The organism is Glutamicibacter sp., assembly GCF_035257265.1.
In the GTDB taxonomy this organism is placed as follows: Bacteria; Actinomycetota; Actinomycetes; order Actinomycetales; family Micrococcaceae; genus Glutamicibacter.
Window position 1 is genome coordinate 56179 of the sequence record NZ_DATEXC010000019.1, and the last position, 115343, is coordinate 171521.

A 115343-nucleotide genomic window follows, 5' to 3' on the forward strand; every position below is an offset into this window, starting at 1 on the left:
TCATGGGGTTTGAAGTCACAGAGCAAGCGGCACTGCTCATTGAGTACCATGCAGACCATGACGAAGAACTTGCCGGACTGCAAAGTGCCGGTCAGCGTCTGATAGATTCTGCCGCCCTGCGTGCGCCGGCAATCCTGTCGCAGGACGCAAAAAACCGCCAAGCAGCGTGGAAATTCCGCAAGGGGCTCTACGCTTCGGTGGCCGGGGCGCGTGTCTCAGGCACAACCGCACTACTCGAAGACGTAGCAGTACCCGTCGATACGCTGGCCGAAACCTGTGGCACCCTACAAGAGCTCTTTGACGAGTATGAGTATCAGGACTCGGTAATCTTTGGCCACGCCAAGGACGGAAATATCCACTTCATGTTGACTGACCGCTTTGAAGGTGACACCGCGCTGAACCGGTACAACGCATTCAACGACAAGATGGTTGAGCTGGTACTTTCCAAGGGCGGAAACCTCAAGGCTGAACACGGCACGGGCCGTGCGATGGCACCATTTGTGCGCCGCCAATACGGCGACGAACTCTACGAGGTAATGGTCCAACTAAAGACCGCCTGTGATCCACGAATGATGCTCAATCCGGGCGTTATTATCGATGAAGATCATGCCGCGCACATCCGCAACATCAAGCTCAACGAGACCATTGAAGTTGAGGCGGACCGCTGCGTTGAATGTGGTTACTGCGAGCCGGTATGCCCATCCAAAGATCTGACGCTTACCCCTCGCCAACGTATCGCCGTGCGTAGGGCTATTGCGAAGGCGGAGGCCGAGGGGAATAAAGAACTCGTCGCGGAGCTTGAGCGCGACTATGAATACTCGGCGGTGGAAACCTGCGCGGTGGACGGTATGTGTGTCACGGCTTGCCCAGTGCAAATCAACACGGGACTGTTGGTTAAACGGTTACGCCGCGAAGATGCCAAACCAGCCATGGCTGCCGGGTCCAAGGCGGCTGCCAAGGGCTGGGGTGCGGCAACCCGAGTTGGCTCGGTGGCACTGAGCGTGGCAGATAAATTCCCTGCCCCGCTGGTTCGCGGAGCTACCGAGCTTGCCCGCAAGGTGGTGGGGGATGACACCATGCCACGTTATGACGCGGACCTTCCTAAGGGTGGTAAGGCACGTAAGCCGCTGACGGGAAACCTAGGCGCACCCGGCGTAGAGCCCATCGCTATCTACCTGCCCGCTTGTGTGAATTCCATGTTTGGGCCTGGCGGCGAGGGGCAAGGCGTAGCTCCAGCTTTTGAACAACTACTGAAGCAGGCAGGCGTCTCCGTGCTGGTTCCGCGAGGGATCGAATCGATGTGCTGTGGCACCCCATGGACCTCTAAAGGATATGAGGATGGCCATGTACTTATGGCGGAACGAGTGCGCGCTCAAGTTCATGCAGTCCAGCCAGGTTTTCGCTTGCCGGTCATTTCTGACGCCACCAGCTGCACCGAAGGCTTCGCTCACACTTTAGAGGAGCATGGCTTTGAAGTTGTGGACCTGTTGGCCTTCACTTCCCGTCACCTGTTGGGCAAACTCCCACCGGTCACGCAGATTGACTCGCTAACTTTGCATCCCACCTGCTCCTCAACTCAAATGGGACTCAATGGGGATCTGCAAAAAATCGCCGAGGCAGTGGCGCAGAAAGTAAACATCCCGATGAATTGGGGATGCTGCGCCTTCGCCGGAGACCGCGGCATGTTGCACCCGGAGCTGACCGAGTCCGCTACTGCTCGCGAAGCCGCGGAGGTACGTGAGATAGACGCCAGCGCTCATGCCTCGTGTAACCGCACCTGCGAATTGGGCATGAGCCGCGCTACCGGCAAGGATTACCGTCATGTAATTGAACTGCTTGCTCGGGCAACGGTAGCGCACTAGCCAAGGCTTGCGCGTTAGCTGAGCCCGCGTATGCTGACAGGCAATTAAATAGTTAGGTACCTTCGAGGAATTTCGAAGGTGCCTAACTATTATCCTTTAGCGCTAAAAGGTACTGATGTTTCCGTGACCAGTCTGCATCTGCCCCCAAGTTTTTGCAGATGCTAACTTTAGCCACCGTGCGAGATCGGGTCTTAAGCGGTACACCACTTACGGCCGGAAACCTCAAGCTACAACAATCTTATCTATGAAATTGTTCTACAACTGAACAAGATCTCATCTCCGTACAACTCCGAACAACAATAATCGAGTATTCAACACCCTTCGGGGCAATAAGTTTGTATATACGAATTCAGGCATGAATTATTTTCCTGCCCTCAGGTAGGTAGCGTGCGATAAATAACTGAAATCGGTGAAATTTAATAAATCTTCCGTCGTAGAATTAATTTAAAGCGCGTAACTTCATCGGGCGCCATAAGAAAAGGAAGCAACGGTGTCGAATTCTGAGGAACAGTCGCGCTCGAAACTGTCGGCTTTTGATCTCATTGCCGAAGATCTGCAGCGTTTGCGACTTGACGCCGGAGACGTTCCCTACGCTGAAATCGTTCGACGGATCGCTAGTCATCGTATTTCCCAAGGCGCTGATCCTGGGGCGTCTCGACCAGCAAGATCAACGGTGTACGATGCCTTTCGAGCCGGGCGTACCCGACTCAACGTGGAACTTATTTCTGAAATTGTCCGTGCTTTAGGGGGCACAGATGAGGACGTTGAAAAATGGCGCGACCGATGTTTACGAGCCAGGGCTGACCGAGTAACTTATGTGGCGGAGTCTGCAACTCATCCGAATTCTCAAAGTCTAGACACGGTTGAAAGGCCGGGTATTACGCAGGTCGAGGACAGCACACAAAGCGAGGAGCCTCGTAGGGGGCGGCGTCCAAGCAGAAGAATGCTGCTGATTGCGAGCAGTATTGCGATCAACTTATTAGGATTCTGGCTTGTCGCAACACTGGGGATTCCGCTGTACCTGGACATGCTGGGCACTGCGATCGTCGCGATGGTTCTAGGGCCTTGGGCGGCGGTTGCCGTGGCTATCGCAACGAACCTCGTGGGGAGTTCGATTACAGATTCTTCTTCGCTGGCATTCATTTTGGTCAATGTCACCGGTGCCTTGATATGGGGATACGGATTCCGGTGGGTGCGCCGTGGAGGAAGTCTGAAACGGTACTATCTGCTGACGTTTTTTGTCGCGCTGTCTTGCAGCATGGTGGCAACAATTATATTGTTCTTTGTTTTTCATGGTGGAACCGGTCATGCCTCAGAATTAACCCGGGCAAATTTGGATTCTTATGGAATGCCGTTGATTGTGACCGTATTCGCGTCGAATCTCCTCTATTCTCTAGCCGATAAAATGCTCACCGCCTTTCTAGCAGTGATGGTCTTGGTACGACTCAGGCATTGGGTGAACGGTCCGGACACCGTTGAGCTGGAAGCCGATATTTCACGTCGGCTTAGAGACGGGGATCTCTCAAGATGATCTCGCGCTAGCGCGATCAAGGATTTGTGCCTTACTCTTATACCTGTCAGGGACCGCCTCAAAAAGGTTCCGGCGCTCTCAAAAGGGGCGATACCCGTTGCTCATAACAACCGGTAACGGCAGACATATATGGAAATTTCTTCAACTCCTTTTTAGGGAAAGAGTCCATTATGTCCAGCGTTTCAGCTGCCATCGCCCATGCCCTTAAGCCCATTGCGCCACAGATTTTTGGTCTCATGGGCAACGGCAACGCACACTTCCTCGACGCCGCAGTTCGTGCCGGCTTTGACTACACCGCGGTACGCCACGAATCCGCAACGGTTTCCGCGGCAGACGCCTACTTCCGGATCTCTAATCGTCTAGCGATTGCTTCAACCACCTACGGGGCGGGCTACAGCAACGCCGTCACTGCACTAGCGGAAGCCGCCGCAGCACGCACCCCGTTGTTGCTTGTTACCGGAGATGCGCCAACCACGGGGCTGCGCGCGTGGGATATTGATCAGGCGGCCATCGACGCCGGAGTGAGAGCAGTTCGCTACGTGGTGGATCGCCATACTCCGGGTGCCACCGCACTAAAAGCAGCTGCTCACGCACTGCGCGAGCAGATACCTGTGGTTCTCGCCATCCCGTATGACCTCGCAGCGGTATCAAGCCTTGAAGGGGAATTGCCAGACTTTGCATCTTTGCGCAGCACCCCGCCAGCACCAGAACTGAACGCCTCGCAGATGAGCGCCATCACAGAAATTTTGGCTGGAGCCCAACGCCCGCACATTCTTTATGGTCGCGGAGCCATCGAGGCTGCCGCCGAGATCGCTGAACTTGCCAAGCGCCTGGGCGCTACGACCTCCGGAACCCTGCTAGCCCGAGATCTGCTGGACTACCCCTATGATCTGGGTATTACCGGAGGTTTCTCCACGGAACGAAAAGCGCAAATCATTGAGCAATCCGATGTGGTGCTGGTGCTTGGTGCGGGACTGAATCAATTCACCATGCGCTTTGGCGAGCTAATGAATGCGCAGGCGACGGTGGTGCAAATTGATCTAGCGGCCACCGCAACAAATCCCCGCGTGGATTACTTCGCCACGGGCGACATCAAGGCAGCAATCCGTGGCTTGCTTGATTCCTACGACACCCCGAAATCTGCATGGGCTTCCTCGGTAGACCTGAGCTCGGTGCGCGAACGCCCGCTAGGTGATGAGCTTGCCGCCGACGGTCTACTTGATCCACGACGTGTAGCTAGTGAGCTGGAGAAAATTCTTCCGCAAAACCGGGTGCTGGTTCAAGATGGGGGACACTTCATTGGTTGGGGACCAATGTACTGGTCAACTACGGGCGCCAGGTCATTGACCTGTGTTGGCACCGCTTATCAGTCAATTGGTCTAGGCATTGCTTCGATGGTGGGAGCAGGAGTCGCGGCCGAGGGACGTACCGTAGTGCTGGCCGCCGGAGACGGCGGTTTCCTGATGGGGCTGGCAGACCTGGAATCGATAGTTCGCACTATTAGCAGTGGCGTCATCGTCATCTACAACGATTCCGCCTATGGCGCAGAAGTTCACCAGTATGGCTCGATTGGTCTGCACGAGGACCCAATGCTCATTCCAACCGTCGATTTTGCGGCACTTGCCAGCGCGGTAGGAGCCACCGGTATCCGGGTGCAATCCGTGGCTGATTTTGCAAAGGTTCAGCAGTGGGTACGGGACGGTTCGAAGGGTATTTGTCTGGTGGATGCGCGCATCTCACCGAACGTTCGGGCGCCTTATATGGAAGAAGTACTGGAGGCCAACGCTAAAGCCGCCGCGGCACAGTCATCACAATCCGATTAAGATGCTGGAAAAGTAGTACTGATCCGGCGTAGGGTGGCAGAGTGCGCAAAGTTTTAGCAGGAACGGCAAGCCTAGGTTTGGGAGCGCTTTTAATGCTTCCCGCCGCTGGCGCAATTGCCGCCCCCTGGGAAGCCCAAGATCCGCACCCTGCGCCGAGTCAAGAAACCTCAGAAACGTCGCTGCGCATCGCGACCATCGATACGCAGATTTCCCGCGAAGCTGACGGGCAACTAGCCACCGACCTTTTGCAAGGCAATGACAGGCAAGCGTCGCTAGCGGCAGATAACATCACCGCCTCCAACGCGGATGTTGTGGTCTTGACCGGTATGGACGCAAATGAGCAGGCCGTCGAAGTATTCCAAGATCGCTATCTCAATAATCCCGATGATGCGCGTGTGGATGTCGAGTACGACTACATGTACTTAGGTGTGGGGTCCAAGGGTAAACCCAGCGGAGCAGACCTGAATGGGGATCGAATTGTTGGTGGCCCCGAGGATGCTTGGGGGCAAGCTGACTTTGAGGGTCAAGGATCCGTCGTAGTGCTCTCCAAGTATCAGATCACCCCTGATCAGATCACCAGTGTCTCGGAATTCAAATGGGACCAAATGCCGCAGAGCCGTCTTGATGACTCTGGTCTCAGCGGCGCGCTGGCAACATCAATTCCTGTAATGAGCAGCGGGCTCTGGGATATTCCCATTGAGTATCGCGGCAAACAGGTACATCTGATCGCGGTGCAAACCGATGACAGCTTTGGTGGATACTCATTCTCCGAATCACGAGAGCTGGATCAACTGCGTGTGGTTGATGATTACCTCAATGGTGAAAAGTACCTGCGCGACGATCAGTCCAAGAAAATCGATGGTGTCGGGAATGCTCCGTATATTGTTGCAGGAGCACTAGGCCAGCAGCCGTCCACATTGACTGCACGTGATGGTTTACTGAAACAGATAAACCGTCCCGATGCCATCAGTGATTCGGGAAATTACCTCGTTCCAAGCTCGGCTTGGCAAGTACTTGGGCAGGGGCATATTGGCGACCAGGAGCCGGCGCAAGCTCAATCCGTGGACGGCCCACCACAGCTCAATAATCCAAACCCTGCACTGATTTGGACTGACGTTCAGTTCTAGGCTTCGTCCACTTACAGGCGTCTAGGATGATTGTTGAGGAACAACGCGCCCTCCGTGACTTGGAAGCCTCTCGAATAGGTAAGTTTTGATCCTGTTCGCGTAGGGCGATCAGGTTATTATCAAACGTTCCAAATCGAGCAAGACCAATGGACGTTCACGCATTCCAGCCTTATCTAGTGCCTGATTGTAGCGTTTGGCCTGTGCGTTCTTCATAAACCAACTCTTGCACCGTGGTCCGGACGATTCAAGGGGATAATCTGCAGGATTAGAGATTCAATAACTTTGCGGTGAAAATCCGGCATTTTCTCGGGAACTATCAGGTTCGAGCCATTAGTCTGGTTACATCATGAGCAAAGATCCCATTTCGATGACATTTATTGATTCGAGCGGCAAACCGCGCTCGGCCGTTCAAGACGCCATCATGAGGGGCGTTGGTGTGCAAAGACCATTAGTGCTGGCATATCTCAAACGTTTGCGCGCTAAACATCCGCAGGCCTCGGCCGCGGAGCTGGCAAAGATCGTTGAGCGCGATTATTTGGTCGTAGTTACAGGTTCAGGTGCTGCCGTCGGCGGTACTGCTGCCGTTCCAGCCGTTGGCACCGCGGTGGCGCTTGGGCTTTCCTTGGCTGCCACTATTGGCTTCTTAGAAGCTTCAGCGCTCTATGCGCAGTCTTTGGCGGAGCTGCACGGTATCGCAATTGATGACCCCGACAGGTCTCGCTTGCTGGTCATGGGCGTGCTGATGGGTGAAGAAGGCAGCTCGATGATCTCGGCATTGACAAGTCAAGCGGCGGGACGAGGCTCCGGACCGGTACAGGGTTGGGCGCGCTCTTTTGGATCTCATAAACCCACTAGCCTGATGGCGACGGCGCAGAAGAGTCTGCAGAAAAAATTCATCCGCAAGATGGTCGGTACCCAAGGTGCCAGTATGCTTGGACGCCTCGTTCCTTTTGGAATTGGCGCGGTAATCGGCGGAGCGGGCAACCGTTTTCTTGCTAAGAAGGTTATTGAAAACGCAGCGGTGGCCTTCGAAGGAATCGATACCGTCTCAACGGGGCAGCTGGAGTTGGATGACCCAGATATTCTCGATACCGAGATCGTGGAGAAGAAGCGAAAGCGCAAGTAGTTTTAATACTGAAAAACAAGCGTAAATGTTTCACATGAAACGTTTACGCTTGTTTTTCGTTATTAGCGCTTTGGAGTGAGACGCTTCTGTCTCGAAGTCCCTGCAATTAACGCCAAGGCAATCAGCGACAACAGCACGACAAAACCGGCATAACCGTAAGTGACATTCTTCAATCCGAAGCTCGGGATCAGCAGTCCGGCGATGAGCGTTGGTAGCCCGAATGCTAGGTAGCTAACCAGGTATACCGAGGAAAGCGTGCCGCCGCGTTGAAGCGCTGGAACTCGGTCCACGATGGTTCGTAAACCACCCTGGAAGGCGCCGCCCAAGCCAATGCCGCCAATGATGCTTGCGATGAAATATACAGCGATACTTTCCGTATAAACCGCGAGGACGAGGCCGGCCGAGCCTACGATCAATGCCGCACAGCCAAGGATCATGACCTTCAGTGCATTGAACCGGAAGGTGAGCACGCCGAGTATTGAACTGGTACCGGTGACCGCCAAAATGGCTAGAGCCCCAAGTGTGGGCGACTGAATATTCAGCAAGGTTTTGCTGATGTTCGCGCCGAGCCCCAAGTTCATCCCGACCAAGGCCCAGCTGGCAAGCAGCGCACCCACGGCAACGAAGAATTCGCGGCGTACTTCTTTAGGGATCAGCACGGAGGGGACTAATGAACGAAGTACGCCTGGACGGCGCGGGTGACGTTCCTTGAGTAGGCATGCAGGGATGAGGGCAAGGATCAGAAGAGAGGCCACCACTAGGTAAGGAATCTGAAATGGGTGTGGTGCGAATTGGACAAGAATTCCACTAAGCAACGCGCCGAATCCGATAGCCGCCGGTGGTACCGCGCCGTTGAGCATTGCGACGGTGCCGTGGCGTGATGCGGGGGAATAATCCAAGAGCGCGGCACCTAAGGTGCCAAACCCGAGGCCCGAGGCGATACCCTGCAGAACTCGGGCAACCAAGAGGGCGTTGAGCGAATCGGCGAACGCCATGACCAGCATGGATGCGGCGGCGATCAGCAATGCGCAAAAAGCTACGGGGCGCCGGCCAATATGATCCGACAGCGCCCCGCAGGTCAGCAAGGTGACCAGCAGGCCGAGGATATATACGGCGAAAACGCTACTGACTTCTAGTGGTGACAACCCCCATTGCTCGGAGTAGAGCGGAAAGAGCGGCGAGGGAGTGCCTGAGTGTGCCGCGATGAGGCAAAGGCCAATTAGTGCGGTGGTGAAGCCGAATTTATCGGCGACGAAGTTATTGGCGTGTGCCACGGGATCTCGTTCTGTGTTGATTTGATGGGGGACTATGAGGCGAATGCCGGGGGTGGTTCAGCCAGGAGGCCGCGGACGGACCAACGTACCGTTTCTTCGATGTCTGCGACAGCTACATTGTCGGCATCGCGCATCAGTCTAAAGACCGCGGCTCCATAAACCACGTCGATGGCCATCTCTATATTCAGCTCCGGCGCCAGCTGACCCGAGGCTAGGGCGCGAGCGAAGAGTGGTTTGAGGGCTTCTCGCCGGGGCGCCATATAGAACTGATCGATGTACGCTGCGCTTTGTGGTTCCAAGGAACAAGCGGCTAAAAGCTGGAAGAATACTCGGCCGCTGCGCACGCTGTGAAAAGTGAGTGATGCGACCGTGCAATTGACGAGATTTGTCAGTGGGTCACCAGCTGTGGGGAATTGCAGTGCCGCGCTGGTGACATGTCCGAAAGCTTCGGCAACTATCGCATTTTTGGTGGGCCAATGCTTATATAACGTCGCCGAGCTGACTCCCGAATATTCAGAAATGCGTTCAACTGAAATTCCCTGGAATCCGACCTCGCGTAGTAGCTCAGCCGTAGCCTTCAGGACTTTTTGATGGGTTGCCACACTGCGGGGGCGGGTGCTGACCGGCCAAATTTCCTGATTCACGGTAATCCTCAAAACTAAAGTGTCACTTTAGTTTAGCAATAACCATCCGAGAGCCGTGCCCGATAGTGGACGTCAGGGCCCTCTGGTCAAGGAAACCACTGTTCGCAGATGCCGTCCAAAATATGGAGCCAGGTAGGCGGCCCGGAGTGCTGGGCAGCCTGCTGAATTGTCGGCAGTGAACCGGCGCAGGATCCCGTTCCGGCGGTAATTCCAGCACAAATTTCTCAGCGGAAAGTATCTCGTCCGAGTCAGCGGGGAGCGCGATTTTTGACCATTTATGCGTAGGGCATTAGGGCGTGCCCATCCGTTAATCGGCACTTCGTCCGTCTAGGGTACGCAGGTGCCAAGCAAACAACAAATACTTAAAAAACAGTCTTTGATATGTGCAAACTCCTAGTAGAAATGCCTAGGCCAAGGCTAGGCAGATGCCTAGTGTGATGGCGCGCACAATCTGTCAGGGTTGAATCCATCAATGGCCGCCGAGCAGCGGTTGCGCCCTGTCGGGCCCCATATGAAGGATGGAGCAAACCACATCATGACTGAGACTCTAAACGCCGTATCCGAGGTGCTCGACAACGCGCTTGTTGACAGCCCCGAAACCGGCGAATACCGCACCAACCGAAACATTTTCACCGACGAAGAAGTTTTCGAGCTGGAAATGAAGCACATCTGGGAGGGCAACTGGGTTTACCTGGCCCACGAATCGCAGATCCCCAACATCGGTGACTATTTCACCACCAACATCGGCCGTCAGCCGATCATCATCTCGCGCAACAAGCAGGATGAGCTCAACGCCATCATCAACGCTTGCAGCCACCGCGGCGCGATGCTCTGCCGTCGCAAGACCGATAACCGCACCACCTTCACCTGCCCATTCCACGGATGGACCTTCAACAACTCCGGCAAGCTGCTCAAGGTTAAGGATTCCCGCGGAGCCGGCTACCCGGAGCAATTCAAGCAAGACGGTTCGCACGACCTGACCAAGGTTGCCCGCTTCGAGAACTACCGTGGCTTCCTCTTCGGCTCGCTGAACCCCGACGTTCCATCGCTGGAAGAGCACCTGGGCGAAGCGGCAAAGATCATCGACATGATCGTTGACCAGTCTGAAGAAGGTCTGGAAGTCCTGCGCGGCTCCTCGACCTACACCTATGACGGTAACTGGAAGCTGCAGGCCGAGAACGGTGCCGATGGCTACCACGTTTCGGCAACGCACTGGAACTACGCGGCCACTCAGGCCCGTCGCGCATCCGGCGAGTCGACCAATGACACCAAGACCATGGATGCCGGCGGCTGGGACAAGCAGGAAGGCGGCTTCTACTCCTTCGATAACGGCCACCTGCTGCTCTGGACCGAATGGCTGGACGCCGCAAACCGTCCCTTGGCCGAACAGCGCGACGCGCTGGTTGCCAAGTATGGCGAAGCCAAGGCTGACTGGATGATCGGTGTCTCGCGCAACCTGTGCCTGTACCCGAACGTTTACCTGATGGACCAGTTCTCCTCGCAGATCCGCGTATTCCGCCCGGTCGCTGTGGACAAGACCGAGGTCACCATCTACTGCATCGCACCTAAGGGCGAGTCAGACGCTGCCCGCGCCAACCGCATCCGCCAGTATGAGGACTTCTTCAACGCCTCAGGTATGGCTACCCCGGATGACCTCGAGGAATTCCGCTCCTGCCAGAAGACCTACATGGCTACGGCAGCGAAGTGGAATGACATGAGCCGCGGTGCGGCACACCAGATCACCGGCGCCGACGAACGCGCCAAGGCCATTGGCCTGGAACCAATCGCTTCCGGTGCACGCACCGAAGACGAGGGGCTGTACCCAATCCAGCACGGCTACTGGCTTTCGGCCATGCGCAATGCGCTGGCAGCCGAACGCGAAGCACAGAACTAAGGCCGAAGGGAAAATTCACATGAGCACCATTGCATTAACCGAGGCAGCGACGTCCAACGGCACCATCACTACCGCCGATGTCGCACAGTTCCTCTACCAGGAAGCCCGCTTCCTCGACGACCGTGACTTCGATCGCTGGATCGATTGCTACCACCCGGAAGCTACCTTCTGGATGCCGGCATGGGCCGACGATGACAAGCTCACCGAGGATCCGCAGCGCGAGATCTCGTTGATCTACTACGCAAACCGCGGCGGTCTGGAAGACCGTGTCTTCCGTATCAAGACCGACCGTTCCTCGGCCACCTCGTTGCCTGAACCACGCACCGGACACAATATCAACAACATTGAGATCGTTTCAGTTGATGGGGACAAGGTTGAGGTGCGCTTCAACTGGTTCACCCTGTATTACCGCTACCAGAACGTGGACACCTACTTCGGTACCTCGTTCTACACGATTGATTACTCGGGTACTCAGCCTGTGATCACCGCGAAGAAGGTAGTGCTGAAGAACGACTACATCCACCACGTAGTGGATATCTACCACATCTAATTCGGCCGGGAACATCTGGTCAGCCCGTGCTGCGCCGAGCTTAAGCTCGGCGCAGCACGGCCAAGAACTTCCTGCTGCGCTGTCAGCATCATTTTGAAAAGAGCCCCATTATGACTTATCAGGTCGCCCTAGCCTTCGAGGACGGGATCACCCGCTTCATCAAAGTTGGCCCCCGCGAAACCGTCGCCGATGCCTCCTACAAGGCAAGGATCAACATCCCGCTGGACTGCCGTGACGGAGCCTGCGGCACCTGCAAGTCGTTCTGTGAATCGGGCAAGTTTGACGGCGGCGATTACATCGAAGAGGCGCTGACAGATGACGAAGCCGAGGCCGGCTTCTGCCTTCCCTGCCAGATGGTTCCGGAGTCGGACCTGGTCCTGCAGATCCCAACCACCTCGGATGTGGCAAAAACCGCGGCCAGTGTCTACGAGTCAACGCTTTCCGAGATCCGCCGTATTTCCGAAACCACCTACGCCTTCAGCCTCGAAGTGGACAACCGCGAAGAGCTGAACTTCCTGCCCGGCCAGTACGTGAACATCGAAGTTCCTGGCTCTGGAGGACAGACCCGCTCCTACTCCTTCAGCTCGGGCCCAGAGGTGACCACGGTGTCCTTCCTGATCCGCATCACCGATGGTGGACTGATGTCCACCTACATGCGTGACGTGGCACAGGTTGGGGACCGGCTGAACTTCACCGGCCCCATGGGCAGTTTCTTCTTGCGCGAACCAAAGCGCCAGTCGCTGCTTCTTGCCGGCGGCACCGGGCTGGCCCCACTGCTGTCCATCTTGGAAAAGCTTGTTGGCATGGACAACGCACACCCGGTTCACCTGATCTATGGCGTGAACACCGATACCGACCTGGTTGAGTTGGACGTGCTTGAAAACTACACCGCGCGTATCGAAGGCTTTAGCTTTGACACCGTGGTGGGCGACCCAAATAGTGCTGCGGCAAAGAAGGGTTACGTCACCAACCACTTCGAACCACAGCATCTGGCCGAGGGCGACGTGGATATCTACCTCTGCGGACCACCCCCGATGGTGGAAGGAGTCCGTCGCCACCTCGAGGGCGAAGGCATCAAGCCACAGAACTTCTACTTCGAGAAGTTCGCCCTGGCGGTAGTGCCAGATGCCGCGCCGGCTACCGAGGTTGCAGCCCCTGTGGAGCAAGCCGAGGCAGTAGTGGCGCAGGCAGTCACCGAATACGAGATCGGCGAGGAACACGCAACCTTCCAGGCCCAGTTTGATGCCCGGATGGCGCTGGAACTGGCGATTGTGGAACTGACCATGGGTCGGTTGACCGAGCAGCAGCTCGGAGAATTTAAGATCCTGGCAGAAATTGCAGGAAAGACGCTCGACGGCGAGAAGTTCGTCAATGCCGACGAATTTACCATCACCAACGACGCATTCCACGAGTTCTTGTTCACCTGCGTGGGCAACGAACACCTGCTGCAGGCTTACACCCGCCTCGAAGTACCGGCAATTATGGCCAAGGTCTTGCGCCAGGAACATTGGATCGATGGTGCGGTAGACGCAGACCACCTGGCCATCGTGGCAGCTTTTGAACAACAGGACATCACCGCGGCACGTACCGCGATCATCGCGCACAACGAGCATGCCAAGGCCACCATGGCTGCCGCATCCAAGGAATTAAACAAGTGAGCGGGGTCGACACCACGAGCAACGTGACCGAAGCTGCGGGCTTGCCCGAGTCATTCCATGCCGGGCGTTTTGCCGGCAAGGTAGTGATGGTCACCGGTGCCGCACAGGGGATCGGCTGGTCAGTCGCTCGGCGCATCGCCGCCGAGGGCGGAGATCTGGTGCTGGTAGACCGAGCCCCCTTGATCCATGACGTGGCAGAAGGATTGCGAGCCCACTCGGCGCATGCGTTGAGTGTTACCGCGGATCTGGAAACCTACGAGGGCGCCCTGGCAGCGGTTACCGCCGCCATGGATGAATTCGGCCGGATTGATGTGCTGATCAATAACGTGGGCGGAACCATTTGGGCTAAACCCTATGAGCATTACACGCCACAGGAGATCCAAAAGGAGATTCAGCGTTCGCTGTTCCCCACCCTGTGGATGTGCCGTGCAGCCTTCGAGGTGATGGTTGCCGCCGGTGGCGGCACCATTGTCAACGTTTCCTCGGTGGCCACTCGTGGCATGAACCGGGTGCCCTACGCAGCAGCGAAGGGTGGAGTGAAGGCAATTACCTCGGCATTGGCCATGGAAGGTGCACCGCACGGAATTCGTGTGGTGGCTACCGCACCAGGTGGTACCGAAGCACCAGAACGTCAGGTCAAGCGCGGCCCCGCCCCACAGGGCGAACAGGAGCAGGCCTGGTACCAGGCAATTGTTGACCAGACCGTGGACTCAACGTTGCTCAAACGGTATGGAACCCTGGACGAGCAGTCCGCTCCGATCGTGTTCCTAGCCTCCGATGAAGCCTCTTATATTACCGGCGCAACCCTCGCGGTGGCCGGCGGAGACCTCGGATAGTTCGACTGATTATCGAAGGAAACGGCCCGTTACGACGGGCCGTTTCGTTAATCATCTTGATCCCGGTGCCGTAGCTGTACCCGCCGGGCACGTATTTTCTGGGGCACAACGAGGTGCTCCCAGATACCGCAAATGAACGGAAATCACGTGATGACCAGCCCTACAATAAATAGTTCCAAGCAAGTGAATACGGTCCGTTGGGTGGTCACTATCGCCGCCATTGCACTGATCTTTGACGGTTATGACCTAGTAGTTTTTGGGACCATCGTTTCCACACTGCTCGCAGATCCCACCCAGCTAGGACAGCTTGATGCGGCTGCCGCAGGACTTCTGGGAAGTTACGCTTTACTCGGTGTGATGGTTGGTGCGCTGACTACAGGCGCCGTCGGTGATTATCTAGGCCGCCGCAAGGTGATGCTCACCGGTATTATCTGGTTCTCCATTGGCATGGCGCTCACCGCTCTTGCTCCAGACTCATTCTGGTTCGGGATCTTACGCTTCCTCACGGGCATGGGAGTGGGAGCATTGGTTGCCACCGCTGGTGCCATCGTGGCTGAATTTGCACCGAAAAACCGTCGTAACTACTACAACGCCATCGTTTATTCCGGCGTGCCCATGGGTGGTGTGCTCGCCTCGCTCCTGGCGATGGTGCTCACCGACCTCATCGGCTGGCGTGGATTATTCATGATCGGTGCTTTGCCATTGCTCTTCCTCCTGCCAATGGCATGGTTCAAACTTCCGGAATCCCCACAATGGCTGTTGTCACGTGGTCGGGTAGCCGAAGCACAAGAAATGTCGGCGCGCACCGGGATTGTTCTGGAACTGCCAATTGATGCTAAAACCGAGAACGTGAAAGCAGAAGCAGTGGGCTTCGCGGCCCTGGCTACCAAACGCTACGCCTTGCCAACAGCACTGCTGGGCATGATGAGCTTCGCAGGATTATTGCTTACTTATGGCTTGAACACCTGGATGCCGGAAATCATGTTGCAAGCGGGCTACGGCAAATCCCACTCACTGTCATTCCTCCTGGTACTCAACCTTGCCGCGGTGTTTGGCGGACTGCTTGCCTCGGTCGCAGCAGACCGTACCGGCCCCAAACAGGTCATCGCGGTGACCTTCTTCCTAGCTGCCCTTGCAATGGTGCTGATGACACTGAAGTTGCCACTGCTGCTGCTCTTGGCACTAGTGGCGGTAGCTGGTGTGGGAACTATCGGAACCCAGGTGCTGATTTATGGATTTGTCTCAAATTATTACCATAGTGCCGCTCGCGGAGCAGGCGTTGCCTGGTGCGCTGGATTCGGCCGCCTCGGCGGTATTTTCGGCCCGCTGGCCGGTGGACTGCTACTGAGCGCGGGAGCGACCCCAGGAACTGCATTCTACGTTTTTGCTGGTGTTGCTATCGTTGGAACATTGGTCACCACCTTTGTACCCATGTCTCGATCCAATGCGCTGCAGCCGGCGCGTGAGCTCTTGGTGACCAGCACAGAAAAGTAGTTGCACATCGATTCGGTGAAAAATATTAACAAAGGGGTGGTGAGTGTGAAATTGAGCCAGCAGGAAGCTCAAGATACACTCGCCACCCTTTTGCGCGACGCGGAACAAGGACGCAGTGCTCTCGCCGTACTGCAAGGGCCGCAGGGTAGTGGGAAGAGTACCGTCATCCGACGGATGCACACCAGATCTCGCGCGGCGACCGTCAGCGTGGTGACCGCTTCTCGATGGGAGGCGGACGAGCCAGCGGCTGCCTTGGGGCCGCTGCTAGAACCTATCGGTTTTGGCTCACCAGCGGATCTGGGCCCCGCCTTGTTGCATTTCCTCCGTGCGGAACCAGAGCGCGCCCGAGTATTGGTGATTGAAAATGCGCAGTGGGTCGATGCTCAGAGCCTCGCTGCGGTGCGCTATGCCTGGCGACGATTACGCACCGAACGAGTGCTTATCGTCCTGGCCATCCGTGATAACGACGTAGCCATGTTGCCGCCCGAAGCCCGCGAATTTTTTGATGACAGTGAATTGACCCGCGTACAACTGGCTCTGCCAACATCGGCACAAATCGGAGAGATTGTGTTTACCCGCTTGGGTATTGAGCTGCCGGCGATGGCCGCCGAGCAACTGGTGGAGTATACGCGTGGCAATCTTCAGACGATCCTTGATTTAGCGCAGGAGAACCCGGAGCAAAGTTGGGAACAATGGACTCGATGGCCACCAGCACCACGGGCGTTGTCGTTGCATATCAAACGCTTACTCGAAGAAATTGAGCCACAGGCCCGCGCTATTCTGGAAGCGGCCGCGGTATTAGGCGTACAAGCAAGACTCGACCTTATTGTCAGACTTGCGCAGGTCACCGAGCCATTAAGCCCGCTGCAGCAGTTGGTCGATGTTTCGCTGGTGCAAACCCACGGGCACAGTGGCATGGTGCGGCTCGGATTTGAAAGTCAGCTCACTCGGATGGCGGTCTACCACCAGATTCCTTTGAGCACGCGAATTCGGTTGCACACCGCCGCGGCGAAAATTGTGGAGGACCACGGTGCCATACTTGGCCATCGGGCCGATGCCAGTCTCTTGCCGGACGTTGGTCTCTCCCGTGCACTAGCGGCGTATGCGGTGGCCCAAGGGCAACGTGGCGAGTGGTCTTCGGCGGCAACTGCCTTCTTCCGTGCCACCCACTTAACACCCAACCCGCAAGAACGCGACTCCCTGCTGCTCAAGGCAGTAGATGCCATCGTTGCTGCCGGTGAATTGCGTCGAGCACAAACGTTTTCACATCAGCTTGCGAGTTTAGCGAGCAGTCCTGAACGAGATGTACTCTCCGGCTATATTGCCATTCTTCAAGGTCGCGCGAATACGGCCAATCGCTGGCTCACCAGCGCCTGGCAGAATGCTGTTCAAGCCCAGGCCAGCGATGCCATGGCGGTCATCTCGCAGCGTCGGGTATTACATTCCCTCTGCCAATTGGAAGGCCAAAAACTTCTAGGTTGGGCCGAGCAGTCGCTGAATTTAGCGGAGGTTGGCAGTCCGCTGGCGATTGAAAGCGCAGCTATTCAGGGTCTGGGGCTGGCAATGATGGGACGCCGCGACGAAGGTGAACAGGTGCTTCTTGGCCTGCTCGCAAAGCTGCCCACCGGGGCTCAACGCCAACGCGCAGAAATGTCGTTGGGGTGGGTGTATTTAGCTTCTGACCGGGTGGAACTGGCTCGTCATGAGCTAACTGCTGCCAGCTCCACCGACTTCAGCGAAGGTTCACTGCGTATTGCCCTGTGGGCTAAGGCGTGGTTAGCGCGCGCGGAATTCTTGATGGGTGATTGGGACCAAGCACTAGAGACCGTACGGGCGGCGCAGGTGCTTCAGGAGCGCTCTGAAATTCAGGTACTTCGACCGCTGATCCAAGCCACCGCGGTGATGATCCATGCATTGCGCGGAAATTGGGAACTAGTTGAAGTTCACTTAGCCAAATCATGGGCCAAAATTGGTAGCTATCCGGTGATGGAATTGCCTTACCGGATTGCCCGTGCTGAGGTCGCTCGAGCGCAAGCAAATCATGAAGAAGTCCTTTTGGCCTTGGAACCACTACTCAAGCTTGATCGGTCCCAGGGTATTGATGAGCCAGGTTTCTGGACCTGGCAGGACACCTATGCTGGCGCCTTAATTCGAGCCGAAAGGCTAGCTGAGGCCGAAGAGTTTATCCGCCCGCTGTTAGAGGTTTCCCTAGCAACCGGCCATCACAGCAGTAGCGCACGATATCTGAGTGTAAAAGCCATGCTGTCAGCAGCTCGTGGAGACATAGATGGTGCGCGGGAGATTTTCGAAGAGGCTTTAAGGCATTTGGAAGGCATCGGTGCCGCTTATTATCGAGCGCGAATTGATCTCTCATATGGGCAGTGCTTACGCCGAGCCGGAAAACGCGCCGAATGCGTTGCCCCGTTAACTCGGGCGTTGGCCACGTTCACGCATCTTGATGCCACCGCCTACATTGAGCGTTGCACCCGCGAATTGCAGGCCAGCGGTACCGGTATGTCGCGCCGAGAAGCGACCGACTGGTCCACACTCACGGCGCAAGAGCAGACCGTTGCCAAGCTTGTCTGCGACGGCGCCAGCAACCGCCGGGTAGCCGAAGAACTATTTATCAGCACCAAAACTGTGCAGTACCACCTGACAAAAATCTACGCGAAGCTGGCCGTTTCAACTCGTACCGAGCTTGCTGCACTAACCCGTGAAGGGTTCGCCGAGTAGCCGGGTAGTGCGCAATACTAACGCGCAGGAAGGGGGCTAGTCCCGGTTTGTTTTCAAGGAGCTCTGTGTCGGTCCGGGCGTGAAATGCTGCCTACCGATAAGCATTGCCGCAGCTGTGCCGGGGATGACTAAGAGCAACGGTAACCACTGAGTGAAAGCGAAAATTATCAAGGCTGCAACCAGCAAGATCAGCGGGGCACTTTGATAGACCTTTGACATGATGTGGCCTCCTACGGGGCAGCGGTGTCTGCCGAGTCTACCTGCTGTGTCTTATCGTTGGCCGGTTTACTCGATAATTATTCATAATTCATCGGCTGTAATCACGGCACTGAACTTAGTCCGTTACGCTCGCCGATTGAGAAGCAGGATGGGAAGGTCGGCCGGAATATACCTGCGGTGGGAGTCCGATAGTAAAGCCTTCGGCACGCACGACCGTGCCAATTAGTTCTAAGGAATGTGCACGATCAGCTGACCCATCGCTGAGCGTTACCAAGATACTGCTGCCGAGTTGTTCGCCGACGGTAATCTTCAGGTCATCCGGGGTAATTCCTTGCTCCTGGAGGATGACTTTAGTTGCAGTGACCATTTGATCGCTGAGCGGCTGCCCATCGACAGGCGCGGCAGTAACACGGCATACGCCGTCAAGGTCGCCGGCGTAGACGGCGGTGACCAAGGAGCTGCTAGCTTCTTCGAGGGAGGTCACAGGTTTCTCTCCAGCACAGGTGTCGCCTGAGTAATCGCCCAGGGCCGTACAGCCCGAGAGAAGCCCCGCGCTGAGCGCAAGCCCAGGTATCGGGGCCGTTGAGCTGAGACGAACCTTGTAGGTCTGCAAGCGTTGTTGAAGTGACCCATCGGCTGCTGCCATGTCGTAGATGCCTTTGCTAGAAATAAGATGTTGGCAAAGAATGTGTAAAAAACCTCTCACAAGGCGTTTTGCTACCGTTCTCGAATCCTGGCAACTGAAGCAATTCATGGGAAGGTTATCAGCCCAGCCGCTGCGCAAGAGCCACAAGAATTCCCTCGGGGCCGCGGATGTAGCCCATTTTCCACGAACCCTCATACTCGCCCACACCGCCCACTAGAGCATAACCCTGGGACTTGAGGCGCTCGACCTGTCCCTGTAGATCATCAACTTCAAAAGACAGGCTCCGAATACCCAACTCGTTGGCCATATTCTGCGGAGATCCCCCTAGATGCGCGGGACGGACGAAGCTGGAAAGCTCTACCGCGGTATCTCCACCCGGGATACGCAGCATCACGATTTCGGACCGCGCGTTGGGCAGTGCCGTGACGGTGTTAATGAAGTCCCCTTCCACGAAGGTGCTTCCTTGGACTTCAAGGCCGAGCCCCACAAAAAAATCCACGGCATTCTCAAGATTTTCAACGGTGATACCAACATGATCAAACCTCAAAATACGCGGCATAGGTAAAACCTCCGGTGCGGAAAAGTTTGCTGAGTCAAGGTTGAGTCTACGAAGGTATCCGAAGCAAAGGAAGGGGTCTAGCGCCTACGATGAAGTATGCCGTTTAACATTCCTGCCTCTGCGCTTCCGCTGACAGCCAGCGACCGTGAACTCATCAATTTTGCACGCAAAACGATTGATGCAACCACCGATGCAGGTGCAGATCAAGACGGTATTCATACGATGGGCGCGGCGGTTAGGGCCGCGGACGGCAGAATGTTCGCAGGGGTGAATATTTACCACTTCACCGGCGGGCCCTGTGCTGAACTTGTGGCGCTCGGCGCCGCACGTGCCGCCGGAGCCCTCCAATTGACCCACCTGGTGGCCGTGGGAAACCATGGCCGGGGAGTGAAGAACCCTTGCGGTAAAGACCGGCAGATTCTCGCGGACTATTATCCGAGCATCCGTGTCATCCTGGATGCGCCAGAAGGGCCGTTCAGCGTGCTTGCTCAGGACCTCCTGCCATTGGCCTTTGACCATCGGGCCGAACAAGTTTGAAACCCCTGTACCGGAGATAAAAAAGCACCGTCTGACGCTTCCATACAGCGTCGGACGGTGCTTCTAAATTCTGCTTTACTTCACTGGGTCAAGTACGAAGTCGTAGGTGACCTGCTTGCCGTTGCCGGACTCAGCTGGCTGAGGGTTCAACAGCAGCTCTGGCTTCACGGCGCTTGCGATGTCATCATCGTTGTGCTCGTCGCCTGGGAAGTACAGCTGCGCGGTGAGCAGTTCGTGGCCCTCTGCCGAAACCTTCAGGTGCAGGTGGGCTGGACGCCATGCGTGCCAACCGGCCGCGGCGATCAGCTGACCGCAGGCACCGTCGGTAGGGATCTGGTACGGAGCAGGCTGCATGGTGTTGATCCGGAAGTTGCCTTCCTCATCAGCGATGAAGGTGCCGCGCAGGTTCCACTCTGGGATGCCAGGAGCGAACTGCGAGTAGAAGCCTTCTTCGTCTGCGTGCCACAGCTCAATCTTGGCGTTCTTCAATGCCGAACCATCGGTGGAGCGGACCTGACCCTGGAAGAGCAAGTTGGTGCCCTTCTCGTCTTCGCGCATCGAGATAGTGGCAGGGGAGTCCTGGGAAGGAGCTTCTGGCACGTAGTAAGGGCCCTCAATGGAACCCTTGTTGCCTTCGCGGTGATCGGTGGCAACATCTTCCACCGCGTGCTCCAGCCATACGTCCAGGAATAGTGGCCACTCGCCATCGTCGCCAACCTTGATCAGCCATGCCTTCAAGGCGTTGAACTCGTCGTAGCTCACACGCTCTTCGAGGATGATGTCGGTTGCGGCCTTAACAAGCTTCGAAGCCAGCAGGTTCACTCGCTCGACGGAAGTCTCGATGGAGTTAAGCTTTCCGGAGGTGCGGAACTTGTCGGTAGCGGCGTTGCCCGACTTTGCTGCGGTTGCATCCTGTGGAGTTTCGATGGTCATAATGACTCCCCTAAACGTGTGTAGTGTGACTGACGCGAATCTATATTGTGATCCCCATCATCTCGTGCGATTGATATTCAATGTAGTGCAGTGTCTATGCCGAGTAAAATACTTATTTACCGCCCACTGAGATCATTTGAATATCAATCCTTGTGGGTTAGCACACAGCTGGTGACGGGGCACTCAAATTGCGTCTACCGTATCGAGTTTGGGTGCTTTGCCAGAGGGGTCACCTTGATCTTCATGTACGCGTACATCGGGAAGCCACTGAGGATCTGATGCAACTCATCATTTGATTCGACATCATAAATTGAGTGGTTTGCGTACTCGCCAACAATGCGCCAGATGCCCTGCATTTTGCCGCTTTCCTGCAGCTGAGCCGAGTAGGCCTTCTCGCGGACCTGGAAGTCTGCAACTTGCTCTGTCGTGAGATGGGCTGGGAACGATACGTCCATACGTGCAAGGAACAACATTGGTTCTCCTAAGGTAAGTGGGGTAATTCTAGTCCTGGCGGTAATGCGCCAGCTTGGTTTCATCAATTCCGGCGCCTACGCCGGGAACACTTCGCACCGAGATGCGACCGTCCTTGATTACCAGCGGATCCGCGAGCAGGTCATCTGTCATATCCAGGAAGTTCGACAGTTCGCCGGCCTTGCGGGTAGTGGCCTGGTGGGCCGCGCCAAAGGTGACGGTGGCCAGTGAGCCGATTTGAGTGTCTATCTGGTTTCCCATGGTGACATCCACACCGAGTCCGGTGCAGAGCCCCAGGATTTCGGTGGCTTCGGTGAACCCCGAACGCGCGGTCTTGATGCAGATGGCGTTGGCACCACCGGAAAGCAGTTCGCGTGAGACGTCGCCGGCAGTGGGGACGGACTCGTCGGCGACAATTGGAATTGGTGAGCGTTCAACAAGTCGCTTGCGGCTCAGAGTTTCTTTGGCATCACACGGCTCTTCGAGCATGGTTAGGCCAAGACCCTCGGTCTGACGTAAGACTTCCATCGCCTCATTCGCGGTCCAACCGCGGTTCGCGTCTAGGTAAATCTCGACGTTTTCACCCAAGCCTTCGCGCAACACTCGGCATGCCTCGATATCCAGCGCTAGAGGTCGGCGGCCCACCTTCAACTTGAAGGTGGTGATGCCGTACTGCTCACCGAAGCCTAGCGCTTCTTCGAGGAGTTCTTCGGCCGGACGGAATCCAAGCATGTGTGAAACTCGCATGGAATCGGTGAATCCGCCAAGAAGCTTGTGTACCGGGGTCTTCACCGCCTGGCCGATAGCATCCCAGATGGCGATATCCAGCGCGCCCTTGGCGACCTGGTTGTGAATCGTGCGATCCATGACCTGACGAATCTTTTCGCGGTCAAAGATATCTAATCCAATCACCTGTGGACCAAAGACATCCTGCACAATGGTGCGGATAGAGGTCTGGGTTTCGCCATAGGTGTACGGACGTGGTGGGGCATCGGCGATGCCGATGATTCCGTCTTCAGTGTGTACACGGATCAGCACGTGGTCTGCCGTGTGCACCTCGCCGCTGGCAAAACGCAATGGGTGCGTGTAGGGGATGGCGTAAGGGATCGCCTCAATGCGAGCAATTTTCATTCGGAGTGTCCTTCCTCAGGAGCCAAGTTCGTGCAGAGTTTTAGAAAGTTTTCTACCAGCGGTGACTGATTGCCCAGCTTCCACGCGACCGCAAGGTCGACCGACGGTGCGTTGCGCAGTGGACGGAAAATGATCCGCTCACTGTGGGGCAGGTAATTGGAAGTAGGAACCATCCCGATACCTAAGCCGGCGGCCACAAAGGTCAGCAAGGTAGAGGTTTCGCGGGCGATCTGCGCGGTGTGCGGAATGAATCCGGCGCTGCGACAGGTTTCAACGAAGATCGTGTTTACCGCAGAGGTTGCGGGGTAACAAATGAAATTTTCGGTACGCAACTCGTGGATGTCGACAACTTCGTGTGAAGCCAGACGATGCCCGGCGGGTAACGCGACAGCGAGCAAGTCTTTCTCCAATAACGAATATTCGACCTCGTCATTGTGTACTGGCGGGCGCAAGATCGCGATATCAAGACGGCCTTCAGCCAGCGCTTCTTCCATTTCCGGAGTAAGCATTTCGCCTTGGACGTTGAGTTGAAGTCCCGGCATATGCTCGGTGGTCGCGGCGATCACCTTGGGCATGATGCGGTAGGTGGCACTGCCAGTGGAACCCAAGCGGAGCACTCCACTGGCACCGTCCCCGACGGTGCGTACATCGCGTGCAAGTTGGGTGTGTTCTTCGAGGAGCGCGCGGGCTCGTGTCAACAGCAATTCGCCGGCAGGGGTGAGATCCACTTTGCGGGTAGTGCGGATGAAAAGCTTCGTACCGAGCTGTTCTTCGAGCTGCTTGATCTGCTGAGAGAGCGGTGGCTGAGCCATATGCAGGCGTTCGGCAGCGCGGCCGAAATGCCGTTCTTCGGCTACCGCGACGAAATAACGTAAAAGTCTAGTTTCCATGGATGCTCCGATCGTCGACCCGCGCTTAAAGCTGTAGCGACGTTCATGGCAACTCTAGTCAGCCGGTTCGATAGTGAGAAATACTTATTCGACAGTTATTGAGACTGAATAAATACTAATCTCTCGATGGTCTGCAGGGAAGAGGCACTGCTACGCGTCCCCGAAAACGTATTCTGGCAGGTCAGCCAGAAATGGCCATGATGAGCTCGCTCACGGAGAAAATTACTACGCCGGCTAGCGCTCCGATCACGGTGCCATTGATCCGAATGAACTGCAGATCACGGCCCACCTGAAGCTCAAGCTTTTCACTGGTTTCCGCTGGATTCCAGGCCTGAACAGTATCGCTGACCAATCCAGCCAAAGCCGCTCCATGTTGTTCGGTCAGTGAAGCAACGCCGGAAACTAAGCGCTCCTCTAAATTCTCACGGAGCGGATGGTCATTTTGCAGACGTTCGCCAAAAGTACCCAAAGCTGAACGAAGCGCAATATTGAGTGGAGATCCGGCATCCTGCAAGGACTGAATCAACCCCGTCTTCAAAGAATCCCAGCCACGAACAGCTAGCTCACGTAACTGCTGATCGCCTAGCAGTGAGTGCTTAAACGCCTCAACCTTGTTGATAGTTTCCGGGTCGTGCTGCATGGCCACAGTGAAATCCGCCAGCCAATCGGTCAGCGCCAGGCGCAATGGATGCTGAACATTATTTGCCACTGCGAAGAGCAATCCGCGTAATTCTTGATGCACTTTCTGCGCCAGCAGCTGATCGACCATCTGTGGGACCCATGAGGGGGAGCGGCCAGAAACCACATCTAAGAACACCTCAGGATGCTCGGACACCCAGGTTCCGGCCCGCTGCGCGATTAGTTCTACGGCGGCTTCGTGATGGCTATCGTCGATGAGTTTCTGGCCTAGTGCTCCGAGAGTCGTGGACCATTCTGGGGCGACCACATAATCATTGGCTAACACCTGCAAGACGGTGAGTACCTGCTCATCATCCAAGGAATTTAATGCGCCTACGGCCAGAGTCGAAATCTGGGTGGCCGCTGCAGCAGAACCCTTCTCGCTAGCAAGATAGCTACCGGCACGCAGCCCCAATTGTGCTTGACGCAGCTTTGCCGTGATGACTTGAGGGGTGAGGAAATTCTGCTGTACAAAATCACCTAGAGAGGCGCCAAGTTCATCTTTTTTACGCTGAATCAGATTCGTGTGGGGAATCTTCAGGCCCAGAGGATGTCGAAATAGCGCAGTCACCGCAAACCAGTCGGCCACCGCGCCGACCATCCCGCCCTCAGCGGCTGACTTCAGATAACTCAAAGCAGGAATTCGCTCTTGGAACAGCACGCTGAAGACAAATAGCGCGCACATTAGTAAGAACAGCAGGGTAGCCACCCGCTTCATACTGCGAAGGCCTTCGGCGCGCTGATCAAGAAGTTCTGGCATGCGCACCACTTTACTTGTGATGGCACGCCATTAATGACGCGCGCACCGCGCATAAACAAGTAGCGTTGGTGACATGGACACGCTCTTTTACGCACATCGCGGTAGTTCGCAAAAATTCGCCGAAAATACTCGCGCAGCCTATCTGCAAGCCATCGATGAGGGCGCCGATGGAATTGAATGTGATGTGCACCTGAGCAGGGACGGTGTAGTGATCTGCCATCATGATCCAACCGTTGACCGTACCAGCGACACCACCGGCGAAGTCGCTGGATTTACGCTCGATGAGCTCAAAAAGATGGATTTCTCCTCTTATATGCCGGTGGCCGTCCCGGAAGAATACGGAAGCGCCAGCGACCAGCTACTTAGCCTAGTGGAACTGCTTGAATTGATCGATGAGCGTGGCACCAACATTGGTTTGGCGATAGAAATCAAGCACCCCAGCCCGTACGGTCACCTGCTCGAAGAAGAAACTCTGAAGGTCTTAGCTGGATTTAATTTTGATCCACAGACGGGGCTGGCAGGTCGCCGAAGCCAGATTCAGGTGACGTTGATGAGTTTTGAACCTGACTCAATTCGATTCCTCGCGCAGACCGTGAGTCGAGCACTGCTTTGCCAGCTGATGACCGAGATCGATCCGCGGCGGGTAGCGGACTTTCTCAACGACGGTGAAACTATACGCGCTGGCGTATATGAAGTGATGCGCCGTTCAGTGGCTGAAGGGCGGGAGCTAATCAATGCCGGAGGTGCCGGTATTATTGGCCCAGGCGTGGCCTGGGTCCGCGCCAACGAACACTTAGTACGTCAATGGCTAGACCAGGGACTCACCGCACGAATCTGGACCGTAGACCGCCCCGCTGACGCACAATATCTGATCGACTTGGGAGTCACCCAAATTACCAGCAACCGCCCGGCAGCACTGCGTCAAGAATTGGACCAAGGATGAGCACCAAGAACACCACTACCCAAGATAATCTCTACCTGCGCGATAGCTATGTTTTCAGCACGCAAGCTACCATCATTGCTTCAGGCAGCGATGAAGCCGGTTACTGGATTGCGCTGAGCCCGAACATCTTCCATCCACGCGGCGGAGGCCAACAGGAAGACCATGGAACGGTTGACGAGCAGCCGGTGAGCGTTGGACGCACCGATGACGGGCTGGTTGTTCTTTACACCACTTCCACCTTCACCGACGGGCAGGTGGTCACTGCAACCATCGACGAGGCGCACCGGCGTAGCAACGCCGCCTTACATACCGCCGGGCATATTCTCGGCTTTGCCGGAGAGGACCGCGGATGGAAACACAGCGGACACTCACACTTCCCCGGGCAAGCACGCCTAGATTTTGATCCAGCCAGTATCGACTTGCCGCTTAATGATGAAACCGAAAAAGGAGCAGCTGAAGCTTGGTTACAGCAACGCGTTGATGAGCTGATCTCACACGGCGGGTCAATCAGCACGCACATAGATGAGCATGGCCACCGCACGGTGACCATCGAGGGGATCAACTCCGAAGCCTGCGGTGGCACCCATGTGAATCACGTGAACCAGTTAGACGCAGTAAAAATCGGCCAGGCACGAGTAAAACGCGGTGTTTACAAGGTGCGGTACGATGCCCAGCACAAAGAATAATTGGTTGACCCCGGCTACCAAAATGGGCCTGTCCATCGCGCTTGCGACTGGACTCTACGGGATCTCATTCGGTGCTTTGTCCATAGCCGCAGGCCTTAACCTGTGGCAAACGGTAGCCTTGAGCGCGTTAATGTTCACCGGTGGCTCGCAGTTCGCTTTTATCGGAGTGCTCTCCGGCGGCGGCGCTGCCTCAGCCGCCTTTTCCGCGGCAACCCTGCTGGGGGTGCGCAACGCCGTCTATGGGATGCAGATTAAGCAGTCGCTTCGCCCTAGCCCGCGCTTGGTTCCCTTTATGGCACAGGTGACCATCGACGAGTCCACCGCAACGAGCTTAGGTCAAGCGAGTCTCAGTGAACGTCATCGTGGATTTTGGACCGCGGGTCTTGGCGTTTATGTGCTCTGGAATCTTTTTACCCTCGTGGGCGCGCTACTTGGCGAACGAATGGGAGATCCTGCGGCCTGGGGGCTGGATGGCGCTGCGGTCGCTGCGTTCCTTGGACTGTTGTGGCCACGATTAAAATCCGCACAACCGGTCTTCGTCGCTTGTGCTGCTGCGATTGTCACCGCGTTCGCGGTGCCTTTGACGGTTCCTGGCGTGCCTATTCTGATTACAGCCGGGTGCGCAGTGCTTTTTGCGGTGCTCACCGGACGTCACACAAAACCGGCTACCGAACACGGGCAGCTGCACCAGGTAGATCAGGAGAAATCATGAGCGAATTGAGCTGGTGGCTCCTGGGCGCTTGTGCGGCGGCCTTTGCACTGAAAATTAGTGGCTACTTTGTGCCTCGTCGGGTACTTGACTCCCCATTAATGAGCCATGTGGCAGCAACTCTTACCGTCGCGTTGCTGGCCTCGCTGGTCACCATGAATGCGGTAACCAGTGGACAAGAACTTATCATTGACGCGCGGATCGGAGCGTTGGCGGCAGCAACTATTGCTTTGATCTTCAAAGCTCCATACTTAGTCGTGGTCCTTGTCGGAGCACTAGCTGCGGTAGCGCTGCGTGCCACTGGATTGGCGGCGTAAGCGCCATGCGCCTGCCGGTGCGCTTAAAGTAAAGTGCTGAAGGCCGAACGTTGGACGCGTTGAGTGCGTTGTGCTTGCGGATTGAGTTGTGTGCACCAGCTTGGGTAGACCCGGAACCCACGTTTTCCGGGACTGGAATCGCTGGTGGTGATTCCAAGCTCTCGTAAATGATCTTGGGTGAACCTGAAGACTCCGAACCGTTCCCCTTCTTGTGCGAAAACCAGCATTCCTGCAATTTTCTCGCCCGCGCTAAACGGTACGGTCCGACCTCCAACGTCGCGTGTCCAACAGGCGAGGAACGCTCCGGGTTTGGCGGGGGTAATGCGTGCGGTACGAATTCTCCAATATTGGTCTTCTAGCTGAACTATGGCTGATTCGTAATCGCTGTTTTGTTCCTCTGCCACGAGTGCGGGCGGTGTTGGGCTAGCGGTCAAGTCTAACGATAAATATCTAGTCAGTGCGCTATAGGTCATGCAGTCCATTGTATGTAAGCCACAAAATATTGCGCGCACAGAACATAAAGGCTGACAAGCGTCGAGGTCGGTGGCACAGTTGAATCATGATTGTAGCTTTTTCAGTTGCCCCAAGCACCGACAACCCCGATGCCTCGGTCCATGAGGCCGTCGCCGAAGCGGTACGGATCGTGAGAGCCTCCGGGTTGCCGAACCGCACAAGTTCAATGTTTACCGAGCTCGAAGGCGAGTGGGATGAAGTCATGGCTGTCGTTAAGGCCGCCACAATGGCTGTGAGCAACCATGGTTCACGGGTTTCACTGGTGCTCAAAGCCGATATCCGCCCGGGATATACCGGTGAACTTGATGGAAAAATTCAGCGTCTCGAGCGCGCAATTGAAGATTCTGAAGCATAAATGGCATGATTCAAGATTCTGCAGAGCGGGAGCGCGCAGCAAACGGTGTTTATCCTAGATATCGTGATTTCCTGTTGGGCCAAAAAACATCCGTGCCAAATGATTGGGATGGACAGGGGTCGGCAGAGTGTTCTAACGCGAAATGGAGGTTGCGGTCTCTGCCGTCCCTGTCTCCTGAGGTGGAGACATAAACGGAGGGTAACGCCGCACGAGGAAATTCGTTGCAAAGCCACCGGCTAATGCCACGAGAGCTCCGAGCCACAGTGCATAATTTGTTTCGCGAAGTAGCCCTCCCAGAGTTGGGGCGAGCACCATGGGCAGAATATAGAACCAATGTTTGGCGGTGGTTGGCCCCCAAAGCCCTTCAAATTTTGCTAAGAGGCTAAAACTAACGATCAGTAGCAATGAACCGAAACAGATGATCCAAAAAGTCGGGGACAAACAGAAGACCAGCGTTAGACCAGTCACGACGCTGCCGCTGAAGGTCGCGAATTTCTCGTTACGATCCACCCGTGACCTTCCCTTCGCTTCGGACGTTTAAATAACTATCTACTTAGTTTTCCAAATTCCATCCGCCGTAGCAATAGTCCTTAAGTAGGAGGGCAGTGGTGCCTAGCGACGCGGTACCTCATGCTGACGTAATGTAGGAGCGTGCCACTTTTGAACGAATATCGAATCCGTCTGGCCCAGGAGCAAGATCTCCGGGCAGCTCTTGAAATGAAGTTGCAAGCTTGGCGTGAAGCCTACTCGTCTTTCCGTGATGAAGGATTTTTTGCTCACCATGAAAGCCAACTGGACCAGCAGCTTGCGTGGTGGGAACGTGGCTTGGCTGGGGGCGCGCAGTTCTGGATTGCCGAAACCGGGGACGGAAAAATTGTCGGCTTAGCAGGCGGAACCCCCACCATTGAAGAAGACCAAGATACCGGCGTCGATATTGAACTCGGCGTACTTTATGTGCTCAAAGAGTATTACGGCACCGGGCTCGCAGCCCATTTGATGGACACCGTGCTGTCACGGCGTGACGCGTTGGTCTGGGTGCTGGAAGGAAATGCGCGAGCAATAAACTTCTATACCAAACATGGTTTTGTTCCGGATGGAACTAGTGAAGAGCTGGTCGGATCTTGGGCAGGTCTTCGTGAGCAACGGATGGTGCGTAAACATGGCTAAGACCGAAAGTAATGTCATGGTCGGGAGCTACGAGATCGCTACCGGGCTTGCTGAAATTGAACCTGACCCTTACGGCGCTAACCGTTACATCTTGAAGGTCAACGGTGTGCCTTCTTCACATATTGATCTTGATGACCCGGGCTACCTGGATTTTGAATATATGCGTTGGATGGAACCTGTATTCACCATTGGTTTTCCCACCGAAGAATTTGACGGCCGAACACGTAAGCTTCGCGTGTTACACCTAGGCGGTGGTGGCTGCTCAATGGCTCGTTGGGTTGCAGCGACCTATGAGAACGCACGCCAAGTAGTTGTTGAACTCGATGCAAAACTTGCCGAATTGGTGCGTACTCGTTTCGATGTCCCCCGTGCACCCCTGGTCCGGCTACGTGTGGGTGATGCCGGGCAGGTGCTCCCTACGCTCAGTGACGACAGCCGGGACATCATCATCCGAGATGTATTCGCCGGCAGCATTACTCCGCGTGAGCTAACAACCGTGGGGTACGCCCTGGAAGCTCAGCGGGTACTGGATCAAGGTGGAGTTTACTTATTGAACTGCGGTGACTCCGCGGACCTTGCGGGAGCGCGAGCAGAAGCTGCCACGCTGCTTTCAGTATTTTCCCACGTGGCCATGATTGCCGATGCGCCAATGCTCAAGGGGCGCCGATACGGAAATATCGTGTTCCTAGCCAGCGACGAACCGTTAACACTCGGCGCGAGATTTGAACGAAATCTGCGAATTGCCCCGTTGCCAGCACAACTGGTCGCCGGTGCTGGGGTTACCAAATTTGCTGCGGGAGCCGCGCCAATTAGCTAACTGGCATTCGATAAGCGGTGCCGTCCGCATCGCGCTGGACCAAATTATGGTCCACCATGTAACGGCGCAGTAGTGCCACGTCCTCATGGATGACCGCTAAGCGCTCATTGAGCTGATTTTCCTTTAAAGATTCTTGGGCGGTCAGAACCTGATCTCGAATGTGGACCATCACTTCATGGCGGTCTGTAGGACGTGCCGGTAAGGCATTTAGCCGGGTGCCAGTAAAAAAGCGCAGTATTCCGGTGCGCTGGGTATTGGTTGCTGATGCAGCCGCCAGGGTGTCATTCAAAAGCTCTTCATTGAGTGTCCAACGCTGGTCTTCATCAACTAACAAGCCAATCTTGGCCCAACGACGTAGGTCCTTGAGGGTCTGGGTAGAACTACCGAGTTTGTCTCCTTCTCCGGCTAGGACCAAACCTAGTGTCTTGCGCATATTCGGGTTCTTTAATCCCGCAGCGATTTCGACCCACTTGCTGTGTTGCGACATGTTCTTCCTTCACCGTTCAGATCATCTGGACATTTCTCATGCTACCCAGTGTGATTCGCCGGGCGTAGAAATGACCGAATTTCAATTCACGGCAGTGGCACCGAAATACGGGAGAAGGCTGAGTCTGCGCGGTCTAAATGGTAAGCCAAGAACATGTTCTGGGCACAAAAAAATCGGCTCGGCCCGTGGAAACGAGCCGAGCCGATACGTAGTACTTTTACTTACATGCCGATGGCATGCTCGATCAGTCCGATGCCAAAGAAGAGCACGAAGGCTGCCGCGACAGCCCACATCAACGGATGGATCTCCTTCGCACGTCCCTGCGCTGTGCGGATGAAGACGTATGAGATGAAGCCTGCTCCAATGCCGTTGGCGATAGAGAAGGTGAAAGGCATCAGGATGAACGTGAGGAACGCTGGAAGTGCAATGCCCCAGTCGCTCCAGTCAATCTTGGAGACCTGCGAAACCATCATGAAGCCCACGACTACCAGGGCCGGTGCGACCGCTTCAAATGGAACAAGGTGGATCAGTGGGGTCAGGAACATTGCCACGATAAGCAGCAGTCCGGTAACCACGGAGGCTAGACCGGTACGTGCACCTTCGCCGATACCGGCGCCGGACTCCACAAAAATCTGAGCCGAGGAGCTCGAGGTGCCACCACCGACGATGGCGCCTGCGGCATCAACAAGCAGAACCTTGTCGACGTTCGGGATGTTGCCGTCCTTGTCCATTACGCCTGCTTCGGAGGCTAGACCCACCATGGTGCCCATGGCGTCGAAGAAGATCGATAGTAGGATCACGAAGGCCAGTAATGACGCGGCGGTGAAGCCCAATTTATCGAAGGCGCCAAAGAGATGGACCTGACCGATGAGACTCAGATCTGGCAGGGTCCAGCTTGGAAGTGAAGGAACAACCAGTGACCAGCTGTTCGTCTCCTGGTCGCCAACGTTGAAGACCGCTTCGAAAATATTCGCTAGCGCTGCGGCGGCAACAATCCCGATGAGAATGGCACCTTTAACCTTGCGAACTACCAGTGCCATGGTCAGCAGCAAACCAACTACGAAGACTACGATCGGCCAGCCCATGAGCTTGCCATCAAAGCCTAGACCCACCGGTACGGTGGTGTTTGCGGCATCTGGGATGCGCTGAACGAAGCCCGCATTGACCAGACCGATGAGTGCGATAAACATACCGATGCCGACCACGATGGCGGTCTTCAGCCCCGCGGGAACGGCCCGGAATACTGCCGTTCTAAAGCCGGTGAGGACCAGCAGGAACATGACGATACCGGCAACTACCACCAGACCCATGACATCTGCCCAGGTTAGTTCGGGATTTGTTGTCACCGTGATTGCTACGAAGGCGTTGACGCCCAGCCCGGTAGCCATGGCGAATGGGTGCCGGGCCCAGATGCCCATCAGGATGGTCAGGATGCCGGCAACAAAGGCGGTGACCGCGGCTACGCGTTGGATCCCGAGTTCACCACCGGAAGAGTCGACGCCGGAGAGCACCAGCGGGTTGAGGACAACAATGTAGCTCATCGCGAAGAACGTGGCGATGCCGCCTCGAACTTCGGTAGCAAAAGTTGAGCGGCGTTCCGAAATTTTGAAATATCGATCAACGCGCGCCGGGAAGGACGTCTCGGTCACAGTTTTGGTGGGGGAGGGCATAGTAAAAATTCTATGACGTTTTGGGCATGGAATCATACTGATCTCACAGCTGAGTAGGCTTAGCGTGAAATCATTAGACCCAACTCACACTGTGAGACAAGATTGGAAGTACATTGGTTGTAAGAGGGGTCACACCCAATGCCATCACAGGTCAATGAGGAGCGAGTCTGATGAGTGACGAAGCACCAGTCGGAACTGAAAAAATCGAAGGTATTGTCGTCGGTGCCGACGGGTCCCAGCAAAGTAAATGCGCTTTGCGGTGGGCCGAACGCGAAGCGGTTCGCCGTGGCAGCGTGTTAAATATCGTATCCGCCTACACAATTCCAGTTTTTGCTGCCTCGTCCATGGACGCAGGCTATTCAACTTTGGATGATGATTTAATCCGTGGCGGCGCCGAGGACATCGTGCGTCAGGCACGCGCAGAACTCGAAGGTAGCGAAGCTACGATCCGCACCTATATTGAGTCTGGAGACCCGTCAGGTGTTCTGCTGGACCTCAGTGCAGATGCCGAACTGGTAGTAGTTGGAACGCGTGGCCGAGGCGGTTTCGTGGGCCGGCTGCTGGGGTCGGTTTCGTCCGCATTGCCAGCGCACGCCAAATGCCCAACGGTTGTTGTGCCGTTATCTATGGCTAAAAAACAGGAACAGGCTCAGGAAGACGCTCCGGAACGCCAGACAATAGTTGTTGGTGTTGACGGATCAGAACGAGCTAGGTCTGCGGTACTAGCCGCAGCCGATGCGGCGCAAGCACGAAACCTCAAGCTTCGTGTGGTTTGCGCTGTTTCTCCGGTCTCCGCTGCGTTGGCTTGGATGCCAGCAACAGTTGATCAAGAAGCGGTACTTGAAGACGTCCGCTACCAGATGGACGTGGGCGAGCGCTGGATTAAGTCGCACTATCCAACCGTTGAAGTGGAAACCGATGTGATTTCAGGACCTCCGGTGGAGGTATTGATCCGCGAATCGGAGCATGCGGTACTTACCGTGACAGGCTCGCGTGGTCGAGGCGGCTTCGCCGGTATGCTGCTTGGCTCTACTAGCCAGGGAGTATTGCACCATTCAAAGGGGCCGGTCATGGTGGTACCAGACAGTGATGACCCTCGTTTGGCTGACCGAAAGAATTTCGACACTAACGCCGAATAAAAACCTTGTTGGCCCGGAAAGAGAAAATCTTTCCGGGCCAACTTCTTGCCATTAATTAATAGCTCGCTGGCTAGTTGACTAGCAACGGACAAGAAAAATGCTTCCGCAGTCGGGAGACTACGGAAGCATTTTCTGCGAAGGGGAGCGGGCTTAGTAGCGTGCTGCCTTCGAATGCAGGTTGTTGACCCAGCTCAGTGGGGTCGTCGAGATACCGGCACCTGGGTTACGAGCGTGAACTACTTGGCCGTTACCGATGTAGATAGCTACGTGGTAGAACGAAGCTCCACCATTGGAGGACGAGAACACTAAGTCACCCGGGCGTAGCTCGTTCAACGAAACATACTGCGGAGCGCTTGCGTACTGCTGGCTGGAACTACGTGGAAGGCTGATGCCAGATTGGGCGAACGCCTTCTTGGAGAAGCTGGAGCAGTCAAAAACATTTGGTCCGTTGGCGCCGAAGACATAACCTTTGCTCGGATCAGCAGCGGTTTTCAAAGCCCATGAGATCGCAGCAGAATAGTTGCTATTATTGCTCTCCTGCTTAGGCTCTTCCTTCTTCACCTCAGGTTCAGGCTTTGGCTTCGGAGTGACCTTAGGCTTTTCGGGAGCCTTTGGCTGAACCTTCTTTGGTTTTGGCTTCGGAGCTTCGATAACCTTTGGCTTTTCAGGAGCCTGTGGCATGACCTTTGGCTTCTCGGTTTCCTTAGGCTTTGGTTTAGCCTTTGGTTTCTGAGTTTCCTTAGGGGCCTGGGTTTCTTTTGGCTTTTGGGTTTCCTTCGGAGCCTGAGTTTCCTTAGGCTTCTCAGTTTCCTTTGGGGCCTGGGTTTCTTTTGGCTTTTGGGTTTCCTTCGGAGCCTGAGTTTCCTTAGGCTTTTCAGTTTCCTTCGGCTTCTCCGTTTGCTTCGGTTCGCTCTTCTCGAGCTCGATCACCTTCGGAGTTAAAGTTCTTAGCTTTGACTTGTCGCCATCTTCGGAATCAAGAGCTTCGAATTCCTGTGGAGTTTCTACAGCCAGTGGTTGCGCAGTGGCCAAGTCATCTTTCGAGACCGGCTCATCGGCCTGCGGAGTCTCGATGACTTCCTTTAGGGCCGCTTCCTGAGCTTTTTCTTCTTGCTCGGCGATCTGCTTACGAACGACTGCTTCTTCTTTTTCCTTGAGGACTGAAAGATGGCCAACAAGTTCGTCGCGAAGCTCCTTCTGAGGAGTGATCGACGATTCGTAGGTGTTCAGAGTGGAGGTAGCGGTAGTCGCAGCCTCGTCATAGTTCGCTGCAGCAGCCTTAGCGGCCTTCTGAGCGGTATCTGCGTACTCTTCCCAAGCGGTGACGAGGGCTTCGGCTTCAGAGGCCGTGTTGACCGTCTGGGAGCGATTCTCGCTCAGGGCGCTCATGGTGGCGGCCTTGTAGAAGATGTCGTTTGATTCATCATCCTGTAGCAGGATGCCAATGCTGGAGTTGCTGGCACCGTTGCGGTACATATCAGAAGCGATAGCACCAAGGTCATTGCGACTCTGGGCTAGGTACTGCTTCGCATATTTGACCTGCTCAACTGCTTTGTCAGCCTCGGCTGAACGCAAATCGCGTTCCTGCCCGGCAGTCAGCAACGATTCCTGTGCTTCCAGAGCGGCGGTCTCAACACGCTGTAGATCAGCACGGCTTGAAGCAAGCGATGCTTCGAGGCGGGCGATCATGTCGCTAGTTGCGTTCTTGTCCGACTTGGCAGCCGCTACCTCTGCTGCGGAGGGCAACGAGGTGTTTGACGGTGCAGCTGCGACCGAAATAGCCGTGGGAAACTTTGCCGACGGTGCGGCAGATGCCGGGACGGCGCCAGCAAGACATGAGACTGCTAGGGCCAGGGTGCACGCGGCAACGCCGAGCGAGTGGCGGTTCGCCATATCGTTCCTCACTAGATTCAGGTGATGACAGTTGGGAAAAGGACCAATCGTAATTTTTCGAGATCGAAATGTTGCAATTTGGTCAAGGTCCCAAATAGCACACTAGGCCAAAAAAGAGGTGCTTGGCAACACTAGTCACACCAGTCACAAGAATTACATCGATGGGATTTCTTCCCCTAATTTCGTAGTGATATGGGCGAAGGTGACTTAAAGGGCATGGTTTTAGCGTTTTTGGCGGGAAGTAAATGTCCTTTAAGTGCCCAGCTTGATGACGTTCGATTCGTTATCTTGACTGTGCGGCAATTCGAAAATGGTGGAACTGGGTCCACGTTCGTTACTTTGTGGCGCGATAGGCAAGTTGAGGACTGAAATGCGCTGTTATTGCATCCTTATGTAGGTATAGGCAGGCGAAAACGTTTTTGGCTTAGAAAAGTGCCAATTGAGCGTGATTTGCCAAGATGCTCAGTGGGCCTAACGGTTAAAGGGTGACGGAACCGGGAAGTGAAGATCGCTGCGCGGGAAAGCCGGCTTCGTCAGGATGAAGCTTTACCTGTCGCAGACTAAGCATGTGCATGCAGCGCATTCATGGCGCGATGCGCTTTAGTCGCAGATAAATAAAATATCGGCATGCCGGCCCTGAATCATCGACAGAGGTCGGTTTTCCACCCATCGGCGCTGAGGCCAACAAGAAGAGAAACGTTGGCAAGACAAATTCTGCGGCAATTTGAGCAGAATTCGTGACGCACATCTCAATATAAGTTTTTACGAAATTTTGCTATCCCCAGCCCAAATCGTGCAATTTATCGTCGTCGATTCCGAAGTGGTGCGCCACTTCATGCATGACTGTAATGCGCACTTCGCGGATGACATCTTCTCGTGTTTCGCAGGCTCTTAGGGTCGGGTTTTTGAAAATTGTAATCCGGTCTGGCAAGGCACCTGAGGCCCAATCGAGATCACGTTCAGTGAGCGCGATACCCTCATATAAGCCCAGAATCTCGGTGTTTTTTGGTTCCCCGGGAAGTGGCTCATATTCGTCTTCGATAAAGAAGATGACGTTGTCCATCATGTCGATAGCGCTCTGCGGAATGCTGTCGACAGCCGACTGGACCAGGTCGTCAAACTCGTCGTCACTCATCTCCAAATTCATATTTCAACCCTACTGTTCAGCGTCGCTTTGAGCTCGAAAAAACTGCCCCGAAGGCCGATTTTGCAAAAGGTAAAAAGGCCACGTATAGTTGTTGAAGTCCGCTACGGAGACGCAAGAAACCGAAGCAGATATAGGCCCCCATCGTCTAGCGGCCTAGGACACTGCCCTTTCACGGCAGCGGCACGGGTTCGAATCCCGTTGGGGGTACAAACAGCCAACTTGTTGGTTGTCAGATGAAGAAATTCATTGGCTTGCGAAAGCAAGGCCCTGTAGCGCAGTTGGTTAGCGCGCCGCCCTGTCACGGCGGAGGTCGCGGGTTCAAGTCCCGTCAGGGTCGCTCGGTTTATTGTTTAGACAATAAATCTGGTGTCCACTTAGTGGTGCCAGGCTCTGTAGCTCAGTTGGTAGAGCGTTCGACTGAAAATCGAAAGGTCACCGGATCGACGCCGGTCGGAGCCACGTAGCCCTCGGTTTACCGAGGGCTTTACTATGTGATTTGAAAGTTATTCAAAATGCATGGCCCTGTAGCGCAGTTGGTTAGCGCGCCGCCCTGTCACGGCGGAGGTCGCGGGTTCAAGTCCCGTCAGGGTCGCCAACAAAAAAAGCTCCGGTTTTCCGGAGCTTTTTACTTTAAGGAACTTCTCGATCTGACAAGGTTGAGTTGCAGTGTTGGGTTTCGAGCTTTTAGTTAGCCCGTCCCAGGTGACGAGGACCCAACCAGCGATTAGTCAGCCGGCGGTAGGCGGCTGCAGCAGTGGAGAAGTCGCCATCCTCTATGGCTTGGATTCCGTGCATCAAATCATTGGCCGACTCATCTGGCCACACAATTTCAGCAAGTAATCCATAATCTAGCTCGATGACTGAACGCCTATCGAAGGATTCTAGCCAGGTTCCTAGAGCTCCAAGTTCTTCAAATAGCGGAGCCTGCGGAGCATAGGTCACTAGTGTCTGAACTGCCCAGGCAAGGCGTTCTACGGCCTGCTCAAAAGGTACGATGAGGCGCACCGTTATGAGACGGTCGTCTTGATGGATCTGCTCGAACTCATCATCTTCGCGGAAGAGTGCAAACCAGCTCAATGGGATTCCCCACGTTGAAGTGCGGGTATGTAAATGCGTCAGGTCTGCTGCAAGTTGTTCTGGAGTCACTCGCTCGGCATTAGCGCTGCGCGCCGCCGGCGGTACAAGAAGATCAAAGACTTCAGACCGGATCGCTTCCTCGGCTTGTTCTGCTGCTAAAAGGCTCCGCGCCTTTAGCTGCCCAGGGCAGTAGCGAGTGTGCTCGTTGCCCTCATAGTCAAGAACCTTTAGCGAGCGAAAATGCTCAGTCTCGTTATGCGGGAACGGGTCTGAGACGTCTCGTAGCGTGCGCTCCCAGAGGTTCTGATTTTCATAATTATCCCAATGACTCGCACTGCGTTGTCCGGTGCGAAGAATAATTGATTGGGCCCAATCTTCGAAGGTGTCCAAGGGCTCGTAGACGCGCAGATGCGCGGTGGCGGCTGTAAGCTCTTCGAGGGGCCCAATCAATTTTTTTGTCATCGTTAGTCGTTCAACTCCACAATGACTGGTGCGTGGTCGCTAGCACCTTTACCCTTACGTTCTTCGCGGTCGATAGTTGCGCCAACTACGCGCTCGGTCAGCGCGGGGGAGGTCAGAGCAAAGTCGATTCGCATGCCCTCACCCTTTGGGAAGCGCAGCTGAGTGTAATCCCAGTAGGTGTATTCACCTTCGGTATACGGGCGCACCACATCTGAAAAACCAGCATTTTCAAAAGCAGTGAAAGCTGCTCGCTCGGGGGCAGAGACATGAGTTAGCTGGTTGTCCAAGAAAAATTGGATGTCCCAGACATCTTCATCCTTCGGTGCAATATTCCAGTCACCGAGCAGCGCGATTTGAGCTTGCGGGTCAGCGGCGAGCCACTGAGCGGAATTTTCCTTCAGGCCTTCGAGCCAGTTGAGCTTATAGCCCATGTGTTCGTCATCTAGAGCGCGTCCATTTGGTACGTACAAACTCCACACGCGGACCCCGCCGCAAGTGGCAGCGATGGCCCGCGGCTCTTGGATGGGATCTTTCCCACCTTTACCAAATTCGGGCTGATTGGGAAATGTACGTTGCACGTCGTCAAGTCCCACGCGGGAGGCGATAGCTACGCCATTCCACTGGTTGACGCCAAAATGCGCCACCTCGTAATCGTTATTCTCGAAAAGTTCCCAAGGGAAGTTATCGTCTTTACATTTCGTTTCCTGAATTGCCAGGACATCAACGTCGGATCGGCGCAGCCAGTCTTCGACGCGGTCAGCCCGGGCGCGCAGGGAGTTCACATTCCAGGTTGCAATCTTCACTAGTTCAACCTATCAAGTTTGCTGTCATGCGCCACTTCAATTTACTTGGAAGTCCGAGTATATTCGACAGTGAACTGTGACAGCGATCACCGAGGGGTGGGTATTTTGACCGACATTCTGACCGTACGCCGGGGACATTTGGGACTCATCACTCTGAACCGGCCAGCCGCGCTTAACGCACTGACCACCCGGATGTGCCGGGAGATGCTTCATGCGTTGCTTGCATGGCGTGAAGATCCGCAGGTGCGCCATGTGGCGATCACCGGGGCAGGAGAACGAGGCTTGTGTGCCGGGGGAGACATCGTGGCTATTTACCGCGATATTTTGAACCGCGACGGATCCACCGAAGAGTTCTGGCGTATTGAATATCAGCTCAACGTGCTCATAGATGAGTATCCCAAGCCCTTTGTGGCACTCATGGACGGGATTGTTCTCGGTGGAGGCATTGGAGTATCGGCCCACGGTAGCCACCGCATTGTGACCGAAACAAGTCGTTGCGGTATGCCTGAGGTGGGAATCGGATTTTTCCCCGATGTCGGAGGTACTCATCTGCTTGCTCAGGGGGACATGTCTGCAGGGCGTCTTGCAGCGCTGACGGGATTGAAATTTCAGGCCGCGGATACGATAGCTCTAGGTCTGGCCGACACCTACGTACTCCAAGAAAATTTGGCCCAGCTCTTGACGGAGTTGGAGGCCACTGACGTCGAGGACGTTATTGCTCGATATAAGTCCGAGCCAGAACCAGGCATGCTCGATGGTCAATGGGTAAAAGCCTTCGCTGAGCCGAGCGTCCCCGGAATTCTCGCGGCGCTAAATGCCAGCGATCAGACGCAGAGCCGCATTGCGGCCAAGGCGCTTCGTGCGGCCTGCCCGAGCTCGGTTCGGCTCGTTAATCAGCTGTTATCCAATGCTGGAGATGACCTACGTGAAGACCTGCGCCGAGAATTCAGGGCAGCCGTCAACCGCCTAGATGATCCTGACTTCGCCGAAGGAATCCGGGCGGCGGTCATTGACAAGGACCGCAACCCACGGTGGCGCGAGCAGGTGGGAGATCTGACTTCGGCTCAGCGCACGGCTCGCCACTTTGCTCCATTACCGGGAGCAGAACTGAATTTTGCACTGTTGGAGCAGGGGATACGAGAGAAGAGCGGAAAATGAACGAGAAGCCAGTCATTGGATTTCTAGGTCTAGGCCATATGGGTCTGCCTATGGCAATTAATTTACATCGCGCAGGCTATCGATTAAAGGCTTTTGATGTTGTTCCGGCCGCGCTTGAGGCCGCACAGGCTGCTGGCATAGAAACCGTGCCGGCTGGCGCCGATGCCGCCCAGGACGTCGATATAGTGCTCACCATGTTCCCTACCGGTCAGCATGTGTTAGATGCTTACCGGGGGTACCTGCTGGATGCGGCCAAGGATAATACGCTGTTCTTGGAATGCTCCACCATTGACGTAGCCCAAGCTCGGGAAGCGGCGCAGCTTGCCGTGGACGCCGGCCACCGCAGTGCAGATGCACCGGTGTCCGGGGGAGTTGTCGGAGCCGAAGCGGGAAGCCTGACTTTCATGCTTGGTGCAGATCAGTCAGACTTGGCGCAGATCAGCCCGGTGCTTGAAGTAATGGGTAAAAAAATCGTGCACTGCGGCGGGCACGGAGCAGGTCAAGCTGCCAAGGTCTGCAACAACATGCTCTTAGGAATTTCAATGATCGGCGCTGCGGAGGCCTTCGTCCTGGGTGAGCGCTTGGGGTTGGAGCATCAAGCATTGTATGACGTGATCTCCTCGGCCTCGGGGCAATGCTGGGCAGTAACTACCAACTGTCCGGTACCGGGGCCCGTCCCCACGTCGCCGGCTAATCGTGACTATCAGCCTGGGTTTGCCGCAGCCTTGATGGCCAAAGATCTTGGGCTGGCATCCAGTGCTTTAGACAATACGCAGACCGATGCCAAGCTCGGAAGTCTCGCAGCGGCCCTCTATCGGAAATTCAGTGACGAGGGCCATGCCGGCACGGACTTCTCGGGTGTTATCAATGCGATCCGCGACGGGTCATTATAAAAAATCCCCGGAGGCGCGACGGAAGCGGGAGAGAATTTCGAAAAGTTCCGACGCGTCTTTTGGGGCCAAGTTGCTTTGGGCGAAGAGCATCTTGTTAAGGTCCACCCGGGCTGCGTTGAGCACTTCTAAACCTTGAGGATTTAGCTCTAAAAGCCTGGTTCGCCCATCGGTGGGATGCGCAATGCGTTGCACTAAGCCGGTGGCTTCAAGACGATCTACGGAATTGGTCAGGCTAGTTGCATGAACCTGAAGTAGTTCGCTGGCGCGACTCATGGGAAGCGAACCGCGCTTGGAAAACCCAAGTAAGGCAAGCACCTCAAAGCGCGCAAAGGTGAGCCCGTGCGGTTTGAGGACCGCATCGGCTCGCTGCAAATAGATCGACGCGGTGCGCATTACCGCGGTGATCGCCGCCATGGCATCGGCTTCGGAAGCCCAGCCATGGGAAACCCACTGTTCTCGAGCCTCGGCAATCGGGTCGCGTGGCAACGGAGAATTCAACATTTACCCCCTGAAGAAGTCTTAGTCCAACAATATACTTGGACTTCCAAGGGTTTGGAAGGAGAAAACTGATGGACCTATTGGGTGTGGCACACCAACTGCGCGAGGCCGATCAAAAACGACTAAATCAAGTGCGTGAATTCCTACAGGAAAATATTCGCCGGCAGTCGATTGAATTCTGGAATCGCGAGGAATTTCCTGCAGAACTTATCCAGGGGTTAGCAGGTCAAGGGCTAGCCGGGCTGCAGCTAGACGGCTCCTCGCATCTTTTGCGCGGGCTGCTTCATACGGAAATCGCGCGTGCAGACGTTTCACTGTCATCGATTGTTGGTATTCACAACGAGCTGGTGGTGGGCATGATTGACTCTCTCGGATCTGCCGAACAGCGTGAATTCTGGCTCCCGAAACTTACCAACTTTCAAGCTTTTGGCGCATTCGCCTTGACCGAGCCTGACCATGGCTCGGATATCGCCGGTGGCATACACACCACGGTGACCCGTGAAGGTGAGGAATATGTGCTCAGCGGCGCCAAGCGTTGGATAGGCATGGGAACTCTTGCCGATTTCGCGTTAATCTGGGCAAAATGCCCTGACAGCGGTGCGGTTGGGGCATTTCTCGTAGAGAGCGACCGTCCTGGTTACAGCGCTACAAAAATTGAGAACAAGATTGGCCTGCGCATTATGCAGAATGCCGACATTGTCATGGATAACGTACGGATTCCCTTAGAAAACAAGCTTCCTGGTGCGGTCGACTTCGCTTCGGCCAACGCCTTGCTGATGCAATCCCGTGCATGGGTCGGGTGGCAAGCGGTCGGATCGATGTTAGCAACTTTAGATATTTGTCGTGCCTATGCGAAGGAACGTCAGCAATTCGGCCAACCCATTGCTGCTTTTCAACTGGTGCAAGAACCTTTGGCTGAGATAGCGGGCAACGCTACGGCTTGCCTGTCGATGATGGTGGATGTTGCGCGCAAGCAAGAACGCGGTGAACTGGAAATGGTTGATGCCGCGTTGGCGAAGTCGACTGCTACGCGGCTGGCTCGACGCTCGGCTTCTCTGGGCCGGGCATTGCTGGGCGGCAATGGCGTTGTGACCGACTACGAGATGGCTAAAGTCTTCTGCGATGTTGAAATCATCCATACCTACGAGGGAACTTATGAGATCAATTCATTGATTGTCGGGCGAGCATTGACCGGGATGAGCGCCTTCGTCTAACTCACAAATGTGGTGTTGGGTTGGCTAGCTGGTGGGGTTTCAAAAGATTTTCATGAAAGTACTTTCCAATATGGAAAGTACTTGTTAGTCTTGATGTACAAGCCCCACCAGCAACGGAGAAGACAATGTTTGTTTCAAAGAAATTTTGGTTCATCGCCCTATGGTCCGTCATGACCCTCGGATGCCTGTTCATGGCAGTGTCCGGAATGGCCACGGACGCTCCAGCATTGGTTATTGCGGGGACTTCAGGGTTCGCAGCCATTGGCGCTTCAATCAGCACCTACGTTCAGCAGCAGAAGAAAAACCGTAAGGCTCTGGCATGAACCGCGAACCAGAACTCAGCGCGGCGGAACAACTAGCCGCTTTCGAAAATGCGCAACGTGAGATGACCCCGGTGGCCAAACGAGGTGCCAAGCAATTAGGAATGCTCTGCGTGTCCCTTGGGCTAGTGCTCGGCACGCTGCACGGGTTGCTTCATGTGTATCACCCCGAACGTAGCCTGACCGCATTCTTTGTCCTTGTCGGAGCCGCCATACTGGCAATCTTCGCTTTGAGCCTTGGCTATCTCAAGGTCCGCAGTGTGCTTCCTCGCGGAATGAGTAAGGCATATTTGCTGAGCCTATTTGCCAGCTTCGGTATTTACGCAGTGACACTTACCCTGATCACCACGCCGATGGCGGCATTTCTCGTCGTATTGCTCGGCCTTGCGGTTGCGCTACCGTTGCTTCTCGGCGGTGTTTGGATGATGAAACGATGAGTGAGCACCCACGCACCCAGATGAACGATGACTTCACTAACCCCGTGCGCTTGTCCTTAATGGCTGCACTGCAGGGAGTAGATGAAATTGATTTTAAGACTCTGCGTGAGACTCTCGGAGTCTCCGACTCGGTCCTTTCCCGACATATCACGGGCCTTGAAGAAAAAAGTTACCTCAAAGTCCGCAAAGGTTTTGTCGGTAAACGCCCGCGCACCTGGGTTAAACTTTCTGCGCACGGACGCTCCAGCCTCACCGAGCATATTCAAGCGTTGCGAGTTATCACCAGCGGACTGTAACCGGCTACGACTGCCACCAGGTATCGCGGTTGGTAGCCGGAACGGCGCGTTTGTGGCGCGAACCCAAGAATCGGGACTCTATCGCTTCTGCCGCCGCGGAATCTACCTCCCGGCCTTCAAGGTAGTCGTCAATTTTGGCGTATGTCAGGCCGAGCTCGTCTTCATCACTACGTAGCGGCTGCCCTTCTAATAGGTCAGCGGTTGGCTCCTTAGCCCAGAGTAATTCGGGAGCATCCAACTGACGCAACAATGCCTGATTCTGGCGTTTGTTTAACCCGGCTAGCGGCAGCAAGTCTGCTCCACCATCACCAAATTTAGTGAAAAATCCGGTCACGGACTCGGCGGCATGGTCGGTTCCGAGCACCAGGAAGCGGCGGTCGCCGGCTAAGGCATACTGGACAATCATGCGCATCCGGGCCTTGGCGTTACCCCGGTTGAAATCGGTCAGCCGAGGGTGTCCGGCATCGTCTAATGCCGCATCCAATGCACTGACCGGCTTTTCGATGTTGACCTCAAATTCTTCATCGGCGGCGATAAAAGCCATAGCTTTCATCGCGTCGTCGGCATCGCTTTGCACGCCATGAGGCAACCGAACCGCAATAAAGCGTGCTTCTCCACCGGCCGCACGAATTTCCTGGACAGCTAATTGCGCCAAGCGGCCAGCCAGGGTGGAATCGATTCCTCCAGAAATACCCAGTACGAAGCCTCTGGCTCCCGTCGCGGCTAGATAGTCCTTCAGGAATCCCACGCGGCGGGTGATCTCCTGTGTAGGAATGATTTCAGGCATAACGCCTAGTTCTTCAATGATCTCTGCTTGCAGTTCACGCATGCCTACCATCCTAGGCAAGAGAACAAGGAGCTTGGGCTTTTAACCGGAGTCGGAACAGAAAGTTAATCTGTATTCAACATTTGATGATTCGCCATTAATCGGTTTCGGCGTCACTCCAGCCAAAGTTCCGCGCCATCTGCTCCAGCGAGCTCACGGTCGTGGCATATTCCTCTTCGGTTAGTCCTTCGCCGAACTGTGAGCGGATCCGGTCCACCAGTTCGCTGAGCTTCACCAGTGAAACATGACCGCGTTCGGTAATTGTGTATTCACCGTCTAGGTGTGAAATCCAGCCGGATTCAACCAATTCTGCCAAATGCTCGGTGACGTTTTGAGGTTCATCCGGCGAGGCAAAAAATGGAGAAAGGCCGGAAATAAGTTTGGCTTCGGACGCCGGGTTTTGCTCCAACAGGTTTAACACCTGCCACTGCCGGCGGGTAACGCCGTGTTCTTCTAAGGTCGCTGCAAACTGCTCGTCAATCAGCGAATCTACCAATTTCAACCAGAAACCCAAGGGGCGAGTCGCGTTCATGATCCCACCTTATCCGGGAGTTCCCGCTGGGGCTAGGGTCTATTTTTACTCAGTTACACCAACTCAATTACGGTTCGCCGAAATCAGCCTGTGTCTAAGTCCGGCGCTAGAAAAAGTGCCTAGATGAGTCAGCCATGCCGCGGTGGCTCATCACGCGGGGACGACTGGGGGTAACGTGCTGGAGGAAGCGTCACATGGGATGTCGATTGCGACGCCCGGCATGCGCAGGCGACTAGAATTATGTCCATGAGCGAAACCGGCGCCCGTGAGCGACTAAAAGAACTGATCCAAGAACTTGCCATCGTACGTGGCAAGGTGACTCTGTCTTCCGGGAAGGAAGCGGACTACTACATCGATCTGCGTCGGGTCTCCTTGCAACAGGAGGCTTCCGGGCTGATTGGTGAGGTTATGTTAGACCTGCTCGACGAGGCAAAGCTTGAATTCACCAACGTCGGTGGCTTGACCATGGGAGCGGATCCGGTAGGAACCGCAATCATGCATACCGCCCGCAATCAGGGACGTAAACTCGACGCGTTCGTGGTGCGCAAGGCACAGAAGTCCTACGGCATGGGCCGTCAGGTTGAAGGCCCCAGCGTTGATGGCCAGGACGTGATCGTGCTGGAAGATACGTCAACCACCGGCGGATCCGCGTTAACCGCCGTTGAGGGTGTACGCAAGGCCGGCGGAAACGTCGTGGCCGTCGCGGTAATCGTTGACCGTGACACCGGAGCGAAAGAGCGTATCGAAGCCGAAGCTGGCGTGCCTTACCTGTTCGCCTATGGGAAGACCGAGCTGGGGCTCTAAAGCCTACTAATCATCCGGCCTCGTCCGAAGCTCACCAGCTTTGGGCGAGGCCAGACGTTTAATATCGAGTCTAGAGTTGCGGCGCACTCGCCGTCGACTCACGTGGGACCAGGGATGCGGGCATCTGCGCGGGTTGCGTGACTTCTTCGCCAGCCAACATGCTCAACAGCAAGGTCACCGCGGCAGCTCCCATCTCATGCATAGGCTGTCGTACCGTGCTCAGTGTGGGCTTTGATTGGGCTGCCTCGGGAATATCGTCAAAACCGATGACCGACAAATCCTTGGGAACATTTAGTCCCGAACTTTTGGCCGTTTCAATAGCCGAAAGTGCCGAGAGGTCATTGGCGGCAAAGATTGCGGTGGGAGGTTGCGGAAGCTTCAATAAATCGGTGGTGGCTATTGCCGCCAAGTCCCGTTGGTAGTCGCCATCATGGACCAGTTGTGGGTCGTAGGATATTCCCGCATCCTGGAGTGCTTGGCGGTAGCCGGACTCACGTAAGTGTGCAGATTTAAGGTCTGAACGTCCTCTGATATGACCAATGCGTCGGTGTCCCAGGGAGATCAGATGTTCGGTTGCAGTTTTGGCTCCGCCGAAATTATCTACATCGATGGCCGCCGGACCGCTCGTGCCGGCGTGCGGGTCAATGGCAATAACCGGAACCGAGCTATGCGGGATCTCTACGGTGGGGGTGACGATAATGACGCCGTCGATGAGGGTCCCGCCGAGCCGGGACAGTGAGCGGTGTTCCCAGCCGGCTCGGCCGCCCGGAGCGAGGTTGCCAGCGTAAGCCATGAGGTCGTACTGGGTGCCGCGAAGTGTTGCCGAAATTCCGTTCAGTAATTCCAATGCGAAGGGCTCAAATTCTGCGACCAAGATCCCGATGATGTTAGTTCGGCTGCTGCGCAAGGACGAGGCCACAAGAGAAGTTTCATAGCCCAGCTCGGCGATGACCTGCAGGACGCGCTCCATAGTGCGCGGTGCTACGCCATATCGGGCGTTGACTACTTTGGACACGGTGGAGACAGACACCCCGGCCGCCTGCGCCACATCATTGATGGTCACGCGGTTCGCTGTACTTTGAGACAGGGCAGAGCCAGGCGGTTGTTCATGGGTGCCGGAGACTTCAGCCGATGGGGTTATCACTCGGCCTACGCTACCTCACGTTGAGCCGTGATTCCCACTAGGAAACTCAGTCTGAGGTTATAAAAACTTATATTTCGACATCGTTTTCGAAATCGTTATCGAAAACGATTGACATGACTTGCATCACGGTGACATTCTTGGGTGAGCCAGACCGTCCGACACCGCGTGGAGCGGGTCACCCAACACACTTGAGGAGTCCACTATGGAGCTTGGAAAAAGAGGATTAGGAATTCTTGCGTTGCTCGCAAGCACCGCACTGTTGGCCAGCGGATGTTCGGGCGGAGCGGGGACCAGCGGCGCCGCCGCTGCCGGCGAAGACAAGACCATCACCTGGTGGCACAACTCCAATAATGGTGAAGGAAAGGCCTACTACGAGAAGGTGGCCGACGACTTCGAAGCCGCTCATGAGGGAGTAACCGTTGAGGTCAGCGCGATGCAGCACGAAGACATGCTTACCAAGCTCGATGCAGCATTCCAAAGTGGTGATGCTCCGGATGTCTACATGGAACGCGGCGGCGGTGAGCTGGCGGACCATGTTGAAGCAGGCCTGACCCGTGACCTCAGCGAGCTGGCCACGGACGAGATTTCCATGATTGGTGGAAACATTGCCGGCTGGCAGGTCGACGGGAAAACCTACGCACTGCCATACTCGGTGGGCCTGGCCGGATTCTGGTACAACAAGGCACTGTTCAAAGAAGCGGGCATTTCTGACCCACCACAGACCATGGATGAATGGATGGACGCGGTCAAGAAGCTGAAGGCAGCGGGAATTGATCCGGTATCGGTCGGTGCAGGAGATAAGTGGCCGGCCGCCCACTACTGGTATTACTCGGTACTTCGTGAATGCTCCCAAGAGGTACTCAACGCGTCGGTCAAGAACCTGGAATTTGATGATCAGTGCTTCGTCACGGCCGGTGAAGATGTCAAAAAAGTCATTGATGCCGAGCCTTTTAATCCCGGATTCCTTTCCACCCCGGCACAGTCCGGTCCAACCTCTGCCTCAGGCCTGCTAGCTACCGAACGAGTAGCCATGGAATTGGCGGGCCACTGGGAACCTGGCATTATGCAGGGACTCACCGAGGACGGTAAAGGTCTGGGAGATGACACCGGATGGTTCCCATTCCCAACGATTGATGGTGGTGCCGGGGCACAGGATGCACAGCTTGGCGGTGGCGACGCATGGGGTGTTTCGCAGAATGCTCCGGACGAAGCAGTCGACTTCGTCAAGTACCTGCTCTCGGATGGCGTGCAGCAAGGTTTCGCGAAGCTGGATATGGGACTGCCTACTAACCCGGCGGCCAATGACTCCGTGGCAGATCCGGCCCTCGCCTCGCTGCTCAAAGCCCGCGATGAATCCCCCTACGTTCAGCTGTACTTCGACACCGCCTTCGGCGCTTCCATTGGTGGAGCGATGAATGACGAAATCGCGTTGCTCTTTGCCGGACAGTCCTCACCAGCAGACATCGTCGCTAAGAGCCAAGACGCCGCAAATATGGAGAAGTGATTCTCGGTGACAGAAGGGGTCAAAGTCGTTTCTGCCACCGTACCGGCCAGGCAGGGCACGGCTCCCGGAACTCGGCCGCGGAACACAGCGGCCGAGCGTGGGAGCCGATCGCCAAAACGAAAACTACGCGCGCCGGCGGATAAGCGGAAAAACCTGGAGATCCTGTTCTTCGTCACTCCGGCGTTGTTGCTCATCGCGATGTTTATGTTGGTGCCGATCATTCAAGCGGTGCGGTTCTCCGTCTATAACTGGAAAGGTTTCGGACCGCTTGTAGACTTCGTCGGCCTGCAGAACTATGTCAGGGTGCTGCAAAACGAGGTCTTCACCGACGCTTTAGTGCATAACCTGATCATCATTGCCGGATCGATCATCATCCAGCTTCCGCTGGGGTTGGCGATCGCGTTGTTACTCAACCGCAAGATGAAGATTCAAGGGTTGCTGCGCACCATCATCTTCGTTCCTTACGTATTGTCCGAAGTGATCGCCGGCGTCGTGTGGTTCCAGCTCTTGCAACCGCAGTACGGGTTGATCGATACCGTGTTGTCCAAACTTGGCATTCAGGGCCCTGCGCAAGGTTGGCTAGGAACGCCAGACCTGGCACTGTGGACAGTGCTAATCGTGCTGACCTGGAAATACCTGGGTCTCGCGGTGATTCTGTTCCTTGCTGGACTGCAAGGAGTGCCAGATGAACTCTATGAGGCTGCGCAAATTGACGGAGCCTCTTGGTGGCAAATCCAGCGCAAGATCACCATCCCATTGCTTGGGCCAACCCTGCGCACCTGGGGTTTTCTCTCGATGGTCGGTTCCTTGCAGCTCTTTGACATGGTCTGGATTCTTACCGGCGGCGGGCCCGCAAACTCCACGACAACGATGGCCACATTCCTCGTATCTGAGGGAACCAAACGACAGAACTTCGGCGTCGCTTCGGCTGCATCGGTGATCTTGTTTATCGTTGCGCTGATTCTCGCCGTCTCTTATCAGCAGTTCATCCTCAAACGAGATACTCAGCCCGATACTTCGCGTAAGCGAAAGAAGGTGCGTCGATGAGCACTGCAACAACCTCGATAAAACCCGCCGTGAAGACCAAAAAATCTCCGAATAAATATGGTGGAAACGTACTTGTGTACGCACTTTCCCTAGCAGTGGTAGCTCTTACCCTGGGGCCGGTGCTTTACGGGGTACTTGGTGGGTTTCGTACTAATGCGCAGCTAGCCCAAGCGCCCGCGGCACTGCCGGAACCATGGGTACTGAGCAATTACACCGGGGTACTAAACAACCCAGAATTCTGGCGTTATGCTCTGAATTCCACGATGATCGCGGTGCTCACCACGGTGATTGTGGTGGTTTTTGGGATCATGGCGGCCTACCCATTGGCCCGGTACCAGTTCAGGCTTCGCGAACCGATCTTCATGGTCTTTGTGCTGGGCCTGCTCTTTCCCGCCACGGTGGCAATCGTTCCGCTCTTTATCCTGATCTCCCGAGATTTGAACCTAGGAAATACCTGGTGGGGCGTCGCATTACCGCAGGCGGCCTTCGCCCTGCCGATGACGGTAGTCATCCTGCGCCCCTTCTTAATGGCGTTGCCTCAGGAACTAGAAGAAGCGGCCCAGCTGGATGGAACCAGCCGCATCGGTTTCTTCTGGCGCATCTTATTGCCGCTATCTGGTCCAGGCATGGTCACCGTCGGCGTACTCGCCTTCGTGGGCTCATGGAATGCCTACCTGCTGCCGCTGTTGCTACTCCAAGGTGAGATGCGCACCCTCCCGTTGGGCGTCGCAGACTTCTCAACCGAGCACTCTGCAGACACCGCAGGAGTCTTTGCCTTCACCACCTTGGCCATGATCCCGGCGCTGATTTTCTTCCTCGCCATGCAGCGGCGCATTGTCAGCGGCCTGCAAGGAGCCGTCAAAGGCTAAGGCCCCGCGGAAACACTTTTCGGGCTCATGCCCAGTACTAAGGACTAAAATGAACATCGCAGAAAGCACGTGGCGTAACGCTGCACTGCCCATCGCAGAACGCGTCGGCGCGCTGATGGGCGAAATGACCATCGAAGAAAAAGTGAGCCAACTCGGCTCCTATTGGATTCGCCCGCAAGAAGACAACGACTCTGGCGAGGGAAACGTCGCGCCCATGGAAGACACCTTCGTTGATGGGGTGAGCTTCACCGAAGAAATTCAGGATGGTCTGGGACAGATCACTCGGGCCTTCGGATCATCTCCAGTGACCCCGGCAGAAGGACGCGACAAGCTGGCACAAATGCAGCATGAGGTGATCGCCGCCAACCGCTTCGGTCTTCCAGCTTTAGCACACGAAGAATGCCTGACCGGGTTCACCACCATGGCGGCAACCTGTTACCCAGCCTCGATCGCTTGGGGTGCAAGCTTTGACCCAGTTCTAGTGAATACGATGGCGCAACTTATTGGCCAAGATATGAAAAAAATGGGTGTTCACCTAGGTCTGTCTCCGGTCTTAGACGTGGTCAGGGATTACCGCTGGGGCCGCGTGGAGGAGACCATGGGTGAGGACCCGCACTTGGTCGCCGAGTTGGGAACTGCCTATGTGCGGGGGCTACAGTCCGGCGGTGTCCACGCAACGTTGAAACATTTTGCCGGATACGCAGCATCTAAAGCCGGACGTAATCACGCCCCGGTTTCCATGGGAGTGCGTGAACAAGAAGACGTTGTCTTTCCACCCTTCGAACGAGCCATCCGAGAAGGAAAAGTTCATTCGGTGATGAATTCCTACTCAGACCTTGATGGTGAAGCGCCGGCGGCGAGTCATCGCTTATTGACGCAGATCCTGCGCGAACGGTGGGGTTTTGAAGGTACTGTCGTTTCCGATTACTGGTCGGTCAGCTTCTTGCAGGGAATGCATCAGGTTGCCGAAACCTTGAATGATGCCGGAATTATTTCACTTTCTGCCGGGATGGATGTGGAACTTCCCGAAACCAATGCCTTCCGGAATTTGGGCCGTGCAATTGCCGAAGGAAAACTCGATCCAGGCATCCTTGACGGAGCGGTACGTCGAGTACTCACGCAGAAAGCGCAGCTTGGGCTCTTGGACTCCGAATGGTCCCCCGAAGGACAGTGGGCTGGGTCCGACGTAGATTTGGACTCGTCTGAGAACCGGGCTCACGCACGGAAAATGGCCGAAGAGTCCATCGTGCTGTTGAAAAACGAGGGACTTCTTCCCTTGAAAAATCACGCATCGGTAGCCGTCATTGGACCATCGGCCAGCCAACCGCGAACTCATCTAGGCTGTTATTCCTTTACGAATCACGTGCATTCACGGTATGCCGCAGACGATGATCATGGAATTACGATGCAATCTATCCTCGAAGCGCTCCGCCGCGAACCGAGCCTCAGCGAAAGTTGCTTCACCTATGAGCGTGGCGTTGATTTTACACATCCAGATGTTAGCGGCATCGACGCCGCGGTAGAAGCAGCCCGTGCTGCAGATATTGCGCTAGTGACCGTGGGAGATCTGGCCGGACTCTTTGGCCGGGGAACTTCCGGAGAAGGTTGCGACGTGGTGGACTTAGCTCTCCCCGGCAAACAAGTCGAGCTAGTCGAAGCGGTACTTGCCACCGGAACACCGACGGTACTGGTGCTGATAACTGGCCGCCCCTATTCCTTAGGGCAGTTCGAGTCTCGGGTGAAGGCTATCGTGCAGGCATTCATGCCGGGTGTTGAAGGTGGACCGGCTCTCGCATCGGTACTCAGCGGCGCGGTTAACCCGTCGGGGAAACTGCCGGTGCAGATACCGGACCACCTCGGTGGCCAGCCTGGAACATATCTCACCGGACAGCTCGGCTGGAATAACGACGGCGTATCGAACCTTGATCCGCGGCCGCTCTACCCATTTGGGCATGGAAGTTCATACACGAACTTTGAGCTCAGAGACCTGGAATTATCAACCACCGAGATTTCCTCGGATGCAGCGGTACTCATTAGCGCGACGGTCTGCAACATTGGTGATCGAGATGGTGCTGAAGTAGTGCAGCTTTATCTTGATGACAAGGTGTCACAAGTAGTGCGCCCACGCCTCTGGCTCGCAGGCTTCACCAAGGTCCGGTTGGCTGCAGGGGAATCGAAGCGGGTGGAATTTGAACTACACGCGGACCGTACTTCCTTCACCGGAGTTTCCGGGCAGCGTGTGGTGGAACCAGGAGTATTCGGCGTGCGCGTGGGGTCCAGCAGTGAGGACCTGCCGCTGGCAGCAGAATTCCGAATTATCGGGCCATTGCGCGTGGTCCCCGAGGGCCGAGTGATGGATACCCCGGTCACGGTTAAATAAAAGTACTTCCGCTGTGACCGCCCAAATATGAAGGCCACCTCCTGCCCAACGTCTCGGCATTGGGTAGGACGTGGCCTCGCTAGTTGAGTTTTACTCGTACGTCAGTCCGAAACCAAATGGGTAGAGTTCCCCGTCGGTAGTTTCTGCGTAACCAGGTAGATCACTGAATTGCTCGGTGATGGCCTCAGCGGTTCCCGCCAAGGCAAATGGCATGCGGCCCTGTGGGGCAACCTTGCCGGAGAGCACATCCATCAGCGCGGTATCGGACATACCGAAACCGGCCACGATAGCTCCCGCATCAAGGAATCCGCTGGCCTCATCCATCACGAACGGCTGGCGGAAGTACACGTGCATAACAACCTTGCTCGGGTCATCAACTTCGCTCATCACCTTTTTGATGGTGTCTAGCGACGGGCTGATTTCCCAAGACTTGGATTCGGCCATGCCGGTGAAGTCCAGAACGCTGGATTCCCATGGCAGCGACCCGCCAAAGCGCAGCCCGTCATCCGTACATGTTTCCGTATTCTGGGTGACGCACGCATCGGCTGCGCCGAACGGGCTCTTGCCATCCAGACCGGCCACACCATCCATGACAATCGGGCTGATGTGCTCCGGGTTCATTCCGGATTCCGGATCATTGGACTTGTAAGAGCTCGTGTTCTTGTTGTTCACGGTCACCGAAATCAGCGCATAGTCGCTGTCCTTGGCGCTCGGGCGCTCGGATGGATCTTCGGTATTGCCGTTGGTGACGTCATGGCCGTAGCTAGCCACGGTTTCCTCGGTGAAGTCGCCCAGGATGTAAACATCCGAGTTTTCCTTCAAGGGCAGGACCTTCTCACCGTCCGCAGTTTCCTTGTTCTGAAGCAATACGGCAGATTTGCGCTGTAGGTCTAGGCCTACCTCCCGGTTCGCGTCGCTGCCCACGATGTCGCCGGCGGCTACAACGTCCACATATGGGTTCTCGAACAGGCCCATCTGGAACATCGGGGTGGTCAGACGGGTTGCCGCAAGATCAATTCTTTCCTCGGTGAGCAGCCCGGAATCCACCAGATCGGTGATGGTTTTAACGTCATGGAATCCGGACAGCGTGTCGGTTCCGCCGTTGATGGCGGTGGCTACGCGCTCCGGAACACTCTTGTCCTCCAAGCCCCAAGCGCGGTCGTTGATGATACCGGTATCCGAATTGACGTACCCAGCAAAGCCCAACTCGTCACGCAAGAGATCGTTGACGATCTGGTTGGAGAAGGCCATACCCGTGGAATCGTAGTCAACACCGTTGTAGGTGACCTCTACGGGAGCACCGTAGTAAGGCATGATCGAGGAAACGCCAGCGTTGATGGCCGCTTCAAACGGCTTCAGGTGATAACCAAAACCGTCACCCGGGTAGACCTGGGTCTTGCCGAAGGAATAGTGCGCATCCAACCCCAGCTCCTGCGGCCCTCCACCCGGGAAGTGCTTCATGGTCAGCGCGACGTCAGACTTCGGGCTCAGTGAAACCCCGTTCTTATCCAAGGGGCCCTGCAGCCCTTCGACCAGTGAGGTCATGATATTTGAGTTGAGGTCTGCATCCTCGGTGAAGGTTTCATGGGCACGGTACCAGCGTGGTTCGGTGGAAAGATCTGCCATGTAGCCGTACATTCCACGTAGTCCAATGGACGCCCACTCGTCACCCATGACACCAGTGAAGTCATCAATGATCGACATGTCTCCGATGGTCGGGGTTTCTCCGGTGCGCACTGCTTCCTCACCTAGCGCGGCGGCCGCCAATCCTGCCTCCTTCGGGAATGCGGTGAAGGCTCCGGCTGACTCGTTAATGCCTGCACGGGCATTCGGGTCGATGTGGTTGCGCGCATTGGACTTGTACAACATCGGGATGCCGAGGCGAGTTCCCTCGCCGAGCTCCTGGACCGTATTCATATATTCGGCGGCTTCCTGCGGGGTCAGCGAGGTGCTGGCCTGGAAGCCGCCACTGGCGCTGCCGCAGGTGGCTTTGTCTTCGCTGGTGACCGTATTGCGGAAGACGAAGCGGTGCATCTTCTGATTGTTGATGTAGTCGGTGGCATTTGGATCCAGGGTTCCGCGGGTCTGGGTGTCAGCATCGCAAGCTGCGTTGAGTGTATCGATCAGCATCAGACCGGATTTTTCTTCCAAGGTCATCTGTGAAACCAGGTCTGCGGCTCGGTCTTCCGCAGGCTTGCGCCAGTCTTCGTAGACATCGAGCTTGCCGTTGTCGTTCAGATCTTTGAAGGTGCGCCCCTTGTGCTTGATGGTGTCCTTGACACGTGCTTCAAGCTTCGGTGGCTTGCCGTGGTTTCCCTCATTGGAAACACTTGGCGCGTTGTGCGCTGCGGGTGCTTGGTGCGGAGCCTGCGCGGCACTCGCGGCTGGTAATGCTAAGAACATGCTCAGTGGTATTGCTACTGCAAGAGCCAGGCGGCCACGCTGGGAGCGTGACAAAATCTTTGAAGTCATTTTGAACTTTCGGTGATGATTTGGTTGTCCTCGGAACCTTGTTAACGTCATTGAGAACTCGTCCACGACCAGTCTTGCGTGACGCACCTCACCAAATGAAGTGGTTGCCATTAGTTGCACTGAAGACAGTTCAAAAGCGCTGATGAAAAGCTGATTCATGTCGAATTCAGGTCAAGAGAATCCTAAGAAACCTTCGGTTTCCCGTGGTTAAACGCCTGTGGTGGCGAACCCCCAAAGGGTTCGCCACCACAGGTATGGGTGGGGCAGTGTTACTGGCCCAGAAGTCCCAGCATTTCCGGAAGCCACATGGATAACTGCGGAATGAAGGTGACTACGAACAACATCGCGATCAGCGCGATGAAGAATGGAACCAGCGCCTTGATGACTGGCTCCGCTCGCAGTCCGGCTACACGAGCGCCGACAAAGAGCACGTTGCCCACTGGCGGAGTAATGGTACCCAAGCAGAGGTTGAAGGTCACCATGATGCCGAAGTGGATTGGATCCACTCCAAATTCGGTCACAATCGGCAGGAAGATCGGAACAAAGATCAAAATGGCAGGTGTTGGATCCATGAAGGTACCGACGATGAGCAGAATGACCATGATCAAAATCAGGATGATCGTTGGTGAATCGGTCAAGCCCAGCAAGCCAGACGAGATGGCAGCAGGAATGCCTGAGAATGCCATAACCCAGGCCATGATGGTCGAAACCCCAACCAGCAGCATCACAATCGCGGTAGTCTGCGTGGCATCGATCAAGATGCGCGGCAGATCAGAGATCTTGATCGCACGGTAAAGGAAACTGAGTATCAGGCAGTACACCACGGCGATTGCCGCTGACTCGGTGGGAGTGAAAACACCGGCGAGAATACCGCCAATGACGATCACGATCATCAGAATAGATGGAACAGCGCGCCACAAGGTAAGCAGTGCCGCCGGAAGTGTCACCTTTTCGTGCTGCTTGAGGTCTGTGCGCTTTCGAACATAAAGCCAAACAATAAGCATGCAGGCCAGCGCCCATAAAATGCCGGGGATGTAGCCAGCCACAAAGAGTGTAGCGATCGAGGTGCTGGAAACCAGGGAGTATACGATCAGCGTGTTTGACGGCGGAATCAGCATGCCAGAGGGGGCCGAAGCGATATTTACTGCAGCGGAGAAGTTTCGGTTGTAACCTTCCTCGCGCTGACGTGGGCCAATCACTCCGCCAACCGCAGCTGCCGAGGCAACTGCGGCACCAGAAACGGAACCGAAGAGCGCATTAGCGACCACGTTCGTTTGCGCCAGCGAGCCTGGCATGCGGCCTACGAGGACCTTTGCGGCGTCGATGAGGCGGGCGGCGATGCCACCGTTGTTCATTAATACGCCGGCAAGGATGAAGAACGGAATTGCGAGCAAGGTAAATGAGTTAATGCCGGTGAACATACGTTGTGCGGCGACGAAGGAGGCCTTCTCCAAGCCGATCACGGCTGCGACTGCGGCGAAAGCCGAGAAGCCTACGGCAATCGCGATGGGCACGCGGCAGAGCAGGAGCGCGGCGATGCCAACGATCAGAATAATTCCAGCAACTAATGCAGCATCCATGATTAGATCGCCTCTCGAATTTCATCGTCGTCTTCGGTTGGCAGACCACGGCCTGCCAACGCCTCAACGAGGTGGTAGACAGAGTAGAACGCGGTCACGAGCCCGGAAATTGGCAGCGCCAAATACATGGCACCAATATTTAGCGGAAGTCCTGAAATTTTCTGCGTCCAGGTCAGATCCACACCTCGAAGCCCGCCCCAGATAAGCACGAAGACCGCAAAGAGCAGAACAATGACATTGACTACTACTTCCAGAGTGCGAGTTCCATCGATTTTCAGGGCGCGGACCAGGAAGTCCACGGCGATATGGCTACGATCCGAGAACACATAAGCAGATCCGAACAGGGCCAACCAGACAAACAGGTACTGCGCCATCGAAGTGGTCCACGTCGCAGGCTCATGAATTACTTGGCGGCTAAATACCTGCCAGCAAACTACCAGGACCAGGACCGCGAAAAGCACGATGCACAACCATTTAAGCGCTACATCCAGGACGTTTTTTATCGCATTCACTTGGCGGCCTCCTGAATGTTGTCGTACAGCTTGTGAGCATCGTCGGTGGTGAGCGCGTTATCGACTACCGGCTTCAGCGCTTTGGTGAAGGCGGCGGTATCAACTTCGTTAAACTTGCTGCCGGACTTTTTTGCGGACGCTATAGCAGCATCATTTTGCGTGTTCCAGAGTTCGACGTGCTCGGTGACTGTCTGCTGCCATTCTTCGTCGAAGATCTTGCGATCTTCGGGATTCATGGATTTGATCAGATCCGAATTGATCAACATGTAGTCCAAGCCCACCAAGTGGCGGGTGAGTGCTACATGTTTGGCAACTTCGTTGTGTTTTTGCGATACGTAGGAAACTTCGTTGTTTTCCGCGCCGTCCAGAACCCCGGACTGCAACGCGGTGTAGACCTCGCCGTAGGACATCGGGGTGGCCGAGCCTCCCATGGCATTGATCATCGCGATGTGGATATCTGATTCCTGCACACGGATTTTCATTCCACGCAGATCTTCAGGTTCTGTGACCGGCCCGGCCACAGTGTAGATGTTTCGGTCTCCCTGAGTGAGGCCACCTACGACCGTGAGGTTTTTGGACTCTTCGAGAGAGGAGAAAAGTTCACCGACGATATTGTCGTCGCCCACAACTTTCATCTGATGGTCAATGCTTTTGAAGACCGTAGGCAAGTTAAGAGTTGCGAAATCAGGGTTTAAGTTCTCTAACTGGGTTCCGGAGGCTACAGCCATGTCAACGGATCCATCTGAGACCAGCTGGATGACTTCCTGCTGGGCACCGAGTGTTTCATTGGGGTAGACCTTGATGTCCCAGCGGCCACCGGTGCGTTCCTTCACGCGCTCGCCAAAGGAAGTCAGAGCAATATATGAAGGGTGGGATTCGGCCTGGTTCAGGGACAGGACGAGGGTCTTGCCCTCCTCGGCGGTGCCAGAGACTCCAGAGCTACATGCGCTTAATGCTAATAGCGCGGTGGAAGCCACGGCTATGGCACGCAAGATGCGACGCTTAATCACAGGATGCTACTTTCCGGCCGGGTCATCTACGTATCGCATGACCAAGTTGGAGGATCAAGACGTTGCGGAGCACCGGCCACTTCGACGGTTGTTACGATGATGAACGCCATAGTGTGATCTGTGCCAATTGTTGCCATTAGTTGCACGCCACTTCCATCGACGGGTCTCACCCGTCAAGATAAAGAGGTGCAACCTGAATCTGACAAATCTCGCCAGCCTACGATCTACGATGTGGCACGCGTTGCGGGAGTTTCCACCTCCACGGTATCGCGTGCATTTGCGCGTCCTGGGAGAGTTAGCTACGCCACCGCGGAGAAAATCCGCGCGGTTGCACAAGAACTTGGTTACCGTGCGGTGAGCGTACGGCGCCCCATGGCGCAGGGGCGAAACCGCCGAGGAACGATTGCTCTAGTGGTGGCCGATATCTCAAACCCCGCATACTTCGAAATGATCCGTGGTGCCGAAGAGGAAGCCGCGGCCAGTGGGTACACAATGTTGCTGGCACACACCAGGGAGTCGGGGGTTATCGAACGCCAGGCACTGGAACGGTCGATGGATATTGTGGATGGAATTGTGCTTTCCAGCTCACGCATGTCGGACGCTGCGATTCGAGATATGGCCAAACAGAAACCTACGGTGGTGATGAATCGCGGTGTCAAAGGTGTAGCCAGTGTCGTCACGGACAATGCGCGCGGAGTGCACGAAGTAGTAAAACACCTTGCATCCCTGGGGCATCGAGAGATTTCCTACCTTGCCGGGCCAGAAGCGTCTTGGGCCGATTCGAGCCGTTGGCAGGCGGCCAAACGGGCCGCCGTGGAGTACTCGCTGCGTATCAGCAAAGTCCAGTCCGAATTTCCGACCATGGACGGCGGGGCACGAACGGCTGAACAAATTGCAACCGGACGTTCCAGCGCAATCTTGGCGTATAACGACCAGTTGGCCTTGGGGCTGATGCGCAAGCTGAAGGCCACCGGATATCGGGTCCCTACGGATTTTTCTGTAGTGGGGTTTGATAACTCCTCAGGAGCGGCCTTGATTGAACCAGGTTTGTCTACCGTGGCGGCGCCGTTGCACGCTTTGGGAGCCACCGCCGTTCGTAACCTGCTGGCAATATCCAACGGTGCGATATCCACCCGAGGTGAAGCGGTCGTCTTGCCGACACGGCTAGTATTGCGGGCTTCCACTGCCCCTTATGGGCAACGCGAATCGCGGTAGTGATGCAACACATGGCAACTTGTTGCCATCTGCCACCTTTACTGCGGAACATCGAGGTATGCCTTCTTCCATTGCGAACCATCCGGACCGACTTTTTCCCGCTGATCGGGCTGTCCGCGAGATCGCCCGCAGCCTACATGCCAAGGTAGAGAACCTGCCGATCATCTCGCCACACGGGCACGTTGACGCTGCGATGATCGCCAACGATGCATCATTCCCGGATCCCACCGCGTTGTTGCTGAGCCCGGATCATTACGTTACGCGCATGCTTCACGCTCACGGCGTGGACCTCGCACAACTGCGCGTAGGTGGTAGTCAGGGGGCGAGCCCGCTGGAAGCTTGGAAAATCTTTGCCAAGAATTGGCACCTCTATGAGGGCACAGCTTCGGGCTACTGGCTGCGTCAAGAATTTACTGAAGTTTTTGGGCTTGACGATCTGCATATCGACGATGAACACGCGGAGTCGACCTACCGCGCTATCGAGGCAAAAATTGCGGAACCTTCATTTCGTCCGCGCGCCTTGATGGAACAGTTTAATATCGAGGTTTTGGCTACCACGGATGATCCGTTGGACTCATTGGAAGCCCATGATCGGCTCGCCGCGGACCCGAGTTTTGCTCCACGGGTACTACCTACTTTCCGTCCTGATGCCTACATCAAATTCTGGGGTGCGGACTTTGCCCAACGCGCAGACAAGTTGATTCAAACGGCCGGTGATGGCCAAGCCGGCTACGATGGCTATTTGGCCGCCATGGCCAACCGCCGTGCCTACTTTGTAGAGCATGGAGCGGTATCTTCAGATCATGGAGCCCAGACCCCCACGACTCTGAAGCTTACTCGCGACGAAGCGGCGGAGCTTTTCACCAAAGGACTTGCCGGTACCGCGAGCTATGCTGAGGCGCTGGCCTTCGAAGCACACATGATGTATCAGCAGGCGGCGATGGCCGTCGACGATGGGCTGGTCATGACCATGCACCCTGGGGTACACCGTAATACCCACCCGCACACCTTGGAAACCTTTGGACCGGACACCGGGCACGACATTCCGTTCGCCGTGGACTACGCCGGTGGGCTGGCCCCGATGCTCGCGGATTTCGGAACGGCCCCCGGATTCCATTTCATTCCCTTCACCATCGATGAGACGGTGTTCTCCCGTGAGATCGCTCCGCTGGCTGGCTTCTACCCTTCGGTATTCATCGGTGCGCCATGGTGGTTCCTCGACGCCCCGGACGCGATGATGCGCTTCCGCTCGGCGGTCACCGAAACCGCGGGCTTCTCCCGTTCTTCGGGTTTCATCGATGACACCCGCGCGTTTTGCTCAATCCCGGCACGCCATGATGCGTCACGTCGTGTCGAAGCCTCCTTCCTGGCACGGCTCGTCGCGGAACACCGCGTCACCGAGGAGCGCGCGCACCAGATCATCGTGGATCTTGTCGACGGTGCACCACGACGGGCGTTCAAACTATGAGCACGCAAGAAAACAAGCCACAAATGCTTAACCGTTCAGCTCAGGGCGGTTCGCCTGCAGAAGTTCGGATGGTTCATATCGGTCTCGGCGCCTTCCACCGTGCGCACCAGGCCTGGTACACCGCACATTCGGGCGACGGCTGGGGGATTGCGGCGTTTACCGGCCGCAGCGCGACTGCTGCTACTGAACTCGCGGCTCAGGATGGTCTGTATACGCTGATCGAACGAGGGGCGGATGGCGACTCTTTTGAAGTAGTCGATTCAATTGTCCAGGCCCACGATGGGGCTGACCTGAATACGCTGAGTACCTTGCTGGCGAATCCGAATACGGCCATCGTGACGTTGACCATCACCGAAGCCGGATACAAGATGGCCTCGGGAGCAAACGAGCCGACACTGGATCTTTCCGACCCTGTGGTGGGCGAAGATCTGACGGTACTGCGCGAACACTATGAGTCTGGAATCTTTGCCCGGTCAAGCGACGACTTTGACTCTTTGATCCTTGCAACCGCTGGAGCCAGAGTATTGGTTGGCTTGGCATCGCGCCGGGCCGGAGACGGATGGCCGCTAGCCATAGTTTCCTGTGACAACCTGCCGGGGAATGGCGCGATCGCCAAGGCGTCAATTCTAGGATTTGCCAAAGAAATTGACCCGTCGCTGACCAGCTGGATCGAGTCGAATGTTTCCTTCGTAGATACCTCAATTGACCGCATTACTCCGCGCACTACCGAGGCAGACCGCGCAGCAGTCGCAGACGGAACGGGTTTCCACGATGCGTCGCCGGTAGTTACCGAACCATTCAGCTCCTGGGTGCTGCAAGGAGATTTCCCGGCTGGACGTCCCGCCTGGGAAAAAGCGGGGGCACTGTTTGTCGAGGATTTAGAACCCTTTGAACGGCGCAAACTGTGGTTGCTCAACGGAGCGCACACGCTGATGGCATATGCAGGTCAGCTTCGTGGACACCAGACCGTTGCCCAAGCTCTGGCAGACCCGCAAATCAACCGGTGGGTGATGCAATTCTGGGATGCTGCGGCAAACCATTTGAATGAGCCTGTTCTGGATGTTCCGGCCTACCGTGAAGCACTACGCGAGCGATTCTCAAATCCACGAATCGCTCATTACCTCGCGCAAATTGGCATGGACGGGTCGTTAAAACTGGCGGCACGTGCAATTCCGGTTTATCGGGCCGAGCAGTCCGCTGGACGAGATGGTGCAGCAGCTTTGCTTCCCATCGCCGCGTGGTGTGATCAGCTGACCGCACAGGCCAGAGCCAAGGTCGCGGTGCAGGATGCCCAGTCTGCGGCACTGAACTCAGTGTTGGAAGATACCTCTGATTCGCGGGAACAGACCATCGCTTTGCTCAACGTACTTGATTCTCAGCTTGCCGCCGAGGCTCAGGCCGTGGACGGAGTGCACCAGCTGCGTAACGGATTTACCAACTAATTTTCTTCACCTCTCACGTGCGCATCGAAGCTCACGTATTTCGAAAGGATTGCCATGAAAATCATCAAGGCAGAAGTCTTCGTGACCAGCCCGTCACGAAACTTTGTGACCCTGAAAGTCACCACCGAGTCAGGTCTGGTCGGTATCGGCGACGCAACCGTAAACGGCCGCGAACTTGCAGTTGCGTCCTACCTGAAGGATCACGTAGCGCAGCTGCTGATCGGCAAGGACGCACACCGAATCGAGGACACCTGGCAGTTCCTCTACCGTTCCTCGTACTGGCGTCGTGGGCCAATCACCATGGCGGCCATCGCCGCGGTGGATATGGCCCTGTGGGATATCAAGGGTAAGGCCGCAAACATGCCGGTCTACCAACTGCTCGGTGGAGCTTCACGCAACGGCCTGCGTGCCTACGGGCACGCTTCGGGCACCGACATGCCACAGCTTTTCGATTCGATCCGCGAACACCTGGAACTGGGCTACAAGTCCATCCGTGTACAGACCGCAGTGCCTGGCATCAAGGCAGTGTACGGCGTAGCCGCTCAGACTCAGGCCTCGGGCGAACGCTATGACTACGAGCCTGCCGGTCGTGGCGCATTCCCACAGGAAGAAGACTGGGATACCCGCGCCTACCTGCGCCACCTGCCAACTGTATTTGAAGCGGTGCGCAACGAATTCGGTCCCGAGATCCCATTGCTGCATGACGGCCACCACCGCATGACGCCTATCCAGGCGGCCAAGCTGGGCAAATCGCTGGAGCCATACGACCTATTCTGGCTGGAAGACTGCACCCCGGGTGAAAACCAGGAAGCGCTGCGCTTGGTTCGCCAGCACACCACCACGCCGATCGCCATTGGCGAGGTCTTCAACACGATCTATGACTTCCAGTCATTGATCAAGGAACAGCTCATCGATTACGTGCGTGCTGCTTCCACCCACTTCGGTGGCATCTCGCCGCTGAAGAAGGTTATGGATTACGCCTCCCAGTACCAGGTGAAGTCCGGCTTCCATGGCCCTACCGACATCTCGCCAGTAGGCTTCGCCGCTCAGCTGCACGTGGGTCTTGCCATCCACAACTACGGCATCCAGGAATACATGCAGCATTCGGACGCTACCAACACCGTCTTCGAACAGTCGATGACCTTTAAAGACGGCTACCTGCACCCGGGCAACAAGCCAGGCTTGGGTGTTGAGTTTAATGAAGAAGCTGCGTTGTCCTACCCGTACCAGCAGGCTTACCTGCCTTACAACCGTCTTATCGACGGCACCGTTCACGACTGGTGAGCCAGCAAATCATGGACAAGGACGCGCAAGCGAGGACTGCCAAGGCAGATGTTACTTTGAGCCGAATCATCGTAATGGGCGTCTCCGGGTGCGGAAAATCCACTGTCGGGGAACTTCTCGGCACACGAATTAGTGCGGATTTTCTAGACGGTGATTCCCTGCACCCGCAAGCGAACATCGACAAGATGGCCGCCGGTGAACCGTTGGATGATCAAGACCGGGAGCCGTGGCTTCGCGAGATTGGTAATCGGCTGGGCTCGGCAGGCAACGAATCGATGATCATTGCTTGCTCGGCGCTGAAGCGTAAATATCGGGACCTGATCCGGGCACAAGCTCCAGGAACTGTGTTTATTCATTTGCATGGCTCCGAAGAACTGTTGACTCAGCGAATGAGGTCACGCCCCGGGCATTTCATGCCGGTGGGCCTCCTGCAATCACAGCTTGCCACGTTAGAGCCCTTGGAACGGGATGAGCACGGGATCATGCTCAATATTGAACAATCCCCAGCGGCACTAGTTCAAGATGCCGCAGCGTGGTTGGAAACGAGCGACTAGCTAGAACGGTACTAAATGAGGGCTTGGACTTAAGAATATTCTCAAGTCCAAGCCCTCATCAGCACTTCTCGGCATTAATCTTTGGAAGGCTTCGCGTCTTTCGTTGAGCCTTTGCCGCCCTCGGCTACCAGCTCGGCGTGAATGTTCGCCACCGAGGAGAACTGGAGGTCCGGACGGAATGGGAAGGTGTCAACGTCACTGGCGGAGGTAATGCCGGTGTGAACCAGCGCGGTCAACAGACCTGCTTCCATACCCGCAATGATGTCGGTATCCATGCGGTCACCGATCATCGCAGTAGTTTCCGAATGCGCATCGATTCGGTTCAGCGCCGAACGGAACATCATCGGGTTTGGCTTGCCCACCACATATGGTTCGCGGTTGGTTGCGCGGGTGATTAGCGCGGCTACGGCACCCGTTGCTGGCAAGAGGCCTTCGGCCGAGGGGCCAGTCGCATCCGGGTTGGTGGCGATAAAGCGAGCGCCGCCTTCGATTAACCGAATTGCTTTGGTGATGGCCTCGAAGGAGTAAGTGCGCGTCTCACCGAGGACCACATAGTCCGGCTTCTGGTCCGTCATGATGAACCCGGCGTCATGCAAAGCGGTGGTCAGTCCCGCCTCACCGATAACAAATGCGCGTCCACCGGGACGCTGGCGGGCAAGAAATTCTGCCGTTGCCAGTGCTGAGGTCCAGATGTTCTGCTCTGGAACGTCTAAACCGGAGGCCAACAGGCGAGCACGGAGGTCGCGCGGGGTGTAGATGGAGTTGTTTGTCAGCACCAAGAAGCGCAAGTCATTATCGCGCCAGTACTTCATGAGCTCGGCGGCACCCTTGATAGCCTGATTTTCGTGGACTAATACGCCGTCCATGTCGGTCAGCCAGCATTTGATGTCGTGAATAGTGCGTGCGGCACGAGTTACGGTAGTCACGAGGTGTTATTCCTCCTTGGGCAGTGATGGTGGGACGTATCGTCATCGATCAACTTCCCTGATGTTTAAAGCCTACACAGCAAACAACAAGAACGCCGTGAACGTGGACACCTCGTAGAACAACTACCCTTAAAGGGTGAACGAAGAATCTGTTGAACCCACGGTAGACCCAGCAGCTGCACACATCATCGGTGTCGGCCCCTGGGAAGGAGAGCTGCCCACGGAGGCGCATTACGACCCAGAGCTGTTGGCCGAAGGCGACAAGCGCAACGTTGCCGACAAATACCGGTACTGGTCAATGGATGCGATCATTGCAGATCTTGATGAACGCCGCCACGACTTTCATATCGCTATCGAAAACTGGCAGCACGATATGAACATTGGCACCGTGGTGCGCTCGGCTAACGCATTCCTCGCCAAGGAAGTGCATATTATTGGCCGTCGACGCTGGAACCGCCGCGGAGCGATGGTCACCGATCGTTACCAACACGTACGCCACCATGCAACCGTGGATGAATTTGTAACCTGGGCCGAGGGCGAAGGACTGACAATTATCGGGATTGATATCTTCCCTGACTCAGTCCCACTAGAAACCTATGATCTCCCGCGAAACTGTGTTCTGGTCTTCGGCCAAGAAGGTCCCGGGCTTAGCCCCGAGGTGCACGCGGCAGCAAAAGACACACTTTCAATAGAGCAGTTCGGTTCAACTCGTTCGATAAATGCTGCCTCAGCAGCTGGGATAGCTATGCACTCGTGGGTTCGCCGGCACGTCTTTGGGCAACGTGTAGGTTAACAAAAGTCCAAACATCTGATTTTTAAGCAGAAGTTTACTCGAGCATCTGGATTAGTTGCCGAATTCAGCTTAGGCTAGGCCTTGGTTATGCATTCGTGATCTGGGAGCGGCTTGTAGTGAAACGGCGACATCAGGTAAACCACGACTTACTACTTATCGGATTGCCCCGAAAAAGAAAACGTCTGGTCGTGTGGACTACCTCTGTGGTGGCCGCAATAGGACTCACCGGAGCGCTCGCAATTCCTATCGTTGCGCAGACAGCAGATAACCGTCAGGGCAATATGCCCATAGCAATCGACGCTGACTCCGAACAGGCAAATTTCAGCAGTTCGGTTTATGTCAGTCAAGATGCACCTCTGAACGCTTTCGGCGGTTCAGGGCAAGCACTTGCCATTGATGGCCGCCCGCTAGGCATGGTTGAGGGAGCAGCGGAATCTTCCGAAGAAGCTGAATCCGAAACCGAAACTGCACTGTTGGCCGGAGCAGTAGGGGCTATCGGCCAGCTGCCTGGTGGCCTGCAGCTAATGCATCCGGTTCCTACCCGCCGCATCTCCAGCCCTTACGGCTGGCGCAGCAACCCTACCGGTGCCGGAAACCAGATCCACATCGGTCAGGACTACCCAATTTCCTGCGGTTCCCCTGTTTACGCCAGTGAAGCCGGACGTGTCATTGTCTCCGGTTGGCACGGGCACTCGGGTATGCGCGTGACCATTGATCACGGAAACAACGTGCAAACCGGCTATAGCCACAACTCAAAGCTAGTCGCCAAGATTGGCCAAGAGGTCAAGCAGGGTGAACTGATCGCGCTCGCCGGTACAACCGGAAACTCGACCGGTTGCCACGTGCACTTCGAGGTCATCGTTGATGGCCGTTGGCACGATCCACGTAACTACCTGCCAAATATTGCCGGACAGCCAAACGCGATGATCGATTCGACCCGTCTGACGGTCAACTCGAACAGTGCGCCTAAGGGCAACGGTTCAAACGGTCCACAGTCGCAGGCTCCAAATCGTGACCAGGGCGTGAACCCTGACGTGGTGGTACCGGAGAACGACACCCCAGTGGTTCCGAAGCCTAAACCAAAGCCACGGCCAAGCGATTCGAACTCCCCGTCGCCGACTGAGCCTAAGTCCCCGTCGCCGAGCGATTCCAATACTCCATCGCCTACCGATACCAAGTCGCCATCGCCGACTGACTCAAAAACTCCGTCACCGACCGATGGCACTAAGGATCCTTCGCCGTCGGAAGGCTCGGAATCGCCAAAGCCTTCAGTGCCTCCAACGGATGATAGCGACACACCGACGCCTTCGGCGCCGACTTCGCCAAAGCCGGAGAAGACCGACTCCAAGGCTCCAGTTGTGCCGTCTTCAGACTCGAATTCCAGTGGATCTAAGAGCCCTGTATCTCCAGAACAATCTGGATCCGCAAGCAGTAATGTGCAGACCACGGAGTCTGAAAGTAAGTAGCAAGTGAGCGTATACCGCGGGTGTTAGCCGGTTTTTAATCCGGGCAACACCCGCGGTTTGTTCGTTAAAACGTTGACAACTCGTGTCACGTTCAGAGATCTATGCCACGTCAGGGCCTGCTGCCGATAGGATGGAGTGAGAAACGCCGTCAACGGCGACGCGTCCACCCTCGCTAATCAAAAGGAGTGAAGCATGCCTATCGCAACCCCCGATAAGTACAATGCAATGATCGATGCCGCCAAGGCTGGCGGTTACGCCTTCCCGGCGGTCAACGTCACCAGCTCGCAGACCCTGAATGCCGCAATCCGCGGCTTCGCAGAAGCTGAGTCAGATGGCATCATCCAGGTTTCCACCGGTGGCGCAGCCTACTGGTCCGGAGCCTCCGTCAAGGACATGGTCACCGGCTCGCTCGGCTTTGCAGCCTTTGCACGTCAGGTAGCTAAGAGCTACGGCGTGAATATCGCGCTGCACACCGACCACTGCCCAGCGGACAAACTGGACAGTTTTGTCCTGCCACTGCTTGCTGCCTCTGAAGCAGAAGTCGCCGCTGGCCGCGATCCTTTCTTCAACTCCCACATGTGGGACGGCTCGGCAGAGACTCTAGAAGAAAACTTGCGCATCGCAGCAGAATTGCTGCCACGCACCGCTGCCGCCAAGCAGATCCTCGAAGTTGAAATCGGCACCGTAGGTGGCGAAGAAGACGGCGTAGAGAACGAAATCAACGAAAAGCTGTACACCACTGTTGAAGACGCCATGGCGACCATCGAGGCCTTGGGTACAGGTGAAAAGGGTCGTTACATCACGGCCTTGACCTTCGGTAACGTACACGGTGTGTATAAGCCAGGCGGCGTGAAGCTCCGTCCAGAGATCCTGAAGGACATTCAGGCTCAGATCGGTACGAAGCTGGGCAAGGCTAACCCCTTCGACCTAGTCTTCCACGGTGGTTCGGGCTCCTCCCAGCAGGAAATCGCAGATGCTGTTTCCTACGGCGTGATCAAGATGAACATTGATACCGATACCCAGTACGCGTTCACCCGCCCGGTTGCCGGCCACATTTTCGCTAACTACGACGGCGTGCTGAAGGTTGACGGCGAAGTTGGCAACAAGAAGACCTATGACCCTCGCGTTTGGGGTGCCAAGGCTGAAGAGTCCATGGCTGCCCGCATCGTCGAAGCATCGCGTCAGCTAGGCTCCGCCGGAAAGTCGCTGAAGTAAACATGGTCGGAGAGAACCTACTGGGGATTCCAGAAACACTGTTGCCGGAGGAAACCGACGTGCTTTCGCGTTTGGACGCCGGAGACGAGGCAATCGATTTGGCGGCTAAGTTCCCATCGTCATCGCTGGTCTGGGCTTTGCTCGCCAACGAGGCTCATGGCGAAGGCCGCACCGTGGAATCTTACGCGTTCGCTCGCGTGGGCTACCACCGTGGTTTGGACTCGCTGCGCAAGGCTGGATGGCGCGGACAGGGCCCAGTGCCTTGGACCCACGAACCAAACCGTGGCTTCTTGCGTTCGCTATACGCGCTGGGCCGTGCGGCCGCAGCGATCGGTGAAAGCGAAGAAGTGGATCGCATTGAGAAGTTCCTCAACGATTCGGATTCCAGCGCCAAGGCAGCTATCGAAGCCGAGTAACAACTGACAAAAGATGCGGACGAAAACTTACAAGTTTTCGTCCGCATCTTTTTGCCCAAAACCACGCGACCCATCGAGTCGGGCGGCGAAGACTCTGGAAAGCTCATGACTTTTGCCGTTAAGGTCCTGCATCGAGTCGAGCATATACACCTAACCAACCTGTGTCTCGCAGAGCTTTGAACCATTAACATCAGTGCCCGGACCGTTTAACGCCGATGATTGAAAATGAGGACGTTCTCATGAAGTTCTACTTTTAGTTTCATATTGTTTACCTAGAGTTCATTTGAGAGAACAAATCATCACCTCATCACAATGAAGGGAGTCCACCGTGCTTTCGTTCTGGCTGGCTCTAGGATCAAACGTCGTCGGCATCACCATCTTGGTTTACTTCGTGTATTTTCGCAGGCACTTCAGGCGTGATTTGGTATTGGCCTATGTTGCGCTGAGCATGGGTATTTTTGCCGTCACCATGTTGCTTTCAGGCAGTGAAGCGGGGATGGGCCTTGGGCTGGGTCTCTTCGGTATTTTGTCGATTATTCGACTGCGTTCCGATACCCTGACGCAGGAAGAAGTCGCTTACTACTTCATCTCTCTTGCCATTGGTCTGGTTAATGGACTGCACCCGGATCCGGCCTGGTTGGCGCCGTCGGCTACCGCCGCCTTGGTGCTCGTCATGTACGTTGCAGACCACCCAAGTTTTGCACCGCGCACCGAACGTCAGACGGTAACTTTAGAGAAGGCTTATGCGCAGAAGCCAGATCTGGTAGCTGCTCTAGAAGATCTGCTCAACGCGAAGGTGCTGCGCACCGTGGTTGTTGAGCTGGACATGGTCCGTGACCTGACCATTGTGGATGTCCGCTTCCGGACCAATAAGCACAGCAAACCGCAGCAGCAGCCGGTAGAGCTCGGCGGTACCTACGAGCTAGCAAAAGCCTCACCAGCTTCGGCAACTGAGGCTAAACAGGAGTCGTGGTCTAAATGACCGCGCAAGCGATGACTTCGCTATCGCGTGAGGCTTTAGAAGATGCTGTCGTAGATCGAGCATCCATCGGACTAGCCGAGGTGATCTCGGAAGCCGCATTGCAAACTCGGGTGGACCGTAAATTCTTGCTGACGCCAGAAGAGTTCACCGCATTGTCTGAACGGCTGGGGGACCAGTTTAAAATCATGGAAATCGATGGACTGCGAACCTTTCGTTATGAGTCTGTGTACTTCGATACCGAGGATTTTGAACAGTATCGTGCCCACCGCCAAGGACGTCGCAGACGCTACAAGGTCCGCTCCCGCACATACGCGGATACCGGACTGTCGATGTTTGAAATTAAAACTAAAGGACTCCGTGGTGCAACGGTGAAGCACCGTGTGGAACAAGCACCTGAGCAAGCCGGTGAACTCAGCGAAGAGAATCGTGAATTCCTTGACCAGATATTGGCCAGCGAATATGGCGAAGAAGCGCCATCGTTGTCAGCGGTCCTTGATAGCACCTACACCCGAGCGACATTCGTGAATCCCATTGACGGTGAACGAGTCACCTGCGACGTGGAATTGAACTACGCAAACGATGAGAAGCAGATCGCAGGACCGGAGCTGATAGTGGTGGAAACCAAATCCGCAGACGGCCGTGGGGTCTCCGACCGGGCGCTTGCTGAACTCGGTATTCGTGAGGTCAGCATGTCCAAGTACTGTATCGGGATTGCATTGCTACATCCTCAGCTCCCAGCCAACCGCTGGAGCCGACTCTTGGCTCAACGCTTCGGAACTCGCCGTGGCCCGGTGTCACACCCGCCGCGCTCCCGGTCGATGGTCCGTAGCTAGAACTTCTAAGCACGCATTTCCCCGAGAACATCTCGGGGAAATGCGTGCTTAACGCGCACTAGCTAGGCGATAGCCCACACCTCGAACGGTTTCGAAGCGCTCCCCGCCAAGCTTGTTTCGTAGGTAGCGCACATACACGTCCACCACATTTGAGCCGGGATCAAAGTCGTAACCCCACACTCTGGAGAGTAGTTGTTCGCGGCTGAGCACCTGCCCCGGATTGCGCAGGAACGCTTCGGCCAGCGCGAATTCGCGGGCTGAGAGTTCAATTTCCTTTTCTGCCACGAGTACCCGGCGTCGCAACAAATCCATTTCCAGATCCTCGTGACTGAGTACCGACGTTTCGCTCGCGTTATCTTCTGTGCGCAGACGTAACCTCACGCGGGCTAGTAATTCGTCAAAATGGAAAGGCTTGGCCATATAGTCATCGGCGCCATTTTGCAGTCCGGTGACGGTGTCTTCAACGCTGCCTCGGGCGGTCAAAATGATAACTGGTGACTCAATATGTGCCGCACGCATTCGTCGGAGCACCGAGAAACCGTCTTCATCGGGTAGCCCAAGATCCAAGATGATCAGCTCAAAGTCGCCTTCGAGGGCCAAATCAAATCCGTCACGCCCGGTACCGGCCACTGCAGAAGTCAGTCCCGCTGCGCGCAGACCCTTGGCAACAAATGAACTAATGCGTGGCTCATCTTCAATAATCAGGATACGGCTCATACTTCGGTACCTCGTTTTGTCAGTGGGATATCGATATAGAAAGTGGAGCCTTTCCCTGGCTCAGCATCTACCCAGACGCTACCGCCATGGGCCGTGGCTATGGCTGAAACAATGTTCAACCCCAGACCGGATCCGTCCGAGCGCACAGAGTTCTTTCCACGCCCAAAGCGCTCAAAGATTCGTTCGATATCTTCGGGCTGGATTCCTACGCCGTTATCAGAGACCCACCAACGCAGCAACGTCTCATCGTGTCCATCTCTCAGTATTTCGTTGCCCAAACCGATGCGAGTGCCAGCGGAGGAAAACTTCACGGCGTTAGCGCAGAGCTGTAACATCGCCTGAGTAATGCGCGTCTGGTCGAGGGTGACGGTAGATTCGCAGCGGTAATCTATGCGCCAGTGCCGGTCACCCAAGGCACGAGCCTTGTCCAAAATCTCGTCTAGCAAAGCGCCCACTTCCGTGGGTGCTGGCTGGATGAAGTCAGCCCGGTTTGATTTTGCGAGCATTACCAAGTCGTTAATGAGTAGGGACATCCGGCTCATCTCGTCCAAGGCAATTTCTTTGCTCTGCACGACGTCTTCTGGATCATTTTCATCCATTAATTCAAGATGTCCACTGACGATAGTTACCGGCGTACGTAGCTCATGTCCAACATCGTCCAGAAGCTGTCGTTGTGACTTGAGCGAGTCTTCTAAACGGTCGAGCATCTCATTGATGGTCACCGTCAACTCGGCAAATTCGTCGTTTCCGGTGACTTCAATACGCCGAGACAGGTCACTTTCCGAGATCTGGTGTGCGGTAGTTTGCAGCCGCCGGATCGGTTCCAATGTCCGGTTGACGACCAGCCAAGAGGCGCCCGCCGCCAGCGCCATGACGAGGAACCCAACGGCCGAAAATATCGAGATATTACGGTCATTGGCGCGTGCCTCGGCATGATAATCGTAGGCGAGGACAAAGGCGCTTGAGTTAGGGTCTTCCGGAAGCTGCACGGGAACAACCACTGCCCGGTAGGTAGTGATTTCGGTGGTAACGGTGCCTAAGTGGATATGGCTATCTGTTTTGCTCTGTTGTGCCCACTGGAGAAATTCAGGGTCATCTTCGAGCCTTAATTCCACCACTTCGGGTGCGGTCCAGCGGACGTCACCATCGGCTAGTCCCAGCATGCCTTGATGCCGGGAAGGCAAGGTGCGTTGCATGGCGGTGTAGAGCAGATCTTCGGCTTTTTCAAAGCGCTTCAGCGTTCGTGGATCCACCCCGGTATCGGTGAGCACCCCAAACTCCTGCACGGTGCGTGATAATGAGTCATCGATTCGCTCGTTCAATTCATGACGTTGAACCGCGAAACTGGCGGCCCCCGCGGAGAGCAACGTCAGCCCCACAACCAGCAGCATTCCGGTGAGCACGCGCGCACGGATGGACCATGAGCGTTTAGTCGTCATCGTCGCCCTCTAGGTCGTCATCGTCGTCATCGTCATCATCGTCGTCATCGTAGCTGTTTGCCGATGGTGGCAGTGGGATGACTGGTTTTTTGCTCGGTTTTGGTTTGACAGTAGGGGCCTTGCTCGGCTTGGCCGTAGGCGATTTTTTGACCGGAGGCGCACTAGTTTTCGGGCTTTGCGTCGGTTTTGAAGTTTTTGAGGGTTGGTCCGACGGGGTTGTCGAGGGGGCCGGTGATTGCGAGGGGATACCTGGCTCACCGCCCGAAGGAGAGGGGCGCGTGTCTTGGATGATGAAACCGTTTCCTAAGTCTCTATCCGCAGGATCCGCGACGACCTGCCGGATGCCGAGAATTCCCAAGAGCACCACCACGATCACGATGACCAGAAGTGCGATACGACGCAACGTTTCCAAACCCATACCACCATTGTGTCCGAGACAAATGAGACGAAGATGAGAACTGGCGCGTGTTGCGAGTTCAGCCTCAGCGACTCGCAGCGCTGAACTTGAAGGTTCATCCATTCGGATTGTATTTCTGCTCGTTACCTTCCCGTAGCAGGTAGTTCAACATGAGCACTCTGAATAGCAAGGTTCGATGGCTACGGTCAACTTGTATCAAGGTTTCCGGGCAAATCTGTCCAACTTTTGCTAGTAATCGCGCACCTAAAACAAGTGCGTCTCTTGAGGAGATCCATTCTTGTGAAGCTTCGTTCATTGCTTTCAGCCTCGGTAGTGCTTGCTTTATCTGCAACGCTCGCCGCCTGCTCAGCTGAACCACCGGCAACCGCCGTTGCGGGCAACGGCGTTGACGCGTCCACCGCGACCAGCGCCGCCGACTTTGGTGGGCTCGATGCCCTTGTTGCCTCAGCTCAGGAAGAGGGAGAGCTCAACGTCATCGCTCTACCTGAAGATTGGGCGAACTACGGGGCAATCATTACCGGGTTTGAAGACAAATACGGCATCACCGTCAACTCGGCCAACCCGAATGCTTCTTCTGCCGAGGAAATCCAGGCAGCCGAAAACCAGGCCGGTCAAGACACCGCCCCGGACGTTTTTGATCTGGGTGCCGCTGTGGCTTTGGCGAATACCGACAAGTTCGCCCCATACAAGGTCGAAACCTGGGATTCGATTCCCGAAGGCAATAAAGACGCCGAAGGGCTTTGGGTGAATAACTATACGGGCATCATGTCCGTTGGCTATGACTCCTCACGCATCGAAGAACCAAAGAAGCTTGATGACCTGCTTGGCGAAAAGTACCGCGGGTCCGTGGCCCTGAACGGTGATCCTACCCAAGCTGGCGCGGCATTTGCTGCCGTGGGTAATATCTCGGCACTCTCAGGTGGAAGCGTTGCGGACTTTGGAGCAGGTATTGACTGGATGAAGAAGTTGAAGGACGCAGGAAACTTCCTCACCGTAGACCCAACCCCTGCCACCATTGCGTCGGGTGAAACCCCGGTTGTCTTCGACTGGTCCTTCAACAACATCGCAGCTGCCTCGGGGAAGTCTGATTTTAAGACCACCATCATCCCCGGAGCTGCTTACGTCTCCTTCTACAACGAGGCGATCAGCAATGATGCTCCGCATCCAGCCGCTGCGCGATTGTGGCAGGAATGGATTTTCTCGGACGAAGCCCAGCAGTTGTTCCTCGAAGGCAATTCGGTTCCTGTGCGTGTAGATGCACTGAAGGAATCGGGCGCCGTTGACCAGGGTTTGCTTGATGGTGCAACCTTCGGCACAACTTCGGCTGATTGGATCACCCCAACCATGGATGACACCGACGCTGCCAATAAATTGCTGACCGAGCGCTGGTCGGCGCTGACTAAGTAGTCGCAGCCAAACAGAAAAGTTCATGGATCCAAGGAGCAATGGTTCTCACTGAAACGAAAACTCGCGTGGCTGGGGCTGGCCCCGTTCAGCCTCTACATCCTCGCGTTCCTCGCGTTACCCACCGTCTTGGCGGTGGGTAACGGGTTTACCAACGGGCAAGGAAAATTTACGCTCGCCAACTTCTCGGTGTATTCAAACCCTGCCGTTTGGGACACGTTCGGTGCCTCGGCCGGGCTCAGCGCACTAACAGCTGTGATTGGAGCAGTGGTCGGGGCGCTGGTGTGCTGGGCACTAACCGGGCTGAACCAAGACAGTGCGGTTCGCCGGATGGTGGACGCAGCTGCCTCGGTACTGGCTCAGTTTGGCGGCGTGATGCTTGCGTTCGCATTTATTGCGACCATGGGTGCGCAAAGCATTCTTCGCCTGTGGATGCAGGAAACGTTGAACTTTGATATTTATGCCAACGGTGTCTGGTTATATCAGCTTCCTGGCCTGATAGGTCCGTACCTGTACTTCCAGATTCCTTTGATGGTCATTACCTTCCTTCCAGCTAGTGAACGGCTTCGTCCGCAATGGGTGGAGGCGAGCGCCACCTTGGGTGCTAATAAATTCCAATACTGGCAGCACATCGGCTTCCCGGTGCTTGCGCCCTCGTTCTTGGGCGCCCTGTTGCTCTTGTTTGCGAATTCTTTTTCCTCGTATGCCACAGCTGCAGCGCTGATCAGCCAGGGTGCACAAATTGTGCCATTGCAGATCAGGGCGGCCTTGATTGGTGAAACCGGCGCCTCAAACGCAAATTCCGCCGGTGTGCTGGCTTTGGGCATGATCGTCGTCATGGCGGTCGCGATGGTGCTTTATAGTGCGTTGATGAAACGCGCGGCAAGGTGGCAACAATGAGTCGTGTAGCGACTCCACCGCCACCATGGTTGCGTCGCGTGATCCTCTGGGGTGTCACCCTGATCTTTTTGATTCCGCTGTTTGCCATGACCGAATTTACGCTGCGCTCACCGGGTGGCGGTTATAGCTTTGAGCATTGGCTTGCTTTGGGAGAAATCGGCGATAGCCGTCAGTATCGAGCGTTGGCCAAGGGCCTGAGCAATTCAGCGATGCTCAGTGGGCTCACGCTGGGGTTAGTGCTTGTAGTTTTTGCCCCAACTATTATCTGGGTGCATCTTCGCTTTCCAAAGTTTGAACGAATCCTTGATCTGCTCACGGTGCTACCCATCGCCATTCCGGCGATTGCATTAGTTGTGGGCTTCGCGCCGATTTACCGACTGTTAGGCAAAACTTTAGGCTCGGGGGAATGGACGCTGTTTCTTGCCTATGGTGTTTTGGTGTTGCCCTTCACCTATCGGGCGATCATGGCAAATCTGCAGGGAATGGATGCACGGGTACTAAGCGAGGCGGCAAGGTCTTTGGGAGCACCTTGGTTTGCGGTGTTCAACAGAGTACTTATTCCTGGGCTACGCCGTGGTCTACTTTCGGCCTCACTTTTGACTATTGCGATCGTGATGGGCGAATTTACGGTGTCTTCCTTGCTTAGCCGGACGACCTTCCAGACAGGGTTGCTCCAAATCTCCCAAACGAACCCTTTCATCGCCGTGCTCGTTTCACTGTTGTCATTGATCATCTTGTTCGTGTTGCTCTCTGCAGTTTCTGGCACCGGTTCCAGAAGCCGGAACAATAAAGTACGCACGCCTTCAGCCAAGGAAAAATCTTATGTCGCATAGTTCCGCTGTTCCGAGTCCAACTCCCACGCCGGCAGCTCCCAGTGGCATAGCGCTGTTGCAAGTTCGCAAGGATTACGGGCAGACAACGGTTCTGGACTCGGTAGACCTGAACTTGAAACCCGGAGAACTAGTTTGTCTCCTAGGGCCTTCGGGTTGTGGCAAAACTACTGCCTTGCGCTGTTTGGCCGGTCTTGAAGATGTCACTTCGGGCAGTGTTCTCATTGACGGGCAGGACGTTTCGGGAATTCCGGTCAACAAACGCGACATTGGGATGGTTTTTCAGGCCTACTCGTTATTTCCGCACATGACTGTGCAGAAGAATGTGGAGTTTGGTTTACGGATGCGCAAGATTGCGGCCTCCGTTCGCCGACAGCGAGTGGCAGAATCTTTGGAGCTTGTGGGGCTGAGCGGTTTTGAAGATCGCTTTGCCGCTCAGCTTTCTGGAGGTCAACAACAGCGTGTGGCTCTAGCCCGTGCGCTGGTTACCCGACCTCGCGCGCTATTGCTGGACGAACCGCTGTCCGCGTTGGACGCCAAGGTGCGGGTGCGACTCCGAGAACAAATTCGCGCAATCGTCACCGATCTGGGCATCACCACGGTATTCGTCACCCACGATCAGGAAGAAGCGCTTGCGATCTCGGACCGCGTGGCGGTGATGAACCAGGGAAGAATTGAGCAATTCGACACCCCTCAGGAGATATACCGCCGCCCCGCCTCCGCCTTTGTGGCTAACTTCGTGGGAATTTCAAACAAGCTACCGGGTCTGATTGAAAACGACCAGCACGTGCTGGTCCACGGGCAGAGTCTTCCGGTTGCCATGATGGGAGATGTAGAGGTCGGGCAAGCCGTCACCGCCTTTGTACGCCCCGAACATTTGCGAATTTTCCATGCCGGTGAGAACACCGGACCAGCACTTGACGGTGTGGTGATTTCTTCAGGATTCCTTGGTTCCCTTCGACGCACTGTAGTGCGCATCACTGCTCCCAATTCCGAAATTGCAGTACAGCACGAAGCGTCTGAAGAGTTCTTGCCCGGTGATCGGGTGGCCGTTAGCGTGCAACCAGTCCCCGTCGCGGTGGGAGCTTAGCTCAAATGTTCAAAGATGATTGCGGTCTGCGTGGACGAAAAAGCTCGGTTGGCGCCTAGGTGCGTCGCCACGAAGGTTCGCAGGTCATCAATACTGCGGGCGGCAACTCGCACTAAGAGATCCGGTGTACCGCCGAGCACAAAAACATCTTTGACTTCCGTGAGCTCTTGCAGCGTCCGCGCCGAGGCAAGTAGCCGGTCACGTGCAGCCGGAGCAACCACCACAGAGATCATGGCATTGACGGTGACACCGAGAAGCTTTTCGTCGATAAGCGTGGTGTATCCGCGGATGACCCCGGTGCGGTGCAATGCCTTGACTCGACCTAAGCAGGTCGAAGGCGCTAGTCCAATCTTGGCCGCGAGCACATTATTGGCAATGCGGGCGTCGGTTCGAAGTTCGGTAAGAATCGCTAAATCGGTCTCATCGACGCGAATAGGATGCGGTACCGCTTCGCCCTGGATCGACCAAAGTGAACTTTTCACGAAAATATTTCTCATTTCTTAGTTATTCTTCGAAATCAGTCGAAGGATTTCGTCACTGATTCTACGATAGGAGATAAGAAGCATTCCTAGAAGAACTGAGAAACCGTGCAAACTGAACTGAGCCGAGCTTCCCTAGCCCAGCTAGATGCCAACGATCCGCTGATCCGGTTCCGTGAGCGCTTTCAACTCCCCGAAGGCGTCATCTACCTAGATGGAAACTCGCTCGGGGCTTTACCGCATGGAGCCGCAGAGCGTGCCGCGCAAGTCGTCACCCAGCAATGGGGTCAAGGCCTTATCCGCTCGTGGAACGATGCCGGTTGGTTTGAACTTCCTACGCGTTTAGGCGACAAACTGGGTCAGCTACTGGGCGCAAATCCGGGGGAAACCGTGGTCACCGATACCACCAGCCTCAACCTCTTTAAGGCTCTCGCCTCCGCGCTTCGCATTCAGCAGGTTGATGGCCCAGACCGCCGGGTGCTGATCACCGAGCGCGACAATTTCCCCACAGACATTTACATCGCAGAGGGCCTGGCAGACCTGCTCAACTCTGTCGGCGCTGAAACTGGCGTCAGCTACGAAGTGAAACTAGTTGATAGCGAAACAGAGCTGCTTGCAGCCTTAGGTGACGATACCGCGCTCGTATCCCTGTCGCACGTGAACTATCGAACCGGTGCCATGTGGGATATGGCTGCGATTACCGAGGCGGTTCACCAAGCTGGCGGGTTGGCAATTTGGGATCTAGCACATGCTGCCGGTGCAGTGCCCGTTGATCTGAACACCGCCAACGCTGACTACGCCGTAGGGTGTACCTATAAATACCTCAACGGCGGCCCCGGCTCCCCGGCATTCATCTGGGTCAACGCTCGCCATCACGAACGTTTTTGGCAGCCTCTGTCCGGCTGGTGGTCCCATCAAGCACCATTCGCCATGGCGGAGAGCTATACACCGGCCAATGACGTACGCCGTTTCATGTGCGGTACCCAGCCGGTGACCTCAATGGCCATGATTGAAGTTGGTCTAGATATCAGTATTGAAGCGCAGATGGACAAGGTCCGAGCGAACTCGCTAGAACTGACGGACTTGTTTATCGAACTCGTTGAAACCCGCTGTGCTGGGTACGGGCTTGAACTGATCACCCCGCGGGATCATGCTCGCCGCGGCAGCCACGTCAGTTTCAGCCATCCCAACGGCTATGAAATTATCGCTGCGCTCATTTCCCGAGGGGCCATCGGTGACTATCGAGAACCTGAGGTATTGCGTTTTGGGATTACACCGCTGTACCTGAGCCGCACCGAAATCTGGGATGCAGTAGAGATCCTGCGTGAAGTTCTGCACACCGGGGCTTGGCAGCGCGAGGAGTTTGCCGTACGAAATGCCGTGACATAGCGCAAAATTCACTGATCAACAGGCCCGTGACCCGAGAGTCCAGCGAATTTACGCCAGAGTACCCTTAAGAACAGCGTGGCATCCATCGATGTCGCGCTGTTCGCATAGGTCTAAGGGAGCATCGTTGGGCAAGCAACCGGTACACGTCACTGAATCCGGCTCGGGTCTGAAGAAGTCATTAACACCGGCCCAGATGTCGATGATCGCGCTGGGCAGCGCGATCGGCACGGGACTGTTTGCCGGCAGCAAACTGGCCATCTCAATGGCAGGCCCATCGGTGATCATCAGCTACCTGATTGGTGGCGTTGTGGCACTGCTGGTTATGGGGGCTCTCGCCGAAATGACGGTCAAGCAGCCGGTGGCTGGTTCGTTCGGCGTGTACGCCGAACGCTACCTGGGACGGTTCGCCGGATACCTAACCAAATACCTTTACTGGTCCGCGCTAATCTTCGCAGTGGGTACCGAGGTCAGCGCCGTGGGCGAATACATGCAGTACTGGTTCCCCGAAATTCCCGGACTGCTCTGGGTGATCCTCTTCTCCGTGGTGCTGCTTGCCGTGAACTTCTCCAGCGTGAAAACCTTCGGCACCACCGAATACTGGTTCTCCGCGATCAAGGTCTTCGCCGTGGTCGCCTTCATCATCATTGCCCTGTGGCTGGTATTCCATGATTCCAATGACCAGTTCGGTTTCCAGAACTACACCGCCGAGGGTGGATTCTTCGCCAATGGGCTCTCCGGTATGTGGAGTGCGGTGATTGTGGCAATCTTTTCCTACATGGGCATCGAAGCCATCTCGATTGCCGCGGCCGAGGCCCGCAACCCAAAAATTGCGGTGCGCAAGGCCTTCAAAGTTTCCTTCCTGCGCCTGCTGCTCTTCTACGTATTCACCATGGCGTTGATCCTCGCGGTGGCGCCCACCAGTGAACTCATTTCCGGTGGTTCTCCGTTTGTCACCGTAATGTCCCAGGTTGGTATTCCCTTTGCCGACTCGGTCCTGAACTTCGTGCTGATCATTGCCGCGTTGTCGGCGATGAATGCCCAGCTCTATGCCGCGACTCGCATGTTGCACTCATTGGCGGACTCCGGTCATGCACCACGTCTCGCCCACAAAACCAGCAGTAACGGTGCCCCGATCCACGCGGTGTGGATGTCTGCCGGCGGCATTGCCGTGGCTGCCCTGGTCTACGCCATGGTTCCAGAAGGTGGATTTGGCATCATGATGTCACTGGCTACCTTTGGAGCCTTGGCTACCTGGTTCATGATCTTGGTGACCCACGTGGCCTTCCGCCGCAAGGTGCGCAGACAGCAGGTTGTCTTGGAGTACCAGCTGCCCGGATACCCGGCGGCCTCACTATTCGGTGCGGTATTACTGGCCGGACTGCTGGTGACCTCGTTCTTCGTTCCGGAATTTAAGTACACGTTGATCTTCGGTGTGCCGTTTATCATCGTCATGTCGGTGCTCTACAAGCTGGTCTTTGCCGGCAAGAAGCAACTTCCGGCCTGACGAGAGCAAACCGAGGCCCGCGGAGCTAGTTCACTGGAGAACTCTGCTGCGGGCACTAAGATCGTAAAGGGCCTGCCAGATAGCAGGCACAGCAACAGTCGAGGAGCAATGGTGGCCAAACTGTATTTCCGGTATGGGGCAATGAACTCGGGCAAATCAACGAGCTTACTGCAGGCTGCCTTTAACTATGAGGAACGTGGCCAGCGGATCTTATTGGCCAAACCTGGCGTCGACACTAAGGGTGAAGCCTCGATAGTTTCCCGTTTAGGGCTTGAACGCGAGGTCGACTTCGTGATCAGCCCGCAAGGTAATGTGCGTCAGCAGTTCGCTGCGATAGCTTCCGGCGAGGATCCCGAAGCACTCCTCACTCACGTTGATTCACCCCCAGTCGCGTGTCTGCTTGTCGACGAGGCCCAGTTCTTGACCCAAGAGCAGGTTGATGACTTGCTGCGAATTGCCGTGCTCGACAACGTTCCGGTTCTCGCCTACGGAATCCGAACCGACTTCAGAACCCATGCTTTCCCGGGCTCCGCGCGATTAATGGAGCTTGCGCACTCCTTGGAAGAGCTGAAAACCATTTGCCGCTGCGGGCGTAAAGCAATGTTTAACACACGCCGGGTGGGGGACCAGGTTGTTTTTGACGGCGACCAGGTAGCCATTGATGGCGAAGATGTCTGGTACGAGTCGCTTTGTGCCTCGTGCTATCTGGATGCCTCCGGCGGGCAGCTTAGCTAGCAGGTGCCCGCGGGATTAGGTCCGGGAGAAGAGCCCGGAGACTGCTCGCTGCAGTCCCCAATCAAAACCATCGCTTTGAGGCGCATCAACGTCCAACTGCACGAGGTTCTGCCGGTAGGCCACCGAACCTAGAATGTGGTTGAGCAGCAGTTGCTGGCCAAAACGGGACTCTTCCGCGGACAAACCAGCTAAGTGAAGCAGCTCGCGCAGCTGCAGTACTGGGTTGAGTTGCTCAACCTGCAGCGCACTGGCTACCTCGATCACCTCCGGGCTGTCCTGGATGGGAAGCAGCGCCAGATACAGCTTGCGGCATAGCTGCAAAACCGCGTCTGCGGGTGTGGCAAAATTTTCCGGGATGACACGCAGCTGCTCGGTGTTCAACAGCTTGGCCGCCACGGCCGCCAACAGCTCCTGCTTGTTTTTCACATGCCAGTACAGTGCCCCAACCTGTACCTCGAGTTCCTTGGCCAGGCGGCGCATGGACAGGTCAGCTAACCCGAACTGCTGCAGGATATCGACCGCGGTATCCACGACGGTCAGCTGAGTTAATGCCATGGTTTCTAGTCTAGACGTAGCAGCACTGACTGCCTGCGTGTACTGATCTAGCCGGGAAAGTCTGCGTAGTATTTGTCCGTGTTGCGCTAGGCTGCGACATTGACAACGCTGGCAATGAAGATGGACAGCGCGGTGGTCCAGCTGATGATGGCTGCTGCCTGCCAAATGAGAATTCGTGTCTTGTTGATGCCGATGGCGGCGAGCATGGTGGCGGTGAAGTGAGTTGGCAGCAGCAGTGGGCCGAGCAGGCTCACACCTGGAACTCCGTAGCGGTCAAATGCGCGCTGGAATTTGATTCGGCGGTTGGCCTTGCGTTCACTTTCCTCGGTGACCACCTGTTCAATATTTTCGTTCAGCTGCTGAGCATCGGTGCGGTCCGCACCGTGTGCTCCGACGAGGTTCTTTGCTCGCTTGCGGTTGGACAGTGCCGTGTGAGCGCCGGAGCCCAGCAACACCAACAGCGCTACACAGATGAAGTTGCCGATGATGGCGGCGATGGCGGCAACCAGCGGATTGATACCGCCAAGAATGCCGATGGCTGCAGCTCCCTCACCTTCAACGAAGGGGACCGCGCCGGCTAGGGCCACGACCAACGGCTGCACGATCTCGGGGACCTGCGAGATGAGATTCTGGAAGGATTCGATGAGGTTCATGATTGCTCCTGTCGTGAATCACCGGATGTCGGTGTAATTCAATTTCATCGCACTTAGAGCGCTTGAGTAAGTGCCTAAATGTCACTAGTGACAGGGAGCTTTGCATGTTTAGGCCATGACATTTGTCATCCCCGTATACTGAATAAATGAGTGCTTCTCCACCTGCCGATCCGACTGAGAACTTCGGGCCCGGATCCATCGGTTCGCGCAGGCTGAGCACGGGAATTACCGCTACTTGGTGGTATACGGTGGCCGCCTTGCTGATATTTCAGCTAATGATCCTGCTCCTATGGATCGGCGCGCAGACCAACCTGGGCAAGAGTCCCGCCTCCGTGGTCACCATGGCGGTCGGTGGGCTGGCATGGTGCCTGGCCACGGTGCCCTTACTGGTGCTGTACCGGCGTCGAGACGAGACAGCGGGAGTGACAGCGCAATGGCGCAGCATCCTGCTTCCGCTGTGCATCAGCACGGCATTTGCATTCATAGCAGGCCTGACCAGCGGGCTCTGGGTGATGGCGGTGTTGCCGATTGTGCAATCGCTGATGTTGCTCAACTGGCCTCGCGGCGTACGCATGCGGTTAGTCATGGCCGCTCTTATGTTGCTCGGTGGCCTGTGGTTCATTGATCTGCGTTCCATGACTTCTGCCGGCGGAGAGGTCGCAGAAGGCTGGTGGGCACTGGGCTTTATGACCATTTTATTGCCGGCCATCACCGTCAGCTCGCTGTGGTGGTGGGATGTGCTTGCCACGCTGGATCGTGCCCGGGCGGCAGAATCACGGTTAGGGGCCACCCAGGAGCGATTGCGCGTTGCGACTGATGTCCATGACCTGCAAGGCCATCATCTGCAAGTGATCGCATTGCAGCTTGAACTCTCCGAGCGTCTATTAACACGCGATCCGAAGGCGGCGCTGGAACAACTGCGGTTAGCCAGATCCAGTGTCGCCGCGGCTCAACAAGGCACACGCGATCTGGCCATGCGCTTTCGCGGTGTGCCGCTTCGCGATGAGTTAGATAACGCCGTTGATATTCTCCGGGCGGCTGGGATCTCGGTTAATGCCACGGTGTCAGGCGAGGTGAATCTGGCGCCCGCCACCATTCTCGGGCCGATCATTCGTGAGACAACAACAAACGTCCTGCGCCACGGTGCTGGCATGCGCGCGCACCTGTCATTAAAGCGCGACGGTGACCAGTGGAGCTACGAGATTACTAACGACCATGCGGCAGAGAATGCGCACAGCGCTGATGGATCCGGGATACACGGGATCATTCGCCGTGCGGCGGAAGCCGACGGCTCTGTTGAGGTTCACCGTGGAAAACATGAGTTTTCGATTGTGGTGCGGGTGCCAGCGACGAGCATCAAGAAAGAACGGTAATGATCCGAGTATTGATTGCAGATGATGAGGCAATGATTCGTTCGGCGCTGGCCGCACTGCTGCGTTTAGAAGATGACATCGAAGTAGTAGCAGAATGCGCCGACGGTGCGCAGGCCGTCATCATGGCAGAAAAACTTCAGCCCGATATCTGCTTGCTCGATTTGGAGATGCCAGAACTTGACGGTGTTCAGGTGGCAGATCGGCTGCGTAGTACGGGGAGCGCCACACGCTGTGTTGTGGTGACCAGACATGCCCGCCCCGGTGTACTGCGCAGGGCACTGGCATCTGGAGTCTCAGGGTTTTTGCCGAAGTCTCGCAGTGCCAACGAGGTAGCCGAGGTCATCCGCCGGGTCGCGGCGGGGGCACGGTACATTGACCCCGAGATTGCTGCCGATGCGCTAAGCGACGAGCGGAGCCCGCTGACCGAGCGGGAACTGGATGTGCTGCGTGCCGGTCGACGTGGCGAATCCACGGTCCAGATCGCTCGGACTCTCAACCTGGCTGCCGGAACTGTACGTAATTACATCTCCGCAATTCTCGCGAAGTTGAACGTCGCGACCCGCCAGCAAGCGGTGCTGCTCGCCGAAGAGCGTGGATGGATCTAAGCAAATCCGGTGAGCCTGCCCGGAGCCGTATGATCCACTGCCAGGAGCTGGATAACTCACGCGTTCGCTTAGTCTCCGAACACCGTACGGCGCAGGTAGTCGTTGCGGAACTTGCCCGCAGGATCTAGCCGGTTAGTCAGCGCAATGAAGTGATCAAACTTCGGGTACAGGCTTCTGAGCTCGGAAGCCTGGGAAGCAAAGAGCTTGCCCCAGTGCGGTCGTGCGTCATACGGCGCCAAGGCTTTTTCGAGCTGCGGAAGGATCATTTGGACAGCTTCCTGCAGCGGCTTCCAGGTAAAGTGCAGGGCAATGCCATCACGGTCGTAGTTTCCACTGAGCCATAGCTCGTCGGAGGCAATGGCACGCACCTCGGAGATCAGCAGCAGGGGAGTGATCACCGGTGAGAGCTTACGAATTGCTTGAATGGCTGCCACCGCGTGTTCGCGCGGAACCAGGTATTCGCTCTGTAGTTCATCACCGGCACTGGGCATGAAATCCATGCGGAAATGGGCTAGTCGGTCTGACCAAGGCCCTGTCTCACCTAACTGAACGCTGCAGATCGTGCCGTCGGCTCCGGGCAGTGGATGCACTGCGGCAATTGCTGGTTGGCCATCGAATTTGCCTTGATCAATATCGTCAACCAGTGCGTCGCCCACGCGGCGTTTGAGCCAGGCCTGTCCTACCTGGTCGCCACTCCAATCGGTGAACAGGCTGACGCTGTAGGCGGAGGCTTGGACGGCAGCGAAGTCTTTGAGCACCTTGTTCCATGACAAATCCTCAAAGACGGTCTGGCGCACTTCAAAGCTTGGCAGGATATCCAAGGTGAGGTGGGTCAATACGCCTAGTGCACCTAAGCCGACAACTACGCCGTGGAAATCTTCGTCGCCACGCTGCACGCTCATCAGCGAACCATCGGCCAGTACCAGCTCTACTGCACTGACAGCGGTGGCGAGGTTGCCATGAGTTTCTCCGGAACCGTGAGTGCCGGTAGATACCGCGCCAGCCACCGAGATATGTGGCAGTGAAGCGAGATTGTGCAGGGCAAAACCGGCTTCCTGCAACACGTCGGCTAGCGCGCCATAGGTGATCCCGGCACTGACCCGCACGGACATTGTCTGCGGATCAATTGTTATCTCTGCTGGCATCCGGGCCAGAGAGATCATCAGTTCGCCGGTATCGGCGATGTCATTGAATGAATGACGCGAGCCCAAAATCTTCACGGATTTTGCTGCACGCACGAGGTCCCGCAACTGTTCAAGGCTGGTGGGGTAGAGCAGTTCTTTGGCCCGGTAGGCAAGATTTCCGGCCCAGTTCAGTTCCTGTTCACGCAGTTTCACGGCCGGTCCCTACTTTTCAGCCACTGGCTGGAAACCAGTGCACGATAGCGTTCAAGTACCTGCGGGGTTGGTTCTAATACCGGCACCTGGATGGTGTCCTGGCTCCACTTCGGGAATTCTCCGGCCAGTACGCCGGCTGCTTGGCGGGCAGCTCCATCTGCCACATATTCGCCCGGGGTCGGCACCATGATGGGTAGTCCTAAGATTTGTGAAGCGATCTGCTGCACGGCTCGGGACTGTGCGCCACCACCGATCAGGATGATGCGCTGTGCGCGCACCCCCTGGGCTTCCAAGGCATGCAGGCCGTCGGCCAGTGAGCAGATCACAGCCTCCACGGCGCTGCGGGCCAAGTTTTCCGGAGTGTAATTGCCGCGGGTGATTCCATGCAAGGAACCTGTGGCCTCTGGCAGGTTGGGGGTGCGCTCGCCGTCAAAGTACGGCAGCAAGGTGAGCCCGTCCGAGCCGGGGCTGGCGGCCAAGGCGAGGTCGTTGACCTCTTCGATCGTTATCTGCAAGAGCTTGGCCGTGGCGTCGAAGATGCGGGTGGCGTTGAGCGTACATACCAAGGGCAGATAGTGGCCGGTGGCATCGGCGAAGCCGGCCACCAGACCGGAGGCATCTGCCGGCGGAGCGTCGGTCACGGCGAACACCGTACCGGAGGTGCCCAGCGAGATGACTACGTCTCCTAGTGTGGCCCCTACGCCCAATCCGGCGGCGGCGTTATCGCCGGCGCCCGGGCCGATATGGGCGCCGGTGTCGGTGCGGCCGATGGAATCCAATGGTCCTACGACGGCAGGCAGGATGGGGGCGTGGCCCAGATGCTGCTCCAGTGCTTCAAGGTCATAAGCGTTTTCGGAGGCACGGTAATACCCGGTGCCCGAGGCATCGGAACGGTCGGTGCGCAGGGCGGCCAGAGATTCGACTCCGCTGCCTGGGCCGTAACCGGCCAGGCGCCAGGACAACCAATCATGGGGCAGGCAGACGGCGGCGACCTTCGCTGCATTTTCTGGTTCGTGATCTTTCAGCCAGCGCAGCTTGGTCAGCGTGATGGAGGAAACCGGGAGGGTGCCGGTGCGCTGCGCCCAGTATTTGGCGCCCGCTTCCATATCACCGTGACCCGCGTCGTTAATGATGTCAAGGGCCGCCTGCGCGCTGCGGGTGTCATTCCACAGCAGTGCCGGGCGGATCACGCTGGCAGACTCATCGAGTACCACCATGCCATGCTGTTGCCCACCCACCGAGACCGCTTCCACGTCGTCCAGGCCGCCGGCCTGGGCGATCGCTTCCTGCAGTGCACTGAACCAGAACTCCGGGTCAATTTCGGTGCCCTCGGGGTGCGCAGCGCGTCCGGAGCGGACTAGAGCGCCCGTTGCGGCGTCGCGAATGACCACCTTGCATGATTGGGTGGACGAGTCGATGCCGGCAACGAGCGTCATAGTTCGGGCTGCTTTCTGCGGTGGGTGGAGTCAGTGGTTTAGCGGGCGCCCAGCAGGTGCTCGATAGCCAGCTGGTTCAGGCGAATAAATGCGAAGTTGCGCTGCGCCGCCGCATCGGCGTCGAAGTCAGCGAAGCTTGCCGCGTCGCTCATCAGCTGCGCTGCGGTTTCGCCAGCGTTCAAGGTGCTCTCGCCCAACTCGAAGACGCCGGAGAGCTTCATAGCTTCCTGAACCTCCGGGTCTGCACGGAAGGCCTGGGTACGTTCCTTGAGCATCAGGTACATGGACATATTGGCCTTCGCCGAGTCCCACACGCCGTCGTAACCGTCGGTGCGTGATGGCTTGTAGTCGAAGTGACGTGGACCATCGTACTTCGGGCCACCGGTTGGGAAGCCGTTTTCCAGCAGATCAACGGTGAAGAATGCGCTGGTTAGGTCGCCGTGGCCGAAGACCAGATCCTGGTCGTACTTGATGCCGCGCTGGCCGTTAAGGTCGATGTGGAACAGTTTGCCTGCCCAGAGTGCCTGAGCGATGCCGTGGGTGAAATTCAGGCCAGCCATCTGCTCGTGGCCGGTCTCCGGGTTGAGCCCCACGATGTCGCCGTGTTCCAGCTTCTCAATGAAGGCCAGGCCGTGGCCGACGGTGGGCAGGAAGATGTCGCCGCGTGGTTCGTTTGGCTTTGGTTCCAAGGCCAGGCGCATGTTGTAGCCCTTTTCCTTGATGTAGCCAGCGGTGGTGTCTACGCCTTCGCGCATCCGATCCAGTGCCGCAGCCAGGTCCTTGGAACCGTCGTACTCGGAGCCTTCACGGCCGCCCCACATGACAAAGGTCTCGGCGCCCATCTCGGCAGCCAAATCAATGTTGTGCAGTACCTTGGCCAGTGCGAAACGGCGGATCGAGCGGTCATTGGAGGTGAAGCCACCGTCCTTGAATACCGGGTGGCTGAACAGGTTGGTGGTCACCATCGGGACCTTCAGGCCGGTTTCCTTCAGTGCTGCGCGGAAGTCGGTCAAGATTTGCTCGCGCTGGGAAGCGGTAGCGTCAAAAGGAATCAGGTCATTGTCGTGGAAGGTGACGCCGTAGGCGCCGAATTCGGCGAGCCTGTGTACGGCTTCGATTGGATCCAGGTTCTTGCGGGTGGCGACGCCGAATGGGTCGGCGCCGGTCCATCCCACGGTCCACAGACCAAAAGTGAAGCGGTCGGCGGCGGTTGGCTGGAGAGTCATGGGATGCATCCTTGGATCGAGAGAGTGTGGCTTTCATTATTTAGTTTATAACCTGAACTATATGGTTGGCGATGAGTTAGAGTCAATAGGAAACGGCAACAAGCCGGCCAGGATTTTCTAAGGAGCAGGCATGCGCAAAACAACGGCTGAAGTCCAGCCTGCACCTTTGGATGCGCCCGGAAATGTGGGGGATGTGCGCAAGGCAAATCTGGCAAGAGTGTTAGCAGTCATTGCCGGTGCCCACAGCGAGCATCGGCTTTCTCGTGCGGACATTGCTATGCGCAGTAAACTCACCAAGGCCTCGGTCTCCAGCTTGGTCGCCGACCTGCTGGAAAGCGGATTGGTGATTGAAATTGGGGTGCACCGAGACGGGGAACGCGGACGGCCCTCGGTAGGCCTGATATTAAACCCCGCACGCTGCGTGATCGGCATGGAAATCAACGTCGACTACATCTCCGCCGGGCTCGTGGATTTATCGGGAAAACTGCTAACTCACCAGATTGTTCCGCGCCTGAATCGTGGGGTTAGCGCTGAACAAGTCATCGATGCTCTGAGCGAGCTAAGCAGTCAAATGCAGCAGGCCGCCGAGGCCCAAGATCTGAAGATTCTTGGCGGCGGACTCGCAGTGCCAGGTCTGGTCGATGAGAAAAGCTACACGGTGCTGCAGGCGCCAAACCTCGGCTGGGAAACTCAAGCCTTGGATGTGCGAAAACTACTGAGCGAAACGAAGATCCGCTTCCGCCTCTTTAACGAAGCAAACGCCTCGGCGCTGGCCCAGCAACAGCTCATGGGAACGGACGAACGCGACTTTCTCTTCGTCTCCGGCGAGGTCGGTATTGGCGGCGGTCTGATTATCGATGCCGAACTCTTTGCCGGTCCGCGGGGGCATGCCGGCGAGCTGGGACATGTGGTGGTCCAGCCCGAAGGCAAACCGTGCAGCTGCGGTGGACGCGGATGTCTAGAAACAGTTGCCGGGCAGGAAGCCATCCTGACCGCGGCAAACCTTGGTGTGGCTGCTCGCGGTGCCTCGCGTCAGCAGCGGATTGAGCGCCTTTACCAAGCGTTGGAATCCGGGCAAGAAGCGGCCAGTATTGCCGTGGCAGACGCTGGTAAGTCACTGGGTGTTGCCGTGGCGTCGGCGATGCGCCTATTCAACGTATCCACCGTGGTTTTTGGCGGACACTTTGCCGCCCTAGAGCAGTGGCTGCTGCCGGCTACGGCGCATAGCCTCACAACCCATGCCCCAAGCATCGCCGGGCAAGCGCAGCTGAGGTTTTCCCCGCTGGGGCAGACCGGCGCGCTGATCGGCGCCGCACACAGCGTGGTGGGTGATTTACTGGAATCACCGCACCAGCTGGTGAGCTAAGCTGCGCTGACCGGTTGCTGCAGTTCGGTCACCCAATCGGATTGGTCTGCGGATTCGGAGCGCACATAAAGTTCGCGGCATGGTCCGGAAGGAACAAGCCCACGGGCTAGGACCTCTTCATGCACTGCCTGCCAGCTTTCATGGATGGTGTCCATTGCTCCTATGTGCATCCCGCAGATTGCTTCGGAAACCGCCGGCAATTCGACACTCTCGAAACCTCCGCAGGCTTCGGCATCCGTAGTAAAACCCGCAATAACTTCCACACCGTTTTCCGTGCCGGAGTACTGGGCTATAGGGGCGGCAAATTCTTGGCCGTCCAAAGCGGCAGCAATCTGGCCGAAAAGCGGACCGATGCGTCCAGCGATTTCAGGTTGCTCAGCTACCGCGAAGCGTCCGGCAAGCAGGCGCACCGCGGGCAGTGATTTGTGGATGATTTCAATGTGCGACATGAGTTTCTCCTTAGAGATCAGGCGTAGACGCCGTTCCACGTCGAGCAGCCGCTGGGTGGCCAAGCGATGCTCGGATTCAACCTGCGCATGACGAATCTGCAATAGCTCTGCAATCTTCTGCGCGGTAGCTCCCTGATCCAGGATCAGGGAAATTTCCTCCAGCCCAAAACCCAACTCGCGCAAGGCAACAATTCGATGCAAACGCTGAAGTTGCGACGGGTCATAGGAACGGTAGCCGCTGAACGGGTCTACATGGGCGGCTATGAGCAGACCGGCGGTGTCCCAATGCCGCAACATGCGGTGGGTTACCTGGCCAATCTGTGCAAACGCCCCGATGGATAACATGCTTTAGTTCTCCGCCCTCACACTGTGTCAGAGTCAAGTCTGCGCGAGAAAACAGCCGATATCTATGAATAACACCGACAACCGTCATCTGAGCTCGAGATTCACTAATCGTTTCGGTAAACTTTGGTCGTAAGAGCCCCTAACTCTTACATTGCGCCCTTTGGGTCAAGTGAGAAGTACAGGGGCATATTTTTTGCCCGGCACCGTGCCGGGACGGCGTAAAGAACGCCGCAACCGCTGCTTTATGCAAGGGGGAGGATCCCATGCCAGCAATCGTGATCGTCGGAGCCCAGTGGGGCGATGAAGGTAAAGGCAAGGCTACCGATCTACTCGGTGGGCAGGTCGACTATGTAGTCAAGCCAAACGGCGGTAACAACGCCGGGCACACCGTGGTTGTCGGCGGTGAGAAGTACGAGCTAAAGCTCCTTCCGGCCGGCATTCTGTCGCCTAACGCCATTCCGATTATCGGTAACGGTTGTGTGGTGAACCTTGAGGCCCTCTTCGAAGAAATCGAAGGGTTGGAAGCCCGCGGCGCCGACACCTCGAAGCTACGCGTCTCGGCTAACGCTCACCTGGTCGCTCCGTACCACCAGACCATGGACAAGGTCACCGAACGTTTCTTGGGTAAGCGTGCCATTGGCACCACCGGACGCGGCATCGGCCCGGCCTACATGGATAAGGTGGGCCGCTTGGGCATCCGCGTGCAGGACGTCTTTGATGAGTCGATCCTGCGCCAGAAGGTTGAAGGTGCGCTGCGCCAGAAGAACGAACTGCTGGTGAAGATCTACAACCGCCGCACCGTGATCGTCGAGGACATTGTGCAGTACTTCCTGTCCTATGCGGACCGGTTGCGCCCGTTGATGATCGATTCCACCTTCGAACTGAACAACGCCCTGGATGCGGGCAAGGTGGTTCTCATGGAGGGCGGCCAAGCAACTTTCCTGGACGTGGACCACGGTACTTACCCGTTCGTGACTTCCTCGAACCCCACCGCCGGTGGCGCCTCGGTCGGTTCGGGCATTGGCCCGACCAGGATCAGCCGTTCGATCGGTATCATCAAGGCTTACACCACCCGTGTGGGTGCTGGGCCTTTCCCTACCGAACTGTTCGACGACATGGGTATCTACCTGCAGACCACCGGCGGAGAATTCGGTGTTAACACCGGACGCCCACGCCGTTGTGGTTGGTACGACGCGGTACTGGCGCGTCACGCGTCGCGCGTAAACGGCTTCACCGATTATTTCGTCACCAAGCTGGATGTGCTGACCAACATTGAGCAGATCCCAGTGTGCGTGGCCTACGACGTTGACGGTGTGCGTCACGACGAAATGCCGATGACGCAGACCGAGTTCCACCACGCGAAGCCGATCTTCGAGTACTTCCCAGGCTGGACCGAGGATATCTCCACGGCGCGGACCATGGAAGATTTGCCAGAAAATGCGCGTAACTACATTCTGGCCCTCGAGAAGATCAGCGGCACTCGGATCTCTGCCATTGGCGTAGGCCCGGACCGCGATCAGACCATTGTGCGCCATGATCTGATCAACGACTAACGCATTAGTCCCGGAGAATTTCTGGGAAGAGCAATGCAGGCCCGGCGGAAAATTCCGCCGGGCCTGCATTGTCTCGCCAGTGGTAAGCCGAGAGTAGTTGTTACTTGACGCCTGTGTCGACACCTTCAACTGCTGCGGTACCTGCGACACGTTGATTCCAATGTTCAATGACCTGCACGGGGGTAGGCCTGGTGAGCAATGAAATGACGGTGAAGGTGACAGCGGAGGCGATGAGCCCAAAATAAATTGGTTCGTTGGCGTATACGCCGTCGAACTTTTGTTCGGCCTGGATCTCTAGAATGATCATGGTGCCCAGTGTGACCAGTGTGCCGGCGGCCATTGAGGCTGCAGCGCCAATGCCATTTCCACGTTTCCACAGCAATCCACCAATGATGGCCACTAGCAGGCCGCCGACCAAGATGTCGTAGGCGATCGTGAGTGCGGCAACCACATCATCAACAAGGATTGCCAGAGATACGGTCACGATTCCAAGTACCAGTACCCAGATGCGGTTCGCCCGCACATCATGTTCTGGGTTCTCATCGGAATTGACGCTGATGGACTTGCCAAACCAGCTGGCCACAAATGGAGAGACATCGGTGCGGGCCACCGTGGCCGCAGCGATCAAAGCTCCTGAGGCGGTGGACATCATCGCGGCCACTGCCGCAGCCATCACTAAGCCGCCGACGGCTACGGGAAGCAGCTCGGTGGCAACCTCAGCGTAGACGACGTCCTTATTCGTATCGGCCCCGATAATGCCTGGCAGCGCGACCTTAGCGGCCATACCGATTACTGCTCCCGCAGCACCATAGATGATGCAGTAGATCCCGGCGGTAGTTCCGCCCTAGCGGGCTACCTTGGGGCTCTTCGCGGTGAATACGCGCTGCCAGATATCCTGACCGATCAGTAGGCCCAGCGTGTAAACGACAAAGTACGTGATGATGGATTGCATTCCGATGCCGGTGAAGCTGAAGAATTCCGCATCAACGCGCTCACGGATGCCGTCCATGCCACCTGCGGCGTTTAATGCGAAAGGCAGCATCAGGCAGAAGATGCCTACCGTTTTAATAACGAACTGCACCTGATCAGCCAGGGTAATGGACCACATGCCGCCGATGGTGGAATAAACCACCACAATGGCGCCGCCAATAGCGATGGCCAGCCACTTCTCCCAGCCGAAGAGAACCACAAAAATCGTCGCATACGCGCTGGTTGATGTCGCGCAGAGCATCAAGGTGTAAGCGAGCATGACAATGCCCGAAGAGTTGGTGGCCGACTTGCTGCCATAGCGCAGCGTGAGCATTTGCGAAACGGTGAAGACCTTGAGGCGTTGCAAAGTAGGGGCAAAGGCCAGAGACAATAAGATTACTCCGGCCCCGATGGCAACGACTAGCCACATGCCTGAGATGCCCCATTTGTAGCCTAGGCCTACGCCGCCCACTGTCGACGCGCCGCCCAATACTACTGCCGCCATGGTGCCCGTGTAGAGGAACGGGCCGAGTCGGCGTCCGGCGACGAGGTAGTCACTGCTGTTCTTGGCGCGGGACTTGCCCCACCATCCGAAGAGCAGCATGGCCGCTAGGTACGCTGCAACGATTGCACCGTTGATGTATTCCATGTATTGGGCTCGTGTTCTATGAGGTCGGAAAGCCGGAGATTACCGAGGGGAAACTTTAGTTGTTCAATAGGCTATTAGTTGGGCAGATGTGTCGTCAAACACGTAACGCCTATTGCCGTGTTCATGAAGGGGCTTGGTGCGCCGTAGCTTCGACCGCGACGCGGACCGCTTCGCACTAGGGTGGACCGTAATTTTGTCTGTGATGCAACACACTGACTTGCATGTATGAAATTCATGGACAAATTGCCTTACGATATGCAGTAACTCTAAGCAAGGTGTCACATTTACGTAGTAAATGCGTAACTACGTGCAATGCTTACCGGCCTCTAGTACTGTTTCACGACGACGCAACGTTGCATCTGGTGCCTTGTGGCACCTTTTTTCGTATCTGCGAGCCAAGACTTTTATTCGATAGAAAGACGCCAAAAAGATGAGTGAAAATGGTCAGCCGTCGACAAAGAAGTCGGCCGGACACGTCATTGTTGACACCCTTGTAGCCCATGGTGTGGAGCGCGCCTACGTTGTCCCCGGGGAAAGCTACCTGGACGTGCTTGACGGCTTGCATAATTCGACTATTGACACAGTTGTTTGCCGCCACGAAGGTGGAGCCACCTACATGGCAGAAGCCGACGGGAAAATGCACCAGCGTCCGGGCATCGCTATGGTCACTCGTGGTCCGGGCGCCGCCAATGCCCACGTAGGATTGCACACCGCATGGCAGGACTCCACTCCTTTGGTGCTGTTCGTAGGTCTGATCCCCTTCGAGCACCGCGGCAAGGAAGCCTTCCAAGAATTTGATCCAAAGGCCTGGTTCGGCACCGGTGCCAAGCGAGTGATGGTCTTGGACCATCCTGATAGGGCCTCCGAAGTCGTCGCCGAAGCGATGTTCGCTGCCATGTCCGGCCGCCCCGGTCCGGTAGTTGTCGGTCTGCCCGAAGACATCATCACCCGCGAGGTTTCCGCGACAGTGCACCCGGAAATCCCGGTGGCCACCGGAGGCATGACCGTCACCGACTGGAAGGCACTGCATGGCGCCCTTCAGGAAGCGGATAAGCCACTGTTTATCTTCGGCGGTAATGACTGGACCCACGAAGGTGCCGCAGACTTCACCCGTTGGCTCGAAGAGCATGATCTGCCGGCGGCGGCCGAATGGCGTTGTGAAGGCACCGTACCGTTTAACTCCCCGTCCTATGTTGGGCCCATTGGATATGGCCGGCCCAAGCCAACCTACGACCTGCTGGAAGAAACGGACCTGTTGATCTTCGTCGGTACCGTGCCGGGAGATGTGATCACCGATGGATTTAATGTCCGTCAAAATTGGGACAAGAAGAACTTCCTGGTTACTATCGACCCATCGCTACGGGGCCGTTCCGGTCCGGTCTCTCATCAGATTGTGGCCAAACCTGACGTCTTCGTTCGTGACCTGTTGCTGATGGATCTGCCGGTGAAAGATTCATGGCGTGAATGGACCGGACGCATGCGCGGCGAACAGGAAAAATTTGCCCAGCTGCCTCCAGCGGCCCCTGCAGCAGGCCAGGCAAAGATGGATACCTTGATGGCAAATCTGGTTAACGCCCTTCCCGAAGATGCCATGGTCACCTTCGGCGCCGGCGAACATACCAACTGGGCGCACCGCTATTTCCCAACTAATGGCTACGCCTCAATGCTTTCGGCACGTAACGGCTCAATGGGGTACTCCATCCCTTCGGCGGTGGCCGCGTCACTGTCCTACCCGCAGCGCCGAGTGGTCAGTATTGCCGGTGACGGTGAGTTCATGATGAATGGCCAAGAGCTAGCTACCGCGGCCCAGTATGGGGCCACCCCGCTGGTGGTTGTCATGGACAACCAGCAGTACGGCACCATCCGAACCCACCAGGAACGCCACTACCCGAACCGGGTTTCCGGTACCCAGCTGAAAAACCCGGACTTCGCTTTGATGGCTCAGTCTTTCGGTGGCTACGGAGTGCGCGTGGAGAATGACGCTGACGTTCCTGCCGCCGTGGATGCGGCTCTTGCCGCAATCGACAATGACAAGACCTTTGCCCTGATCCACTTGATCGTTGAGCAAGGAGTGAGAGCCTACTAAGGCTTTCTGCGGCCTACTGCCGTCGGCGCATGGCGGTTCGCCATGCGCCGACCGCGGTAGGCCGACCAAGGATAAATCACACCCTGATCGTCTTGGCATGCTCGGCCTGAAGGTTTAAGCTGAATTCTTACCCAAGATGTGAGCATTCCCAAACCTACGCACCAAGGCGGAGAATCTGATGGCACAAATGAGCGAAGAGCTCATTGAGCAGTGGGCTGATGCCACTGCCGAAATCTACAACGAGTCCCTTTCCGGTATTAGCCTCACCCGTATGCCGGCTGCCGTTGCGCAGTACATTGAACTCTTTGCGCAAAGTGAAAACCTGACCTTCACACGCGAAGCTACTCCACTGGACTACTTTGAACGCCACCCTTTTCTGGCAGTCAGCGCGATCCTGAACAATGCCGAGGCGCTGGAAGCCCTCGACGAAGATCAGCAAGAAGCACTGGATGAGATGGTTGGCTTCACCGAAGCTTGGTACAACTTCGACCAAGAGCAGGAACCCGAGTTGGGTACTTCTGAGGCCGACGACGAAGAAGACTGGTAAACCCAGTACCGCAACTGCAAAAGCCAACCGATGCGCGCTCCCGCGCACCGGTTGGCTTTTCTGGTTTCTGGTGCCGAGAGCCAAGCGGGTTTAGCGGTGGTATTCCATTAAATGCAGGGGAGTGGGACGATTCGAGTATGAGCCAGTTCAGCGTTTTTGAAAGCACCGTGGTGATTCACTTGCCGGTGCACCGTGTCTGGGCGTTGTTGACCGATTGGACCGCGGCTCCCTTGTGGATGCCGGGTATCGCCACCATGCATTCGGACGACGTGCAGTTGCGCGTGGGCACGAATTTGATCTATCGGGTGGGTGGACACGAACGACGCTATGAAATCCATGATCTGATCGAAAATCGTTTGCTAGTTGCACATACCTCTGAGAACCCGGATGGCTTGTCCTATCGTTTTGATCTGAAAGACGATGCCGGATACACCGAAGTGGTGCTTCAAGTCGCGGTGATTAACCCCGATTTAAGCGTGCAAGAGTGCGAAGAGCTTGCCGAGTCGGTCCGTGAAGCAGAAGAGGACATGCTTGATCAGTTCAGGTTCTATGCCGAACAAGCCCCCTAGGGATTCGTCTTACTTCGATGGTCGTAGGCCTTAGATGCCTTCAAGTCAGTTCCGGCAAATAGCTGGTCCACCGTGACCAAGGTGTATCCGGCGTCGTGAAGTTTGCTGACTAACTGGGGCACCGCTTTGACCGAGCTCTCGTGGATGTCATGCATCAAAATGATCGAGCCGGGTTTGGCCTCTTCGAGGGCAATTTTGACGGTCTTTTGTGGGTCGTGGTGCTTCCAATCCAGCGTGTCAACGTCCCACAGCACCAGCGGGTAGGGGATGAGCCGGTCATAAACGGCGCCGTGGGCACCATAAGGCGGACGGAGAATCTGCGGTTTCACGCCGGAGGCTTGCTCGATCGCCTCATCGGTCCACTGCACTTCGTGTTCAATGCCCTCGGCGGTTAACTTAGTGATGTCTTTATGGTCAAAGGTGTGGCTGCCTATCTGATGTCCCTCGTCAACCATGCGCTGGAGCGTCTTGGGGTATTTCTTAACGTTCTTTCCCAGAACAAAGAATGTGGCCGGCGCGTGCTGCCCGGACAATTCATCGAGCAGGCGATTGGTGTACTCTCCCGGGCCATCATCGAAGGTTAGTGCGACGCATTTGGCGGTTGCGCAGTCCACTGCCGGTGGCGCCGCAACAGGGTCAGGCTGTGGTTCGGGTGGCTGGGCGGAGCAACCTGCCAGCAAGAGGATGCCAAGAAGCAGTGCGCTTAGCCGAGGGGTGACGCGGGAAGACATGCTCATCTGTTCAGCTTCTCGCTCATCCGGCGGCAGCGCAAAACTGCCACGCCATCGCTCAGTGACTTCGTAGCCAGTGCATAGCGAGCGCGGTCAAGGTCAAGACGCCAGCTATAAGCTTGCTGGCGTTTCCGATGTTGAGTGCAACGGATGCTCAATTTCATCACGAGCAAAACGTCCAGCCCACCAAGCGAGCAGCCCGAAGATTGGCGAGGCGGTCCCTGCGATCACAAAAATACTTTGCAGGCTCAATAACTGGCTTAGCGGGCCGGCCACAGCCATGGACAAGGGCATTAATGCCAAGGAGACAAAGAAATCCAGGCTGGAAATACGCCCTAATAAATGTTTCGGCACCCGGCGCTGCAACAGGGTTCCCCAGATGACCATTCCGGCCGAATCGGTAATCCCGAAAAGTAAGAGAATCGCGAACAGCATCCACGCGGCGTCCACGTAACCCACCGCGGCCAGGGGCAACGTGCCTAAACACCAGCAAGCGGTCATCAGGGTCAAATATCGACGTGGGAACTTCGCCGAGGCGATCAGCAGTGAACCGATCGCCGAACCGGCCCCGAAGAAGGCCAGCGTGTAGCCAAAGAGTTTTGCATCCCCGCCCAGATGATCACTGACGATAAATGGCAGCAGCACCTCAAAAGGTCCGATAAAGGTGAATACGGAAATCACCGAAAAGATCAACGTCCAGCGCAGCCAGCTGGTACGCATCGTATAGCCCACGCCTTCGCGTAACTGGCGCAGCACGCTGGGCGCTACAGCAGTAGAGTCAGCAGGGGCCGGAGCGTCGTATTCTTTGCGGTGCGCTATGCGCCGCAGCACAAAGATGGCGATCAAATGGCACAGGGCGATTCCGGCAATTGCGTGCGCCGGCGAAATCGCGGCAACAAGAAAACCCGCAACCATCGGTCCCAGGGCCGTGTGCACTACCGGTCGGACCGTACCCTCAAGTCCGTTGGCGGCCAGCAGATCCTTCGGGGGCAAGATGCGCGGCAGTAGTGCGGAATATGCCGGGAAGAAGAATGCAGATCCGGCACCGGCGAGGAAGCTGGTGAGCATGAGATGCCATAGGGTGATAGCACCAGTCAGTGCCAGTAGGGCCGTCACGCTCATGATGAGCACCAACAGTAGCTGTACCAAGACGACAATTTTTCGGCAGGAATATCTGTCGGCCAAAATGCCGCCGAGCAGCACCAAGGCAAGTAGCCCCACAGCGTTTGAGGTGGCCACCATGGACAGCTCTAGGGGCCCGCCACCTAAACGGCGTACCTGATATACCATTGCCACCGCCCACATGCCGGCGGCAAAGGTGGAAATAATTAGTGCGCTCGCGAGTAGTGCATAGTCCCTGTGGGTGAATGGCTTAACGAGGCGCAGCATTGAGTCCTGCAACCTACCCATGAGAAGCTCCTACAACTTGCGCGTAGGATCAATCATCCATCTACTGATTGAATTTTGTCAATCAGTAATTCGGAATTAAAACCAAAACCCGCGCTTCACCGTTAAAGGTCAAACGCGGGCTCTGCCTGAACAAGGTGGTTTACTCCGAGTCGTGGTCAATCTCCAGGATTTTCACCAGCTGATCCAGGGCTTCGTCGGCCCCTTCACCCTCAGCGCGCAGCACAACCTTGGTGCCGTATTCGGCGCCCAAGCCCATGAGCGACAGAATGCTTGAGGCATCTAATGCGTCTTCGGCAGGTTCTGTTTCCAACGCGATGGTGACCTCGACCGGAAGCTCGCCGGCGGCTTCGGCGAAGACTGCAGCCGGGCGGGCGTGAAGGCCAACTCGACTCCCAATGATTGCTGTACGTTCTGCCATGACGGCTCCTTTTTACATAGGTGGTAATTCAAAATCCTAAGGCAGGTGACCTTGGAGTTGTTAGAGTCCGAAGCGATCCAATTCGGGCAGTTGTGCACGTACCAAGCTTCGGGCTTCCTCAGCTGACGCGGCCCGCAAGGCAAACTGCGCCAATTTTTGAGCGGTAGCCAAGTCCACGGTGCGCAGCACCGCGGCGACCGGGGAAAGCGCGCGCTTATTCATGGACAAGGTATTAACGCCTAGTCCCACTAGTACTACCGCGAGCGCAGGATCTGCCGCGGCTTCACCGCATACTCCTACCGGTTTAGCATCGGCGCCCTGTGCCCCGGCACTGGTGGCCGCGATCATGTGCAACACGGCCGGCTGCCACGGGTCATTCAGTTCAGCCAATGACCCCAGCTGCCTATCCGCGGCCATCGTGTATTGCGTCAGATCGTTGGTTCCGATAGACACAAAATCGCAGCGTTCCAAGATCCGCTCGGCCATCAGCGCGGCCGAGGGGACCTCAATCATCACTCCCGCGGTTTCGAGGTTGGCCGTACTGACCAGTGCCGCAAAATCTTGGGCCTCGGCAGGCGTAGAGATCATTGGTGCCATGGTCCAGACCTCAGCCTGGTGGTTGGAGGCGGCTTCGGAGATCGCCGTGAGCTGACGGGCGAGGACCCCGGGGCTAGTGGTGTCCGTGCGGTAGCCGCGAACTCCGAGCGCCGGATTCGGTTCCGTCGAATCGGTGAGGAACGGAAGCGGTTTGTCGGCTCCGGCATCCAGCGTGCGGACCACAACTTTTTTCTGCGCGAAGGCCTCAAATACCGCACCGTAGGCGGCTACTTGTTCCTCGTGGGATGGTTCCTTCTCGCGTCCTAAGAAACAGAACTCGGTACGCAATAGGCCTACCCCTTCGGCGCCTGCCTTGGCTGCAGCCTGCGCGTCAGAGCCGCTGCCTACGTTGGCTAGCAGGGGGACGCGGTGGCCATCAGCCAGTACTCCACGGCCATCAAATTCCGGAAGCTGCTCACGATTTGCGTAGGTGCGTGCGGTCGCTGACTCAACCTCGGTGGGGTTGCGCACCACGAGGCCGTCGATTCCGTCTACATAGACTACGTCGCCATCAACCAGGGCGGTAGTACCGCTGGCCGCCACGATAGCTGGCAACCCCAGGGAACGGGCAATAATCGCGGTGTGGGACTGCGGCCCGCCATCGCTGGTTACCAAGGCCAAGACCTTCGCCGGATCCAGGGTAGCGGTATCTGCCGGAGCCAGGTCAACGGCTACGAGGACAAAGGGGGTTTCCGAATCGGGGATACCCGGGGCAGGAACCCCACGCAGTTCGGCCACGATACGGGCGCGAACATCGAGAACGTCTCCGGCGCGTTCGGCCATATAGCCACCGAGTGCGGACAGCTGGGTAGCTACCGCATCGGCGGCCTCCCAGAGAGCCGACTCCGCACAGGTGCCCGAGGACACCAGCTTCGTCGCCGACTTCAGCAGGCTTCTGTCGCTAGCCATGAGTGCGGTGGCCTTGAGCACCGCTTGCGCGTCCCCGGTGGCCAATGCTGCCCGTGCCTTGAGCTGCGCGGCAACCGCTTGAGTGGCTTCGGCCAAACGGGCCGTTTCACTGTCGATAGTGGCACCGGCAGGAAGCGGCGCACCGTCGGCAGGGGCTTGGATGGCATCGGGCATACGCCGCACGGTACCGATGACTCGGCCTGCACTGACGCCTACCCCGGAAAACTTTTCTACTCTGTGCGCGCTCATGCTGCAACCTTGGCGCTTTCAACGTGTGGCGCTGCGGTCTTACGAACATACTTCTTCAGAATAATCACCAGTGCAGCAGAGATGAGCGTGCCAATGACGGTGGCTAGCAGGAACAACGGCCAGGTGTTGTTCATTGCAAAGAAGACAAAAGCTCCGCCGTGCGGTGCCTGACTGACCACATCAAAGGTCATAATCAACGAGCCGGTTACTCCGGCGCCCACCATCGAGGCCGGGATGACACGCAACGGGTCCGCCGCGGCGAAGGGGATAGCACCTTCGGAGATGAACGCGGCACCGAGCAGCCAAGCAGCCTTGCCGTTTTCGCGTTCGGCTCCGGTGAACAGCTTCGGTGAAACCGTCGTCGCCAAAGCCATGGCCAGTGGCGGCACCATGCCCGCGGCCATCACGGCTGCCATGATCATCAGAGGGGCAGGGTTTTCCGTCAGTGAGCCGGCGCCCAGTCCTGCCACCGCGAAGGCGTAGGCGACCTTATTAACCGGACCGCCCAAGTCGACGGCCATCATCAGTCCAAGGATCAAACCAAGAATCGCAGCTGCGGTACCCGACATGCCCGAAAGCCATGAATTGAGGGCTTCGGTAAGCTTCGCAATTGGTCCGCCCAAGAACAGGATCATCAGGCCCGAGGCGATGATGGACGCGAGCAACGGTACGATCACTACCGGCATCAGACCACGCAACCAGCGTGGAACCTTCCAGGAGCTGACCCAGCGAGCGGCCAGGCCGGCAATCAAACCACCGACGATACCGCCTAGGAACCCGGCACCCATGAAGCCCGCCACCGCACCTGCGGTGAATCCCGGGGCAATACCTGGGCGGTCAGCGTAGGCATAAGCGATGTAACCGGCCAGAGCGGGAACCAGGAAGCCCATGGACAGGCCGCCGATCTTATATGCGACCGCTCCAAGGTAGGCCATGAGTCCTGCATCAGGCAGGTTGAACAGCGTGTTATCGGTTAAATACTTGTCTGCCACGTCGGTGATCGCGTAACCGCCGAGCAGGAAGCCCAAGGCGATCAGCAGGCCGCCACCGGCCACGAACGGAATCATGTAGGAAACACCGGTCAGCAGCGCGCGCTTGAGCTGTGCGCCGAAGCCTTGCTTGTCACCGGTCTGCTCGGATTCGGCCGAGGCCGTAGCGGAAGGCACCCGGCGTGCTTGCGGATCGCTGACTGCCGCGATGGCATCCTTGAGAAGTTTCTCAGGCTCGTCGATACCGCGTTTAACCGGAACCTGAATCAATGGCTTGCCGGCAAAGCGTGCCCGGTCACGTACGTCCACGTCAACGGCGAAGATCACCGCGTCGGCAGCTTCAATAATTGCAGGATCTAAGGCGGTGGAACCGGAAGAACCTTGAGTTTCCACGGCAAAATCAATGCCTAGCTCTTCGGCGGTTTGTGCCAACGAGTCGGCTGCCATGTAGGTGTGGGCAATGCCGGTGGGACAGGCGGTGACCGCCACGATCTTGGAGACCCTTGCGCGTGATGCGTCGGTAGTTGGTGCCGGCGCCGCTGCCGGGGCAGCAGCCGGAACCGTGGGATTCTCGGAGATCACCGCGGAGACTAGCTCGACGATTTCGCTGGCGCTGGCTGCCTCGCGAAGTGCTGCGGTGAAGGTCTTCTTCACCAGCGCGCGAGCCAATTTGGACAGTAGCTTCAAATGCTCTTTATCGGCGCCCTCTGGGGCAGCGATAAAGAAGATCAGATCTGCTGGACCGTCTTTGGCCCCGAAATCTACCGGCGTAGCCAATCGTGCCATGGCCAGGGTCGGGGTGGTGACGGCGGCTGAGCGGCAGTGTGGAATTGCGATGCCGCCGGGCACGCCCGTGGCGGTTTTTGCTTCACGGGCCAATGCGTGTTCGGCCAGAGCCGATGCATCAGTAGCGCGGGAGGCCTTAGCCACCAGGTTCGCCAGGTGATTGATCACCTCGGTGGTGGAGGTGCCCAAGTGTGCGTCGAGGGTGACGAGCTGGGTGGTGATCAGGTCGCTCATTGCTATGATCCTTGCCTTGGGTTGAGTGAGACGACGGTAACGGCGTCCGCGGTGAGGTCAGATGGTGAGGGGATGGTCGAACCGGGCAGCGAAGTTGCCGCTGCCCCGTAGCTGATGGCTGAGCTAAGACATTGCTCCGGTGAGCCCTGAGAAATGGCCGCCAACAGGAATCCTGCCAGCGAAGAATCTCCGGCTCCTACGGTGCTTCGGGCGGCGATGGGTTCATGCCAGCCATGCCATGCCCCTTGCTTTGTGGCCAGCACCGCACCGTGGGCTCCAAGCGTTGCCAGTACGGCGCCAGTCCCGCGCTCAAGCAGCGTTTGGCAGGTCTGCGCGGTCAGCTGCGCGGAAGTTTCGAGCTGTTTTTCGCTGAGATCGGCACCGGCTAGATCTGCCAGTTCCTCAGCGTTTGGCTTGATGAGGTCCGGGATGTGCTTTGCGGTGTGAGCGTATAGCTGACGCAGCGGTTCTCCGGAGGTATCCACCGCGATCTTCGGACATTTGGCGCCCAGCGAATCGCGCAGCGCGGCGGTGAGCTGCGCGTAGAAGTCTGCAGGTACTCCCGGGGGCAGCGAACCGGCCATCACCAGCCAACTAGCCTCGGTGCTTGCTTCAAGTACCAACGCACTCAATGCGGACACCGCCTCGGCGCTCAACGTCGGGCCTAGCTCGTTGATTTTGGTGGTGGTGCCATCGGGGTCGGTCAAGGTGATGTTGGTGCGCAGTGATTCGTCGATGGGCAGTGCAGTGAAACTCAGTCCGTCACCGCGCAGTGCGGCGATGAGTGGATCATTTGCCCCGCCGGGCAGTAGCGCGTGAGTCTTCGCTCCAGCCACCCAAAGCGCCCGGCTCACGTTTACTCCTTTGCCAGCAGCCTGGGTATGACTGGTCGCTGCGCGCTGGACAGCTCCGTGCGCTAGCGGCTCTTGTAATTCAATGGTCTTATCCAAGGCCGGGTTGCAGGTCAGTGTGATGATCATGCGACAACTACCTCGACTTCGGCGAGTTCCAAGGCCGCAGCGAGATCACCTTGTGGTGCGCTGTCGGTCACCAGAGTGTCTATGGCGTCCAGACGCGCAAAGCGAACCAGGGTTTCTTGGTCAAATTTTGAGCTATCGGCGAGGAGCACAACACGACGTGCGCTTGCGATCAAGGCGGTTTTAACAGCTGCTTCCAACGGATCAGGCGTGCTCAAGGCAAAATCGGCATGCAGGGCATTGGTTCCGATAAAAGCAATGTCAGCGCGGTAGTTGGAGTATTCCTGCGCAGTGCGTGCACCACTGGTGGCACCGGTAATTCCGCGAACTCGTCCACCAATCAGTTCCAAAGCAATCTCTGGGCTTTGCACCAGTGCCGTGGCGATGGGTAATGCGTGGGTGATCACCACGAGTCCGGATCCTGCATTGGTTTTGACCATGCGTTCGGCGAGGAATTCTGTGGTGGTTCCGGCATCTAAGATGACCGAAGCGTCGGAGACCGGCAGCAGGCTGAGTGCGCGTTGTGCGATTCGTGCCTTGGCCTCAGCGTGGATGGCGGTGCGTGCCATATAGCTTTCTTCGCGGGTGCTTGCATCACTGATGGAGACAGCGCCACCGTGTACACGACGCAAGAGATTTTCAGACTCCAGCTGGGCTAGATCGCGGCGAACGGTCTCCGCGGTAATCTCAAAGCGTTCAGCCAGTTTCGCGACGGTTACTTTCCCCTCGGCGGCAAGCTGATCGGTGATTAGCCGGTGTCTTTCCTCGGCAAACATCTACGCCTCCATAAAGTCATGACATGCAACACATGAATCTGTGTTTCCATGACTTTATGTCCGAATGTGTGGGATCGTCAAGCGAATTTGTGAAGAACTTTGGGTTTTATCTGTTTTTGAGTGGGTTTTTCTGCATATGATGACGCTGAAGGCCCTGGCGCTAGCGCCGAGTGTAGGCGGTTTTACCGCCGAAATTAGTTCCCTCAAATAGTTCATTGACAGTCACCAAGGTGAACTTTTCATGCTTGAGTCGCTTGACCAGTTCCGGTACCGCTTTGACCGAGCTGTCATGGATGTCATGCATTAAAATGATTGATCCAGGATGTACCTGCGCCATCGCGAGATCTACGGTTTTCTTCGGATCATGGTGTTGCCAATCCAATGTGTCGACATCCCAGAGCACCAACGGTGTGTTCACCAGTTGGTCAACGGCGGAATTGTGAGCGCCATACGGCGGACGTAAAGTATCCGGCGTCAATCCGGTTGCCTTGCGGATGGCCGATTCGGTCGCGGAAAGTTCATTCTTGATTTCTTCTGCGGACAGGCCGGTCAAGCTTTTGTGGTCAAAAGTATGATTGCCTAACTGGTGCCCCTCGTACGCCATGCGATTTACGGCGCCGGGAAAGTTGGGAACGTTCTGACCGAGCATGTAGAAGGTTGCGGGGACATTTTCCTTGGCCAGCATGTCCAGTAAAGATGCGGTGTACTTCCCTGGACCATCATCAAAGGTCAAGGCTGCGCATTTGGCTTTTTCGCAATCTACGCGAGGCTGTGGTTTGAGTACCATCGCGGTGACCGGAGCCTGCACTGCAGGAACTGCACTGTAGTCCGCGGCCCGTTCAACGTGCATGGAGCCTTCGCTTCGGGCGGAAGCCGTACCGGCAAAAAGTCCTGCAACCGCGTGGCCTGCCCGGGAAGCCTGTTGGGTTATTGGAGAACCGCAGCTGGTGAGGAAAAGGACACAGCAAAGTACGGAAATAACCGCGTTGACGCGGGAACGGGAAGGCATGTATTCACCTTTTCGCCTTCACCGGCTGAAATCAATTCGACCACCCGGCAGGCAACAAAAATCCGCTGAATCGTTATGTAAATATGTGATTTCACGCCCCAGCTTCATGTGATGCTTCCGGGTGGGGATTGGAACGGTGAGGACGCCAGATCAAATAACTGGAGCCTGTGGTGATATCACCACAGGCTCCAGCGAGAATGAAAATATGTAGAACTCTAGGCCAGCAGCTGGCGCTTAGAAGAGATCACACCGGTATTGAACCCGGCAAGACGCAATCCACCATGGAAGCGGGCATGCTCAATTTTGACGCAGCGGTCCATGACTACATTCATCCCGGCAGCCTCGGCGCGTGCGGCAACCTCCTCATGCCACGAACCAAGCTGCAACCACAGGGTTTTCGCGCCCACGGCCAGTGCTTCATCCAGCACGGTGGGAAGGTCATCGTGTTTACGGAATACCTCGACCAGGTCAGGGGTCTCCGGCAGATCGGCTAATGACTTGTAGACCGGCTGCCCGAGAATCTCGTCCAGCACGGGGTTGATGAAATACACCTTGTACTTGGAGGAGGACAAGAGATATGTGGCGACAAAGTAGCTGGCACGTGATGGCTTATTTGAGGCGCCAACGATAGCAATGGACTTTGTTTCATGCAGAATATTCAGGCGTTCTGCGGCGCCAGGGCCCTGCCAAGTACGTTGCTGAGTGCTCATTAGTTTGCTCCCTTCGAAGCTGCTGGCACGGCGCAGGCAGCGCCGTCATAGGTAGGAGCCTCATCCAGCTTGGCTGCGTTTTTCTGCGAAGCAGTCAGTGCCTGATCTAGATCCCAAAGGATATCTTCAACATCTTCTAATCCCACAGAGAGGCGAATTAGATCTTCCGGAACTCCTGCGGCGACCATCTGTTCGGCGTTCAGCTGCTGGTGGGTGGTGGAGCCAGGGTGTAGAACCAAGGTGCGAGCATCACCGATATTGGCCAAATGGCTTGCCAGCTGCAAAGCTTCGATGAACTTGGTGCCGGCCTCGCGTCCACCCTTGACTCCGAAGCTGAAGACCGAACCTACGCCCATAGGCAGCAGCTCGGCGGCGCGGGCATATTGTGGGTGGGATTCGAGCCCCGCGTAATTGACGTAGGTGACACGGTCGTCGGCTTCGAGCCACGCGGCGACCTGCTTCGCGTTGGTCAAGTGGTTATCCATGCGCTGTGGCAGGGTTTCCAGACCCTGCAACAGCTGGAATGCAGACTGCGCAGGCAGGGAAGGGCCGAAGTCCCGTAGCTGCTCGCTGCGCAATTTGGTCAGGAATCCGTATTCGCCGAAGTTATCCCACCAGGAGACGTTGCCGTAGCTTGGTACAGGTTCGGTCATGGTAGGGAACTTGCCGTTGCCCCAATTGAATGTGCCAGCCTCGATGACTACACCGCCCAAGGTGGTGCCGTGCCCTCCGATGAACTTGGTGGCCGAGTGGATCACGATGTCCGCGCCATGTTCAATGGGGCGCAACAGGTATGGCGGGGTCAGCGTCGAGTCAACCACCAGCGGAATGTTATGGCGGTGCGCGACCTCTGCCAGACCCTTGAGGTCAGCGATATCGCCCGAAGGGTTTGCCACGATCTCGGTGTAAACGGCTTTGGTGTTCTCTTGGATTGCTGCCTCAAAATCTGCAGCGTCATTGGAATCGATGAACGTAGTCTCGATCCCGAAACGGCGTAAGGACACGTCCAGCTGGGTGATGGTGCCGCCATAGAGTTTGGAAGAAGCAACAATGTGGTCCCCGGCCTGAGCAAGTGCCGCGAAGGTGACAAACTCAGCTGCCATGCCTGAGGCGGTAGCTACCGCACCGATGCCGCCTTCGAGTGACGCCATGCGTTCCTCAAAAGCTGCCACCGTGGGGTTACCAATGCGCGAGTAAATATTCCCGTACTTTTGCAGTGCGAAAAGATTAGCCGCGTCATCGGTGTCTTTGAAAACAAATGAAGTGCTCTGGTAGATCGGCACGGCGCGTGCGCCGTGCTCCGCGTCGGGGGTGCCTCCGGCGTGTAGTGCGCGGGTGCGAAATCCAAACTTGTGGTCAGCCATGGTGGCGTACGACTCCTTGTCGATTGATGCTTCGGCAGGAATCCCGGATCAATGTCGCTTAACCCCTGGAATTCAGTGGAAAGCAGCTCCATCGGTTCTGGCGGTAGCACCTGGTCCACCGGCTGTGGCAGGTTGCTGCGGCGTCATCAAACCAGATCTCTCGGCCGCTCGGGATGGTTAGTAACAGTCTGTCAATATGTCCTTGAATGACCCAACTATGAGTCCTAACGTTTCGATTCTTGAAGGAGGAATCTGATTCGGGCATGGCTCAGAAGTTAGCTTATGCTCGAGCTATGGATACAGCGTTGGCTTTGATCAGGCATGGGCAAACAGACTGGAACCTTGCCGGACGCATGCAAGGACGCACCGATATCGAATTGAACGGCACCGGTCGCGCGCAAGCGCGGGCGCTTGGCAGGGACCTGAGCGGCCAGAATTGGGATCTGGTTGTCGCTTCTCCGCTGTCGCGGGCTCAAGAAACAGCCTTGCTGATCGCAGCTGAACTTGATGTTGAACATGCAGCGCCGGTCGCTGACGTGATTGAGCGAGGTTTCGGCCCCCTTGAAGGGCGGATCATGGCTGAAGTCAGCGAGGCCGAAGCAGCGACCCTTGCCGCTGAGACCGAAGCCAGAGAAACCGTATTGCACCGTATGCTTGGTGCCTTGTCTGCTTTGGTGCAGGAGAACCCTGGACGAAATATCTTGGTCATTAGCCACGGAGCTGCCATGCGGATTGTGCGTGACGCGCTCGCCGGGGTACGCATCCATGAGGGAGTGGCTAACGGGGAGTTACTGGAAATTGATCTTGACCGGATGCATGAACTGCGCGAAGAACTGGGCCTCGTCACCAGTCACTAGAATGCGGCGCCGTGAAAGTTTCGGAAAAAGTTAGCTCACGGACCTCACATAATGGCCACACGGTACGTCTACCTAGTGACAGCCGCCAGCGAGGAGCCACATGAAGCAACCATTCGAACGGGTCGTACAGACCCATGGACTCAGCGTCCTGCGAGTGTGCCGCGCGCTACTCGATGAGCACCGCGCTCAAGATGCCTGGTCCGAAACGTTCCTCTCGGCGCTGAAGGCCTATCCGCATTTGGATCAGGAAGCCAACGTGCAGGCCTGGCTGGTGCGCATTGCCCACCGCAAAGCAATCGACGAACTGCGTAAGCACCGGCCCGAAATTGTGCAAGCTGAGATCGACATTGGCGACCGCGTCCACTCCGGGAGTCCGGCGCAGAACTTAGAAAATCTGGAACTCTGGCAAGTGGTTAAAACGCTGCCAGAAAAACAACGGCTAGTCATCGCCTACAGGTATCTGGGCGGATTAAGTTATGCGCAGATTGCCGAGGTGCTGTCGGGTACGCCGGAAGCAGCCCGGAGAGCGGCGGTCGACGGAATCAAAAACTTACGAAGCAAGCTGGATGAGGCACAAGCCCCGGGAGCTAAACGATGAATATTAACAAGGTAAATTCCGGCCCCAACGCCGAGGAGACTACGATGCTGGCCCAACTGCATTCGCGTCTGGAGGACGAAGCAGAAAAGTCACAGCTGACCGATATTTCCTATCGTGTGCTAGATACCCCGATTGGAAAACTTCTGCTGGCGAGCACCGAGTCCGGACTGGTCAGAGTTGCTTTTGAAATCGAAGGTTATGACCATATCCTTGAAAGCCTAGCCACTAAGGTGAGCCCGCGAATCCTTCAAGCACCTGCAAAACTCGATGGGGCAGCACGCCAGCTTGATGAATATTTTGCTGGCACACGTCACAAATTCCAGCTCCCGCTGGACCTGCGACTATCCACAGAGTTTCGCCGAACCGTGCAAGTAGAACTGGGACAAATCGGCTACGGGCAGACCCGCAGCTACGCGCAGGTGGCAGAGAAGATTGGTAAACCAAAAGCGGTGCGTGCGGTGGGGTCCGCCTGCGCGACCAATCCACTACCGATTGTCTTGCCATGCCACAGAGTCCTGCGCACCGATGGTTCGCTCGGCGGATACCTTGGCGGATTACCCACCAAGCTGCAGCTACTTGAACTTGAAGACCCGCAACGACGGACGCAGCCAGATCCAGTGCTGTTTTAAGTTGGAAAAACACATAGCTGTGGCTGTCACCCCAACGGGGTGACAGCCACAGCTATGAGCAAGGAAACTACTTACTTACGCAGGTCAAAACGGTCAGCGTCCATGAGCTTGGCCCAGGCTGCGGCGAAGTCGGTAGCAAACTTCTCCTTCGCATCATCCGCGGCGTAGACCTCGGCCAGTGCACGAAGCTCGGAGTTAGAGCCGAAGACCAGATCCACGCGGCTGCCAACCCAGCGGCCGTCGGTGGTTGCATAGGTCTTCTCTTCGGCGTCGGGGGTCCACTCAAGGCCCAGTTCCAACAGGTTCGCGAAGAAGTCGTTGGTCAATGCACCCGGGGTGTCGGTGAAGACGCCGTGGTTTGAGCCATCCCAGTTGTTGCCCAGTACTCGCAGGCCACCGAGCAATACGGTCATCTCCGGGGCGTTGAGGCCCAACAGGTTAGCGCGGTCAATGAGCAGATATTCCGGAGGCAGATTCAAGAACCCGGAATCGTAGTTGCGGAAGCCGTCGGATACCGGCTCCAGCCAAGCGAACTGCTCCACGTCGGTCTGTTCCTGTGTAGCGTCAACGCGACCGGCAGTGAATGGAACCTCAATCTGCTGGCCGGAAGCCAAGGCTGCCTGCTCAACACCGACGTTGCCAGCCAAAACTACAACGTCTGCGAAAGAAGTCTTGATGGCAGAAGTCGCGTTGAACTCTTCCACGATCTGCTCGAGGACTGTGATTACTGCCTTGAGCTGTTCTGGCTGGTTAACCGTCCAGGAGACCTGTGGTTCCAGGCGGATACGGCCGCCGTTGACGCCACCGCGCTTATCAGAGGAACGGAAGCTTGCAGCTGCCTTCCATGCGGTGGAAACCAACTGCTGTACCGATAGGCCCGACTGCGCGATGAGGGCCTTGAGTGCAGTAACCTCGGTAGCACCCAAGGTTACTGCAGGGGCAGCCGGCAATGGATCCTGCCAAGCCAGATCTTCGGCCGGGACTTCTGGTCCGAAGTAACGGGACTTCGGGCCCATGTCGCGGTGGGTCAGCTTGAACCAGGCACGGCCGAAAGCGTCGGCGAACTTGTCTGGATTGTTCTTGAAGTCTTCCGAGATTGGACCGTAAACCGGATCAAAACGCAGAGCCAAGTCACTGGTCAGCATGCGTGGTTCGCGACGCACGGCTGGGTTATGAGCCATTGGCACCATGTCGGCTCCGGCGCCGTCCTTGGGACGCCACTGCTGTGCGCCGGCTGCCGAGTGGAACAGTTCCCACTCGTAAGCGAAGAGGATGTGGAAGAACTCGTTGTCCCAACGGGTTGGGTGGTACGTCCAGGTCACTTCGAGACCTGAGCCGATGGTGTCATCGCCGTGGCCGGTCCCGTGGCCTGACTTCCAACCCAGTCCCTGCATCTCCAACGGAGCCGACTCCGGGTCTTCACCCTTGTGGGTCTCGGCGCTAGCACCGTGAGTCTTGCCAAAGGTGTGTCCGCCGGCGATCAGCGCGACGGTTTCTTCGTCGTCCATGCCCATACGGCGGAAGGTTTCGCGGATATCGACGGCTGAAGCCAAAGGATCTGCAACGCCATCTGGACCCTCAGGGTTGACGTAAATCAGTCCCATCTGAACGGCTGCCAGTGGAGCTTCAAGGTTGCGTGCGCCGGTGTAGCGTTCGCTTTCCAGCCAGACCTTTTCCGGGCCCCAGTACACGTCATCGTCTGCTTCCCAGACGTCCTTACGGCCGCCCGCGTAACCGAAGGTTTCGAATCCCATGTCTTCCAGAGAAACGTTGCCGGCCAAGATGATCAGGTCGGCCCAGGACAGTGACTGGCCGTACTTCTTCTTTACTGGCCAGAGCAGTCGACGCGCCTTATCCAGGTTAACGTTATCTGGCCACGAATTCAGCGGTGCAAAACGCTGTTGGCCGGCGCCTGCGCCACCGCGGCCATCGTGTGAACGGTAGGTGCCCGCTGCGTGCCAGGCCATGCGGATGAAGAATGGACCGTAGTGGCCGAAGTCTGCTGGCCACCAGTCGTAGGACTTGGTCATCAGCTCGGCGATATCGGCCTTTACTGCTGCGAAGTCCAGTGCTTCGAATGCCGCTGGGTAGTCGAAGTCGGCATCCAGTGGGTTGGTGGCTTCCTGGTTCTTGGATAGAACCTTCAGGTTGAGCTTATTTGGCCACCATTCGGTGTTCGCATTACCCCGGGTAGGGTGAACGCGTCCGGCGCCTACTACTGGGCACTGACCTGCAGTCGTTTCTGACATGTAGTTTTCCTTCTGATGCTGAATTGGGCGTGATATTCCATGTCCGCAGGGCAGTGGCCTGCGAAGATGAAGATTAGTTCCTTGCGGTACTTCTTTGTAAACAGAACCTCTAGTTGGCTAGGCTGTTTTGGCTGCTTGGCAGGCTGGACAGAGTCCCCAGTAGATGACTTCTGCCTCGTCAATGGTGAAGCCGTGATCATCGGAAGCATGCAGGCACGGGGAAGCGCCGACGGCGCAATCGACGTCCGCCAACCATCCGCAGCTGCGGCAGACCACATGATGGTGGTTGTCGCCTACCCGTGCCTCGTAGCGTGCGATATGACCGTGGGGCTGAATCTGGCGCAGCAGTCCAAGGCTGCTCAGGAGCTTTAGCGAGTCATATACCGCCTGATGTGAAACCGTCGGGTATTCCTGCCTGACCGCCTCAATAATGGTCTCGGTATCCGCATGAGGGTGAGCCGTGACCGCGGCAAGCACCGCAACGCGCGGGCGGGTAACCCGCATCGACGCGTCGCGCAGCACCTTCTCAATTCCCCCGGATGTTGTCATGACACTAGCTTGCCCTATTTATTTTGAATGAGTCAAGATAAAGCGCGCTATTTTGCGGATCTTTTTCTGCTTAAATTTTTGACCGGGGAAAAGGACTTCTGATCTGGCCTGTTTTGCTGACTAAGGCAGAAAATTTTATTTGGCGAGGAAATTCACATGCGCCATCCGTTAAGCGTGTTTCACAAGGGACGTAAGCCCCTCGGAGGCACCTAAAGCAGTAGGTCAAATCTTGCCACGTTTGACCCTTATTCGCGGTGGGACCATGATGGATAAGGCCTTTGAGGACGTCAAAGAGTAAAAATGTTTACCCTTTCTGCTGGGTTGATTTAGTCAACCTCCGCAGATGCTGACAGTCGAGGACTATTATTTCAGCGTCTTCCGCTGTTGAATGAAGCCAGTGCATGATGCCCTCGAAGCAATGCTCAACCGAGTCCATGATCTGGCAACCGACCCTTCGCCGGGATGGTTGCCGCCGGAACTCATGACGTTTAGGCGAAATGAATTCCGCCGGTGAAGGAAGAACAAATGACGCAGAATGAACAATCATTCGAAGATTTAGTCGGCGAGCTGCATACGGCTCGTCAGCGACGACCTAAGAAAATTGACAAGACTGGTATGGATTACTGGGTGTTCGGCATTGCCGGATGCTTGGCCTTGGCCTTTATCGTGTGGGGATTTGTTACCCCCAAAGGGCTAGGCGTCGCATCTGATGCCGCACTGGACTGGGTAATTACGAATACCGGCTGGCTATTTGTCATCGCAGCTTCGGTATTTACCGTATTTGTCCTCGTGGTTGCCGCAAAGAATTTTGGGCGCATTCCACTCGGGAAAGACGGTGAGAAGCCACAATTCAGCACCATCTCTTGGATCTCCATGATGTTTGCTACCGGTATGGGTATCGGGTTGGTGTTCTACGGTGTCGGTGAGCCACTGTACTTCTACATGTCACCTCCACCAGGAACCGTGGACGGGCAAACTCCTGCTGCGTTGAGCACCGCGATGGGCACTACGCTCTTCCACTGGACCTT

The 115343-nt window shown here is 56.4% G+C and carries 109 protein-coding genes, 4 tRNA genes and 1 pseudogene (2 of these 114 only partly in view); 64 read left to right on the forward strand and 50 right to left on the reverse strand.

The window, feature by feature from the left end; genetic code table 11:
* The 5 genes from VJ369_RS04000 to VJ369_RS04020 form a co-directional block, all read left to right on the forward strand.
* A protein-coding gene (locus tag VJ369_RS04000) for an FAD-binding and (Fe-S)-binding domain-containing protein (RefSeq protein ID WP_324090835.1) crosses the window boundary here: on the forward strand, window positions 1-1862 show its 3' portion. Its footprint begins 973 nt before the window's first position; only the last 1862 of its 2835 coding nucleotides appear in the window; its start codon lies beyond the left edge, outside the window; the stop codon is at window positions 1860-1862.
* Between the two features lie 490 nt (window positions 1863-2352).
* On the forward strand, window positions 2353-3393 hold the full coding sequence (locus VJ369_RS04005) for an ECF transporter S component (protein WP_324090836.1): 1041 nt from the start codon (window positions 2353-2355) through the stop codon (window positions 3391-3393).
* 170 nt (window positions 3394-3563) lie between these two features.
* Window positions 3564-5216 carry a thiamine pyrophosphate-binding protein gene (locus VJ369_RS04010; protein WP_324090837.1) on the forward strand — a complete coding sequence of 551 codons (1653 nt, stop codon included), beginning with the start codon at window positions 3564-3566 and terminating at the stop codon, window positions 5214-5216.
* 41 nt (window positions 5217-5257) lie between these two features.
* Complete coding sequence (locus VJ369_RS04015) at window positions 5258-6343, forward strand: hypothetical protein (RefSeq protein WP_324090838.1); 1086 nt, start codon at window positions 5258-5260, stop codon at window positions 6341-6343.
* Window positions 6344-6689: 346 nt separating this feature from the next.
* Window positions 6690-7469 (forward strand): hypothetical protein, encoded by a 780-nt coding sequence (locus VJ369_RS04020; RefSeq protein ID WP_324090839.1) that lies wholly within the window; start codon window positions 6690-6692, stop codon window positions 7467-7469.
* A gap of 62 nt (window positions 7470-7531) precedes the next feature.
* On the opposite strand, the gene VJ369_RS04025 is transcribed toward VJ369_RS04020, so the two are convergent.
* Both VJ369_RS04025 and VJ369_RS04030 read right to left on the reverse strand, forming a co-directional pair.
* Window positions 7532-8743 (reverse strand): MFS transporter, encoded by a 1212-nt coding sequence (locus VJ369_RS04025; RefSeq protein ID WP_324090840.1) that lies wholly within the window; start codon window positions 8741-8743, stop codon window positions 7532-7534.
* A 32-nt stretch (window positions 8744-8775) separates the two neighbouring features.
* Entirely contained in the window at window positions 8776-9387 is a 612-nt protein-coding gene (locus VJ369_RS04030) for a TetR/AcrR family transcriptional regulator (protein ID WP_324090841.1), read from the reverse strand.
* Window positions 9388-9922: 535 nt separating this feature from the next.
* Here VJ369_RS04030 and benA point away from each other — a divergent pair.
* The 6 genes from benA (at window position 9923) to VJ369_RS04060 (ending at window position 18552) form a co-directional block, all read left to right on the forward strand.
* A complete protein-coding gene (gene benA / locus VJ369_RS04035) occupies window positions 9923-11281 on the forward strand; it encodes a benzoate 1,2-dioxygenase large subunit (RefSeq protein ID WP_324090842.1) in 1359 nt (452 codons plus the stop codon).
* A 19-nt stretch (window positions 11282-11300) separates the two neighbouring features.
* Window positions 11301-11831: a benzoate 1,2-dioxygenase small subunit gene (gene benB, locus VJ369_RS04040; protein ID WP_096256501.1), complete on the forward strand. Its 531-nt coding sequence runs from the start codon at window positions 11301-11303 to the stop codon at window positions 11829-11831.
* Window positions 11832-11941: 110 nt separating this feature from the next.
* Entirely contained in the window at window positions 11942-13489 is a 1548-nt protein-coding gene (gene benC, locus VJ369_RS04045; protein ID WP_324090843.1) for a benzoate 1,2-dioxygenase electron transfer component BenC, read from the forward strand.
* Complete coding sequence (locus VJ369_RS04050) at window positions 13486-14325, forward strand: 1,6-dihydroxycyclohexa-2,4-diene-1-carboxylate dehydrogenase (RefSeq protein ID WP_324090844.1); 840 nt, start codon at window positions 13486-13488, stop codon at window positions 14323-14325. Before benC ends, VJ369_RS04050 begins: the two co-directional genes overlap by 4 nt.
* A gap of 132 nt (window positions 14326-14457) precedes the next feature.
* Entirely contained in the window at window positions 14458-15819 is a 1362-nt protein-coding gene (locus tag VJ369_RS04055) for an aromatic acid/H+ symport family MFS transporter (protein ID WP_324090845.1), read from the forward strand.
* Between the two features lie 45 nt (window positions 15820-15864).
* A complete protein-coding gene (locus VJ369_RS04060) occupies window positions 15865-18552 on the forward strand; it encodes a helix-turn-helix transcriptional regulator (RefSeq protein WP_324090846.1) in 2688 nt (895 codons plus the stop codon).
* Window positions 18553-18588: 36 nt separating this feature from the next.
* Here VJ369_RS04060 and VJ369_RS04065 read toward each other — a convergent pair whose 3' ends face one another.
* The 3 genes from VJ369_RS04065 to VJ369_RS04075 all read right to left on the reverse strand — a co-directional run bounded on the left by VJ369_RS04065 (window position 18589) and on the right by VJ369_RS04075 (window position 19976).
* Entirely contained in the window at window positions 18589-18771 is a 183-nt protein-coding gene (locus tag VJ369_RS04065; RefSeq protein ID WP_324090847.1) for a hypothetical protein, read from the reverse strand.
* A gap of 115 nt (window positions 18772-18886) precedes the next feature.
* A complete protein-coding gene (locus VJ369_RS04070; protein WP_324090848.1) occupies window positions 18887-19417 on the reverse strand; it encodes a hypothetical protein in 531 nt (176 codons plus the stop codon).
* A 118-nt stretch (window positions 19418-19535) separates the two neighbouring features.
* Window positions 19536-19976, reverse strand: a complete 441-nt coding sequence (locus tag VJ369_RS04075; protein WP_324090849.1) for a VOC family protein — start codon at window positions 19974-19976, stop codon at window positions 19536-19538.
* A 96-nt stretch (window positions 19977-20072) separates the two neighbouring features.
* On the opposite strand from VJ369_RS04075, the gene VJ369_RS04080 reads away from it, so the two are divergent.
* Window positions 20073-20513 carry a cytidine deaminase gene (locus VJ369_RS04080; protein ID WP_324090850.1) on the forward strand — a complete coding sequence of 147 codons (441 nt, stop codon included), beginning with the start codon at window positions 20073-20075 and terminating at the stop codon, window positions 20511-20513.
* 75 nt (window positions 20514-20588) lie between these two features.
* Here VJ369_RS04080 and catA read toward each other — a convergent pair whose 3' ends face one another.
* The 5 genes from catA to VJ369_RS04105 form a co-directional block, all read right to left on the reverse strand.
* Window positions 20589-21446 (reverse strand): catechol 1,2-dioxygenase, encoded by an 858-nt coding sequence (gene catA / locus VJ369_RS04085; RefSeq protein ID WP_324090851.1) that lies wholly within the window; start codon window positions 21444-21446, stop codon window positions 20589-20591.
* Window positions 21447-21640: 194 nt separating this feature from the next.
* A complete protein-coding gene (gene catC / locus VJ369_RS04090; RefSeq protein WP_105677707.1) occupies window positions 21641-21919 on the reverse strand; it encodes a muconolactone Delta-isomerase in 279 nt (92 codons plus the stop codon).
* 28 nt (window positions 21920-21947) lie between these two features.
* Window positions 21948-23048, reverse strand: a complete 1101-nt coding sequence (locus tag VJ369_RS04095) for a mandelate racemase/muconate lactonizing enzyme family protein (protein WP_324090852.1) — start codon at window positions 23046-23048, stop codon at window positions 21948-21950.
* On the reverse strand, window positions 23045-23938 hold the full coding sequence (locus VJ369_RS04100; protein WP_324090853.1) for a LysR substrate-binding domain-containing protein: 894 nt from the start codon (window positions 23936-23938) through the stop codon (window positions 23045-23047). Before VJ369_RS04100 ends, VJ369_RS04095 begins: the two co-directional genes overlap by 4 nt.
* A 181-nt stretch (window positions 23939-24119) precedes the next feature.
* Window positions 24120-25376 carry a DUF445 domain-containing protein gene (locus VJ369_RS04105; protein WP_324090854.1) on the reverse strand — a complete coding sequence of 419 codons (1257 nt, stop codon included), beginning with the start codon at window positions 25374-25376 and terminating at the stop codon, window positions 24120-24122.
* Window positions 25377-25449: 73 nt separating this feature from the next.
* On the opposite strand from VJ369_RS04105, the gene VJ369_RS04110 reads away from it, so the two are divergent.
* The 4 genes from VJ369_RS04110 to VJ369_RS04125 are packed head-to-tail and all read left to right on the forward strand — an operon-like array spanning window position 25450 to window position 28031.
* Complete coding sequence (locus VJ369_RS04110) at window positions 25450-26319, forward strand: glycerophosphodiester phosphodiesterase (protein WP_324090855.1); 870 nt, start codon at window positions 25450-25452, stop codon at window positions 26317-26319.
* A complete protein-coding gene (locus tag VJ369_RS04115; RefSeq protein WP_324090856.1) occupies window positions 26316-27005 on the forward strand; it encodes a hypothetical protein in 690 nt (229 codons plus the stop codon). Before VJ369_RS04110 ends, VJ369_RS04115 begins: the two co-directional genes overlap by 4 nt.
* Window positions 26986-27717, forward strand: a complete 732-nt coding sequence (locus tag VJ369_RS04120) for an AzlC family ABC transporter permease (protein WP_324090857.1) — start codon at window positions 26986-26988, stop codon at window positions 27715-27717. Before VJ369_RS04115 ends, VJ369_RS04120 begins: the two co-directional genes overlap by 20 nt.
* The gene (locus VJ369_RS04125; protein WP_096256485.1) at window positions 27714-28031 is read left to right on the forward strand and encodes an AzlD domain-containing protein; all 318 of its coding nucleotides are present in this window, start codon (window positions 27714-27716) and stop codon (window positions 28029-28031) included. Before VJ369_RS04120 ends, VJ369_RS04125 begins: the two co-directional genes overlap by 4 nt.
* Window positions 28032-28054: 23 nt before the next feature.
* Here the strand turns inward: VJ369_RS04125 and VJ369_RS04130 are convergent, their stop codons facing one another.
* Window positions 28055-28513 (reverse strand): MepB family protein, encoded by a 459-nt coding sequence (locus VJ369_RS04130; RefSeq protein ID WP_324090858.1) that lies wholly within the window; start codon window positions 28511-28513, stop codon window positions 28055-28057.
* Between the two features lie 77 nt (window positions 28514-28590).
* Between VJ369_RS04130 and VJ369_RS04135 the strand changes: the two genes are divergently transcribed.
* Window positions 28591-28899 (forward strand): thiamine-binding protein, encoded by a 309-nt coding sequence (locus VJ369_RS04135; RefSeq protein ID WP_324090859.1) that lies wholly within the window; start codon window positions 28591-28593, stop codon window positions 28897-28899.
* Between the two features lie 132 nt (window positions 28900-29031).
* On the opposite strand, the gene VJ369_RS04140 is transcribed toward VJ369_RS04135, so the two are convergent.
* Window positions 29032-29409, reverse strand: coding sequence for a hypothetical protein (locus VJ369_RS04140; RefSeq protein ID WP_324090860.1), 378 nt, complete (start codon window positions 29407-29409; stop codon window positions 29032-29034).
* A 141-nt stretch (window positions 29410-29550) separates the two neighbouring features.
* Between VJ369_RS04140 and VJ369_RS04145 the strand changes: the two genes are divergently transcribed.
* Together VJ369_RS04145 and VJ369_RS04150 are read left to right on the forward strand one after the other, a co-directional pair.
* Complete coding sequence (locus tag VJ369_RS04145; protein WP_324090861.1) at window positions 29551-30066, forward strand: GNAT family N-acetyltransferase; 516 nt, start codon at window positions 29551-29553, stop codon at window positions 30064-30066.
* Window positions 30059-30883: a fused MFS/spermidine synthase gene (locus VJ369_RS04150; RefSeq protein WP_324090862.1), complete on the forward strand. Its 825-nt coding sequence runs from the start codon at window positions 30059-30061 to the stop codon at window positions 30881-30883. Before VJ369_RS04145 ends, VJ369_RS04150 begins: the two co-directional genes overlap by 8 nt.
* Here VJ369_RS04150 and VJ369_RS04155 read toward each other — a convergent pair.
* Complete coding sequence (locus VJ369_RS04155; protein ID WP_324090863.1) at window positions 30876-31370, reverse strand: DUF2087 domain-containing protein; 495 nt, start codon at window positions 31368-31370, stop codon at window positions 30876-30878. The genes VJ369_RS04150 and VJ369_RS04155 overlap by 8 nt on opposite strands.
* 221 nt (window positions 31371-31591) lie before the next feature.
* The gene (locus tag VJ369_RS04160) at window positions 31592-33040 is read right to left on the reverse strand and encodes an NCS2 family permease (protein WP_324090864.1); all 1449 of its coding nucleotides are present in this window, start codon (window positions 33038-33040) and stop codon (window positions 31592-31594) included.
* 170 nt (window positions 33041-33210) lie between these two features.
* Between VJ369_RS04160 and VJ369_RS04165 the strand changes: the two genes are divergently transcribed.
* Window positions 33211-34179: a universal stress protein gene (locus VJ369_RS04165; protein WP_324090865.1), complete on the forward strand. Its 969-nt coding sequence runs from the start codon at window positions 33211-33213 to the stop codon at window positions 34177-34179.
* A gap of 150 nt (window positions 34180-34329) precedes the next feature.
* Here VJ369_RS04165 and VJ369_RS04170 read toward each other — a convergent pair whose 3' ends face one another.
* Both VJ369_RS04170 and VJ369_RS04175 read right to left on the reverse strand, forming a co-directional pair.
* Window positions 34330-36072 (reverse strand): NlpC/P60 family protein, encoded by a 1743-nt coding sequence (locus VJ369_RS04170; RefSeq protein WP_324090866.1) that lies wholly within the window; start codon window positions 36070-36072, stop codon window positions 34330-34332.
* 775 nt (window positions 36073-36847) lie between these two features.
* Window positions 36848-37219, reverse strand: coding sequence for a metallopeptidase family protein (locus VJ369_RS04175; RefSeq protein ID WP_324090867.1), 372 nt, complete (start codon window positions 37217-37219; stop codon window positions 36848-36850).
* Window positions 37220-37353: 134 nt separating this feature from the next.
* Between VJ369_RS04175 and VJ369_RS04180 the strand changes: the two genes are divergently transcribed.
* From VJ369_RS04180 to VJ369_RS04195, 4 genes are all read left to right on the forward strand, one after another.
* Window positions 37354-37426: transfer RNA gene (locus tag VJ369_RS04180), tRNA-Glu, on the forward strand.
* Window positions 37427-37482: 56 nt separating this feature from the next.
* Window positions 37483-37556: transfer RNA gene (locus VJ369_RS04185), tRNA-Asp, on the forward strand.
* A 49-nt stretch (window positions 37557-37605) separates the two neighbouring features.
* Window positions 37606-37678: transfer RNA gene (locus tag VJ369_RS04190), tRNA-Phe, on the forward strand.
* Between the two features lie 59 nt (window positions 37679-37737).
* A tRNA-Asp gene (locus VJ369_RS04195) sits at window positions 37738-37814 on the forward strand.
* A gap of 89 nt (window positions 37815-37903) precedes the next feature.
* Here the strand turns inward: VJ369_RS04195 and VJ369_RS04200 are convergent.
* Complete coding sequence (locus tag VJ369_RS04200; protein WP_324090868.1) at window positions 37904-38758, reverse strand: hypothetical protein; 855 nt, start codon at window positions 38756-38758, stop codon at window positions 37904-37906.
* Window positions 38759-38760: 2 nt separating this feature from the next.
* On the reverse strand, window positions 38761-39561 hold the full coding sequence (locus VJ369_RS04205) for an exodeoxyribonuclease III (protein WP_324090869.1): 801 nt from the start codon (window positions 39559-39561) through the stop codon (window positions 38761-38763).
* 105 nt (window positions 39562-39666) lie between these two features.
* Here VJ369_RS04205 and VJ369_RS04210 point away from each other — a divergent pair, with 105 nt between their 5' ends.
* Window positions 39667-40719, forward strand: coding sequence for a 3-hydroxyisobutyryl-CoA hydrolase (locus tag VJ369_RS04210; RefSeq protein ID WP_324090870.1), 1053 nt, complete (start codon window positions 39667-39669; stop codon window positions 40717-40719).
* Window positions 40716-41612 carry a 3-hydroxyisobutyrate dehydrogenase gene (gene mmsB, locus VJ369_RS04215; RefSeq protein ID WP_324090871.1) on the forward strand — a complete coding sequence of 299 codons (897 nt, stop codon included), beginning with the start codon at window positions 40716-40718 and terminating at the stop codon, window positions 41610-41612. The genes VJ369_RS04210 and mmsB overlap by 4 nt, the downstream gene beginning before the upstream one ends.
* Here the strand turns inward: mmsB and VJ369_RS04220 are convergent.
* On the reverse strand, window positions 41607-42110 hold the full coding sequence (locus VJ369_RS04220; protein ID WP_324090983.1) for a MarR family winged helix-turn-helix transcriptional regulator: 504 nt from the start codon (window positions 42108-42110) through the stop codon (window positions 41607-41609). The two genes, mmsB and VJ369_RS04220, sit on opposite strands and share 6 nt — an antisense overlap.
* A 71-nt stretch (window positions 42111-42181) precedes the next feature.
* On the opposite strand from VJ369_RS04220, the gene VJ369_RS04225 reads away from it, so the two are divergent.
* The 4 genes from VJ369_RS04225 to VJ369_RS04240 all read left to right on the forward strand — a co-directional run bounded on the left by VJ369_RS04225 (window position 42182) and on the right by VJ369_RS04240 (window position 44377).
* A complete protein-coding gene (locus VJ369_RS04225; protein ID WP_324090872.1) occupies window positions 42182-43324 on the forward strand; it encodes an acyl-CoA dehydrogenase family protein in 1143 nt (380 codons plus the stop codon).
* A 125-nt stretch (window positions 43325-43449) separates the two neighbouring features.
* Window positions 43450-43647 carry a hypothetical protein gene (locus tag VJ369_RS04230; protein WP_324090873.1) on the forward strand — a complete coding sequence of 66 codons (198 nt, stop codon included), beginning with the start codon at window positions 43450-43452 and terminating at the stop codon, window positions 43645-43647.
* On the forward strand, window positions 43644-44081 hold the full coding sequence (locus VJ369_RS04235; RefSeq protein ID WP_324090874.1) for a hypothetical protein: 438 nt from the start codon (window positions 43644-43646) through the stop codon (window positions 44079-44081). The genes VJ369_RS04230 and VJ369_RS04235 overlap by 4 nt, the downstream gene beginning before the upstream one ends.
* Complete coding sequence (locus tag VJ369_RS04240) at window positions 44078-44377, forward strand: transcriptional regulator (protein WP_324090875.1); 300 nt, start codon at window positions 44078-44080, stop codon at window positions 44375-44377. Before VJ369_RS04235 ends, VJ369_RS04240 begins: the two co-directional genes overlap by 4 nt.
* Before the next feature lie 4 nt (window positions 44378-44381).
* On the opposite strand, the gene nadE is transcribed toward VJ369_RS04240, so the two are convergent.
* On the reverse strand, window positions 44382-45206 hold the full coding sequence (gene nadE / locus VJ369_RS04245) for an ammonia-dependent NAD(+) synthetase (protein ID WP_324090876.1): 825 nt from the start codon (window positions 45204-45206) through the stop codon (window positions 44382-44384).
* Between the two features lie 94 nt (window positions 45207-45300).
* Window positions 45301-45735, reverse strand: a complete 435-nt coding sequence (locus VJ369_RS04250; protein ID WP_096256467.1) for a MarR family winged helix-turn-helix transcriptional regulator — start codon at window positions 45733-45735, stop codon at window positions 45301-45303.
* Window positions 45736-45981: 246 nt separating this feature from the next.
* Here VJ369_RS04250 and pyrE point away from each other — a divergent pair, with 246 nt between their 5' ends.
* Window positions 45982-46539: an orotate phosphoribosyltransferase gene (gene pyrE / locus VJ369_RS04255; RefSeq protein WP_324090877.1), complete on the forward strand. Its 558-nt coding sequence runs from the start codon at window positions 45982-45984 to the stop codon at window positions 46537-46539.
* Window positions 46540-46609: 70 nt separating this feature from the next.
* On the opposite strand, the gene VJ369_RS04260 is transcribed toward pyrE, so the two are convergent.
* Window positions 46610-47683: a LacI family DNA-binding transcriptional regulator gene (locus VJ369_RS04260; protein ID WP_414652615.1), complete on the reverse strand. Its 1074-nt coding sequence runs from the start codon at window positions 47681-47683 to the stop codon at window positions 46610-46612.
* Between the two features lie 202 nt (window positions 47684-47885).
* On the opposite strand from VJ369_RS04260, the gene VJ369_RS04265 reads away from it, so the two are divergent.
* The 4 genes from VJ369_RS04265 to VJ369_RS04280 are packed head-to-tail and all read left to right on the forward strand — an operon-like array spanning window position 47886 to window position 53483.
* Window positions 47886-49187, forward strand: coding sequence for an extracellular solute-binding protein (locus tag VJ369_RS04265; RefSeq protein ID WP_324090878.1), 1302 nt, complete (start codon window positions 47886-47888; stop codon window positions 49185-49187).
* Between the two features lie 6 nt (window positions 49188-49193).
* Window positions 49194-50234, forward strand: a complete 1041-nt coding sequence (locus tag VJ369_RS04270; protein ID WP_324090879.1) for a sugar ABC transporter permease — start codon at window positions 49194-49196, stop codon at window positions 50232-50234.
* A complete protein-coding gene (locus VJ369_RS04275) occupies window positions 50231-51103 on the forward strand; it encodes a carbohydrate ABC transporter permease (protein WP_324090880.1) in 873 nt (290 codons plus the stop codon). Before VJ369_RS04270 ends, VJ369_RS04275 begins: the two co-directional genes overlap by 4 nt.
* 49 nt (window positions 51104-51152) lie before the next feature.
* On the forward strand, window positions 51153-53483 hold the full coding sequence (locus VJ369_RS04280) for a glycoside hydrolase family 3 N-terminal domain-containing protein (protein WP_324090881.1): 2331 nt from the start codon (window positions 51153-51155) through the stop codon (window positions 53481-53483).
* Between the two features lie 90 nt (window positions 53484-53573).
* Here the strand turns inward: VJ369_RS04280 and VJ369_RS04285 are convergent, their stop codons facing one another.
* The 4 genes from VJ369_RS04285 to VJ369_RS04300 form a co-directional block, all read right to left on the reverse strand.
* Window positions 53574-55955, reverse strand: coding sequence for a glycoside hydrolase family 3 protein (locus VJ369_RS04285; RefSeq protein ID WP_324090882.1), 2382 nt, complete (start codon window positions 55953-55955; stop codon window positions 53574-53576).
* Window positions 55956-56224: 269 nt separating this feature from the next.
* A complete protein-coding gene (locus VJ369_RS04290) occupies window positions 56225-57535 on the reverse strand; it encodes a TRAP transporter large permease (protein WP_324090883.1) in 1311 nt (436 codons plus the stop codon).
* A gap of 2 nt (window positions 57536-57537) precedes the next feature.
* Window positions 57538-58047, reverse strand: coding sequence for a TRAP transporter small permease (locus VJ369_RS04295; RefSeq protein ID WP_324090884.1), 510 nt, complete (start codon window positions 58045-58047; stop codon window positions 57538-57540).
* Window positions 58044-59057, reverse strand: coding sequence for a TRAP transporter substrate-binding protein (locus tag VJ369_RS04300; RefSeq protein WP_324090885.1), 1014 nt, complete (start codon window positions 59055-59057; stop codon window positions 58044-58046). Before VJ369_RS04300 ends, VJ369_RS04295 begins: the two co-directional genes overlap by 4 nt.
* Window positions 59058-59288: 231 nt before the next feature.
* Between VJ369_RS04300 and VJ369_RS04305 the strand changes: the two genes are divergently transcribed.
* The 5 genes from VJ369_RS04305 to VJ369_RS04325 are packed head-to-tail and all read left to right on the forward strand — an operon-like array spanning window position 59289 to window position 65020.
* Window positions 59289-60272: a LacI family DNA-binding transcriptional regulator gene (locus VJ369_RS04305; RefSeq protein ID WP_324090886.1), complete on the forward strand. Its 984-nt coding sequence runs from the start codon at window positions 59289-59291 to the stop codon at window positions 60270-60272.
* Window positions 60273-60330: 58 nt separating this feature from the next.
* Entirely contained in the window at window positions 60331-61740 is a 1410-nt protein-coding gene (gene uxaC, locus VJ369_RS04310; RefSeq protein WP_324090887.1) for a glucuronate isomerase, read from the forward strand.
* Window positions 61737-63182 carry a mannitol dehydrogenase family protein gene (locus tag VJ369_RS04315; RefSeq protein WP_324090888.1) on the forward strand — a complete coding sequence of 482 codons (1446 nt, stop codon included), beginning with the start codon at window positions 61737-61739 and terminating at the stop codon, window positions 63180-63182. Before uxaC ends, VJ369_RS04315 begins: the two co-directional genes overlap by 4 nt.
* A gap of 54 nt (window positions 63183-63236) precedes the next feature.
* Window positions 63237-64466, forward strand: coding sequence for a D-mannonate dehydratase ManD (gene manD / locus VJ369_RS04320; RefSeq protein ID WP_324090889.1), 1230 nt, complete (start codon window positions 63237-63239; stop codon window positions 64464-64466).
* Window positions 64463-65020 carry a gluconokinase gene (locus tag VJ369_RS04325; RefSeq protein WP_324090890.1) on the forward strand — a complete coding sequence of 186 codons (558 nt, stop codon included), beginning with the start codon at window positions 64463-64465 and terminating at the stop codon, window positions 65018-65020. Before manD ends, VJ369_RS04325 begins: the two co-directional genes overlap by 4 nt.
* A gap of 74 nt (window positions 65021-65094) precedes the next feature.
* Here the strand turns inward: VJ369_RS04325 and VJ369_RS04330 are convergent, their stop codons facing one another.
* Window positions 65095-65946: an HAD-IIA family hydrolase gene (locus tag VJ369_RS04330; protein WP_324090891.1), complete on the reverse strand. Its 852-nt coding sequence runs from the start codon at window positions 65944-65946 to the stop codon at window positions 65095-65097.
* A gap of 136 nt (window positions 65947-66082) precedes the next feature.
* Between VJ369_RS04330 and VJ369_RS04335 the strand changes: the two genes are divergently transcribed.
* The 6 genes from VJ369_RS04335 (at window position 66083) to VJ369_RS04360 (ending at window position 71651) form a co-directional block, all read left to right on the forward strand.
* Window positions 66083-66739, forward strand: coding sequence for an RNA methyltransferase (locus VJ369_RS04335; protein WP_324090892.1), 657 nt, complete (start codon window positions 66083-66085; stop codon window positions 66737-66739).
* A gap of 188 nt (window positions 66740-66927) precedes the next feature.
* The gene (locus VJ369_RS04340; RefSeq protein WP_324090893.1) at window positions 66928-68205 is read left to right on the forward strand and encodes a M23 family metallopeptidase; all 1278 of its coding nucleotides are present in this window, start codon (window positions 66928-66930) and stop codon (window positions 68203-68205) included.
* Window positions 68206-68397: 192 nt separating this feature from the next.
* Window positions 68398-69420, forward strand: coding sequence for a class II fructose-bisphosphate aldolase (gene fbaA / locus VJ369_RS04345; protein WP_324090894.1), 1023 nt, complete (start codon window positions 68398-68400; stop codon window positions 69418-69420).
* 2 nt (window positions 69421-69422) lie between these two features.
* The gene (locus tag VJ369_RS04350; protein ID WP_324090895.1) at window positions 69423-69836 is read left to right on the forward strand and encodes a DUF3151 domain-containing protein; all 414 of its coding nucleotides are present in this window, start codon (window positions 69423-69425) and stop codon (window positions 69834-69836) included.
* Window positions 69837-70164: 328 nt separating this feature from the next.
* Entirely contained in the window at window positions 70165-70818 is a 654-nt protein-coding gene (locus tag VJ369_RS04355) for a DUF4956 domain-containing protein (protein WP_324090896.1), read from the forward strand.
* Complete coding sequence (locus VJ369_RS04360; protein WP_324090897.1) at window positions 70815-71651, forward strand: polyphosphate polymerase domain-containing protein; 837 nt, start codon at window positions 70815-70817, stop codon at window positions 71649-71651. Before VJ369_RS04355 ends, VJ369_RS04360 begins: the two co-directional genes overlap by 4 nt.
* A 48-nt stretch (window positions 71652-71699) precedes the next feature.
* On the opposite strand, the gene VJ369_RS04365 is transcribed toward VJ369_RS04360, so the two are convergent.
* Genes VJ369_RS04365 through VJ369_RS04375 form a run of 3 tightly spaced genes read right to left on the reverse strand, consistent with a single transcriptional unit; the run spans window position 71700 to window position 74327 of the window.
* Entirely contained in the window at window positions 71700-72368 is a 669-nt protein-coding gene (locus VJ369_RS04365; RefSeq protein WP_324090898.1) for a response regulator transcription factor, read from the reverse strand.
* Window positions 72365-73807 carry a HAMP domain-containing sensor histidine kinase gene (locus tag VJ369_RS04370; RefSeq protein WP_324090899.1) on the reverse strand — a complete coding sequence of 481 codons (1443 nt, stop codon included), beginning with the start codon at window positions 73805-73807 and terminating at the stop codon, window positions 72365-72367. The genes VJ369_RS04365 and VJ369_RS04370 overlap by 4 nt, the downstream gene beginning before the upstream one ends.
* Complete coding sequence (locus tag VJ369_RS04375) at window positions 73797-74327, reverse strand: hypothetical protein (RefSeq protein WP_324090900.1); 531 nt, start codon at window positions 74325-74327, stop codon at window positions 73797-73799. Before VJ369_RS04375 ends, VJ369_RS04370 begins: the two co-directional genes overlap by 11 nt.
* A gap of 177 nt (window positions 74328-74504) precedes the next feature.
* On the opposite strand from VJ369_RS04375, the gene VJ369_RS04380 reads away from it, so the two are divergent.
* From VJ369_RS04380 to VJ369_RS04395, 4 genes are all read left to right on the forward strand, one after another.
* Entirely contained in the window at window positions 74505-75632 is a 1128-nt protein-coding gene (locus VJ369_RS04380; RefSeq protein WP_324090901.1) for an ABC transporter substrate-binding protein, read from the forward strand.
* Between the two features lie 132 nt (window positions 75633-75764).
* Window positions 75765-76529 carry an ABC transporter permease gene (locus VJ369_RS04385; protein WP_324090902.1) on the forward strand — a complete coding sequence of 255 codons (765 nt, stop codon included), beginning with the start codon at window positions 75765-75767 and terminating at the stop codon, window positions 76527-76529.
* A complete protein-coding gene (locus VJ369_RS04390) occupies window positions 76526-77362 on the forward strand; it encodes an ABC transporter permease (RefSeq protein WP_324090903.1) in 837 nt (278 codons plus the stop codon). The genes VJ369_RS04385 and VJ369_RS04390 overlap by 4 nt, the downstream gene beginning before the upstream one ends.
* Window positions 77352-78449, forward strand: a complete 1098-nt coding sequence (locus tag VJ369_RS04395; RefSeq protein WP_324090904.1) for an ABC transporter ATP-binding protein — start codon at window positions 77352-77354, stop codon at window positions 78447-78449. Before VJ369_RS04390 ends, VJ369_RS04395 begins: the two co-directional genes overlap by 11 nt.
* Here the strand turns inward: VJ369_RS04395 and VJ369_RS04400 are convergent.
* Entirely contained in the window at window positions 78446-78931 is a 486-nt protein-coding gene (locus VJ369_RS04400) for an Lrp/AsnC family transcriptional regulator (RefSeq protein ID WP_324090905.1), read from the reverse strand. The two genes, VJ369_RS04395 and VJ369_RS04400, sit on opposite strands and share 4 nt — an antisense overlap.
* 105 nt (window positions 78932-79036) lie before the next feature.
* On the opposite strand from VJ369_RS04400, the gene kynU reads away from it, so the two are divergent.
* From kynU to VJ369_RS04415, 3 genes are all read left to right on the forward strand, one after another.
* Window positions 79037-80317: a kynureninase gene (gene kynU / locus VJ369_RS04405; RefSeq protein WP_324090906.1), complete on the forward strand. Its 1281-nt coding sequence runs from the start codon at window positions 79037-79039 to the stop codon at window positions 80315-80317.
* A 124-nt stretch (window positions 80318-80441) separates the two neighbouring features.
* Complete coding sequence (locus VJ369_RS04410; protein WP_324090907.1) at window positions 80442-81821, forward strand: amino acid permease; 1380 nt, start codon at window positions 80442-80444, stop codon at window positions 81819-81821.
* A 111-nt stretch (window positions 81822-81932) separates the two neighbouring features.
* Window positions 81933-82556: a thymidine kinase gene (locus VJ369_RS04415; RefSeq protein ID WP_324090985.1), complete on the forward strand. Its 624-nt coding sequence runs from the start codon at window positions 81933-81935 to the stop codon at window positions 82554-82556.
* Window positions 82557-82571: 15 nt separating this feature from the next.
* Here the strand turns inward: VJ369_RS04415 and VJ369_RS04420 are convergent, their stop codons facing one another.
* Both VJ369_RS04420 and VJ369_RS04425 read right to left on the reverse strand, forming a co-directional pair.
* On the reverse strand, window positions 82572-83111 hold the full coding sequence (locus VJ369_RS04420) for a helix-turn-helix domain-containing protein (protein WP_324090908.1): 540 nt from the start codon (window positions 83109-83111) through the stop codon (window positions 82572-82574).
* An 86-nt stretch (window positions 83112-83197) separates the two neighbouring features.
* Complete coding sequence (locus tag VJ369_RS04425) at window positions 83198-83764, reverse strand: small multidrug efflux protein (RefSeq protein WP_324090909.1); 567 nt, start codon at window positions 83762-83764, stop codon at window positions 83198-83200.
* 146 nt (window positions 83765-83910) lie between these two features.
* Between VJ369_RS04425 and VJ369_RS04430 the strand changes: the two genes are divergently transcribed.
* Together VJ369_RS04430 and VJ369_RS04435 are read left to right on the forward strand one after the other, a co-directional pair.
* Complete coding sequence (locus tag VJ369_RS04430; RefSeq protein WP_324090910.1) at window positions 83911-85137, forward strand: sensor histidine kinase; 1227 nt, start codon at window positions 83911-83913, stop codon at window positions 85135-85137.
* Window positions 85137-85742 carry a response regulator transcription factor gene (locus tag VJ369_RS04435; RefSeq protein ID WP_324090911.1) on the forward strand — a complete coding sequence of 202 codons (606 nt, stop codon included), beginning with the start codon at window positions 85137-85139 and terminating at the stop codon, window positions 85740-85742. The genes VJ369_RS04430 and VJ369_RS04435 overlap by 1 nt, the downstream gene beginning before the upstream one ends.
* A gap of 68 nt (window positions 85743-85810) precedes the next feature.
* On the opposite strand, the gene VJ369_RS04440 is transcribed toward VJ369_RS04435, so the two are convergent.
* From VJ369_RS04440 to xylA, 3 genes are read right to left on the reverse strand one after another with little or no spacing between them, the layout of a single operon-like run.
* Window positions 85811-87079, reverse strand: a complete 1269-nt coding sequence (locus VJ369_RS04440) for an FAD-binding protein (RefSeq protein ID WP_324090912.1) — start codon at window positions 87077-87079, stop codon at window positions 85811-85813.
* Window positions 87076-88515, reverse strand: a complete 1440-nt coding sequence (gene xylB, locus VJ369_RS04445; protein WP_324090913.1) for a xylulokinase — start codon at window positions 88513-88515, stop codon at window positions 87076-87078. Before xylB ends, VJ369_RS04440 begins: the two co-directional genes overlap by 4 nt.
* A gap of 38 nt (window positions 88516-88553) precedes the next feature.
* Window positions 88554-89741: a xylose isomerase gene (xylA, locus tag VJ369_RS04450; RefSeq protein WP_324090914.1), complete on the reverse strand. Its 1188-nt coding sequence runs from the start codon at window positions 89739-89741 to the stop codon at window positions 88554-88556.
* A 130-nt stretch (window positions 89742-89871) separates the two neighbouring features.
* On the opposite strand from xylA, the gene VJ369_RS04455 reads away from it, so the two are divergent.
* The gene (locus VJ369_RS04455) at window positions 89872-91107 is read left to right on the forward strand and encodes an ROK family transcriptional regulator (protein ID WP_324090915.1); all 1236 of its coding nucleotides are present in this window, start codon (window positions 89872-89874) and stop codon (window positions 91105-91107) included.
* On the opposite strand, the gene VJ369_RS04460 is transcribed toward VJ369_RS04455, so the two are convergent.
* Complete coding sequence (locus VJ369_RS04460; RefSeq protein ID WP_324090916.1) at window positions 91104-91901, reverse strand: MerR family transcriptional regulator; 798 nt, start codon at window positions 91899-91901, stop codon at window positions 91104-91106. The genes VJ369_RS04455 and VJ369_RS04460 overlap by 4 nt on opposite strands.
* Window positions 91902-92164: 263 nt before the next feature.
* On the opposite strand from VJ369_RS04460, the gene VJ369_RS04465 reads away from it, so the two are divergent.
* A complete protein-coding gene (locus VJ369_RS04465) occupies window positions 92165-93454 on the forward strand; it encodes an adenylosuccinate synthase (protein ID WP_324090917.1) in 1290 nt (429 codons plus the stop codon).
* 100 nt (window positions 93455-93554) lie between these two features.
* Here VJ369_RS04465 and VJ369_RS04470 read toward each other — a convergent pair.
* Window positions 93555-95072: pseudogene (locus VJ369_RS04470) on the reverse strand (sodium:solute symporter).
* Window positions 95073-95502: 430 nt separating this feature from the next.
* Between VJ369_RS04470 and VJ369_RS04475 the strand changes: the two are divergent.
* The 3 genes from VJ369_RS04475 (at window position 95503) to VJ369_RS04485 (ending at window position 98274) form a co-directional block, all read left to right on the forward strand.
* Window positions 95503-97158 carry a thiamine pyrophosphate-dependent enzyme gene (locus VJ369_RS04475; RefSeq protein WP_324090918.1) on the forward strand — a complete coding sequence of 552 codons (1656 nt, stop codon included), beginning with the start codon at window positions 95503-95505 and terminating at the stop codon, window positions 97156-97158.
* A 178-nt stretch (window positions 97159-97336) separates the two neighbouring features.
* Window positions 97337-97705 (forward strand): hypothetical protein, encoded by a 369-nt coding sequence (locus VJ369_RS04480; protein WP_324090919.1) that lies wholly within the window; start codon window positions 97337-97339, stop codon window positions 97703-97705.
* Between the two features lie 137 nt (window positions 97706-97842).
* Complete coding sequence (locus VJ369_RS04485; RefSeq protein WP_324090920.1) at window positions 97843-98274, forward strand: SRPBCC family protein; 432 nt, start codon at window positions 97843-97845, stop codon at window positions 98272-98274.
* Here VJ369_RS04485 and VJ369_RS04490 read toward each other — a convergent pair.
* The 10 genes from VJ369_RS04490 to VJ369_RS04535 form a co-directional block, all read right to left on the reverse strand.
* Entirely contained in the window at window positions 98271-99011 is a 741-nt protein-coding gene (locus tag VJ369_RS04490) for a polysaccharide deacetylase family protein (RefSeq protein ID WP_324090921.1), read from the reverse strand. The two genes, VJ369_RS04485 and VJ369_RS04490, sit on opposite strands and share 4 nt — an antisense overlap.
* Window positions 99012-99116: 105 nt before the next feature.
* A complete protein-coding gene (locus VJ369_RS04495; protein WP_324090922.1) occupies window positions 99117-100415 on the reverse strand; it encodes an MFS transporter in 1299 nt (432 codons plus the stop codon).
* Between the two features lie 139 nt (window positions 100416-100554).
* Window positions 100555-100833 carry an HPr family phosphocarrier protein gene (locus VJ369_RS04500; protein ID WP_324090923.1) on the reverse strand — a complete coding sequence of 93 codons (279 nt, stop codon included), beginning with the start codon at window positions 100831-100833 and terminating at the stop codon, window positions 100555-100557.
* A 60-nt stretch (window positions 100834-100893) separates the two neighbouring features.
* Entirely contained in the window at window positions 100894-102588 is a 1695-nt protein-coding gene (gene ptsP / locus VJ369_RS04505) for a phosphoenolpyruvate--protein phosphotransferase (protein ID WP_324090924.1), read from the reverse strand.
* The gene (locus VJ369_RS04510; RefSeq protein ID WP_324090925.1) at window positions 102585-104597 is read right to left on the reverse strand and encodes a fructose-specific PTS transporter subunit EIIC; all 2013 of its coding nucleotides are present in this window, start codon (window positions 104595-104597) and stop codon (window positions 102585-102587) included. The genes ptsP and VJ369_RS04510 overlap by 4 nt, the downstream gene beginning before the upstream one ends.
* Before the next feature lie 2 nt (window positions 104598-104599).
* Window positions 104600-105577: a 1-phosphofructokinase gene (locus VJ369_RS04515; RefSeq protein WP_324090926.1), complete on the reverse strand. Its 978-nt coding sequence runs from the start codon at window positions 105575-105577 to the stop codon at window positions 104600-104602.
* Window positions 105574-106350, reverse strand: a complete 777-nt coding sequence (locus tag VJ369_RS04520; RefSeq protein WP_324090927.1) for a DeoR/GlpR family DNA-binding transcription regulator — start codon at window positions 106348-106350, stop codon at window positions 105574-105576. The genes VJ369_RS04515 and VJ369_RS04520 overlap by 4 nt, the downstream gene beginning before the upstream one ends.
* 160 nt (window positions 106351-106510) lie before the next feature.
* Complete coding sequence (locus VJ369_RS04525; protein WP_324090928.1) at window positions 106511-107359, reverse strand: polysaccharide deacetylase family protein; 849 nt, start codon at window positions 107357-107359, stop codon at window positions 106511-106513.
* A gap of 215 nt (window positions 107360-107574) precedes the next feature.
* Window positions 107575-108069: a CoA-binding protein gene (locus VJ369_RS04530; RefSeq protein WP_105677764.1), complete on the reverse strand. Its 495-nt coding sequence runs from the start codon at window positions 108067-108069 to the stop codon at window positions 107575-107577.
* Entirely contained in the window at window positions 108069-109433 is a 1365-nt protein-coding gene (locus tag VJ369_RS04535; RefSeq protein ID WP_324090929.1) for an O-acetylhomoserine aminocarboxypropyltransferase/cysteine synthase family protein, read from the reverse strand. Before VJ369_RS04535 ends, VJ369_RS04530 begins: the two co-directional genes overlap by 1 nt.
* Window positions 109434-109696: 263 nt before the next feature.
* On the opposite strand from VJ369_RS04535, the gene VJ369_RS04540 reads away from it, so the two are divergent.
* The 3 genes from VJ369_RS04540 (at window position 109697) to VJ369_RS04550 (ending at window position 111517) form a co-directional block, all read left to right on the forward strand.
* The gene (locus VJ369_RS04540; RefSeq protein WP_324090930.1) at window positions 109697-110290 is read left to right on the forward strand and encodes a histidine phosphatase family protein; all 594 of its coding nucleotides are present in this window, start codon (window positions 109697-109699) and stop codon (window positions 110288-110290) included.
* 100 nt (window positions 110291-110390) lie between these two features.
* Window positions 110391-110888: a sigma-70 family RNA polymerase sigma factor gene (locus tag VJ369_RS04545; RefSeq protein ID WP_324090931.1), complete on the forward strand. Its 498-nt coding sequence runs from the start codon at window positions 110391-110393 to the stop codon at window positions 110886-110888.
* Window positions 110885-111517 (forward strand): methylated-DNA--[protein]-cysteine S-methyltransferase, encoded by a 633-nt coding sequence (locus VJ369_RS04550; protein WP_324090932.1) that lies wholly within the window; start codon window positions 110885-110887, stop codon window positions 111515-111517. The genes VJ369_RS04545 and VJ369_RS04550 overlap by 4 nt, the downstream gene beginning before the upstream one ends.
* Window positions 111518-111588: 71 nt before the next feature.
* Here the strand turns inward: VJ369_RS04550 and katG are convergent, their stop codons facing one another.
* Window positions 111589-113766 (reverse strand): catalase/peroxidase HPI, encoded by a 2178-nt coding sequence (katG, locus tag VJ369_RS04555; protein WP_324090933.1) that lies wholly within the window; start codon window positions 113764-113766, stop codon window positions 111589-111591.
* Between the two features lie 117 nt (window positions 113767-113883).
* On the reverse strand, window positions 113884-114315 hold the full coding sequence (locus VJ369_RS04560) for a Fur family transcriptional regulator (protein ID WP_324090934.1): 432 nt from the start codon (window positions 114313-114315) through the stop codon (window positions 113884-113886).
* 525 nt (window positions 114316-114840) lie between these two features.
* On the opposite strand from VJ369_RS04560, the gene VJ369_RS04565 reads away from it, so the two are divergent.
* Window positions 114841-115343 carry the 5' portion of a BCCT family transporter gene (locus VJ369_RS04565; protein ID WP_324090935.1) on the forward strand. Its footprint extends 1351 nt past the window's final position, so only the first 503 of its 1854 coding nucleotides appear in the window; the start codon lies at window positions 114841-114843; the stop codon falls past the right edge of the window.

Coding starts and splice junctions, on each gene's coding strand:
- VJ369_RS04120 (WP_324090857.1), top strand. CDS start 26,986: ATGCCCAGCACAAAGAATAATTGGTTGACCCCGGCTACCAAAATGGGC.
- VJ369_RS04285 (WP_324090882.1), bottom strand. CDS start 55,955: ATGACTTCAAAGATTTTGTCACGCTCCCAGCGTGGCCGCCTGGCTCTT.
- VJ369_RS04135 (WP_324090859.1), top strand. CDS start 28,591: ATGATTGTAGCTTTTTCAGTTGCCCCAAGCACCGACAACCCCGATGCC.
- VJ369_RS04110 (WP_324090855.1), top strand. CDS start 25,450: ATGGACACGCTCTTTTACGCACATCGCGGTAGTTCGCAAAAATTCGCC.
- VJ369_RS04485 (WP_324090920.1), top strand. CDS start 97,843: ATGAGCCAGTTCAGCGTTTTTGAAAGCACCGTGGTGATTCACTTGCCG.
- VJ369_RS04360 (WP_324090897.1), top strand. CDS start 70,815: ATGACCGCGCAAGCGATGACTTCGCTATCGCGTGAGGCTTTAGAAGAT.
- VJ369_RS04315 (WP_324090888.1), top strand. CDS start 61,737: ATGAGCACGCAAGAAAACAAGCCACAAATGCTTAACCGTTCAGCTCAG.
- xylB (WP_324090913.1), bottom strand. CDS start 88,515: ATGACGCTCGTTGCCGGCATCGACTCGTCCACCCAATCATGCAAGGTG.
- VJ369_RS04460 (WP_324090916.1), bottom strand. CDS start 91,901: ATGTTATCCATCGGGGCGTTTGCACAGATTGGCCAGGTAACCCACCGC.
- VJ369_RS04365 (WP_324090898.1), bottom strand. CDS start 72,368: ATGAGCCGTATCCTGATTATTGAAGATGAGCCACGCATTAGTTCATTT.
- VJ369_RS04390 (WP_324090903.1), top strand. CDS start 76,526: ATGAGTCGTGTAGCGACTCCACCGCCACCATGGTTGCGTCGCGTGATC.
- ptsP (WP_324090924.1), bottom strand. CDS start 102,588: ATGAGCGCGCACAGAGTAGAAAAGTTTTCCGGGGTAGGCGTCAGTGCA.
- VJ369_RS04200 (WP_324090868.1), bottom strand. CDS start 38,758: ATGACAAAAAAATTGATTGGGCCCCTCGAAGAGCTTACAGCCGCCACC.
- catC (WP_105677707.1), bottom strand. CDS start 21,919: ATGTTGTTCCTTGCACGTATGGACGTATCGTTCCCAGCCCATCTCACG.
- VJ369_RS04290 (WP_324090883.1), bottom strand. CDS start 57,535: ATGGATGCTGCATTAGTTGCTGGAATTATTCTGATCGTTGGCATCGCC.
- VJ369_RS04280 (WP_324090881.1), top strand. CDS start 51,153: ATGAACATCGCAGAAAGCACGTGGCGTAACGCTGCACTGCCCATCGCA.
- VJ369_RS04490 (WP_324090921.1), bottom strand. CDS start 99,011: ATGAGCATGTCTTCCCGCGTCACCCCTCGGCTAAGCGCACTGCTTCTT.
- VJ369_RS04155 (WP_324090863.1), bottom strand. CDS start 31,370: ATGTCGCAACACAGCAAGTGGGTCGAAATCGCTGCGGGATTAAAGAAC.
- VJ369_RS04550 (WP_324090932.1), top strand. CDS start 110,885: ATGAATATTAACAAGGTAAATTCCGGCCCCAACGCCGAGGAGACTACG.
- VJ369_RS04115 (WP_324090856.1), top strand. CDS start 26,316: ATGAGCACCAAGAACACCACTACCCAAGATAATCTCTACCTGCGCGAT.
- VJ369_RS04170 (WP_324090866.1), bottom strand. CDS start 36,072: ATGGCGAACCGCCACTCGCTCGGCGTTGCCGCGTGCACCCTGGCCCTA.
- VJ369_RS04070 (WP_324090848.1), bottom strand. CDS start 19,417: ATGGCAGCAGCCGATGGGTCACTTCAACAACGCTTGCAGACCTACAAG.
- VJ369_RS04420 (WP_324090908.1), bottom strand. CDS start 83,111: ATGGCATTAACTCAGCTGACCGTCGTGGATACCGCGGTCGATATCCTG.
- VJ369_RS04020 (WP_324090839.1), top strand. CDS start 6,690: ATGAGCAAAGATCCCATTTCGATGACATTTATTGATTCGAGCGGCAAA.
- VJ369_RS04455 (WP_324090915.1), top strand. CDS start 89,872: ATGCGCAAAACAACGGCTGAAGTCCAGCCTGCACCTTTGGATGCGCCC.
- pyrE (WP_324090877.1), top strand. CDS start 45,982: ATGAGCGAAACCGGCGCCCGTGAGCGACTAAAAGAACTGATCCAAGAA.
- VJ369_RS04250 (WP_096256467.1), bottom strand. CDS start 45,735: ATGAACGCGACTCGCCCCTTGGGTTTCTGGTTGAAATTGGTAGATTCG.
- VJ369_RS04535 (WP_324090929.1), bottom strand. CDS start 109,433: ATGGCTGACCACAAGTTTGGATTTCGCACCCGCGCACTACACGCCGGA.
- VJ369_RS04275 (WP_324090880.1), top strand. CDS start 50,231: ATGAGCACTGCAACAACCTCGATAAAACCCGCCGTGAAGACCAAAAAA.
- VJ369_RS04105 (WP_324090854.1), bottom strand. CDS start 25,376: ATGCCAGAACTTCTTGATCAGCGCGCCGAAGGCCTTCGCAGTATGAAG.
- VJ369_RS04225 (WP_324090872.1), top strand. CDS start 42,182: ATGGACCTATTGGGTGTGGCACACCAACTGCGCGAGGCCGATCAAAAA.
- benB (WP_096256501.1), top strand. CDS start 11,301: ATGAGCACCATTGCATTAACCGAGGCAGCGACGTCCAACGGCACCATC.
- VJ369_RS04395 (WP_324090904.1), top strand. CDS start 77,352: ATGTCGCATAGTTCCGCTGTTCCGAGTCCAACTCCCACGCCGGCAGCT.
- VJ369_RS04150 (WP_324090862.1), top strand. CDS start 30,059: ATGGCTAAGACCGAAAGTAATGTCATGGTCGGGAGCTACGAGATCGCT.
- VJ369_RS04130 (WP_324090858.1), bottom strand. CDS start 28,513: ATGGACTGCATGACCTATAGCGCACTGACTAGATATTTATCGTTAGAC.
- VJ369_RS04540 (WP_324090930.1), top strand. CDS start 109,697: ATGGCTCAGAAGTTAGCTTATGCTCGAGCTATGGATACAGCGTTGGCT.
- VJ369_RS04500 (WP_324090923.1), bottom strand. CDS start 100,833: ATGGCAGAACGTACAGCAATCATTGGGAGTCGAGTTGGCCTTCACGCC.
- VJ369_RS04560 (WP_324090934.1), bottom strand. CDS start 114,315: ATGACAACATCCGGGGGAATTGAGAAGGTGCTGCGCGACGCGTCGATG.
- VJ369_RS04065 (WP_324090847.1), bottom strand. CDS start 18,771: ATGTCAAAGGTCTATCAAAGTGCCCCGCTGATCTTGCTGGTTGCAGCC.
- VJ369_RS04425 (WP_324090909.1), bottom strand. CDS start 83,764: ATGAACCTCATCGAATCCTTCCAGAATCTCATCTCGCAGGTCCCCGAG.
- VJ369_RS04510 (WP_324090925.1), bottom strand. CDS start 104,597: ATGAGCGACCTGATCACCACCCAGCTCGTCACCCTCGACGCACACTTG.
- VJ369_RS04475 (WP_324090918.1), top strand. CDS start 95,503: ATGAGTGAAAATGGTCAGCCGTCGACAAAGAAGTCGGCCGGACACGTC.
- VJ369_RS04240 (WP_324090875.1), top strand. CDS start 44,078: ATGAGTGAGCACCCACGCACCCAGATGAACGATGACTTCACTAACCCC.
- manD (WP_324090889.1), top strand. CDS start 63,237: ATGAAAATCATCAAGGCAGAAGTCTTCGTGACCAGCCCGTCACGAAAC.
- VJ369_RS04370 (WP_324090899.1), bottom strand. CDS start 73,807: ATGACGACTAAACGCTCATGGTCCATCCGTGCGCGCGTGCTCACCGGA.
- mmsB (WP_324090871.1), top strand. CDS start 40,716: ATGAACGAGAAGCCAGTCATTGGATTTCTAGGTCTAGGCCATATGGGT.
- katG (WP_324090933.1), bottom strand. CDS start 113,766: ATGTCAGAAACGACTGCAGGTCAGTGCCCAGTAGTAGGCGCCGGACGC.
- VJ369_RS04160 (WP_324090864.1), bottom strand. CDS start 33,040: ATGCCCTCCCCCACCAAAACTGTGACCGAGACGTCCTTCCCGGCGCGC.
- benC (WP_324090843.1), top strand. CDS start 11,942: ATGACTTATCAGGTCGCCCTAGCCTTCGAGGACGGGATCACCCGCTTC.
- VJ369_RS04375 (WP_324090900.1), bottom strand. CDS start 74,327: ATGGATGAACCTTCAAGTTCAGCGCTGCGAGTCGCTGAGGCTGAACTC.
- VJ369_RS04525 (WP_324090928.1), bottom strand. CDS start 107,359: ATGCCTTCCCGTTCCCGCGTCAACGCGGTTATTTCCGTACTTTGCTGT.
- VJ369_RS04165 (WP_324090865.1), top strand. CDS start 33,211: ATGAGTGACGAAGCACCAGTCGGAACTGAAAAAATCGAAGGTATTGTC.
- fbaA (WP_324090894.1), top strand. CDS start 68,398: ATGCCTATCGCAACCCCCGATAAGTACAATGCAATGATCGATGCCGCC.
- VJ369_RS04515 (WP_324090926.1), bottom strand. CDS start 105,577: ATGATCATCACACTGACCTGCAACCCGGCCTTGGATAAGACCATTGAA.
- VJ369_RS04265 (WP_324090878.1), top strand. CDS start 47,886: ATGGAGCTTGGAAAAAGAGGATTAGGAATTCTTGCGTTGCTCGCAAGC.
- VJ369_RS04100 (WP_324090853.1), bottom strand. CDS start 23,938: ATGGAAACTAGACTTTTACGTTATTTCGTCGCGGTAGCCGAAGAACGG.
- VJ369_RS04125 (WP_096256485.1), top strand. CDS start 27,714: ATGAGCGAATTGAGCTGGTGGCTCCTGGGCGCTTGTGCGGCGGCCTTT.
- xylA (WP_324090914.1), bottom strand. CDS start 89,741: ATGACTCTCCAGCCAACCGCCGCCGACCGCTTCACTTTTGGTCTGTGG.
- VJ369_RS04530 (WP_105677764.1), bottom strand. CDS start 108,069: ATGAGCACTCAGCAACGTACTTGGCAGGGCCCTGGCGCCGCAGAACGC.
- benA (WP_324090842.1), top strand. CDS start 9,923: ATGACTGAGACTCTAAACGCCGTATCCGAGGTGCTCGACAACGCGCTT.
- VJ369_RS04095 (WP_324090852.1), bottom strand. CDS start 23,048: ATGAAAATTGCTCGCATTGAGGCGATCCCTTACGCCATCCCCTACACG.
- VJ369_RS04075 (WP_324090849.1), bottom strand. CDS start 19,976: ATGCCGCGTATTTTGAGGTTTGATCATGTTGGTATCACCGTTGAAAAT.
- VJ369_RS04055 (WP_324090845.1), top strand. CDS start 14,458: ATGAACGGAAATCACGTGATGACCAGCCCTACAATAAATAGTTCCAAG.
- VJ369_RS04480 (WP_324090919.1), top strand. CDS start 97,337: ATGGCACAAATGAGCGAAGAGCTCATTGAGCAGTGGGCTGATGCCACT.
- VJ369_RS04010 (WP_324090837.1), top strand. CDS start 3,564: ATGTCCAGCGTTTCAGCTGCCATCGCCCATGCCCTTAAGCCCATTGCG.
- VJ369_RS04175 (WP_324090867.1), bottom strand. CDS start 37,219: ATGAATTTGGAGATGAGTGACGACGAGTTTGACGACCTGGTCCAGTCG.
- VJ369_RS04545 (WP_324090931.1), top strand. CDS start 110,391: ATGAAGCAACCATTCGAACGGGTCGTACAGACCCATGGACTCAGCGTC.
- catA (WP_324090851.1), bottom strand. CDS start 21,446: ATGACCATCGAAACTCCACAGGATGCAACCGCAGCAAAGTCGGGCAAC.
- VJ369_RS04465 (WP_324090917.1), top strand. CDS start 92,165: ATGCCAGCAATCGTGATCGTCGGAGCCCAGTGGGGCGATGAAGGTAAA.
- VJ369_RS04350 (WP_324090895.1), top strand. CDS start 69,423: ATGGTCGGAGAGAACCTACTGGGGATTCCAGAAACACTGTTGCCGGAG.
- nadE (WP_324090876.1), bottom strand. CDS start 45,206: ATGCGTGAACTGCAAGCAGAGATCATTGAAGAACTAGGCGTTATGCCT.
- VJ369_RS04230 (WP_324090873.1), top strand. CDS start 43,450: ATGTTTGTTTCAAAGAAATTTTGGTTCATCGCCCTATGGTCCGTCATG.
- VJ369_RS04520 (WP_324090927.1), bottom strand. CDS start 106,350: ATGTTTGCCGAGGAAAGACACCGGCTAATCACCGATCAGCTTGCCGCC.
- uxaC (WP_324090887.1), top strand. CDS start 60,331: ATGCCTTCTTCCATTGCGAACCATCCGGACCGACTTTTTCCCGCTGAT.
- VJ369_RS04430 (WP_324090910.1), top strand. CDS start 83,911: ATGAGTGCTTCTCCACCTGCCGATCCGACTGAGAACTTCGGGCCCGGA.
- VJ369_RS04435 (WP_324090911.1), top strand. CDS start 85,137: ATGATCCGAGTATTGATTGCAGATGATGAGGCAATGATTCGTTCGGCG.
- VJ369_RS04495 (WP_324090922.1), bottom strand. CDS start 100,415: ATGGGTAGGTTGCAGGACTCAATGCTGCGCCTCGTTAAGCCATTCACC.
- VJ369_RS04235 (WP_324090874.1), top strand. CDS start 43,644: ATGAACCGCGAACCAGAACTCAGCGCGGCGGAACAACTAGCCGCTTTC.
- VJ369_RS04080 (WP_324090850.1), top strand. CDS start 20,073: ATGCCGTTTAACATTCCTGCCTCTGCGCTTCCGCTGACAGCCAGCGAC.